This is a genomic window from Pseudomonas anguilliseptica, assembly GCF_021375795.1.
GTDB classification, from domain to species: Bacteria; Pseudomonadota; Gammaproteobacteria; order Pseudomonadales; family Pseudomonadaceae; genus Aquipseudomonas; species Aquipseudomonas anguilliseptica_A.
The window spans coordinates 169,418-252,535 of record NZ_JAEIOI010000004.1; the positions used below are offsets into that span (position 1 = coordinate 169,418).

92 protein-coding genes, 1 pseudogene and 2 riboswitches (1 of these 95 running past the window's edge) are annotated in these 83,118 nt (G+C 61.7%); of the genes and pseudogenes, 34 read left to right on the forward strand and 59 right to left on the reverse strand.

Annotated elements, in window-relative coordinates:
• Positions 1–378 carry the 3' end of a diguanylate cyclase gene (locus tag IOD17_RS15490; protein WP_233685951.1) on the forward strand. 645 nt of this gene lie to the left of the window's left edge, so only the last 378 of its 1,023 coding nucleotides appear in the window; the start codon falls outside the window, past its left edge; it ends in the stop codon at positions 376–378.
• A 107-nt stretch (positions 379–485) separates the two neighbouring features.
• Positions 486–1,256, forward strand: a complete 771-nt coding sequence (locus tag IOD17_RS15495) for a sulfite exporter TauE/SafE family protein (RefSeq protein WP_233685952.1) — start codon at positions 486–488, stop codon at positions 1,254–1,256.
• Positions 1,257–1,259: 3 nt separating this feature from the next.
• Here the strand turns inward: IOD17_RS15495 and IOD17_RS15500 are convergent, their stop codons facing one another.
• A complete protein-coding gene (locus IOD17_RS15500) occupies positions 1,260–2,252 on the reverse strand; it encodes an AraC family transcriptional regulator (protein WP_233685953.1) in 993 nt (330 codons plus the stop codon).
• Positions 2,253–2,432: 180 nt separating this feature from the next.
• On the opposite strand from IOD17_RS15500, the gene IOD17_RS15505 reads away from it, so the two are divergent.
• From IOD17_RS15505 to IOD17_RS15535, 7 genes are all read left to right on the forward strand, one after another.
• Positions 2,433–3,287, forward strand: a complete 855-nt coding sequence (locus IOD17_RS15505) for a MaoC family dehydratase (RefSeq protein WP_233685954.1) — start codon at positions 2,433–2,435, stop codon at positions 3,285–3,287.
• Between the two features lie 112 nt (positions 3,288–3,399).
• Entirely contained in the window at positions 3,400–4,164 is a 765-nt protein-coding gene (locus tag IOD17_RS15510; RefSeq protein WP_233685955.1) for a hypothetical protein, read from the forward strand.
• Between the two features lie 76 nt (positions 4,165–4,240).
• On the forward strand, positions 4,241–4,561 hold the full coding sequence (locus tag IOD17_RS15515; RefSeq protein ID WP_233685956.1) for a nucleotide pyrophosphohydrolase: 321 nt from the start codon (positions 4,241–4,243) through the stop codon (positions 4,559–4,561).
• The gene (locus IOD17_RS15520) at positions 4,554–5,303 is read left to right on the forward strand and encodes a methyltransferase (RefSeq protein ID WP_233685957.1); all 750 of its coding nucleotides are present in this window, start codon (positions 4,554–4,556) and stop codon (positions 5,301–5,303) included. Before IOD17_RS15515 ends, IOD17_RS15520 begins: the two co-directional genes overlap by 8 nt.
• A 29-nt stretch (positions 5,304–5,332) precedes the next feature.
• Complete coding sequence (locus IOD17_RS15525) at positions 5,333–5,926, forward strand: DUF4136 domain-containing protein (protein WP_233685958.1); 594 nt, start codon at positions 5,333–5,335, stop codon at positions 5,924–5,926.
• A 24-nt stretch (positions 5,927–5,950) separates the two neighbouring features.
• Positions 5,951–6,514: a DUF4136 domain-containing protein gene (locus IOD17_RS15530; protein WP_233685959.1), complete on the forward strand. Its 564-nt coding sequence runs from the start codon at positions 5,951–5,953 to the stop codon at positions 6,512–6,514.
• A gap of 38 nt (positions 6,515–6,552) precedes the next feature.
• Positions 6,553–7,041 carry a GNAT family N-acetyltransferase gene (locus IOD17_RS15535; RefSeq protein WP_233685960.1) on the forward strand — a complete coding sequence of 163 codons (489 nt, stop codon included), beginning with the start codon at positions 6,553–6,555 and terminating at the stop codon, positions 7,039–7,041.
• 6 nt (positions 7,042–7,047) lie between these two features.
• Here IOD17_RS15535 and IOD17_RS15540 read toward each other — a convergent pair whose 3' ends face one another.
• Entirely contained in the window at positions 7,048–7,947 is a 900-nt protein-coding gene (locus IOD17_RS15540; RefSeq protein ID WP_233685961.1) for a LysR family transcriptional regulator, read from the reverse strand.
• Positions 7,948–8,046: 99 nt separating this feature from the next.
• On the opposite strand from IOD17_RS15540, the gene IOD17_RS15545 reads away from it, so the two are divergent.
• The 4 genes from IOD17_RS15545 to IOD17_RS15560 all read left to right on the forward strand — a co-directional run bounded on the left by IOD17_RS15545 (position 8,047) and on the right by IOD17_RS15560 (position 11,780).
• Positions 8,047–8,919 (forward strand): MBL fold metallo-hydrolase, encoded by an 873-nt coding sequence (locus IOD17_RS15545; protein WP_233685962.1) that lies wholly within the window; start codon positions 8,047–8,049, stop codon positions 8,917–8,919.
• Positions 8,910–9,608 (forward strand): SDR family oxidoreductase, encoded by a 699-nt coding sequence (locus tag IOD17_RS15550; RefSeq protein WP_233685963.1) that lies wholly within the window; start codon positions 8,910–8,912, stop codon positions 9,606–9,608. Before IOD17_RS15545 ends, IOD17_RS15550 begins: the two co-directional genes overlap by 10 nt.
• Before the next feature lie 63 nt (positions 9,609–9,671).
• A complete protein-coding gene (locus tag IOD17_RS15555) occupies positions 9,672–10,121 on the forward strand; it encodes a DMT family transporter (RefSeq protein WP_233685964.1) in 450 nt (149 codons plus the stop codon).
• 171 nt (positions 10,122–10,292) lie between these two features.
• Positions 10,293–11,780 carry a SulP family inorganic anion transporter gene (locus IOD17_RS15560; protein ID WP_233685965.1) on the forward strand — a complete coding sequence of 496 codons (1,488 nt, stop codon included), beginning with the start codon at positions 10,293–10,295 and terminating at the stop codon, positions 11,778–11,780.
• 6 nt (positions 11,781–11,786) lie between these two features.
• On the opposite strand, the gene IOD17_RS15565 is transcribed toward IOD17_RS15560, so the two are convergent.
• Together IOD17_RS15565 and IOD17_RS15570 are read right to left on the reverse strand one after the other, a co-directional pair.
• Positions 11,787–14,519, reverse strand: coding sequence for an EAL domain-containing protein (locus tag IOD17_RS15565; RefSeq protein WP_233685966.1), 2,733 nt, complete (start codon positions 14,517–14,519; stop codon positions 11,787–11,789).
• Between the two features lie 41 nt (positions 14,520–14,560).
• On the reverse strand, positions 14,561–15,502 hold the full coding sequence (locus IOD17_RS15570) for a Bug family tripartite tricarboxylate transporter substrate binding protein (protein ID WP_233685967.1): 942 nt from the start codon (positions 15,500–15,502) through the stop codon (positions 14,561–14,563).
• A 301-nt stretch (positions 15,503–15,803) separates the two neighbouring features.
• Between IOD17_RS15570 and IOD17_RS15575 the strand changes: the two genes are divergently transcribed.
• Entirely contained in the window at positions 15,804–16,925 is a 1,122-nt protein-coding gene (locus IOD17_RS15575; RefSeq protein WP_233685968.1) for a sensor domain-containing diguanylate cyclase, read from the forward strand.
• 48 nt (positions 16,926–16,973) lie between these two features.
• Here the strand turns inward: IOD17_RS15575 and IOD17_RS19545 are convergent, their stop codons facing one another.
• From IOD17_RS19545 to pbpC, 4 genes and pseudogenes are all read right to left on the reverse strand, one after another.
• Positions 16,974–17,711 (reverse strand): methyl-accepting chemotaxis protein, encoded by a 738-nt coding sequence (locus IOD17_RS19545; RefSeq protein ID WP_418904279.1) that lies wholly within the window; start codon positions 17,709–17,711, stop codon positions 16,974–16,976.
• Positions 17,712–17,843: 132 nt separating this feature from the next.
• A pseudogene (locus IOD17_RS19550) lies at positions 17,844–18,905 on the reverse strand (cache domain-containing protein); the annotation flags it as partial.
• Positions 18,906–19,037: 132 nt separating this feature from the next.
• Positions 19,038–20,066: a substrate-binding domain-containing protein gene (locus IOD17_RS15585; RefSeq protein WP_233685970.1), complete on the reverse strand. Its 1,029-nt coding sequence runs from the start codon at positions 20,064–20,066 to the stop codon at positions 19,038–19,040.
• A gap of 90 nt (positions 20,067–20,156) precedes the next feature.
• Entirely contained in the window at positions 20,157–22,538 is a 2,382-nt protein-coding gene (gene pbpC / locus IOD17_RS15590) for a peptidoglycan glycosyltransferase PbpC (RefSeq protein ID WP_233685971.1), read from the reverse strand.
• 126 nt (positions 22,539–22,664) lie between these two features.
• Here pbpC and IOD17_RS15595 point away from each other — a divergent pair, with 126 nt between their 5' ends.
• On the forward strand, positions 22,665–22,958 hold the full coding sequence (locus IOD17_RS15595; protein WP_233685972.1) for a hypothetical protein: 294 nt from the start codon (positions 22,665–22,667) through the stop codon (positions 22,956–22,958).
• A 42-nt stretch (positions 22,959–23,000) separates the two neighbouring features.
• Here IOD17_RS15595 and IOD17_RS15600 read toward each other — a convergent pair whose 3' ends face one another.
• Positions 23,001–27,923, reverse strand: coding sequence for an alpha-2-macroglobulin family protein (locus tag IOD17_RS15600; RefSeq protein ID WP_233685973.1), 4,923 nt, complete (start codon positions 27,921–27,923; stop codon positions 23,001–23,003).
• A 190-nt stretch (positions 27,924–28,113) separates the two neighbouring features.
• Between IOD17_RS15600 and IOD17_RS15605 the strand changes: the two genes are divergently transcribed.
• The 3 genes from IOD17_RS15605 to IOD17_RS15615 are packed head-to-tail and all read left to right on the forward strand — an operon-like array spanning position 28,114 to position 30,965.
• A complete protein-coding gene (locus tag IOD17_RS15605) occupies positions 28,114–29,484 on the forward strand; it encodes an MATE family efflux transporter (RefSeq protein WP_233686031.1) in 1,371 nt (456 codons plus the stop codon).
• Positions 29,471–30,499 (forward strand): sensor domain-containing diguanylate cyclase, encoded by a 1,029-nt coding sequence (locus tag IOD17_RS15610; RefSeq protein WP_233685974.1) that lies wholly within the window; start codon positions 29,471–29,473, stop codon positions 30,497–30,499. Before IOD17_RS15605 ends, IOD17_RS15610 begins: the two co-directional genes overlap by 14 nt.
• 19 nt (positions 30,500–30,518) lie before the next feature.
• A complete protein-coding gene (locus tag IOD17_RS15615; RefSeq protein ID WP_233685975.1) occupies positions 30,519–30,965 on the forward strand; it encodes a DUF2214 family protein in 447 nt (148 codons plus the stop codon).
• Here IOD17_RS15615 and IOD17_RS15620 read toward each other — a convergent pair.
• Complete coding sequence (locus tag IOD17_RS15620; protein ID WP_233685976.1) at positions 30,956–31,567, reverse strand: TetR/AcrR family transcriptional regulator; 612 nt, start codon at positions 31,565–31,567, stop codon at positions 30,956–30,958. The two genes, IOD17_RS15615 and IOD17_RS15620, sit on opposite strands and share 10 nt — an antisense overlap.
• Positions 31,568–31,658: 91 nt before the next feature.
• On the opposite strand from IOD17_RS15620, the gene IOD17_RS15625 reads away from it, so the two are divergent.
• From IOD17_RS15625 to IOD17_RS15635, 3 genes are all read left to right on the forward strand, one after another.
• Positions 31,659–32,885, forward strand: coding sequence for an oxygenase MpaB family protein (locus tag IOD17_RS15625; protein ID WP_233685977.1), 1,227 nt, complete (start codon positions 31,659–31,661; stop codon positions 32,883–32,885).
• A gap of 163 nt (positions 32,886–33,048) precedes the next feature.
• Complete coding sequence (locus tag IOD17_RS15630; RefSeq protein WP_090255704.1) at positions 33,049–33,294, forward strand: exodeoxyribonuclease VII small subunit; 246 nt, start codon at positions 33,049–33,051, stop codon at positions 33,292–33,294.
• Entirely contained in the window at positions 33,291–34,178 is an 888-nt protein-coding gene (locus IOD17_RS15635; RefSeq protein ID WP_233685978.1) for a polyprenyl synthetase family protein, read from the forward strand. The genes IOD17_RS15630 and IOD17_RS15635 overlap by 4 nt, the downstream gene beginning before the upstream one ends.
• Here the strand turns inward: IOD17_RS15635 and IOD17_RS15640 are convergent, their stop codons facing one another.
• Positions 34,179–35,099, reverse strand: a complete 921-nt coding sequence (locus IOD17_RS15640; RefSeq protein WP_233685979.1) for a LysR family transcriptional regulator — start codon at positions 35,097–35,099, stop codon at positions 34,179–34,181.
• A gap of 162 nt (positions 35,100–35,261) precedes the next feature.
• Between IOD17_RS15640 and IOD17_RS15645 the strand changes: the two genes are divergently transcribed.
• From IOD17_RS15645 to IOD17_RS15660, 4 genes are all read left to right on the forward strand, one after another.
• Positions 35,262–36,956 carry an AMP-binding protein gene (locus tag IOD17_RS15645; protein WP_233685980.1) on the forward strand — a complete coding sequence of 565 codons (1,695 nt, stop codon included), beginning with the start codon at positions 35,262–35,264 and terminating at the stop codon, positions 36,954–36,956.
• On the forward strand, positions 36,953–40,231 hold the full coding sequence (locus tag IOD17_RS15650; protein WP_233685981.1) for a carboxyl transferase domain-containing protein: 3,279 nt from the start codon (positions 36,953–36,955) through the stop codon (positions 40,229–40,231). Before IOD17_RS15645 ends, IOD17_RS15650 begins: the two co-directional genes overlap by 4 nt.
• Before the next feature lie 85 nt (positions 40,232–40,316).
• The gene (gene dxs, locus IOD17_RS15655) at positions 40,317–42,212 is read left to right on the forward strand and encodes a 1-deoxy-D-xylulose-5-phosphate synthase (protein WP_233685982.1); all 1,896 of its coding nucleotides are present in this window, start codon (positions 40,317–40,319) and stop codon (positions 42,210–42,212) included.
• Between the two features lie 66 nt (positions 42,213–42,278).
• A riboswitch (cobalamin riboswitch) is annotated at positions 42,279–42,497 on the forward strand.
• A 101-nt stretch (positions 42,498–42,598) separates the two neighbouring features.
• On the forward strand, positions 42,599–44,500 hold the full coding sequence (locus IOD17_RS15660; RefSeq protein ID WP_233685983.1) for a TonB-dependent receptor domain-containing protein: 1,902 nt from the start codon (positions 42,599–42,601) through the stop codon (positions 44,498–44,500).
• A 68-nt stretch (positions 44,501–44,568) separates the two neighbouring features.
• Here IOD17_RS15660 and IOD17_RS15665 read toward each other — a convergent pair whose 3' ends face one another.
• The 13 genes from IOD17_RS15665 to nrdR all read right to left on the reverse strand — a co-directional run bounded on the left by IOD17_RS15665 (position 44,569) and on the right by nrdR (position 54,318).
• The gene (locus IOD17_RS15665) at positions 44,569–45,366 is read right to left on the reverse strand and encodes a cobalamin-binding protein (RefSeq protein WP_233685984.1); all 798 of its coding nucleotides are present in this window, start codon (positions 45,364–45,366) and stop codon (positions 44,569–44,571) included.
• Positions 45,366–45,782 (reverse strand): MFS transporter, encoded by a 417-nt coding sequence (locus IOD17_RS15670; RefSeq protein WP_233685985.1) that lies wholly within the window; start codon positions 45,780–45,782, stop codon positions 45,366–45,368. The genes IOD17_RS15665 and IOD17_RS15670 overlap by 1 nt, the downstream gene beginning before the upstream one ends.
• Complete coding sequence (ribA, locus tag IOD17_RS15675) at positions 45,779–46,399, reverse strand: GTP cyclohydrolase II (protein WP_233685986.1); 621 nt, start codon at positions 46,397–46,399, stop codon at positions 45,779–45,781. The genes IOD17_RS15670 and ribA overlap by 4 nt, the downstream gene beginning before the upstream one ends.
• 115 nt (positions 46,400–46,514) lie before the next feature.
• Positions 46,515–47,159 (reverse strand): retropepsin-like aspartic protease family protein, encoded by a 645-nt coding sequence (locus IOD17_RS15680; protein ID WP_233685987.1) that lies wholly within the window; start codon positions 47,157–47,159, stop codon positions 46,515–46,517.
• A 17-nt stretch (positions 47,160–47,176) separates the two neighbouring features.
• Positions 47,177–47,869, reverse strand: coding sequence for a substrate-binding periplasmic protein (locus IOD17_RS15685; RefSeq protein WP_233685988.1), 693 nt, complete (start codon positions 47,867–47,869; stop codon positions 47,177–47,179).
• Between the two features lie 53 nt (positions 47,870–47,922).
• Positions 47,923–48,453, reverse strand: a complete 531-nt coding sequence (locus tag IOD17_RS15690; protein WP_233685989.1) for a phosphatidylglycerophosphatase A — start codon at positions 48,451–48,453, stop codon at positions 47,923–47,925.
• The gene (gene thiL, locus IOD17_RS15695; protein WP_233685990.1) at positions 48,446–49,414 is read right to left on the reverse strand and encodes a thiamine-phosphate kinase; all 969 of its coding nucleotides are present in this window, start codon (positions 49,412–49,414) and stop codon (positions 48,446–48,448) included. The genes IOD17_RS15690 and thiL overlap by 8 nt, the downstream gene beginning before the upstream one ends.
• A gap of 150 nt (positions 49,415–49,564) precedes the next feature.
• A complete protein-coding gene (gene nusB / locus IOD17_RS15700; RefSeq protein ID WP_233686032.1) occupies positions 49,565–50,035 on the reverse strand; it encodes a transcription antitermination factor NusB in 471 nt (156 codons plus the stop codon).
• Positions 50,036–50,052: 17 nt separating this feature from the next.
• Complete coding sequence (gene ribE / locus IOD17_RS15705) at positions 50,053–50,529, reverse strand: 6,7-dimethyl-8-ribityllumazine synthase (protein ID WP_233685991.1); 477 nt, start codon at positions 50,527–50,529, stop codon at positions 50,053–50,055.
• A gap of 52 nt (positions 50,530–50,581) precedes the next feature.
• Complete coding sequence (gene ribBA / locus IOD17_RS15710; RefSeq protein ID WP_233685992.1) at positions 50,582–51,661, reverse strand: bifunctional 3,4-dihydroxy-2-butanone-4-phosphate synthase/GTP cyclohydrolase II; 1,080 nt, start codon at positions 51,659–51,661, stop codon at positions 50,582–50,584.
• Between the two features lie 11 nt (positions 51,662–51,672).
• On the reverse strand, positions 51,673–52,335 hold the full coding sequence (locus IOD17_RS15715; protein WP_233685993.1) for a riboflavin synthase: 663 nt from the start codon (positions 52,333–52,335) through the stop codon (positions 51,673–51,675).
• 126 nt (positions 52,336–52,461) lie between these two features.
• Positions 52,462–52,616, reverse strand: a riboswitch (FMN riboswitch).
• A gap of 119 nt (positions 52,617–52,735) precedes the next feature.
• Positions 52,736–53,854 (reverse strand): bifunctional diaminohydroxyphosphoribosylaminopyrimidine deaminase/5-amino-6-(5-phosphoribosylamino)uracil reductase RibD, encoded by a 1,119-nt coding sequence (gene ribD, locus IOD17_RS15720; protein ID WP_233685994.1) that lies wholly within the window; start codon positions 53,852–53,854, stop codon positions 52,736–52,738.
• Entirely contained in the window at positions 53,854–54,318 is a 465-nt protein-coding gene (nrdR, locus tag IOD17_RS15725) for a transcriptional regulator NrdR (protein WP_233685995.1), read from the reverse strand. The genes ribD and nrdR overlap by 1 nt, the downstream gene beginning before the upstream one ends.
• Before the next feature lie 115 nt (positions 54,319–54,433).
• On the opposite strand from nrdR, the gene IOD17_RS15730 reads away from it, so the two are divergent.
• The 3 genes from IOD17_RS15730 (at position 54,434) to trxA (ending at position 56,496) form a co-directional block, all read left to right on the forward strand.
• Positions 54,434–54,889, forward strand: a complete 456-nt coding sequence (locus tag IOD17_RS15730) for a YbaY family lipoprotein (RefSeq protein WP_233685996.1) — start codon at positions 54,434–54,436, stop codon at positions 54,887–54,889.
• Positions 54,886–55,542: a class I SAM-dependent methyltransferase gene (locus IOD17_RS15735; protein WP_233685997.1), complete on the forward strand. Its 657-nt coding sequence runs from the start codon at positions 54,886–54,888 to the stop codon at positions 55,540–55,542. Before IOD17_RS15730 ends, IOD17_RS15735 begins: the two co-directional genes overlap by 4 nt.
• Positions 55,543–55,623: 81 nt before the next feature.
• Positions 55,624–56,496 (forward strand): thioredoxin, encoded by an 873-nt coding sequence (trxA, locus tag IOD17_RS15740; protein WP_233685998.1) that lies wholly within the window; start codon positions 55,624–55,626, stop codon positions 56,494–56,496.
• A gap of 114 nt (positions 56,497–56,610) precedes the next feature.
• Here trxA and IOD17_RS15745 read toward each other — a convergent pair whose 3' ends face one another.
• Complete coding sequence (locus IOD17_RS15745) at positions 56,611–56,949, reverse strand: hypothetical protein (protein ID WP_233686033.1); 339 nt, start codon at positions 56,947–56,949, stop codon at positions 56,611–56,613.
• A 126-nt stretch (positions 56,950–57,075) separates the two neighbouring features.
• Between IOD17_RS15745 and IOD17_RS15750 the strand changes: the two genes are divergently transcribed.
• From IOD17_RS15750 to IOD17_RS15770, 5 genes are all read left to right on the forward strand, one after another.
• Complete coding sequence (locus tag IOD17_RS15750; protein WP_233685999.1) at positions 57,076–57,654, forward strand: DUF2796 domain-containing protein; 579 nt, start codon at positions 57,076–57,078, stop codon at positions 57,652–57,654.
• A gap of 47 nt (positions 57,655–57,701) precedes the next feature.
• On the forward strand, positions 57,702–58,412 hold the full coding sequence (locus tag IOD17_RS15755; protein ID WP_233686000.1) for an ABC transporter ATP-binding protein: 711 nt from the start codon (positions 57,702–57,704) through the stop codon (positions 58,410–58,412).
• Positions 58,413–58,457: 45 nt separating this feature from the next.
• On the forward strand, positions 58,458–59,723 hold the full coding sequence (locus IOD17_RS15760) for an ABC transporter permease (protein ID WP_233686001.1): 1,266 nt from the start codon (positions 58,458–58,460) through the stop codon (positions 59,721–59,723).
• A 9-nt stretch (positions 59,724–59,732) separates the two neighbouring features.
• Positions 59,733–60,254, forward strand: a complete 522-nt coding sequence (locus IOD17_RS15765; protein ID WP_233686002.1) for a DUF3299 domain-containing protein — start codon at positions 59,733–59,735, stop codon at positions 60,252–60,254.
• A gap of 234 nt (positions 60,255–60,488) precedes the next feature.
• Positions 60,489–61,175 (forward strand): OmpW/AlkL family protein, encoded by a 687-nt coding sequence (locus IOD17_RS15770; protein WP_233686003.1) that lies wholly within the window; start codon positions 60,489–60,491, stop codon positions 61,173–61,175.
• A 55-nt stretch (positions 61,176–61,230) separates the two neighbouring features.
• On the opposite strand, the gene IOD17_RS15775 is transcribed toward IOD17_RS15770, so the two are convergent.
• The 4 genes from IOD17_RS15775 to IOD17_RS15790 are packed head-to-tail and all read right to left on the reverse strand — an operon-like array spanning position 61,231 to position 64,963.
• A complete protein-coding gene (locus IOD17_RS15775) occupies positions 61,231–62,166 on the reverse strand; it encodes an SDR family NAD(P)-dependent oxidoreductase (protein ID WP_233686004.1) in 936 nt (311 codons plus the stop codon).
• Positions 62,159–63,043: a sugar nucleotide-binding protein gene (locus IOD17_RS15780; protein ID WP_233686005.1), complete on the reverse strand. Its 885-nt coding sequence runs from the start codon at positions 63,041–63,043 to the stop codon at positions 62,159–62,161. The genes IOD17_RS15775 and IOD17_RS15780 overlap by 8 nt, the downstream gene beginning before the upstream one ends.
• A 22-nt stretch (positions 63,044–63,065) precedes the next feature.
• The gene (locus IOD17_RS15785; protein WP_233686006.1) at positions 63,066–63,557 is read right to left on the reverse strand and encodes a single-stranded DNA-binding protein; all 492 of its coding nucleotides are present in this window, start codon (positions 63,555–63,557) and stop codon (positions 63,066–63,068) included.
• A gap of 17 nt (positions 63,558–63,574) precedes the next feature.
• Positions 63,575–64,963 carry an MFS transporter gene (locus IOD17_RS15790; protein ID WP_233686007.1) on the reverse strand — a complete coding sequence of 463 codons (1,389 nt, stop codon included), beginning with the start codon at positions 64,961–64,963 and terminating at the stop codon, positions 63,575–63,577.
• Between the two features lie 276 nt (positions 64,964–65,239).
• On the opposite strand from IOD17_RS15790, the gene uvrA reads away from it, so the two are divergent.
• Positions 65,240–68,074 carry an excinuclease ABC subunit UvrA gene (gene uvrA / locus IOD17_RS15795; protein ID WP_233686008.1) on the forward strand — a complete coding sequence of 945 codons (2,835 nt, stop codon included), beginning with the start codon at positions 65,240–65,242 and terminating at the stop codon, positions 68,072–68,074.
• Positions 68,075–68,133: 59 nt separating this feature from the next.
• On the opposite strand, the gene bfr is transcribed toward uvrA, so the two are convergent.
• The 30 genes from bfr to IOD17_RS15945 form a co-directional block, all read right to left on the reverse strand.
• Positions 68,134–68,598, reverse strand: coding sequence for a bacterioferritin (gene bfr, locus IOD17_RS15800; protein WP_233686009.1), 465 nt, complete (start codon positions 68,596–68,598; stop codon positions 68,134–68,136).
• A gap of 160 nt (positions 68,599–68,758) precedes the next feature.
• Positions 68,759–69,145 (reverse strand): 50S ribosomal protein L17, encoded by a 387-nt coding sequence (gene rplQ / locus IOD17_RS15805; RefSeq protein WP_160347644.1) that lies wholly within the window; start codon positions 69,143–69,145, stop codon positions 68,759–68,761.
• Between the two features lie 42 nt (positions 69,146–69,187).
• Entirely contained in the window at positions 69,188–70,189 is a 1,002-nt protein-coding gene (locus IOD17_RS15810; protein ID WP_090255780.1) for a DNA-directed RNA polymerase subunit alpha, read from the reverse strand.
• A 22-nt stretch (positions 70,190–70,211) separates the two neighbouring features.
• Entirely contained in the window at positions 70,212–70,832 is a 621-nt protein-coding gene (gene rpsD, locus IOD17_RS15815; RefSeq protein WP_108487737.1) for a 30S ribosomal protein S4, read from the reverse strand.
• A 17-nt stretch (positions 70,833–70,849) separates the two neighbouring features.
• Positions 70,850–71,239 carry a 30S ribosomal protein S11 gene (gene rpsK / locus IOD17_RS15820; RefSeq protein ID WP_013789773.1) on the reverse strand — a complete coding sequence of 130 codons (390 nt, stop codon included), beginning with the start codon at positions 71,237–71,239 and terminating at the stop codon, positions 70,850–70,852.
• 30 nt (positions 71,240–71,269) lie between these two features.
• Positions 71,270–71,626, reverse strand: coding sequence for a 30S ribosomal protein S13 (gene rpsM / locus IOD17_RS15825; RefSeq protein ID WP_058070007.1), 357 nt, complete (start codon positions 71,624–71,626; stop codon positions 71,270–71,272).
• A gap of 132 nt (positions 71,627–71,758) precedes the next feature.
• On the reverse strand, positions 71,759–71,875 hold the full coding sequence (gene rpmJ / locus IOD17_RS15830) for a 50S ribosomal protein L36 (protein ID WP_002555468.1): 117 nt from the start codon (positions 71,873–71,875) through the stop codon (positions 71,759–71,761).
• Positions 71,876–71,901: 26 nt separating this feature from the next.
• A complete protein-coding gene (gene secY, locus IOD17_RS15835; protein WP_233686010.1) occupies positions 71,902–73,230 on the reverse strand; it encodes a preprotein translocase subunit SecY in 1,329 nt (442 codons plus the stop codon).
• The gene (gene rplO / locus IOD17_RS15840) at positions 73,231–73,665 is read right to left on the reverse strand and encodes a 50S ribosomal protein L15 (RefSeq protein ID WP_160016247.1); all 435 of its coding nucleotides are present in this window, start codon (positions 73,663–73,665) and stop codon (positions 73,231–73,233) included.
• Positions 73,666–73,668: 3 nt separating this feature from the next.
• Complete coding sequence (rpmD, locus tag IOD17_RS15845; RefSeq protein WP_013789769.1) at positions 73,669–73,848, reverse strand: 50S ribosomal protein L30; 180 nt, start codon at positions 73,846–73,848, stop codon at positions 73,669–73,671.
• A gap of 2 nt (positions 73,849–73,850) precedes the next feature.
• Complete coding sequence (rpsE, locus tag IOD17_RS15850) at positions 73,851–74,351, reverse strand: 30S ribosomal protein S5 (RefSeq protein WP_233686011.1); 501 nt, start codon at positions 74,349–74,351, stop codon at positions 73,851–73,853.
• Between the two features lie 3 nt (positions 74,352–74,354).
• The gene (rplR, locus tag IOD17_RS15855; protein ID WP_003293038.1) at positions 74,355–74,705 is read right to left on the reverse strand and encodes a 50S ribosomal protein L18; all 351 of its coding nucleotides are present in this window, start codon (positions 74,703–74,705) and stop codon (positions 74,355–74,357) included.
• A 10-nt stretch (positions 74,706–74,715) separates the two neighbouring features.
• The gene (gene rplF, locus IOD17_RS15860; RefSeq protein WP_108487727.1) at positions 74,716–75,249 is read right to left on the reverse strand and encodes a 50S ribosomal protein L6; all 534 of its coding nucleotides are present in this window, start codon (positions 75,247–75,249) and stop codon (positions 74,716–74,718) included.
• Positions 75,250–75,261: 12 nt separating this feature from the next.
• Positions 75,262–75,654 (reverse strand): 30S ribosomal protein S8, encoded by a 393-nt coding sequence (gene rpsH, locus IOD17_RS15865; protein ID WP_069519903.1) that lies wholly within the window; start codon positions 75,652–75,654, stop codon positions 75,262–75,264.
• A gap of 181 nt (positions 75,655–75,835) precedes the next feature.
• Positions 75,836–76,141 carry a 30S ribosomal protein S14 gene (gene rpsN, locus IOD17_RS15870; RefSeq protein WP_090444975.1) on the reverse strand — a complete coding sequence of 102 codons (306 nt, stop codon included), beginning with the start codon at positions 76,139–76,141 and terminating at the stop codon, positions 75,836–75,838.
• Positions 76,142–76,154: 13 nt separating this feature from the next.
• Positions 76,155–76,694, reverse strand: coding sequence for a 50S ribosomal protein L5 (gene rplE, locus IOD17_RS15875; RefSeq protein WP_159973765.1), 540 nt, complete (start codon positions 76,692–76,694; stop codon positions 76,155–76,157).
• Between the two features lie 20 nt (positions 76,695–76,714).
• Positions 76,715–77,029, reverse strand: a complete 315-nt coding sequence (gene rplX / locus IOD17_RS15880; protein ID WP_233686012.1) for a 50S ribosomal protein L24 — start codon at positions 77,027–77,029, stop codon at positions 76,715–76,717.
• Positions 77,030–77,040: 11 nt separating this feature from the next.
• Complete coding sequence (gene rplN / locus IOD17_RS15885) at positions 77,041–77,409, reverse strand: 50S ribosomal protein L14 (protein WP_003289207.1); 369 nt, start codon at positions 77,407–77,409, stop codon at positions 77,041–77,043.
• 23 nt (positions 77,410–77,432) lie between these two features.
• Positions 77,433–77,699, reverse strand: a complete 267-nt coding sequence (rpsQ, locus tag IOD17_RS15890; RefSeq protein WP_090243097.1) for a 30S ribosomal protein S17 — start codon at positions 77,697–77,699, stop codon at positions 77,433–77,435.
• Positions 77,700–77,701: 2 nt separating this feature from the next.
• Entirely contained in the window at positions 77,702–77,893 is a 192-nt protein-coding gene (gene rpmC, locus IOD17_RS15895) for a 50S ribosomal protein L29 (RefSeq protein WP_002555481.1), read from the reverse strand.
• Positions 77,893–78,306 carry a 50S ribosomal protein L16 gene (gene rplP, locus IOD17_RS15900; protein WP_090255798.1) on the reverse strand — a complete coding sequence of 138 codons (414 nt, stop codon included), beginning with the start codon at positions 78,304–78,306 and terminating at the stop codon, positions 77,893–77,895. Before rplP ends, rpmC begins: the two co-directional genes overlap by 1 nt.
• 12 nt (positions 78,307–78,318) lie before the next feature.
• On the reverse strand, positions 78,319–79,005 hold the full coding sequence (gene rpsC / locus IOD17_RS15905) for a 30S ribosomal protein S3 (protein WP_233686013.1): 687 nt from the start codon (positions 79,003–79,005) through the stop codon (positions 78,319–78,321).
• Positions 79,006–79,018: 13 nt separating this feature from the next.
• Complete coding sequence (gene rplV / locus IOD17_RS15910; protein WP_003103908.1) at positions 79,019–79,351, reverse strand: 50S ribosomal protein L22; 333 nt, start codon at positions 79,349–79,351, stop codon at positions 79,019–79,021.
• Positions 79,352–79,362: 11 nt separating this feature from the next.
• A complete protein-coding gene (gene rpsS, locus IOD17_RS15915; RefSeq protein ID WP_010486981.1) occupies positions 79,363–79,638 on the reverse strand; it encodes a 30S ribosomal protein S19 in 276 nt (91 codons plus the stop codon).
• Positions 79,639–79,654: 16 nt separating this feature from the next.
• On the reverse strand, positions 79,655–80,479 hold the full coding sequence (rplB, locus tag IOD17_RS15920; protein ID WP_069901956.1) for a 50S ribosomal protein L2: 825 nt from the start codon (positions 80,477–80,479) through the stop codon (positions 79,655–79,657).
• Positions 80,480–80,493: 14 nt separating this feature from the next.
• Positions 80,494–80,793 carry a 50S ribosomal protein L23 gene (gene rplW / locus IOD17_RS15925; RefSeq protein WP_090377370.1) on the reverse strand — a complete coding sequence of 100 codons (300 nt, stop codon included), beginning with the start codon at positions 80,791–80,793 and terminating at the stop codon, positions 80,494–80,496.
• Entirely contained in the window at positions 80,790–81,392 is a 603-nt protein-coding gene (rplD, locus tag IOD17_RS15930) for a 50S ribosomal protein L4 (RefSeq protein ID WP_233686014.1), read from the reverse strand. Before rplD ends, rplW begins: the two co-directional genes overlap by 4 nt.
• A 12-nt stretch (positions 81,393–81,404) precedes the next feature.
• Complete coding sequence (gene rplC / locus IOD17_RS15935) at positions 81,405–82,040, reverse strand: 50S ribosomal protein L3 (protein ID WP_233686015.1); 636 nt, start codon at positions 82,038–82,040, stop codon at positions 81,405–81,407.
• An 83-nt stretch (positions 82,041–82,123) separates the two neighbouring features.
• The gene (rpsJ, locus tag IOD17_RS15940) at positions 82,124–82,435 is read right to left on the reverse strand and encodes a 30S ribosomal protein S10 (RefSeq protein ID WP_013789756.1); all 312 of its coding nucleotides are present in this window, start codon (positions 82,433–82,435) and stop codon (positions 82,124–82,126) included.
• Between the two features lie 141 nt (positions 82,436–82,576).
• Positions 82,577–83,118: EF-Tu/IF-2/RF-3 family GTPase (locus IOD17_RS15945; protein WP_233686016.1), on the reverse strand; the 542-nt coding region annotated here is incomplete at its 5' end.

Consider the following 83,118-nt stretch of genomic DNA (forward strand, 5'->3'; position numbering starts at 1 on the left):
TTTAACGACCGGTATGGGCATGTCGCCGGCGATGACGTATTGCGCCAGGTGGGCGAGGCGCTGCGCGCCAGCTGCAACCGCGCCGCCGATCTTGCCGCCCGCTATGGTGGCGAGGAATTTGCGGTGGTCATGCCGGGCACCGCCTCTGGTGGCGCGCGCCTGCAGGCCGAAAAAGTCCGGCGCGCCATTGAGGCGCTGGGCATCCCCCATGAACTGCCCAAGCCCGGTTCGCCGATCAGCGTGAGTATCGGCATCGCCACCCTCAGGCCGAGTGAGGGCAACGACCCCATGAGCCTGATCATCAAGGCTGACGAGGGCCTTTACCTGGCCAAGCACAGTGGTCGCAACCAGGTGGCGATGGCCTCGGACAACAGCTGAGCCCCCACGACAGATAGCGCACTGCCGCGAAACGGGACCTTGGTCGTACTTGGCCAGTCCGTGCGCGCGGCCTTACCTTGCCTCTCCAGCCAAACGAATAAAGTCCCATGTCAGTGCCTGATCTTCTGCTTCTGCTTGCCGCCGGTTTTGCTGCCGGCGGGATGAATGCCCTCGCCGGTGGCGGCACCTTCTTCTCCTTCCCGGCGTTACTCGCGGCGGGTCTGCCGCCGGTGACCGCCAATGCCACCAATGCCGTGGCGCTGTGGCCGGCCAGCCTGGCGGGAGCCTGGGCGGCGCGGGATTCGCTGCGACCGCTGGGGCGTTATCTGCTGCCGTTGCTGGCCGCCGGGCTGGCCGGCGGTTTGCTCGGTGGGCTGTTGCTGCTGGTTGGTGGCGATGCGGTGTTTGCCAAACTGATTCCCTGGCTACTGCTGGCGGCCACCGCGCTGTTTGCCGCCAGCCCCTGGCTCAGTCGCTGGCTGGCCGCGCGCCGCGCCGAAGCGGCACAACCGCCGCATAGCCCGTTGTCGCTGGGTGCGCATATTGGTGTGTCGATCTATGGTGGCTACTTCGGTGCCGGCATGGGCATCCTGCAACTGGCGGCATTCTCCATCGAAGGCCACCCGCTGGCCCGCGCCAATGCCCTGAAAAACCTGATTTCGGCGGTGATCTACAGCGTCGCCACCGCGACTTTTATCATCGCCGGGCGGGTCAGCTGGTATGAGCTGGTGATTCTGCTGGTGGGCGCCACCGTAGGCGGCTATGTCGGCGGTGCGCTGGGCCAGCGTCTGCCGGCCAAGTTCCTGCGCCTGCTGGTGATCAGCGTGGGCAGCGGTATGACGCTGTATTACTTCTGGGCGACCTATTTCGCCCAGTAACACTCAATTTTTACCGCGTTTGCGAAACTCCACCGGGGTTTCGCCGACCCAACGCTTGAAGGCGCGGTAGAAGGTGCTCGGCTCGGAGAAGCCAGTGCGTTCGACAATCACCTCAATGCGCTCGTCGGTGTTGAGCAGCAGGTCCTTGGCCAGGCGACAGCGGTAGTCAGTCACCAGGTCATTGAAGCGCACGCCGGCCATGGCCAGTCGCTCGCGCAGCCGTCGCGCTGGCATGTTCAAGCGTGCCGCCACCTGCTCCAGGGTGGCACCGCTGTCCACCAGCAACTCGCCAATCAACTCACGCACCTTGCGCACCAGATCCAGCCGCTCGACCTCGGCCAGCTGCCTACGCGCCAATGACTCGTGCATGCGCAGCAGCTCTGGCGCGGCATGCCGCGAGGTCTTGTCCAGCACTGCGGCATTGAACACCAGGGCGTAACGCTCGCCACTCAGTTGCGCCGGACAGCCGTAGACCTGCTGGTAACGCTCGGCCGGCGCGCCGTCGGCATGCATGAATTGCACTTCATAGGGGGTGAAATCGCCTTCGGTCAGCGCATCGAACAAGCGGATTACCGCGCCGGCGAGCATTTCAGGGAAATGCCGTGGCGTGCCGGGAATCAACCCGAGCACCAGCACCGCGCGCTCACCGTGCACCTCAAGCTTGGCATTCAGGGTGTCGGAAAGCAGGCGTACATAGCGCAGGGCATGGCGCAGGCCTTCGCCGAAGGTTTCGCTGGAAAGAAACAGGTATTCCAGCAGCAGGCCGTGAAACGCCGGCAGGTGCTGAGCCAGGTAGAGGCCGACATGCTCTTCGCCGCATTCGTCGATGGCCGCCTTCCAGAACAGCGCCTGGGCGGCATGCGGAAAGCGCCCGGCAGGCAGACCACCCGGCGGCAGGCCAACCCGCGCCAGCACTCGATCAGGGTCGGTACCGCTGGCACGCAAGGCATCGATCACTGGACGCATCAGCGCCACATCGTCAGTCAGGTCACGCATTTTTCAGGAATTCTTATTGTTCGCGAGGCGCGGCCATCTTAGGCAGCTTTAGGTCATGCGCTCAAGGCGTGAATCATGCTGATAAACGATTGACTGGCCTGCCGCACTGCCAGGCGATGCGGCCAATGCACGGCAGCGCTGGCCGACTAAGCTGCTGCCACCGTTCTTAGGAGTTTGCCCATGGCCATCGACTGGCTCGATCTGCCCGCCCCGCCTGCCTTACCCGCCCTGTTTCTACGCGCGGCCCTGCGCCGCCGCGTGACCGGCCGCAGCCTGCCCGAGCTGGGCGTGCGCTGCCAGGTCACGGTCGACCCCAAGCACCTGGCGCACTACCGGAAGATTTGCGGCGCAGCCGACGATCATCTGCTGCCCGCCGCCTATCCGCACATCCTGGCGTTTGCCCTGCAGATGCAGTTGCTCACCGACAAGCGTTTCCCCTTCCCGCTGCTTGGCCTGGTGCACCTGGAAAACCATATTCGCGTGCTGCGCCCACTCGGCGGCCTCGGGCCGTTTACCGTCAGCGTGCAAGTGCAGGACCTGCAAGCCCATGACAAGGGCGTGACCTTTAGCCTGATCACCCAATTGCACGACCAGCTCGGCCTACTCTGGGAAGGCGACAGCCGCATCCTCTGCCGCGCCCTGCGCCTGGACGGCAAGCCAGCCGAACACGCAGCCGAAACCGTGCTGACGCAAACCACCCTGGCGCACTGGCGTGCCCCTGCCGATATCGGCCGTCGCTATGCGCGCATCGCCGGCGACTACAACCCGATCCATATGTTTGCCGCCACGGCCAAGCTGTTCGGCTTCCCCCGCGCCATCGCCCATGGTCTGTGGAACAAGGGCCGCGCCCTGGCCGAATTGAGCTCGCGCCTGCCTGCTGCCGGCTATGCCGTGAGCGTGCGCTTCCAGAAGCCGGTGCTGTTGCCGGCAGAAGTGCGCCTACTGACCAGTGAGCCCGGCAGCCATGGCCAGTTCAGCCTGCTCGGCCAGGATGAGCTGGTGCATATGAGCGGCAGTTGGCAGCCGCTGGACTAGGCACGCGGCAAGGCTTGGCGTTTTTCCGAGGGCGGATTATCGTGTGCCTTCCTGCGCCTGCGCGGTCCTGGTTGACCCGTCCGGCAACTCCAATGGATCAGAGAGCCTCAGCATGAAAAACACCGCCGTACTTGCCACGTCCTTCGTCCTCGCTTGCACTGCGTTGCAGGCTCATGCCCTGGACGCGTCCGGGCAGCGCTATGTCAATCAGCTGGTACAGGGCGGTCCGGTGTCGATTCGCGAAGCCGCGCAGAGCATCTATCACAGCGGTTACCGGGACCAGGAAACCCTCGACGTGGCCGCCGAAGTGCTGCTGCAGAAGTACCGCAGCGCCACCGACAACACCACCTCCGACGCCCTGGCCTGGGTCTGCAAGGCCCTGGCCAGCTCGGGCAACGGCCGCTACAAGCCAGTGCTGGCCGAAGTGGTGGCCAACTCCAATAACCGCAAACTCGACCGCCACTGCGAAAAGGCCGGCAACAGCCTCAGCGCCGGCGGCGCGCCCTACACTGCCGGCAGCGTCAACCTGGATGCCTACCGCGCCGGCCAGGGCCAGCCTGCGGCCAGCAGCACCCTGGCCCTTGCACCCGCTGCCGCACCGGCAGCCGTGGCCCAGGGCAGCGGCTCGTTCAGCGATGTGCGCACCGGCATGAGCATGGATGAAGTCAATGCACTGCTTGGCGCGCCGACCGCCACCTTCTCGCACCAGACCGGCAAGGCCTGGATCCCGTTCAACTTCAAAGGCAAGGACGTCGCCCGCGTGGTGTCGTTGTACAAAGGCAAGGGCCGCATCACCTTCTCCCAGGAAAGCGTCTATGCCAACGTCTGGCGCGTGCTGGAAGTGACTAACAATCCCAACGAAAGCGGCTACCCATAACCTGCGGTATCGGTTTGCCGGCTTGAAGACCGGCCGGCAAACCCCGAAGCTATGCTCCTCTTTGCTGGAGCGCCTGATGAACCTCGCCGAACTGACCACCCGCATGCACGCCATTCGTGACCATAACGACTGGCGGCCCTTCCACAGCCCGAAGAACCTGGCCATGGCCGCCAGCGTGGAAATGGCCGAGCTCGTGGAGATCTTCCAGTGGCTGACTGAGGCCCAATCACAGCAATTGCCGCCGGAAAAACTGACCCATGCCGGCCAGGAAATCGGCGACGTGATCCTCTACCTGATATTGCTATGCGGCGAGCTGGGCCTGGATATGGAACAGGTGGTGCGCGCCAAGCTGGCCGACAACGAACGGCGCTTCCTCGGGAGCACAGCCCATGAGTGATCGGCACTTCGACGAGCTGGCCACACGCTTTGCCGAGAAAATCTATGGCGGCGCCAAGGGCGCGATTCGCCTGGCCGTGCTCCAGGCCGACCTGGCAGAAGCGCTACCCGAGCGCCCGCTGAGGGTGCTGGATATTGGCGCAGGCCTTGGCCATATGTCGCTGTGGCTGGCCGAGCGTGGCCACCAGGTGACCCTGACCGAACCCGCCGAGCCGATGCTCACCGGTGCCCGTGAGCGCTTTGCCGCCGCCGGCCAGCCGGCCACGTTTATCCAGGCGCCCTGGCAGGACCTGCTCGGCCAGCTGGAGCAGCCCTATGACCTGGTGATCTGCCATGCGGTGCTGGAATGGCTGGCCAAGCCACACAGCATCCTGCCGGTGCTGCACCAGCTGTGCGCGCCCGGCGGCTGGCTGTCGCTGGCGTTCTACAACAAGGATGCGCTGATCTACCGCAACCTGCTCAAGGGCCACTTCCGCAAGCTGCGCAAGGCCGAGTTCGCCGGAGAGAAACAGAGCCTGACCCCGCAGATGCCGCTTGATCCGCGCGAGCTGGCGGCGCAACTTGAGGCTAATTGGCAGGTCGAAAGCCAGAGTGGCGTGCGGGTGTTTCACGACTATATGCCGCAACCCTTCCAGGCCAAGGCCGAGCTGCTCGACCTGCTGGAAATGGAACTGGCCTACCGCCGCCACCCCAGCTTTGCCGGGCTGGGGCGTTATCTTCACTGGATCTGCCGGCCACGCTGACAGCCATCACACTGGAGGCTGAACATTCAATGAAAAGACTGGGCGCACTACTGCTCCTTACCAGCCTCGCCGCCTGCCAGAGCCAGAATCCCTATATCGCCGACAGCAAACCGATGCCGCCGGCACCCGCTCACTCGCCCCAGCAACTGGACCGCAGCGCCTACCCGGCTGCGCCGCGCGACTATGCGCGCTACCGTACCTGGAGCTGGCAGCAGCTACCGGCCGGCAGCGCCTGGGCCAGTTCCGAGCAGGTGCAGGAAGCCTTGAGCAACGCCCTCGACCAGCGCGGCCTGCGCCCGCACCGCGTCGGTAAAACCAGCGACCTCAAGGTCAGCGCCGAGCTGCGTCTGGAGCAGCGCTTGCGTCAGGTCACGGAACAGTACGGCAGCCATTACGGCCATAGTCGCTATGGCAATGACTACGGCATGTGGGGCAGCGCGCCGCTGGTGCGCAGCTACACCGAAGACGTCATGGTGGTGCGCATCGAACTGTTCGATGGCCAGAACGGTCAAGCGGTGTGGAACGGCCACGCCGAAACCCGCAACAGCGGCAGTCAGAGTGAACGCGCCGCCGCACTGCGCAACGCCGTACAACAGGCCCTGGCGGCGTACCCGCCAAGCTGATTGCCGAACCCGAGGAGAGCACCCATGCGTGCATCGCTGCTGTTACTGCCCCTGCTATTGATCCTCAGCGCCTGCCAGAACACGCAGTTGCAGCGCGACTTCGACCTTAACCGGGACTTTGCCGCCTACCGCAGCTGGAGCTGGCAGGAACCGGCCGTGCAATACAAACCTGATGATCCGCGTCTGAAAAGCGACCTGACAGACCAGCGCATCCGCACGGCGGTCAGCCAACAGCTCGACCAGCGTGGCCTGCGCCCGGCAGCAGCAAACACGCCAGGTGACCTCAAGGTTCAGGTGTGGATGATCGTCGACAACCGCCAGCAGCAGGTCAGCACCCAGCTCGGCGGCGCCTGGGGTGATCCCTGGAGTGGCGGTTTCTGGGGCGGCCCGAGTTACGTGGAAACCCGCACCCTGGACTATCAGGTCGGCACCCTGCAGATCGACCTGTTCGATGGTAAGGACGGCAAACTGGTATGGCGCGGCAGCACCGAACAGGTGCTACGCAACCCACAGCCCAGCCCGAACGAGCGCGAAGCCGCGATTCGCCGCAGCGTGGCGGAAGTGTTAAGCCAGTATCCGCCTCGATAGACCACCCTACACGCGCCCACTGACACCAAGGATGCTGCATGAACCCAACCCCACGCCTCAGCCACCGCCCCGCTGCGGCGGCTGACTTGGCCGAGATCGTCGGCTTTCCACAAAACGCCGATGAACTGTTCTTCTGCTATCCCAAGGCCGACTGGCCGCTGAGTGTCGGTCAATTGGCCGCCGCCATTGCCGAACGCCGCGACAGCACCGTGGTGCTGCTTGATGGCCGAGTGGCCGGTTTTGCCAACCTCTACCAGTGGCACTACGACGAGCACTGCGCGCTGGGCAACCTGATGGTCGCCCCTTGGGCCCGCGGTCAAGGCGTAGCGCATTATCTGGTGGCGGTGATGGAGCAGTTGGCGCGGGAGCATTACCACGCCAATCGCATGCTGGTGTCGTGCTTCAACGCCAACAGCGCCGGCCTGCTGCTCTACCCCAAGCTCGGCTATGCCCTCAGTGATGTGGTCGAACGCCGCGACCCCAAGGGCCAGCGCGTCGCGCTGATCCAGTTCAGCAAGCCCCTGTAGAGCGGTTTACAGGTCCCAGTCCGGCCGATCCGCCAACCGCTCGACCAGAAAATCCAGCAGCGCCCGCAGCGCCGGCGGCATTTGCCGGCGCGTACCGTAGAGGGCGTGGATGCCCAGTTGCTGTGGCTCGTAGTCAGGCAGCAACTGTACCAGCGCCCCGGAGCGCAGATGCGCGCCGACCGAATAGCGCGGCTGCAAACTGATGCCAATATCGGCCAGCACCGCCTCCAGCAGCACCATGGATTCATTGGCGCTGAGGTTGCCGCTGACCGCCACGGCATGCGGCTCATCGGCACGGCTGAACTCCCAGATGCTGCGGCCGAAGTAGGCGTAACTCAGGCAGTTGTGCTGCGCCAGTTCCTCGGGCCGCTGCGGCGTGCCATGCCTGGCCAGATACGCCGGGGTGGCGCACACCACCGAGCGGCACACCGCCAACTGACGGGCGATCAGATTGGGGTCGAGCTGATTGGTGATGCGCAGGGCCAGGTCGATACGCGCTTCCACCAGGTTGACCGCCTGACTGCCCACCAGCAGGTCAATGCTGACCTGCGGATACAGGCGGGTGAAGTCATCCAGCGCGTGCACCAGCCAGGCCTGTGCCAGTGACTGGCTACAAGCGATGCGCAAGGTGCCACGCGGCGCAGCCTCATCGGTACGGCTGACGCTCTGCATGGCCTCGGCCATGGCCAGCATCTCGCGGCATTGGCCAAGCAACTGCTCGCCGGCACCGGTCAGGCTCAGCTTGCGTGTGGTGCGGTGCAGCAGGCGCGCGCCGACCCAGGTTTCCAGCTCGCCGAGGTAACGCGAGACCATTGCCCGCGACATCTCCAGCGCATCGGCGGCTGCGGTCTGGCTGCCGCGCTCCACCACTTCGACAAAAACCCGCGTAGCCGTCAGGCGATCCATAATTAGCCCACTTAACGCAACAAATATGCGCAGATTACGGGGCTTTTTGATCGATTTAAAGCAACTAAGATGAGCTCATTCACTCAACAGGAGTTCCCCATGTCGCTCATCACTCACCTGCGCAGCCTGCTCGCCAGCGCCAGCCTGCTGACCCTGGCCAGCACCGCCTTCGCCCAACCGCTGACCCTGGATGTCTACAACCCAGGCGACAAGGCCATCTTCCCGGTAACCTCGACGCTGATCAGCGGCGAACGCGAGGCCATCCTGGTCGATGCGCAGTTCTCCAACCGCGAAGCGCAGGAACTGGTCGAGCGCATTCAGGCCAGCGGCAAGACCCTGACCACCATCTTTATCAGCCACGGCGACCCGGATTTCTACTTCGGTCTGGACACCCTGACCCGCGCCTTCCCCGAGGCCAAAGTCCTGGCCACGCCGCAGACCATTGCCTATATCGAAAAAAGCAGCGAGCCGAAGCTGGCCTACTGGGGCCCGATCCTCAAGGACAGCGCACCGGCCCGCACCGTGGTGCCGCAAGCGCTGCAAGGCGACCACCTGAGCCTGGAAGGCCAGCGCATCGAGCTGATCGGCCATGACCCCAAGCACACCAGCCTGTGGATTCCGAGCATCAAGGCGGTGGTCGGCGGCGTGCTGACCTACGCCAACATCCACCCCTGGATTGCCGATGCACAAACCGCAGAGGCGCGTAAATCCTGGCTGAAATCCCTGGATGAACTGCAAGCGCTGCAACCTAAAACCCTGGTACCGGGTCACTTTATGGGCCAGCCGAACCTGAACCTGGATGACCTGCGCTTTACCCGCAACTACCTGAATGACCTGGAAGCGGCGCTGCCCAAGGCCCAGAACAGCCAGGCGCTGATCACAGCGATGAAGGCCAAGTACCCACAGCTACTCGACGCCAGCAGCCTGGAACTGAGCGCCAAGGTGCTCAAAGGTGAAATGCAGTGGCCGTAAGCCGCCGCATCCTGATCACCGGCGCCTCGCGCGGCATTGGCTTGGGCTTGACACAGGCCTTTGTGCAGGCGGGCTGGCAGGTGCATGCCGTGATCCGCAACCTGGCGGGTAGCCACGAACTGCAGGCGCTGGCCACGCAACATGGCCAGCGCCTGCAGCTGATTGAGTGCGATTTGCTGCAGCGCGAGGCAGGCCAACTGATCGACCGTGCGCTGGGCGACCAAGCGCTGACCTGTGCGCTGTTCAATGCTGGCATCTACGGCCCAGCGCATCAGGATCCGCGCCAGGCCAACAGCGCGGAGATCGGCCAGCTGTTTCTCGCCAATGCCGTTGCGCCGATCAGCCTGGGTCAACAGCTGGCTGGGCGCATTGAGGCCGGCGGGGTGATGGCCTTTATCAGTTCGCAAATGGCCAGTTTGCAGCTCAACCACACCCTAGACATGCCGCTGTACGGTGCCAGCAAGGCCGCGCTGAACAGCCTGCTGCTGAGCTGGAGCAGCCACTATGCCGAGCTGCCCTGGAGCCTGCTGGCCCTGCATCCGGGCTGGGTGCGCACGGCCATGGGCGGCGCCGATGCCCCCTTGAGCGTGGCGGATAGCGCAGCAGGGCTGTATCAGGTGATCAGCGCTGAACTGGGCCGCCGACGCTGCACCTTCCTCGACTACCAGGGCCAGACCTTGCCCTGGTGAGGCTGACGGCGCGCTGTGCATTTGCGGCATAATCGCCCGCCCTGCCCGCCTGGAGATATGCCCATGCCTGCCCCGATCTGGTGGTTGATGGCCCTGCCCTTCGTTGCCGGCGCCTGCCTGCCGCTGCAAGCCGGGATCAACGGTCAACTGGCCAAGCAGGTGTCCAGCGTGCTGGCCGCGGCGCTGGTGTCCTTTGCCGTCGGCACTCTGGCGCTACTGATTCTGGTGCTGGTGCAGCGCGAATTCCCCAGCTTCGCCGCGCTCAAAGGTCTGACCTGGTGGCACTGGAGCGGCGGCCTGCTGGGGGTGATGTTTATCGCCACCGCCGCCTTTGCCGGCCCACGCGTCGGCGCCCTGCTGTTTATGGTGCTGGTGATCGCCGGGCAGCTGAGCATGGCCCTGACCCTGGACCACTTCGGCTGGGCCGGCTTTCGTGAAGCGCCGATCAGCGCAGGCAAAGTCGGCGGCCTGCTGCTGATCGTTGCCGGTATCTGGCTGATCAGGCGCAGCTAGCCACCCGGCACCTGCTCCATGGGTGGTGATCCCGCTGTGCTAAAGTGCGCGGCGTTTTTTGCCCTGCGCCTTGCCTGCCCAGCCTATCGCCAAGCGTCGCGTGCCCGACTCATCGTCCGGCGCGGCAGTGCCTATTGGCTGGCCGCCGCGCCACCGCCTTTGGAATTGACCATGCTGCAACACCTGAAAAACACCTGGTTCTTTAACATCCGCGGCGATGTACTCGCCGGTCTGGTGGTGGCGCTGGCGCTGATCCCGGAAGCCATCGCCTTCTCGATCATCGCCGGGGTCGACCCCAAAGTCGGCCTGTATGCCTCCTTCTGCATTGCCGTGGTGATCGCCTTTGTCGGTGGCCGCCCGGGCATGATCAGCGCCGCCACCGGAGCCATGGCCCTGCTGATGGTGACCCTGGTGAAAAACCATGGTCTGGAATACCTGCTGGCCGCAACACTGTTGTGCGGCGCGCTGCAGATTGGCGCGGGTTACCTCAAACTCGGCTCACTGATGCGCTTTGTCTCGCGCTCGGTGGTCACCGGCTTCGTCAACGCCCTGGCCATTCTGATTTTCATGGCGCAGCTGCCCGAGCTGACCAACGTCACCTGGCAGGTCTACGCCATGTGTGCGGCGGGCCTGGCCATCATCTACCTGTTTCCCTATGTGCCGACGCTGGGCCGCCTGATCCCGTCGCCGCTGGTGTGCATCCTGTCGATGACCGCCGTGGCGGTGTATTTCGGCCTGGATATCCGCACCGTCGGCGACATGGGTGAACTGCCGGACACCCTGCCGATCTTCCTCTGGCCGGACGTGCCCCTGACATTCGAGACCCTGGCGATCATCTTCCCCTATTCCGCCGCACTGGCCGTGGTTGGCCTGCTGGAGTCGATGATGACCGCGACCATCGTCGATGACATGACCGATACCGAAAGCGACAAGAACCGTGAATGCAAAGGCCAGGGCGTGGCCAATATCGCCGCAGGCCTGATGGGCGGTATGGCGGGCTGCGCGATGATCGGCCAGTCGGTGATCAACGTGAAATCCGGCGGTCGGGGCCGTTTGTCCTGCCTGGTGGCCGGCAGCGTGCTGCTGTTGATGGTGGTGTTTCTCAGCGACTGGGTACGGCAGATCCCCATGGCTGCGCTGGTGGCGGTGATGATCATGGTGTCGATCGGCACCTTCAGCTGGGCGTCGCTGCGCAACCTGCGTACTTTCCCGCTGTCGACCAACATCGTCATGCTCGCCACCGTGGCCGTCACCGTTTACAGCCATAACCTGGCCTATGGCGTGTTTGTCGGGGTGCTGTTGGCAGCGATGTTCTTCGCCAACAAGATCGGCCATTACCTGTACATCACCTCGGCGCTGGACAGCGCAACCGGCCAGCGCACCTACCAGGTGGTCGGGCAGGTGTTCTTCAGTTCAGCCGACAAGTTCGTCAGTGCCTTTGATCTGCGTGAAGGCCTGAGCAAGGTGGTGATTGACCTGTCCCGCGCACACTTCTGGGACATCACGGCCGTCGCAGCGCTGGATAAGGTGGTGCTGAAACTGCGTCGCAGCGGCAGTGAGGTCGAAGTGCTCGGTCTTAACGAAGCCAGCGCGACTATCGTTGATCGCTTTGGCGTGCACGAAAAGCCCGAAGCCATCGACCACGTGCTCGGGCACTGAGCCCGCTCAACTCGGCTCGGTCGCTGCAGCAGCAAACAGCTGATCCAGCGGCACCGGCCGACCGAAGTAATAGCCCTGAAAGCAGGTGCAGCCAAAGCTGCTCAGGCGCTCGCACTGGGCCTGGGTTTCCACGCCCTCGGCGATCACGTCCAGCTTCAGCGCATGCGCCAGGGACACGATGGTGCAGGCAATGTCGGCATCCTGGGTGTCGCTGAGCAGATCGCAGACAAAGGAACGGTCGATCTTCAGCTGATCCACCGGCAAGGTCTTGAGGTAGGACAACGACGAGTAGCCGGTGCCGAAGTCGTCCAGCGCAAAGCGCAGGCCATGCGTCTTGAGCCGGGCCATCTTGGCGATCACCGCCTCGCGCCCATCGAGCAGCATGCTCTCGGTGATTTCCAGCTTCAGGCTGCTGGGGTTGCAGCCGCTGCGTTGCACGATCTGCAGCACCTGCTCGACAAAATCGGGCTGCTGCAACTGCTTGGCACTGACGTTGACCGACAGGCTCAGATGGCGCAACTCAGCCGAACGCCCCCACTGTGCCAGGGTCGCGCAGGCCGTCTGCAACACCCATTCGCCCAGCGGCAGAATCAGCCCGCAGCCTTCGGCTATCGGGATGATCTCGCCCGGGGTGAGCAGGCCCCGCTGCGGGTGCTGCCAGCGCAGCAGCACTTCGGCACCTTGCAGGCCCGCGCGCTGATCGATCTGCGCCTGGTAGTAAAGAACGAACTCGCTTTTCAGCAGGCCCTGGCGCAGGTCGCTCTCCAGGCTGGCGCGCTGCATTACCCGTTGCTGCATCTGCGGCTCGAAGAAACAGCTGGTGTTACGCCCCTGCGCCTTGGCCTGGTACATGGCCAGATCGGCCTGTTTGAGCAGGTCGTCCAGCGGCTCGCCTTTACCGTTGAACATGGCGATGCCGATGCTCAACGTGCTGAAGTGCTCCACACCACCCACGCTGAAGGGCTGGCGCAGGGTGAAGAGGATCTTGCCGGCGATGCTCTCGGCCAGTTGCGCGGCCTCCAGCGGCTCAATGCCGAGGTTTTCCAGAAGGATGACAAACTCATCGCCACCGATGCGCGCCACGCTGTCGGTCTGCCGCACACAGCCACTCAGGCGCTCAGCCACCTGTTGCAGCAGTTGATCACCGATGTCATGGCCGCGGGCATCGTTGAGAATCTTGAAATCATCCAGATCGATAAACAGCACTGCGCCACGCTGGCGGCTGTTTTCGCTGGCCTGCAGGGCACGTTCCAGGCGCTCGTGTTGCAGGCGGCGGTTGGGCAGGCTGGTCAACGGATCGTAGTAGGCCAGTTGTTCAATGCGTTGTTCCGCCGCCTTGCGCTGGGTGGTATCGGCCAGGGTGATCACATAATTGACGTGCTGGTTGGCCCCGCCGCTGCGCACGGCGGCAATGCTTAGCCACTGCGGATACTCCTGGGCATTCTTGCGCCGGCCGAGCATTTCCCCCTGCCAGGCGCCCTGCTCAGCCAGAGCCGCCTGCATGGCCGCACGATTGCTGGCAAAACTGTCGGGCATCAGGGTGCAGTCGAGGGGTTTGCCCACCACCTCATTCTCGCTATAACCGCTCATGCGGCTGAAGGCCGGATTGGCGCGCAGAACCACAAATTGCGCGTCGGTCACCAGCATGCCTTCGGCGGACTCGAACACCGTTGCAGCGATATGCAGGTCTTCGACCATGTGCTGCATCGCCACGCCGACCTGGTTGTATTCATAGATACCGGTGGGCTGGAAACACAGGCCGCGCCCGCCGGCCTGGGTGGCCTTGATAAACCCGAGCAGCTGATTGATCGCCCGATCATGGTTGATTCGCAGCAGCCAGGCCGCCACCAGCAACAGTAGGAGAAAACCACCACTGACCAGTAGAAACGACTGCAGGTAGCTGTCGTAGATCGAGGCGAAGCGCTGGTCCGACACCCCCAGCGTCAGCCAGAACGGTTCGACCACACCTGTCAGGGTGATCGGGAAGCGCTGTACATACAGCCCGTGACCATCACGCGCCAGACGGGTCAGCTCCGCCTCGCCGCGCAAGCCCAGTTCACTGTCGCCTTGCCACATCAGCGCTTGCTGGGCGTGCCCCAGCACCAGCAGATCCAGGCTGGTGCTGTCGCTCAACTCAGTCAGGAAGGCGCGGTTCTGCCCCAGCGCCAGGCCGACGAACAGATAGCCGCGCAGTTGCACGGTGGCCGGATCGAAGATCGGCGTGGCCTTGAGCAGGGCACTCTGCGCGCCAACCTCAACCAGCGACCAGCCCTGCACGTAATGCAGTGGCGCGCGCAAGGCGCTGACCAGCGGTTTGATGTCATGCAGAGGCAGACCAGCATCCATCACCAACTGGCCTGTTGGGTCGAGCAGAAAAAACAGCTCCAGGCGTGAGTCGATATTGGCATCCTGAAACATGAAGGCCACATCCGCTGCGATCTCTTCCACCGCCAGCGTCTGTTCCGACAATGCGCTCACCGTGCGCCGCGCCGAAGCGCTGTGCAGGTAGACCTCCAGCAGTTGCAGGCGGGTTTCGACCTGGCTGACCAGGGTGCGCTGGTACTGCGCCAGGCTGTTGCGAATCTCGCTTTGCAGGTTGGCCTCAGCGGTACGCAGCGAATAGACCATCACCACGCTGATCGCCACCATGCCGAGTACGCCGAACAGCAGGGCAATTCGGGTGGAGAACTTCAATTCCCAGCGTGCCGTCTTGGGCATCGATCTGTGGCTACTACTCATCCGCCTTCACGCCTCAGGGGTAACCGGGTGATATCCCGCCCCTACTGCAAGCCAATCTCATCAATCAGTGTTCGGTACTCGTGCATCTGCCGCAGCAGCATCGGCTTGATCTCGTCGCCGCGCATGAATATCACCGGCTGGCGAATGCGCTGCTCGGTCACTTCGATAAACCGGGGATCCTTTACCGCCACTGCCAAAGCGTTGGCCAGCACCTCGACCTGCTCGACCGGGGTGTTGGCCGGCACCATGACAATACGCATGGTATGCAGTCCGAGCTTATAACCCAGCTCGCGCAAGGTCGGCGCTTCGGGGTAACCGAGCAGGCGCTCGTCGGCCAGGCTGACCAGCACGCGCATCTCACCAGATTCGGTATAGCCGGTGTGCGTGCCGCCGCTGTAGGCAAACACCGCATCGCCGGAGATCACCAGCGGCGCCATTCCCGCACCACCGGAAGTGGGCACGGTGCGCAGACTCAAGCCTTCGCGCTTGGCAATCGCCCGCAGAATCAGGCGATCCTCCGCCGCCTGACTGACATACACCTGCCCCGGATTGGCGCGCAGGTAGGTCAGCAGCGCTGACCAGTCACTGATGCCACGCGTAGCGCCGGTGACAAAGGCAGGCTGCTCCAGAGACAAACCGGCAACGTAGGTGAAGTTGTCGACCCCATAGGATGCCGGCGACAGCAGCGGCGCAATGCTCACCACCGACGAGCCGCCAAACTGGAACACATAGCCCTGCTCAAGGCTGCTGGCCAGCATCGCCGCCGAGGCTGCACCGCCAGCACCTGGAAGGTTGTTGACGATAACCGGCTGGCCCAGCTGCTCTTCCAGTATCTGCGCCAGAACCCGACCTTGCAGGTCAGTGCTGCCGCCTGCGGCATAGCCGATGATCATGGTCAGCGGTCGCTCAGGAAAGCTGGCCGCTATCCCCATCTGCGCCACCAACAGCAGCCCCAGCAGCCACGTACTTCGCACTCGCAACATGCTCACCTCGCCTGCCCCAGGCCGCCCGGCCGAAACAAAACAGCGCAGTTCACTGACCACCAGCCCTCTTACGGAGCGGCAGCTAGAACCACAGCCTTATCCTTTGGTTTTAGTCCAGTCTCGCCGAGGCCACCAGAAAACCGCTGCATGGCGGAGCAAACCCCGCAATGGCTGCGGTTTTCGCCTCAGACTCAAGCAAGTTGGATGCCGAATTGCCGAGTTGATGAAAGCTGGCGATGTGACAGCTTTTTCACTTTGGACGGGTTATGCTGCCAGAAAGCCGTATTTGTGATCACAGACCATGACTGAAGCCCAGCTCCCCCGCCAGCCCAAGGCCTTCGTACTGTGGCGTGAAGCCCAAGACACTCGCATCCGCTCGCCGCTGGGAGGTATCTATTACCTGCTGGCCTGGGCGCTCACCTGGATTTTCAGCAATGAACCAGGCGCCCTGATCATTCCGGGGCTCGTCGGCATCAGCATCTTCGCCCTGCTACTGGCGCTGCGCCTACTGCACCGCCTGCCACAGGAGCAGAGCGATGCCAGCCTCAAGCGTTGGCTCAACCTGCATTGGGGATTGATTCTGCTCACCGCGCTAAGCTGGGGCCTGGCCCACGCGCTGGCACACAAGAACGCCCTGTTCAGTGACTCGGCGATCATCGCCACCCTCAGCACTATCGCCTTCAGTACCGCGCTGGCCTTCAACTTCACCATGCGCAAGAAGCTCGCAATCCTCGCCCTGCTACTGATCTACCTGCCGGGCCTGATCAGCCTGGCCGTGGACTGGCGCGATCAGTACGCCATTCTGATCACCTTGAGCTTCTACCTCAGCTACCTGCTGCTGGCGCTCAACCGCAGCAACCGCGAATACCACAACACCCTGGCCCTGGAACTGCAGTTGCTTGAGCAGCAGGAAAAACTGGAGCGGCTCAGCCGCACCGACAGCCTGACTCAGCTGGGCAACCGCTATCAGTTCAACAACCTGTTCCCGGTGATGGTGGCCAACGCCCAGCGGCAGAGCCAGCCGCTATCCCTGGTGCTGCTGGACATCGATTTCTTCAAGCGGATCAACGACGAATACGGCCACAGCTGTGGCGACAGCTGTCTGAGTGCCTTTGCCGATCGGATGCGGCAGAACTTTCGCCGCGAGAGTGACGCCCTGCTGCGCCTGGGCGGCGAAGAGTTCGGCATCCTGATGCCCAACACCCCGCTGGAACAGGCCCGCCAGCTGGCCGAGCAGTTCCGTCAAGAGCTGGAGCGCGAAGGCTTCAATGTTCCCGGAGCCCAGCTGCCACTGACGGCGAGCCTGGGCGTCGGCTGTTACGACATGCTGCGCGACGGCAGTGCCGAAGCCTTCTTCAAGCGGGTTGATGACGCCCTCTACCAGGCCAAGAGCGCCGGACGTAACCGTATCGAACTGGCCTGACATAGGCGGCAGCCAGGCTGCCACCACACCAAGACCTGTTCCCTGAGCCTAGAGGCGGAAGTTACCCATCTGCTTGGCCAGGTCATCCGCCAGCCCACGCAGGGTCTGGCAATCTTCCTTGCACACCTGTACCTCACCGGCTGTGGCATGGGCCAGGTCGGCAATGCCCTGTACGTTGCGGTTGATTTCCTCAGTCACCGATGACTGTTCCTCGGTGGCGGTGGCCACCTGGGTATTCATATCGCTGATGCGTTCAATCTGCTCGGTGATCGCACTCAGCGACTGCCCGGTACGCTGACTGGCTTCTACCCCAGTACCGGTCGCCCGCTGGCCGGCATGCATGGAGCTTACGGCGGTTTCCGCACCCTGTTTCAGGCGCTGGATCATCTGCTGAATTTCATCGGTCGAGCTCTGCGTGCGGCTGGCCAGGGTGCGTACCTCGTCGGCCACCACAGCAAAACCGCGCCCCATCTCCCCAGCCCGCGCCGCTTCGATGGCGGCGTTGAGCGCCAGCAGGTTGGTCTGCTCGGAAATCCCGCGAATCACCGCCAGTACCTGATCAATCGAAGCCACCTGCTCGGCCAGCTCACTGACTGCGGCGGCGGCATTGCCAATATCAGTGGACATGCTCTCGATATGCCCGATGGATTGGCGCACTTCATTACGCGCGCCCTGCGCCTCGTCCCGCGCGCTTTGCGATGACTGCGCCGCACTGCTGGCATTACGCGCAATTTCCTGCACGGTGAGGCCCATCTCGTGCACGGCTGTGGCGACCATGTCGGTCATTTCCTGCTGCTGGCTGGAGCGCCCGGCGGTGTTGTCGACCACCTGCGCCACTTGGCTGACCGAGGCGCGCAAACGCTCGCTGGTCGCCAACACATCACTGATCAGGCTACGCTGACCGCCGATAAAGCGGTTGAAACCACGGGCCAGATCGCCCAATTCGTCCTCGCGCGACTCATCCAGGCGACGGGTCAGGTCGCCGCCACCGCCGCCAATTTCCACCAGTGCAGCTGTCACCTGACGGATCGGTCGCACCAGACTACGTGCCAGAACCACCACCAGCCCGAGGAACAGCAACGCCACACCAATGCCGATGGCGCTGGTCATAAACAGCGCCTGACGCGCTTCAGCGTAGATTTCCGCTTCCGGCACCTCGCTGACCAGCAGCCAGTCCAGACTGCCGAGCTTCTGCGCCACGGCCAGGTATGCCTCGCCGTCACGCTCGAAGCGCACCGCCTTGCCGCCGCTGCTGAGCAACTGGTCAGCCGGGCCTTGGCCAAACAGCTCGGCCAGACGGCCACTGCCGCTCAGCTCGGCCTGCGGGTGCACCTTGATATCGCCCTGGGCATCGATCAGGAACACCTGGCCGCGCTCGCCAAAGCGAAAATCACGAATCATTTCCGACATGGCCTTGAGGCTGTAACCCAGACCGGACACACCCAGCGTCTTGCTGCCCTGCTTGATGCGCTGGTTGATAAACAGGGTGGGCAGGCGCGTGCCCTTGTCGATGTCGATTTCCAGCACCTGATCGCGGCTGCTGTCGACCAGTTTGTAGAACCACTGGTTCTCCGGCTGATCACGGCTGATGACCCGCGCCAGGCCGGTGCCGGTGAAATAGTTGCCGCTTTCCAGTACGGCAATCGAGGTGGTCATGGCGTTCTGCTGCACGCGTACACCATCCAGATAACGTGCCACGGCATCACGCAGGCCCTCATCTTCACCTGCGGCCAGCCAATCCTGAATGAACGCGTTGCTGGCAATCCCGGCGTTGGCCGTAATCGGCGCGGTGAGCACCCGCTCCAGATCATTGCGAATCGCCAGCACCCGAGCCGGCAGTGCTTCTTCGACCAGAAAGCGCTCACTCAGGCGATTGACCACCGCCGAATAGACGCCGACCACAATCAGAATGCTGGCAAGCAGGGCAGCGCCCATGCTGAGAATCAGCTGCCACTGAATGCTGCGTTTCCACACGCTCATGGAGGGTTACCTTATGTTTATTATTGGAAAGGGCAGATTGAATACAATCATGTACACAAACTCAACAATCTACCGACGTATAACAGCTATCGGCCAGCCCCTATGCCGACTTTAACCCGCCCGCAGCGCCTCTCACTGCAGCTGCCGCCACAAGCGCAGATAGGCCTCTTCGTGGCTGAAATCCAGTTCGATACTCAGGTCATCGCTCTCCTGCAACACACTGGGGATGATCAGCAGCGGCGCGGAAACAAACTGGCTCGGGGGCGTACCGGCAAATGCCCGGTTCAGCTCGTCAACCAGCTGCCAGCCCTGCACGCTCAAGGGCTCGGCCACCGTCGCTACTTGTTGCGACAGGCCGGAATGAATACGCCCCAGAGCCTTGGCTGAACCATCACCCGCAGAAATATTGCGCAGGCCCTTACGCCCCAAGGCGTTGAGCGGCACGTTGATATGGTCGAAGTACACATCGTTGATCGCCAACGTGTGGCTCCATTGATTGCCGAAGCGCCGATGCAGCGTACGCACCCGCTCATCCATGCCCTTGCTCACGGCAGAAATCGGCAAATCCTCAATGCTCAGCAGGCGGCATTGCTCACATTGCGCCAGGCGTTCGGCCATCCGTTCGGTCTTGGCCGTGGCGATGGCGAACTGGCTGTCGGTAAAAATCACCACACCAATCGGGCCATCACGCATCGCGTACTCCACCGCCAGATCGGCCACCTGCTGCGGGTCACTGGTGATGTTGCTGTACAGCGCCTCGGTCGGCCCTGGCCGATCTCCGGCATGCCAGCCGACCAGGGGAATGTCCTGGCGTTTGAAGTCATCGATCAACGCGCCGAGGGTCTGCGGGTCAAAGCCGCCGAGCACTACCCCCTGCGGGGAGCGCTCCAGCACCTGCGCCGCTACGCGCCGGATCTCTGCCGGGTCGCCTCGACCATCCACCGCGTGCACCTGCCAGCCAAGCAGCTTGGCCGCCCGCTCGAAGCTGCGATACACGCCGACCACACCACCGTTGCGAAAATCTGCCGCAATAAAGCTGACCTGCATACCGCTGCGCGCCGGCGGCCCGTCACGTGGTCCGGACCACTGCGCCGCCGCCAGCCAGGCGCTGAACAGCAATCCGCACAGCCAGAACGCACTTGCCTTGTAGCTCATCGACATGGCTTTTCCCTGCGCTGCTGCCCGGCACCTTGCCGAGCACCTGTTGCTAGCAGCGTAGCCCGTCCATTGACGGACAGCGGGCAAACGACCTCAATCGGACAGGCTGAAACTCAATTTGGCGGTCTGGCCGCTCTCGTCGAGCACACTGAGCTGGTAGCGCCCGGCGCGCGCAAAGCTCTGGCTCAGCACAGCTTCGGCCGTAGTTTCCGCCACTGGTTGGCCGTCTACGAACCACCAGCGCCGACCACTGCCACCCAGCGCAGACAGCAGTAACCGCAACGGCTCGGCGCTGCCGACGGGGCGGCGCAAACGATCGCCCTCGCGCACCCCGACAATCGACAACGGCGCACTGGCGACAACCTGTTGCGGCGGGCATTGCCGGTCCACCGCCGGCAGGCGTGCACTGCGCCGCTCGCGGCGTGGCAGCCAGGGCTCCAACGGTGCCGGCCACAGCGCCAGATGCTGCGCGCGAGCCCCCGGGCAACTGGCGTCCACACGCAGGCCCAGGGCATTGACCCAGAAGGTTTCCTGCAAGCCCAGGCCCAGCGGCTGATCCCGCGCCTGCAAGGTCGGCGGCGTAGTCCCCTCCAGGGTCCAGGCAAAGCGCTGACGCCGGCAGTTGGGGTCGTGGCTGTCGAGCGGTTGACCCAGCGGCCAACAGATGGCGGCCACACCGACCGAGGCCGGCTGCGGGTCTATCGGCAAGGCAATGCCGCGCTGGCTGTCGCGGTTGACCAGCAGATCATGCACTTGCAGCAGCAGTGGCGCGGCCGACGCCAGGCCAAACTGCCCGGACACCGGGGTGCCGTCAGGGCGGCCGATCCAGATGCCGATCAGGTAACGCGGCGCCACGCCAATCGCCCAGGCATCACGAAAGCCATAGCTGGTGCCGGTCTTCCAGGCCAGGCTCGGACGCTGCACCAGTTGCGCACGCGGATCACGGTCCGGGCGCGCCTGTCCACTGAGAATACGCCGCACGATCCACGCCGAGCCTGCCGACAGCAAACGCCGCTCATGCAGCCCATCCTGCGGCTGAAAACGCAGCCGTGCGGCCATGCCGCTGCGGGCAAAGGCACTGTAACCGCTGACCAGTTCCTCCAGCCGGCTGCCGGCGCCGCCGAGAATCAACGCCAGATTAGGTTCGGCCAGCGGTGGCAGCAGCAAGGGCACGCCGGCGCTGCGCAGCTCACCGGCAAAACGCTTCGGCCCGTAGGCTTCCAGCAGTTGCACGGCGGGTAGATTGAGCGAGGTGGCCAGCGCCTCACTGGCCGACACCGCGCCGCTGAAGCCAGCCGCAAAGTTGCCCGGCCGGTAATCGCCATAACGGCGTGGTACATCCTGCAGCAGCGATTCGGAATGGATCAGCCCTTCATCCAACGCCATACCGTAGAGAAAAGGCTTCAACGTCGAACCCGGCGAGCGCACGGCGTTGATCATGTCGACATGGCCGAAGCGCTTGGCATCGCTGATATCCACTGAGCCCAGGTAGGCGCGCACCGCCATGCTGGGTTGCTCGACCACCAGAATCGCCGCCGAAGTGCGCTCTGGCAGCCGCGCCCGCCAGCCCAGCAGCAGGTCTTCCAGACGGCGCTGCAAGGCGGCATCGATCGTCGTGCGAATCAATGGTGGGCTGCCCGCCGCATTCAGCCGCCGTGCCAGCAATGGGGCCAGCCGCGGTTCCTGACGCGGCGCCAACAGCACCGGTTCTTCCAGCGCATCGTTGATCGCCGATTGCGGCCATATCTGGAAGCTGGCCAGGCGCTTGAGCACTTTGTCGCGCGCCGCCTGCGCCCGCTCGGGATGACGATCCGGGCGCAAACGGCTGGGTGCCTGCGGCAGCACCGCAAGCAATGCCGCTTCGGCGCGGGTCAGTTGACTCGGTGATTTACCCAGGTAGGCCCAGCTGGCGGCCGCCACCCCTTGCAGCGTGCCGCCAAACGGCGCGCGATTGAGGTAGAGGGTGAGGATTTCATCCTTGGACAGGTGCCACTCCAGCTGCAGCGCGCGCCACAACTGCTTGAGCTTGCCGCTGTAACTGCGTGCATGCGGGTCGAGCAGGCGCGCCACCTGCATCGACAGGGTGCTGCCGCCCGAAAGCACGCGCCCGCCACTGAGGTTCTGCCAGGCCGCGCGGCCCAGCGCCAGCGGGTTGACCCCGGGGTGCTGATAGAACCAGCGATCCTCGTAGGTCAGCAGCGCCTCCAGGTAATAGGGCGACACCTCACCGGGGCTGACCGGGTAACGCCATACGCCATCCTGGTCGGCGAAGCGCCACAACGGCGCACCGTCCTCGGCCAGCACCACGCGGGCCAGGTCATCCCCCGGCAGCGGCAACGGAAACAGGCGGTCGGCCGCCAGCAGTGCCAGCAGCAAAGCCAACGGCAGCGCCAGCCAGGGCCGCCGCAACAGCGCCCAGAGGTGCTGACGGCAGATCACAACAAGCCGCTGGTAAAACAGGTTAACGCGGGTCATGCGCGGAGCCATTCCTTGTATCGCGATGCTGTACTGACAAACGGCCAGCAGCGCTGCCATTCTGCCAAATCACTGGCACACTGGCGCGCAGCAGCAATCCATGCAGCGTTGAGTGGAACGAGAACTATGGGTGTAGAAGGCTTTTTTGAATCCCTGGGCGAAGCGGTTGGCTCGGTGATCCGCTTTATCGTCGAAGGTTTGAGCGGCTTTTTCGGCCTACTCGGTGGTGCGGTCAGCAGCTTTATCACGGGCATGTCCAAGGCCTTGGGGGTGACGCCATCATTGCTCAGCATCGTCGTGCTGGTGGCCGGCCTCTGGCTGCTGTACCTGGCGGTGCGCGCCTTTATCCGCCGTTCGATCATTGCCGGGGTGATCTGGCTGGTGCTGGGGTTATGGTTGCTAGGCGGCCTGATCGGTTAAGCCAAACAACAAGGCCCGCCAATCTGGCGGGCCTTGTGCGTTCTAACGCTCCTTAACGATCAAACGCCCCGGCGTGGTGCCCAATGCCTGCCAGTTCGGCCGGTACATCGACTCCACTTGCGGTGGCGGCACGCGGTAGCTGCCGGGGGTGACGGCGCGGGCCAGGTACAGCAAGTGAGTGGTGTCGTAGCCGTTGACGTCCAGCGCTGCAACGTAGCGATCACCACGGAACTCCTGGTGCTTGATCGCCGCGTTCTGCATCGACTCACGCCACTCTTTCACCGCACTGCTGGCGTCATCCAGGCTGGCCGAGCTTTGTGCCAGGTTCTGGTTTTCCAGCTCCAGGCCTGCCGGCAGCAGGTCGACCACCAGGGCGTCCGGTACGCGCTGCTTGGCGGATACGGCCAGGTGCACCAGCACCAGCTCGCCACTTTGCAGGTTGCTCAGGTCCAGCGGCTGGCCATTCATGCCCAGGTATTCGCGGTAGATGCTGAGGTTCTCGCCGCCGGCGGCGGGGGCCTGGCTGGGGTAGCCGGACAGGGTGAGCTGCTGGTACAGCGGCGTGTCGCCCGGTTTGCTGACTGAATTGCGAATGCTCAGCGGCGCCGCCAGGTCGCTGCCATCGAGTTTGAGCCCCGGTTGGGCATTGCTCAGGTCGAAGGCCAGGCTGCCGCTTTGCAGGGCGGCACTCCAGTTTGGCTCCGGCTTGCTCAGCAGGTTGCGCCCGGCCAGGTAAAGCGAGTTGCGCTCCTGGGTCGACAGCCACTGCTGCCCGGCCACTTCGTCAGCCAGGTTGAACAGCCGCTCTTCGCGGCGGTTGCCGGCCAGGTCGTGCTCTTCGAGCAGCGCCAGAATCAGCGCCTGGTCGCGCAGCGGGCTGCCGTAGTCAGCCAGCCAGGTGTTGCTGTCACGGCCACGGGCCAGGCCGGCGGTCAGCAGTTCGTCGGCACGCGGCTGGTCGCCCATTTTCTGCAGGGCCACGGCCAGGTGCACCAGCGGCAAGCCGGAACGGGCATCGCTGCGCCGCTCGTACAGGCTGCGCAGCGCACCCAGTGGCGCCTGTTGGCTGCGCGCCAGCACGTAACCGGCGTAGGCCTGCACGGCAAAGCGGCTGTGCTCGGCATTGTCGCTGTAGTTGACCTCAATCAGCTGGCGCTCCTGCAGGTAGCGCAGCAGGCGCTCGTTGGCTTTTTTCAGCGCCTCTTCCGGCACGCCGAAACCTTGCTCACGGGCGCGCAGGAGGAAGTCGCTGACATAAGCGGTCAGCCAGTATTCCTCGTCGCTGTCCGCGCCCCACAGACCGAAGCTGCCGTTGTAGCGCTGCATGCTCAGCAGGCGTTCGATGCCCAGCTCGATGGAGCGTTTGCGCTGCTCATCCAGCTCGGCTGCCACGCCCAGACGTTTCAGTGTGGCGGCATCGGCATACAGCGACGGGTACAGACCACTGGTGGTCTGCTCCAGGCAGCCGTATGGATAGGCTTTAAGCGCGCGAATCTGCTCGCCCAGGTTGAGCGGCGGACGGCTGGATATCGCCAGCCGCGCTTCCAGCCCTGCCGTTTCGAAGGCACTCAGGGCATTGGCCGGCAGCAGCCAGGGTTCATCTTTGAGCACGGCGCGGAAGTGTTGCAGCTGCGCCGGATAGGCCGGGCGAATGCCCAGCGTCCACTCACGGCTGAACGGCGGCAGGTCTTCACCGGGCAGGGCCAGGCCGTTGACGCTGACCTTGAAGCGTCCCTGGCCGTAACCACCCAAGGCACTAACCGGGATGCGCAGGATGGTGCGCTGACCGTCGGCCAGGGTGATCGGCGCCACCGCTGCGCCGGGGTTCTGCGCCAGGCGCAGTTGACCTTCGGCACTCAGTTGTACATCGAGTTTCTGCTCGCGCCCGGAGAGGTTGCTCAGGTCCAGGGCCAGGGTGGTTTCATCACCACCGGCGAGGAAGCGCGGCGCCGACAGCTCGGCAATCAGTGGTGCAGCGACCACCGTCTTGCCTTCGCCCATGCCGTAGTGCTCGTCGGTCCAGGCTTGCGCCATCAGGCGCAGTTCACCGTTGAAGTCAGGGATCGCCAGGCTGACTTCGCCTTCACCCTGCTCGTTCAGTTTCAGCGGCTCACTCTGTAGGGCGACGATCAGCACACTGGTGTCCGGACGCTTGCCGCCACCGGCCAGCGCCGCGTCACCACCGAAGGCCAGTTTGGCCACTCGGCCCTGGCCGGCTTCGATCAACTGGCCGTAGATATCCAGATGATCCGCGCCATAAGCCTTGCGGCCGAAGAAGTCGGCGAATGGATCCGGCGTGGCGTAGCCGGTGATATTGAGGATGCCGACATCCACCGCCGCCACCAGCACCTGCGCCTGTTTCGGAATGCTGCCGTCAGCATTGCGCGCCTGTACCTTGACCTTGAGCGGCTGGTTGGGGCGCATTTTTTCTGCAGCGGTGAGGGTCAGCGCCAGTTTGCGCGGCGCACGTTCCAGCGGCAGATGCAGCAGGCCGACCGCACGTTTAGGCGTGGCATTGCTCTTGCGCTCGCCGGGACGAATCACCAGGGCGCTGACATACAGGTCATGGCGTGCCCAGTCCTTGGCAATCGGGATGTCGAAGGTCTTGCCCTCGGCCGGCACGTCGACCTCTTGCCACCATAGCGGGCCTTCGCTGGACTCCACCATCAGGTAGCCCTTGCCCGCGGAAGGCGGGGTGACAGTAACCTGGGCGGTGTCGCCATCGACATACGCCGGTTTATCCAGCGCCAGCTTGACCTGATCCGGACGCACTGCGCCGCCGTCGGCGTTGTCCTGCCAGCGGTAGCCGGCCCAGAAGCGCAGGCTGCTGAGCAGGCCGGTCTGGCCGTCGATCACCTCGATGCGATACGGGCCCCACTCCACCGGGAAGCTGATCTTGGCGGTGCCACCGGCAGCGACCTTGAGGGTTTCTTCGTTAAGGGTGAGGAATTTCTCGGTGTAGTTATGGCTCCAGCCATCGCTCTCGGAGAAGTTCCAGAAATAGTCGCGGCGCTCACGAATCAGGCGCACGCTGAGCTGATCGGCCGCCAGCTTGTTGCCCTCGGCATCGGCCACCAGCACTTCAAACTCGGCCAGGCTGTCGGCGTCCACTTCTTCGCCATCGAACAGCCCGCGCACACCGGGTAGACGCTCGGCCGGCCACACCGGCTGGACAATTCGTCGGGTAATCGCGCGGCCGCCGGACTCCTGCAGGCTGGCTTGCAGGATCAGACGCAGCGGCGACTTGGTATCGCTCCAGCGGCTTTCGATATCCAGGCTGGCCTTGCCCTGTTCGTCGAGGCTGGTTTCATCCAGTTCGATGTCCTCACTCAGCTCTTCTTCAGTAACCGAACCGAACTGATAGCCCGGCAAACTCGCCACTGCCTCACGCAGCGGACGCACATAAAGCTGGCCACTGAGACGATTACCGGCAGCAGGGGCGCCATACAGGTAGCGCCCCGTCACGTCGAACTGAGCGTTCTCGCTCGGGCTGTAAGGTACCTCGCTGCCCTTGAGTTCCAGGGCCATACGTTCCGGCAGGAAGTCTTCCACGGAGAACTCGTACAACTGCTGACGGCCATCACCGAGATCGAACAGCAGTTGCCAGCGGCCGGTCGGCGCTTCATCAGCCAGTTGCAGTTGGTACTGATACAGGCCGGAATCGTCGGCCTGCCAGACGAACTTGCGGCTGACCTGCTCATCCGGGCGGCGCACTTCCACATTCACCGGCTGGGCTTTTACCGCGCGGCCATCGGCATCGCGCAGCAGTCCATTGAGCAGTACGGTCTCGCCTGGGCGATAGAGGTCACGCGGGCCGAATACGAAGAACTGCAACGGATGGGCAACAGGACCGGCGATATCGAATTCGGCCAGGTCCAGCGCGGCGGTGTTCAGGCGTAACAGGCTGGTCTGTTCACCCTGATGGGCCAACAGCACTTCGGCCTTGGGCGGCAGCGGCAGTTCGCCATGGCCGGCGCTGTCGGTCTTGCCTTCGGCCAGCACCTGGCCTTCTGCGTTGAGGATTTCCAGACGTACATCGCCCAAGGCATCACCACCGGCCAGGGCCTGGGTGAACACATCCATACGGTTCTGGTAACGGTGCACGGACAGGCCGATATCGCTCAGGGTGAACAGCGTGGCCGGTTGCGAGTAGTTGTAGCTGCCCGCTTCACGCATCACCGCCAGGTACACACCGGGCTGCTTGAACGGCTCCAGGCCGGCAATCGGCAGCAGCAGGGTTTCGCGGGTGTTGCGCGCCGGGTTCAGGTCAAAGCGGCCGCCGTAGACCAGCTCGGCCATCGGCAGCAGGCTGCGGGCTTCCCAGTTATCCAGATTGCTCGAACGGCCCCAGCGATTGAGGAAAGCCGGCAGCGATTCGGGTTTGATGCGGAAGAACTCGACATTCACCTTGTCGACATTCAGCGCAATCACCGGCAAGCCTTCGGCCAGGCGAGTCGGCAGCAAGGAGCCACGGCTGGCGAAGCCGACACTGGCTTGCAGGTCGCGGGTTTCCAGGCGGGTCACCTGCTCGGAGGCGAGGCGCTTGCCATTCAGCCCGAGCAGCCCGGCATCCACCGTCAGCACCAATTTGCGCTGCGGTTCCAGGTGACGCAGGCGCACTTCCATCAGGTTGTCGGTCAGCTCCCAGGCGCCATCGACCTTGCCACTTTTGCTGTCGACCAGGTGCAGGCGCTCGGCGAGCTTCTGCTCGGGGTCAAGCGGTACGGAAAAACTGATCGACAGGGTGCTGGCGCCATCCAGTTGAACCTCCGAAACGTCTACCACGGTCAGTTCGCGACCGGCGTAACGTTCGGCCAGCGCCTTGCGGTCAACCGGCGCCTTGGCCGTCTCGCGGGTGCTGGGGGTGGCTTGGGTGGCCGTCACTTCGGCGGGCACCGGGGTGGATGAATCACAGGCGCTGAGCAAGCTCAGGACAAGTGCCAGAAGCAGTCCATTCTTCGGCATTGCGGGGCTCCAACATAGGGTAGATGCAGAGGCCTGACACTATAGTCGAGGCGCTAACCGACCACTAAGCGTGCATCTGCAAAATTGCTCAGCAGCGCACGCCTGTCGATCAGTGTTTAATAACCCGCCTGTGACATGCCTCCGTGCATTTCGTTGCATGTTTGCCCACCGAAGATTGAGAGCACCGTTGATAAACGCCTTACGCGATGCCTGGCAGCATGCGCCGACCCATAAACGGGTCTGGGCGCTGGCTGCGCCGATGATTCTGAGTAACCTCTCGGTGCCCCTGGTGGCGCTGGTCGACAGTGCGGTGATCGGCCATCTACCGCACGCCCATCAATTGGCGGCAGTGGCGGTGGGTGCAAGCCTGTACGGTTTACTGGTCGGCAGTGTGGGTTTTCTGCGCATGGGCACCACGGGATTTACCGCCCAGGCGGCTGGCCGCAGAGACGGCAGCGCGCTGCGCCAAGTATTGCTGCAAGCCTTGTTGTTAGGCGGCGTACTGGCCTTGGCGCTCAGCCTGCTGATGCGCCTGCTCAGCGCACCGATATTGGAGCTGATGCAGCCTTCGACGCAGCTCGACGCTCTGGCCCGCAGTTATCTGCATATTCGGCTATTCGGCCTGCCGGGCGCACTGGCCAGCTATGCCTTGGTCGGCTGGCTACTCGGCACACAAAATGCCCGCGGGCCGTTACTGATCATACTCGGCACCAACCTGCTCAATGTGGTCTTGACCCTGCTGTTTGTCCTCGGACTGGGTTGGGAAGTGGCGGGCGCGGCCTGGGGCTCGGCACTGGCGGAATGGAGCGGGGCACTGCTCGGCCTTTATCTGGCGCGCCAGACAATCAAGCAGCAGGCTGGCCGCATCAATTGGCCCGCACTGCGGTTATGGCGGAACTGGCGACCTTTACTGGCGGTAAATCGCGATATTTTTATTCGCACCATGGCCCTGCAAGCGGCATTTTTCCTCGTCACCGTGCAAGGCACTCGCCTAGGTGATGCCACCGTGGCGGCCAACGCCCTGCTGATCAATGGGCTGATGCTGAGCGCCTTCGCCCTGGACGGGCTGGCCCATGCCGTCGAGGCGCTGGGTGGACATGCGCTGGGCGCCGGGGATCGCCAGGCACTGCGGCGCAGCATGCTGGTGGCGGGGGCCTGGTCACTGTTGGCGAGCCTGGGTTTTGCCCTCTTCTTCTGGCTCGGCGGGCACTGGTTTGTCGGGCTGCAAACCGATATCGCCACGGTGCGTAGCACGGCACTGACCTACTTGCCCTATCTGGCTTTGCTGCCATTGATCGGGGTCTGGAGCTACCTGCTCGACGGCCTGTTTATCGGTGCCACCCGTGCGCGCGAGATGCGTAATGCCATGCTTTGGGCATTATTCCTCAGCCTGCCAGTGGCCTGGTGGCTACAGGCTCTGGGCAACCACGGCCTGTGGCTGGCGCTACTGACCTTTATGGCGCTGCGCGGCCTGTGCCTGGGTGGCTATGCTTACCACCTGACACGTGCCGACCAATGGTTCGCCCCCAACCGATCAGGAGCACCCCATGCTCAGCCCTGAAATGCCCTGCGATGAAGTCCTGCGCCAGCAGATCCTCGATGACAACGAATTGCTCGACACCCCCGCCGACCCCTACCTGGACACCCTGGTACGGGTGGTGCGCGAGGTCTTCGCGGTCAAGACCGTACTGGTCAGCCTGATCGACCATGACCGCCAGTGGTTCAAGTCACGCATCGGCCTGGATATCACCGAAACTCCAAGGACCATTTCCTTCTGCGCCCACGCGATCCTCGGCACCCAGCCGCTGATTGTCGAAGACACCTACAACGACCTGCGCTTTCACGACAATCCGGTGGTGATCAACAACCCGCAGATCCGTTTCTATGCCGGGCAACCGCTGTTCTCCGAAGAGGGTCAGCCGCTCGGCACCCTGTGCCTGATCGATCCAGCACCCCGGCAACTGAGCGACAAGCAGCTGCGCCTGTTTATCGACATGGCCGTGCTGGTGGAGGGCTACCTGAAACTGCGCCATGTCAGCGCCCAGACTGAACAGCTGCGCGCGGCCCTGAGCCGCGAACAGCGCAAGACCATGCTCGACCCACTGACCCAGCTGTGGAACCGCGCTGGCCTCGATCACTTCCTGCCCAGGCACCAGCAGCAGGCCGACGAACTGGGTTTGAGCCTCGGTGTGCTGTTCTGCGACCTCGACTACTTCAAGAAAGTTAACGACAACCACGGCCACGCAGCAGGCGATCAGGTGCTGTGGGAAACTGCGCGGCGCATCAGCGCTGCCGTGCGCCCGCAGGATGTAGTCACCCGCAGTGGCGGCGAGGAGTTCGTGGTGCTGCTGCAGGTGCATGACGAACATGAGCTGCTGCAAATTGCCGAACGGATTCGCAGCACCCTGAGCAAAGAGCCGGTGGAAACCGACAACCAACCCCTGCACCTGACTATCAGCATCGGCGCGGCCCTGCGCAGCGCCGGGGAACCACCCAGCAGCACCATGAAACGCGCCGATCAGGCTCTCTACCAGGCCAAGGGCAATGGCCGTAACCGGGTTGAACTCGCCCACTGACCCGAGAAAGGATGCCCACATGGCTCAAGCACTGGCTGCCTATCTACATTACCTGTCGATTTTCGTACTGTTCGCCCTGCTCAGCGTCGAGCATGTGCAATTCAAACTGCCGCTGGACTTGCGCCGCGCCCGCAGCCTGATCATCACCGACATCGCTTATGGCATCAGTGCCGGGGTGGTGCTGTTTACCGGCCTGGCGCGCGTGCTCTGGTACGGCAAGGGCCTGGACTACTACCTGGGCAACAGCCTGTTTCACGCCAAAGTCGGCCTGTTTATTCTGATCGGACTGATTTCCGTGGTGCCGACCTTTGTCTTCCTCAACTGGCGTAACAGCCTCAAGGCCGGCGAAGTGCCGCAAGTCAGCGCCCGCCAGGCACGCCTGGTGATCATGGTGATTCGCCTGGAACTGTTGCTGCTACTGGCCCTCCCATTACTGGCAGTGCTGATGGCGCGTGGTTATGGCTGACCGCCAACCTGGCGCGGCAAGCAGAATGCCTCGACCATCAGGGCCATGCTCTCGATCACCTCATCACGCGTGAGCAATTGCTGATCCTGGCTGAAGTAACAAGCCGTGGTGTACTGCACCGAGTTGACCAGTACAAATAGCGTGGCCGGCAGGTTATCGATGCGGTACTCATGCGCATGACGCATCAGATAGTGCTGACACACCTCACTCATATCCCGCTCCAGGCTCTGGAACAGCTTGCCTGATTGCAGCCGGTGCCAATTGCGCACCAGCTCGCGCTGCCCCTTGTCCTGCTCCACCTGTTCAAAGACCCCCTGCAAAACCGCCCGCGTGGCCGTTCTGACATCACAGTCGAGCAGTGGCCGCAGCCGCTGGTACACCACCTCCATCAGCTGGCGAGCCTGCTGCTGCATCAAGGCCTCGATCAACGCCTCCTTGTTGGCGAAATACTGATAAAGCGAGCCAATGCTGGCCCCGGCACGCTGGGCAACATGGTTGGTAGTGAGCCCGTCGAGGCCACGCTCCCCCAACTCCTGCGCCGTAGCCTCAAGCAGCGCCGCGACCATCTCACCCGAACGTTTCTGCGTAGGTTGCTTCCTCATACCGGCATCGACCATGCGAGTTGTTTGCGAGTAATTACTCGCAATAGTGTGGCGGCACGACCAACCAACGGCACCCAACCAAGGTATAAACATGCCTGCGCACCCCACCCGTATACCCGGCCGCCATGGCGCCGACATCACACGCGCACGCAGAGCCGCCGCCCCCATCCGACGCTGGATCAAAGGCCCGAGCGAGCCGAGCGCCGATGAGTGGCAGGCTATCGGCGAGTCCTTGCTGCACGGCGACGCGCCAATGGACAGGCTGATCGAGTGGATGCTGGAGAATGGCCTGGCGCGAACCAAGCCACTGTATGACCGCGCCGTGAACGAGGGCATCGCCGCGCTGAATGACCCACCACAGCCGCTGCTGCAGTTCTTCAATCAGGTCGAAGCCACACCGGCCTGGTTCATGCCCAGCCTGGCCGACCAGGGCGCGCGCGCCTGTGGCGTGTCCGGCATGACGGGGATGCGCGTGCTGCGCGACCTGGGCCTGCTCGCCGGCTACCAGGCTTCGGCCATCAATCGAACCCTGGTACTCACCGGCTCACTGGAGAAAAGCGCACAACGGCGCATCGCCGAAACGACCAAGTGGTGGATCGACTGCACCCGGCCTGGCGGCATGCTGCCAGGCGCACCCGGCTACCGCAGCACCCTGCAGGTACGCCTGATCCATGGCTTAATACGCCACCGCGTAGCCGCGATGCAGGACTGGGACGCGAGCTATTACGGCGTGCCGATCAACCAGGGCGACATGCACGTCACATACCTGGCCTTCTCCAGCATTTTCCTGCTTGGCCAACGCCTGCTCGGAGTTCCGCTATCCCTGTCAGAGGGCGCAGCCATCACCCACCTCTGGCGCTACATTGCCTGGCTGATGGGAGTGGAGGCCTGCTGGCTGCACGCCGACGAAAACCAGGCACGTCGTGCGCTGTACCACAACCTCCTGAGCCAACCCTCAGCCGACGAAAGCAGCCGGCAACTGGGTATGGCGCTGATTAACGAACCCCTGCAACGCCACTACAGCAACCTGCCCTGGCTGCGTGGTCACCTCAACAAGGCAATTCACCTGAGTATTGCCCGCAGCTTTATCAACCGCGACGGGCGGCAGGCACTGGGGTTGCCGCGCGGAATACAGCCCTGGTACCCCCTGCTGAGCGCGCCGCTGCGTTTTGCCTGGCATACCGTGCTACGCGGCCTGCCCTGCGGCCGCGAATTTCTGATCCAACGCGGCCTGCGCCAGCAGGAAGCCTATCTGCAAACCCTGTTTGGCAAAAAACACCCGACCCTGACAGATATGGCAGCGCCAACGCAGCCCTGAAGCGTCGCCGACCGCCACGCCCCGGGCGCGATAAGCAGGTTCAGCGAGCGGTCGCGAAACCGCCTGGGCGAGTGCCGAAACAAGGCGGGCATTTGCCCACGCGGCATGGCTCTGCTAGTGTCGCGCCGGTTCCAACTCCCCGATCCGCCCCGAGATATCCGCCATGGCCGCCCGTAAAAAAGCCGCGCTCGATTTCGAGCAATCCCTGACCGATCTGCAGAACCTGGTCGAGCGTCTGGAAAACGGCGAGCTGTCGCTGGAAGACTCGCTGACCGCCTTCGAGCAGGGTGTGCGCCTGACCCGCGACTGCCAGGCCGCATTGGCCCAGGCCGAGCAGAAAGTGCAAATACTGATGGAGCGCGACGGCGAGCTGGAGGAAGCCCCCTTCGACGCGGACCAGCAGGCATGATTGCGGCCTATCAGACCAGTTGCCAGCGCCGTGTCGACGCCGCCCTGGACACACTGCTGCACAGCCCACGCCCGGAGCTGGAGCGCCTCTATGCAGCCATGCGCTACAGCCTGTTCAATGGCGGCAAACGGGTGCGTCCGCTACTCGCCTACGCCGCCTGTGAAGCCCTAGGCGGCGATCCTGCGCGGGCCAACGCGGCGGCCTGTGCGGTGGAGCTGATCCACGCCTACTCGCTGGTGCATGACGACCTGCCGGCGATGGACGATGACGATCTGCGCCGGGGCCAGCCCACCACCCACAAAGCCTTCGATGAAGCCTGCGCAATTCTCGCTGGCGACGGCCTGCAAAGCCTGGCCTTCGAAGTGCTCAGCGATGCCAAGCACAACCCGCACAACGCCGAACTGCGCCTGGCCATGCTCAACACCCTGAGCCGTGCCGCAGGCCCTGCCGGGATGGTCGGCGGGCAAGCCATCGACCTCGGCTCGGTAGGCCAGCAGCTCGACCAAACCGCCCTGGAAGTCATGCACCGCCACAAGACCGGCGCCCTGATCGAAGCCAGCGTGCAGCTCGGCGCACTGGCCAGCGAGCGCGCCGACGAACATGCCCTGAAAGCCCTGCACACCTATGCCCGCGCCATCGGCCTGGCGTTTCAGGTGCAGGACGACATCCTCGACGTGGAAAGCGACACGGCCACCCTGGGCAAGACCCAGGGCAAGGACCAGGCCCACGACAAACCCACCTACCCCGCCCTGCTTGGCCTCGACGCGGCCAAGGCCTACGCCCTGGAGCTGCGCGACCAGGCCCTGCACGCCCTACGGCCGTTCGACCAGGCGGCCGAGCCGCTGCGGGAACTGGCGCGCTATATCGTCGAACGGCGCAGCTGATCAGCCCCGACTGCTGGCCAGCGCCAGCATCTGCTCACGCAACCAGGCATGCCCGGCCTGGTTTTCCACCTGCCGCGACCAGTACAGGTTGAGGCTGACTGGCGGCAGGCTGATCGGCAGCGCCAGCAGGCGATTGGGCAACCCGGCATTGATCAGCTCGGCGTAACGCAACGGCATGGTCAGCAACCACTCACTCTGTGCCACCAGCAGCGCCGCCGAGAGGTAATGCTGGCAACGCTGGCGCACCTGTCGCGCCAATCCCTGGCGTGCCAACGCCAGATCTTCCACGCAGATGCCACGCCGCCGTGAAGTGGCTGCAATGTGCTCGGCGGCCAGGTAGCGCGGCATATCCAGCGGCCCATCAAAGGCCGGCCCGGCAACCACACACAACGGGTCGGTGAGCAGCTGCTGCTGACGCAACTCGGGGTCGGTCGGCCGGGCGATTTCAATGGCCAGGTCGATGCGCCCGGCGCTCAGCTCACGTTGCAGCTCGGCCCAATGCAGGCTGCTGCTGCGCACCTGCAATTGCGGGGCAACCCGGCGTAGGTGGTCGATGATGCTCGGCAGCACCACCGGCTCCATCTGCTCAGGCATATTCAGGGTAAAAGTGCGGCGGTCCTGCGTGGGGTCGAAGTCCTGACCGCGTGTCACGCTGCGCAACAACCCGGCCAACGCCTCCTGAATGCCCGGGGCCAGCTGTGTGGCCAGTGGCGTGGGCGCCACCCCACGGCCTTCGCGGATAAACAGCGGATCGTCCAATTGCTCACGCAACCGATTCAGCGCGTGGCTGACCGCCGACTGGCTGAGGTGCAGCAAGACCGCTGCACGCGTCAGGTTGCGCTCGCGATAGATCACCTCGAAGACCCGAAACAGGTTCAGGTCGATGCGTCCCAGCGCTGACCATTCATGCTGTTGATTCATGGTTATCCCCGACAATTACCTACCCGCCCAGCCTAGCAGGCAAGGGCAACCAGAAAACCATGAATACGTTGCATGGATAACGATGCATAAGCATCAGTTCTGTGACGGCGAACGGACTGACTAAGATGCCGCCAGGAAAAAAATAAGAAGGGGCCATCTGCCATGCCTGAACGCGCATACCTCGACCACCTGGCAAGCCTGCAAGCCGAGGCCTGGCCTGCCAACGCGCCACGCGAGGCGCACTACCCGCACGGCCAACAGCCACTCAGCGAATACCTGCGAGCCTGGGCCAGTACCCAGCCTGACCGCCCGGCCCTGGACTTCTACGGCCATAGCATCACCTGGGCTGAGCTGGATCGCCTGTCCGACCGCTGCGCTGCACTGCTCTGTGAGCTGGGGGTACAGGTCGGTGATCGGGTTGCGGTGTTTATGCCCAACTGCCCACAGCTACATATCGCCTTCTACGGCATCCTCAAATGCGGGGCGGTGTATGCCCCCGTCAGCCCGCTGAGCAAACCGCTGGAGCTGGCCTATCAGCTACAGGACAGCGCCACTCAGGTGCTGCTCTGCTTCGATCAGCTGCTGCCGGTGGTACGCGCCGTACAGGCGCAATGCTCACTGCGCCACATTCTGGCAACCAGCCTCAGCGAACTGCGCCCCAGCGTGCCGAGCATCCCGGTGGCAGACCTGTTGCTTGCCGGCAAGGTTGCACTCGACGCCGATCTCATCGACTTTCTCCCAGCCGTGGAGCGCTGCCAGCACGCCACGCCCAGCCACCGGCCACAGCTCGATGACATCGCCGCGCTGAATTACACCGGCGGCACCACCGGATTACCCAAGGGCTGTGTGCACACCCACGGCGACATGCTCTACACCTGCGCCAGCTTCGTGCCCGTGACCATGGGCCTGCAACCCGACAGTGTGCTGCTCAACTTCCTCCCGGAGTTCTGGATTGCCGGAGAAAACGCCGGGCTGCTGTTCCCCGTGTTCAGCGGCTGCCGCCTGGTGCTGCTGGCGCGCTGGGATGCGTTGGCCTTTATGGCCGCTATCGAGCATTACCGGGTCAGCCACTGCGGCCTGCTGGTCGACAGCGCCGCAGAAGTGCTGGAGCACAGCGATGTCGACCGCTACAATTTCCGTTCGCTGCGCCGCACCGGGAGCATTTCCTTTACCAAGAAGCTGACCCGCGACTACCGCGAGCACTGGCGCGAGCTGACTGGCTGCACGCTGTTTGAATTCAGCTTCGGCATGACCGAAACCCACACCTGCGACACCTTCACCTATGGCCTGCAGGACGACGATTTCGACCTCACCAGCGCCCCGACTTTTGTCGGCCTGCCGGTGCCCGGCACTGAATTCAAGGTCTGCGATTTCACCAGCGGCGAGCTGCTGCCACTGGGCAGCGAAGGCGAGCTGTGCGTGCGCAGCCCTTCTTTGCTGCACGGTTACTGGCAGCGCCCGGAGGAGTCTGCGGCGGCTCTGCGCGATGGCTGGCTGCACACCGGCGATCTCGGCCAGATCACCGATCAGGGGTTTATCCGCTACCTGGGCCGGCGCAAGGAAATGCTCAAGGTCAACGGCATGAGTGTGTTCCCCAGCGAACTGGAGGCCATGCTCGGTCAGCACCCGGCGCTGCTGGCCAGTGCGGTGATCGGCCGTAGTGACGCCAGCAGTGGCCAACGCCCGGTGGCGTTTGTCGTGTTCAAGGCCGGCAGTCAGGAGAGTGCCTACAGCCTGCACGACTGGTGCAAGGAGGCGATGGCCAGCTACAAGGTGCCGGAGATCCGCGTAGTCGACGCACTGCCCATGACTGCCACCGGCAAGGTCAAGAAGAACGAGCTGGAGAGCCTGCTGTGAACGCCCCTTTTACTGCCCTGCTGATCGCCAACCGTGGCGAAATCGCCATCCGCATCGCCCGCGCCGCCAGTGAGCTGGGCATTCGCTCGGTCGCCCTCTACGCCGAAGACGATGCCGCTTCCCTGCATGTGCGCCAGGCCGACAGCGCAGTAGCCCTCAAGGGCCGTGGCGTAGCGGCTTACCTGGATATGCAGCAGCTGATCGAGATTGCTCAGGCGCAGGGCTGCGATGCCGTACATCCGGGCTACGGCTTTCTCGCGGAGAACGCCGAATTCGCCCGCCGCTGCCAGGCCGCCGGGCTGAGCTTTATCGGCCCCAGCAACGAGGTGCTGCAACTGTTTGGCGACAAGGCCGCAGCACGCGAGCTGGCCGAGCGCTGCGCCGTGCCACTGGTCGCGGGCATTAATCAGCCGATCAGCCTGGAGCAAGCCCACGCCTTTCTCGCTGAACATGGTGCGGTAATGCTCAAAGCCCTGGCCGGCGGCGGTGGCCGTGGCATGCGCCCGGTATTCAGTGCCAGTGAGCTGGATCAAGCCTTTGCCCGCTGCCAGTCCGAGGCGCAAAGCGCCTTCGGTAATAACGCGCTGTATATCGAGCAACTGGTCAGCCAGGCCCGGCATATCGAGATTCAGGTACTGGGTGACAGCACGGGCGCAGTGAGCCATCTGTGGGAGCGCGACTGCAGCCTGCAACGCCGCCAGCAGAAGCTGGTGGAAATCGCCCCCAGCCCGGACCTCCCCGCTGCCACCCGCGAACGGATGATCGCAGCCGCACTAAAACTGGCCGGAGCAGCAAAATACCAAGGCCTGGCCACCTTCGAATTTCTATTGGATGCCGAGCAGCCCGAGCGCTTTTACTTTATGGAGGCCAACCCGCGCATTCAGGTCGAACACACCGTCACCGAGCAGGTCACCGGCATCGACCTGCTGCACACCCAGCTCAAGCTGGCCGCAGGTCAGTCGCTGGAACAACTGGGCCTGCTGCAGCCTCCGGCCTTGAGCGGCAGCGCGGTGCAACTGCGCATCAACCTGGAAAGCATGAGTGCCGATGGCAGCACCCGCCCGGCCGCCGGCACCCTGACGGCCTACCAGCCGCCCAGCGGCCCCGGCCTGCGCGTGGATGGCTACGGTTACGCCGGCTATCCGGTCAGCCCCAGCTACGACTCACTGCTGGCCAAGCTGATCGCCCACGCGCCGGACTACCCCAGCGCCCTGCGCCGCGCCTACCGGGCACTGTGCGAATTTCGCCTGGAAGGCGTGGCGAGCAACCTGCACCTGCTGCAGAACCTGCTGCGCCTGCCGCAGGTGGCGAGCTATCAGCTGACCACGCGCTTTGTCGAAAACCAGCTAAGCGAGCTGCTGGCCGCCCAGCCCCAGGCCCATCCACATCACTTCTTTGCCGGTGCGCAGGCTGCCAGCCAAGACGCACAGCAGATACAGGATGCGCCAGCAGGTTGCCTGCCGCTGCTGACTCATAGCACCGGCGTGGTGGTCAGCCTGGAGGTGGCCGAAGGCGATGCCGTGGCGGTCGGCCAGAGCATTGCCGTACTGGAGGCGATGAAGATGGAATTTGTCGTCACCGCCAGCCACAGTGGCATCGTCCGTCAACTGGCCGTGCAAGTCGGCAGCGCACTCAATGAAGGCCAGCCGCTGCTGTTTATCGAACCCGCTGAGGTCGACGCCGCCGCCAGCCAGAGCGAACAGAGCCTGGACCTCGAGCATATCCGCGCGGACCTGGCTGAAGTGCTCGAACGCCATGCTGTGACCCGCGACGAGCGCCGCCCACTGGCAGTGGCCAAACGGCGCAAGACCGGCCAGCGCACAGTGCGCGAGAACCTGGCGGATCTGCTGGACGACGGTAGTTTCAGTGAATACGGCGCCCTGGCGATTGCCGCGCAACGGCGCAGGCGTTCGCTGGCCGAATTGATCGAACAGAGCCCGGCCGATGGCCTGGTGGCCGGCACCGGCACGGTCAACGCCAAGGCATTCGGCAGCCAGGCCGCGCGCTGCATGGCCATCGCCTACGACTACACGGTCTTCGCCGGCACCCAGGGCGTGATGAACCACAAGAAAACCGACCGCATGCTCGGCCTCGCCGCGCAGTGGCGCTTGCCGCTGGTGCTGTTTGCCGAAGGTGGCGGCGGCCGGCCGGGTGATACCGATTTCGTCGGCGTGGCCGGGCTGGATTGCCACACCTTTGTCGGCATGGCCAAGCTCTCCGGGCTGGTTCCGCTGGTGGGCGTGGTGTCCGGGCGCTGCTTTGCCGGCAACGCCGCACTGCTCGGCTGCTGCGATGTGATTATCGCCACCGATGACGCCACCATCGGCATGGCTGGCCCGGCGATGATCGAAGGCGGCGGCCTGGGCAGCTTCAAACCAGAACAGGTCGGCCCGGTCAGCGTGCAGGGCCCCAATGGCGTTATCGATGTGCGGGTAGCCGATGAAGCCGCTGCGGTGCAGGTGGCCAAGCAGTACCTGAGCTACTTCCAGGGTGCGCTCAGCGAGTGGGACTGCGCCGATCAGCGCGAGCTGCGCCACGTGATCCCGGAAAACCGTTTGCGCGTGTATGACATTCGCCAGGTCATTCGCACACTCGCGGATACGGACTCCGTGCTGGAACTGCGCCGCGAGTTTGCGCCAGGGCTGATCACCGCATTTATCCGCATCGAAGGTAAGCCATTCGGCCTGCTGGCGAACAACCCGGCGCATCTCGGTGGAGCTATCGATGCGGTCGCCGGCGACAAGGCCGCGCGCTTTATGCAGCTGTGCGACGCCTTCGATATTCCGCTGCTGTCGCTGTGTGACACCCCAGGCTTTATGGTCGGCCCGGAGGCGGAGAAGCAGGCCACGGTGCGCCATGTTTCGCGCATGTTTGTCGCCACCGCCAGCCTGACGGTGCCGTTTTTCACCGTGGTGCTGCGCAAGGGCTACGGTCTCGGCGCCCAGGCCATGGCCGCCGGCAGTTTCCATTCGCCACTGTTTACCATCGCCTGGCCCAGCGCCGAATTTGGCGCCATGGGCCTGGAAGGCGCGGTGCGCCTGGGATTTGCCAAGGAACTGGCCGCCGTCGAGGACCAGGCGGCACGCCAGCAGCTGTTCGACAAGCTGGTGGCCAAGGCTTACGAGAATGGCAAGGGCATCAATATGGCCAGCTTCCTGGAGATCGATGCAGTGATCGACCCCGTGGAAACCCGCGCCTGGCTGCTGCGTGGCCTCAATGCAGCGCCCAGCCCCGCTCCACGCGAAGGCAGGAAACGCGCAATCGACACCTGGTAACAACCGTCTGCCCGAACCTTGTTTGGGCAGTTTCCAGTGCTTCGGGTAAACTGCCGCATCTTTTGCACCGATAACGATCTGCCTGATGCCGACGACCTTCCACGAGATTCCCCGTGAGCGCCCGCTGACGCCCCTTCTAGACCGCGCCAATACGCCGGACGAGCTACGCCGCCTGGGCGAAGCCGAGCTGGAAACCCTGGCCGACGAACTGCGCCAGTACCTGCTGTATACGGTCGGGCAGACGGGCGGACATTTCGGCGCGGGCCTCGGCGTGATCGAGCTGACCGTGGCCCTGCATTACGTCTTCGACACCCCGGATGACCGCCTGGTGTGGGATGTGGGCCATCAGGCCTACCCGCACAAGATCCTCACCGGTCGCCGTGAGCAGATGGGCAGTTTGCGCCAGAAGGACGGCATCGCTGCCTTCCCGCGCCGCTCGGAGAGCGAGTACGACACCTTTGGCGTCGGCCACTCCAGCACCAGCATCAGTGCCGCCTTGGGCATGGCCATCGCCGCCCGCCTGAAGGGTGAGAAGCGCAAGGCCGTGGCGGTGATCGGCGACGGCGCGATGACCGCCGGCATGGCCTTCGAGGCGCTGAACCACGCCAGCGACGTGGGCGCCAACATGCTGGTGATCCTCAACGACAACGACATGTCGATCTCGAAGAACGTCGGCGGCCTGTCCAACTACCTGGCCAAGATCATCTCCAGCCGCACTTACTCGAACATGCGCGAAGGCAGCAAGAAGATCCTTTCGCACCTGCCCGGTGCCTGGGAAATCGCGCGCAAGGTCGAAGAACACGCCAAAGGCATGCTGGTGCCCGGGACCCTGTTCGAAGAGCTGGGCTGGAACTATGTCGGCCCAATCGATGGCCACGATCTGCCCACCCTGCTCGCCACGCTGCGCAATATGCGCGACCTCGACGGCCCGCAGTTTCTGCATGTGGTGACCAAGAAGGGCAAGGGTTTCGCCCCGGCCGAAGCCGACCCGATCGGCTATCACGCTATTACCAAGCTGGAGCCCATCAACGCGCCGGCCGCGCCCAAGCAAGCCAGCGGGCCGAAATACTCCAGCGTATTCGGCAAATGGCTGTGCGATATGGCCGCCGAAGACCCGCGCCTGGTCGGCATCACCCCGGCGATGAAGGAAGGCTCTGACCTGGTGGCGTTCAGCGAACGTTATCCCGAGCGCTATTTCGATGTGGCCATCGCCGAGCAGCACGCCGTGACGCTGGCGGCCGGTATGGCTTGCGACGGCGCCAAGCCGGTGGTGGCGATCTACTCGACCTTTTTGCAGCGCGCCTATGACCAGCTGATCCACGATGTGGCCGTGCAGCACCTCGACGTGCTGTTCGCCATCGACCGCGCCGGCCTGGTCGGCGAGGACGGCCCGACCCACGCCGGCAGCTTCGACATCTCCTACCTGCGCTGTATCCCCGGCATGCTGGTGATGACGCCCAGTGATGAGAACGAACTGCGCCGCATGCTCAGCACTGGCCATCTGTTCAACGGCCCGGCGGCGGTACGCTACCCGCGCGGCAGTGGGCCGAATGCCGCCATCGAACCAGGCCTGGAGCCGCTGGAAATCGGCAAGGGCATCGTTCGCCGCCAGGGCAAGCAAAGCGCCCTGCTGGTGTTCGGCGTGCAACTGAGCGACGCGCTCAAGGTGGGCGACGCACTCGACGCCACGGTGGTCGATATGCGATTCGTCAAACCGCTGGACGAAGCCCTGGTAAGACAGCTGGCGGCCAGCCACGAGTTGCTGGTGACCATCGAAGAGAACAGCGTGATGGGCGGTGCTGGCAGCGCGGTCAGCGAGTTCCTCGCCCATGCCGCCCTGCTCAAACCCGTGCTGCACCTGGGCCTGCCGGACTACTACGTCGAACACGCCAAACCGGCGCAGATGCTCGCCGAATGCGGCCTGGATGCCGCAGGCATCGAAGCGGCCGTACGCCAGCGCCTGGCAACCCTGGCCAGCTGAGCGCCATTGATCCCGAGCTGAACGACGCTCACTTGTAATTGCAGTAACCGCGCATTAAGGTGCGCGGCGTTTTACTTCCGCCAAGGTGCGCCCTTCATCCGTGAAGCGGCGTTAAACGGGAAGCCGGTGCGCTCATGACGAGCCATCCCGGCACTGCCCCCGCAACGGTAATCGACCGCAGAGCCATTCTGCACGTCACCTCACGCTGTCCACTGGAGCAATCTGGGAAGGACGAGGCCACGTATGTCGAGAGTCCGGAGACCGGCCTTGCTGGATGCGACTGGTGTTGCGGAGGGCATCACCGTCAAGCTCAGGCTGCCTCTGCGCACGCCCGTTCTTGTCCCTGCCCTCCTCAAAAGTCTTCCGACCTTTTGAGGATTCTCTAAATGAAGTTGTCCCGTCTTGCCCTGGCTGTGGCCTTGTTGCCCAGCACTCAGACGTTTGCCGAAACGCCTTCGCGCGACGAAGCACTGAAACTCGCCGACACGGTGATTACCGCCAACCGCGAGGTGCAGCAGCGCAGCGAAAGCAGTGCTGCGGTCAGCATCTTCACCCGCGCCGACATCGAACGCCTGCGCCCGAGCAGCGTCAATGAGCTGCTGGCCCGAGTGCCCGGCGTCCAGGTTATCCCGAACGGTGGACGCGGCAGTACCTCCAGCCTGCTGGTCCGCGGCACCAGCACTGCCCAGACCTTGGTGCTGATCGATGGACAGCGCGCCGGCTCCGTGTCCGCCGGTGGGGCCAGCCTGCAATACCTCAATGTGGAGCAAATCGAGCGTATCGAAGTGCTGCGCGGCTCACGCTCGGCTATCTACGGGGCCGACGCCATCGGCGGTGTAGTGCAGATCTTCACCCGTCGCGGCGAAACCAGTGGCGTCAATCCCTACCTGCGCATCGCTGGCGGCAGTCAAGGCACGTGGGAACGCAGCCTGGGGGTTTCCGGCGGCGATCAGCAAACCCGCTACAGCCTCAACGGCAGCCTGGAAGAAACCACAGGCATCGACCATACCGGGAAATCCTGGGATTCGGACGCCGATCACGACGCTTACCGCAACAAGGCCTTCAGCCTCAACCTCAGCCATCAGTTCAATGACAACCTGCAGGTCGGCTTCAGCGCCCTGGAGCAACGCGGCAAAAGCGAGTACGACAATCCCTACGGTCGCCTGGACGCGTTCTGGAACGCCAACCCCAGCAAGCCCTATACCGACTACAGCCTGAGCAGCGCATCGGCCTTTGCCGAGGCACGAATCAATGAATACTGGAGCAGCCGTCTGGAGCTTGGCCACGCGGAGGACAAACAGGACTCGCGCGACAAGCTGTTCCCAAGTATTGACGTGTTCAATACCTACCGCGACTCAGCCGCCTGGGTGAACACCCTGACACTGGGCTCGGGCCACGACCTGCTGGTAGGCGTGGATTACCTGAAGGACAAACTGCACAGCACCGTCGCCTACGACGAGGGTAGCCGCTGGAACCAGGCCGGTTTTATCCAGCACAGCTATCGCGGTGAGCGTTTCTCCACCGAGCTGGGTCTACGTCATGACAAGAATCAGCAGTACGGCAGTGAAAATACCTGGAACGCCGCCCTGACTCTGGCACTCAACGCCGACAACGACCTGATTCTGTCTTATGCCGAAGGCTTCCGTGTACCGACGTTCAACGACCTGTACTGGCCGGCAGACCCAATTTTCGGCGCAAGCTCCAACCCCGACCTGGCCCCGGAGAAGTCGAAAAGCTACGAATTGCAATGGCGCAGCCAACTGGGCGAGAAAACCCGCCTGGAAACCTCGCTCTACCGTACCGATGTGCGCGACCTGATTGCCTTCACAAGAGGCCGCAACCACAACGTCAACGAGGCGCGCATCAATGGTTTTGAAGCATCCCTGCAGCATGAACTGTTCGGCTGGCAGGGCGCTCTCGGGGTCAGCCTGCTTGATCCCCGTGATCGCGACAGCGGCCATACCCTGCAACGCCGCGCCAAGCGGACGCTGAGCCTGGATCTCGATCGGCGCTTCGGCGAGTTCGGTGTCGGTGCAACCTGGCAGGTGGTCAGCCGTAGCTTCGACGACGCGACCAACACCCGCGAAATTGCCGGCCATGGCGTACTCGACCTGCGTGCAAGCTGGTATGCAAGCCAGGAACTGGCCTTCGATCTGAAGCTCAACAACCTGCTGGACAAGGGCTACAGCAGAGCGCTTTATCAATACGACGTGGACAAGCAGTATTACGGCTATCAGTCACAACCATTCGGCGTGATGCTCGGTCTGACCTGGACGCCAGCCCTCTAAGTCAGGCGTAGCCTGGATGTACTCCTGGGAGCAATGATGAACCGCCCAGGACTTTATCCAGGCTACAGCTAACGCGCCTGCGCCAAACGCTCACACAACTTCTCCATCGCCCCCAGCATCTGAAAACTCGGCCGTTCCAGGCCGTTGTCCGGTACCAGCCAGAGTTGCTCGCGCTCGACAGCCGTTAGGCCCGGCCAGATGCGCCAGGCATCCAACTGCTGCTGTACGCCGGCCAGAATCACCTCGGGATTGCGCTCAAGTACCGCTTCTACGCTGACCTGCGGGGCCGGCAAGCTCAGCTCGGCAAAGATATTGCGCGCCCCGCATACCTCCAGGGCATCGCTGATGATTTGCTGGCCGCCGATGGTGTACAGCGGCACATCCCAGACCTGATAGAACAGGCGCAGCGGCTGCTCACGTCGATAACGCTGACTCAGCTGTTGCAGGCCTTGGTTGAAGCGTTGTTGCAGGCGTTGGCCCTGCTCAGGACGGCCAATCCGTGCGCCGATCTCGGCAAACTGCCCGGCCAGGTCGGCCAACTTGCGCGGTTCGATCACCAGCACTGGAATACCCAGACGTTGCAGCTGCTGACGTTGCGCACTGCTGATGCTGTCCGGCCATAGCAACACCAGGTCAGGCTGCAACTGCAACAGGCTCTCCAGTTCCAGCTGGCCAAAATTGCCCACCGAGGGCAGATGTTTCACCGCAGCAGGTCGCTCACCGCCATCCAGCAGCCCGACCAGCAGATCGCCAGCCTCAAGCTCGAGGACGATTTCGGTCAGCGATGGCGCCAGGGTGACTACCCGCGAAGCAGCTGCCACCGGCCAGGCCAGCGACAGCAGCATGCAGAGCATCAGCGTGCGCATCAGCCGAGTTGGCGAGGGATGCGATAGAGGTACAGCAGAACGATGCTGGACAGCGCCAGCAGAATCAGCGGGATCGCCTCAAGCCCGGCGAAGACCGCAAGGGCAGCGATCCAGGCTGGTAAGGCCGCACCCAGCAGAGCCAGGCGCCGTACCCGGGTCAGTTCCAGCCAGGCATCGTGTTCAGCCGGGCTGTCGAGGGTTTTTTCCGTGGCCACCAGCGCGCGCTTGTAACCGCTGAACAGCGGCAGGCTGACGAACATCGAAGCCAGGCCGGCGATAAACAGCGGCATGGTCAGCAAACCGGTCTGCTGACCGGCACCAAACAGCAGGTTGAGCACAAACAACGGGGCCAGGGTCACGGCCAATTGCCGCCACCACTCCAGCGCCAGCCGACGGCGCACTTCGCCGCGCGTCACAGGCTTTCCTCGACCTCGCCCTGGTGCAGGCTGCCGAGCATATGCCCGAGTTTGCCGGCCTTGGTCGCCAGGTATTTCTTGTTGTGCGGATTGTGATCGATCTGCAGCGGCACGCGGCTCGCCACATTGATGCCCATATCACCCAGCGCCTTGACCTTGCGCGGGTTGTTGGTCATCAGCTTGAGCTGGCTGATGCGCAGATGGTCGAGCATCGGCAAGCAGATCGCATAGTCGCGCTGATCGGCCCCGAAGCCCAGACGCTCGTTGGCTTCCACGGTATCGGCGCCACCGTCCTGCAACTCATAGGCGCGAATCTTGTTCAGCAGGCCAATACCCCGGCCTTCCTGACGCAGATAAAGCAGCACGCCACGGCCTTCGCTGGCAATCGCGCGCAAGGCCGCTTCCAGCTGAAAACCACAATCACAACGCAGGCTGAACAGCGCATCACCGGTCAGGCATTCAGAGTGCAAACGGCCCAGTACGGGCGCGCCATCGGCCACATCACCAAAGGTCAGGGCAACATGCTCCTTGCCCGTGGCCTCTTCAAGGAAGCCATGCATGGTGAACACGCCAAAGGGCGTGGGCAGTTGGGAGGCGGCGACAAACACGACGGACACCGGATGCTCCTAAAGATAAATGGCAGAAAGAATAAGGCCGGCATTGTAACAGCAGGCCCTGGCAGCCGCTTAGCCTGAATTACTGATGATAAGAATCGAGCAAACACATGGGGGGCTAGTACTTGGACTCCAGCACCAGCATATCCTGCTCCACTTTCCAGCCAACCCGACCGAGAAAGCTCATACCCAGCAAGGCCTCGGCAGGCGAGCCGCCTTCCAGCACCACGGCTTCAACGCCCAGTACCTCCAGCTCACCGACCTTGACCCGATCCAGACTTACCCGCCAGCCGCGTGCAGTACCACTGGCCGTACTGACCTGCAAAGGTACGCCGATAGCGCGATAGTCGATGCCCAGACGGCGCGCATGCTCATCATTCAGTGCCACCGAGGTGGCGCCGGTGTCCACCAGAAACTGGATCGGATGACCATTCACCGAGCCGGCAATCCAGTAGTGCCCGCCGATGCCCTTGGCAATGCTCAGCTGTTTTTTCTGCGCTTCGGCAAAACCATCGCTGTATTCACGGCTAAGGCTGTAACTGCGTTCAACGCCATCCACTCGCAACACCGCGCCACGGCTGTCCGCGCTGACCACCACCACGCCTGCCGGGCCAGTCTGACCCACTTTGACCAGTTTGCGCTGGCCGTCGACATTCAGCACCGCGGCCCCGGGAAACAGGCCGACAACCCGCACCTGCGGGGCAGCCGATGCAACGGCGCTGCACAGCAACAGGCTTGTAGCGATCAGTTTAAACACGCGCATCTATGGTCTCGCAGGGATCAGTCAAAGGGATAAGGCTGCTGCCAGTGCTTGAAAATCGGCCGCAGGCTGCCATCGGCCACCAGCAACTCCATGCGCTGGTCAAACAACTCCGCCAGGGCTCGCCCACGAGGGGTATCGGCAAACCCCAGGTACAGCGGCAAGTTGGTCAAGTGGGTCAGGCGATAGCGCGACGGCTCGGCAGAGGTCGCGAGAATATCGCTGACCTCACCCAAGGCATCGATGTAGAAATCAGCATGCCCCTGGTCGAGCATGCCGAGGATACCGCTACGACGAATCACTTCGCGGTACTGGTGCAAATTTGGCAAATAGCGCTGGTACTCATAACCCCGCACCCAGACCAGGCGGGACGCCCCCAGGTTGTCCAGCGTAGGCACAGGGGCACTGCTCAAGCCCAGAGCCACGATCTCATCGAAGTCATAGTTCCAGCGCGGATAGAACACCTGATGCTGCACTTCATTGAGGTAAGAACCCACCCAGGCGTCAGCCTCGCCGCGCTGAACCAGGCCAATTGAACGGGTATAGGGCACATGCTGGGCCTGCAACTGCACACCCGCTGGTTCAAAGACCAGGCGAAAAATGTCCCAGGCCATGCCAGTGCCATCGGCTTCGGTATGGTCTGGCCAGATTTCCGCGGCAATCCGTACCTGCGTGGGGTCAGCCGCGCTGGCCAGCGAACTGATCACGCTCATGACTGCCCCTAGCACCCAGCCCCAGCAGCGTCCCATCAACCGCGCCTCCCTTGCTACCAGCCCAGCGCAGCCGCCAATCCATTCGCCCAGCCCCAGACGATCAACTGCAGGGTCATCCAGGCAAATACCCCCGCCAGCACGTCGTCGAGCATGATGCCCACGCCGCCGTGTACATGCCGGTCGACCCAGCGAATCGGCCAGGGTTTGAGGATGTCGAACACGCGAAACAGTAAAAAGCCTAGCAGCAGCCAGCCCCAGCCGTGAGGAACCAGCCAGAGGGTGATCCACATGCCGACCATTTCGTCCCAGACGATGCCTTCATGATCGTGCACGCGCAGGTCGTCGGCCACCTTGCCGCACAGCCAGAAGCCAAACAGCATGGTGACGCCCAGCATCAGCCAGTAGCCCCAGTCTGGGAGCATCTGCCACAACGGGATAAACGGCAGGGCAACCAGCGAGCCCCAGGTGCCTGGCGCTTTCGGCAACGTACCGGAACCGAAGCCGAAGGCCAGAAAATGCCAGGGGTTACGCCATACCGAAGGCGGCACGAACTCGGCGGGAACTTGCTTGGGATGATCAGTCACTGGCACTTCCAAAATGTTGATAACCACGCCGAGGCGGCTCTACAGGCTGACCCTGCGCGTCCAGCAGGGTCACCCCCTGGCCGGCGGCGACGCGGCCAATCACCTGCACCGGGAGACCGGCTAGCTGCATATCCGCCAGATGCTCAGGTGGCAGGGTAAAGGCCAGGCGGTAGTCATCACCACCGCTTAGCGCACATTGCAATGCTTCAATATCGCCAACCTGCGCCCGCAAGGCGTCGGATAGCGGCACCCGCGCCTGCTCAATCAACAACGCCACACCCGAAGCGGCGGCGATATGCCCACAATCGGCCAGCAGGCCGTCGGAGATGTCCAGCGCCGCACTGGCCTTGCCACGCAACGCCTGCCCCAACGCCAGCTGTGGCAATGGCGACCAGTAGCGCGCCAGCAATGCTGCGGCCTGCGCCGAATCAGCGCACTGCTGCCCCAGCACCAGCGGCAAGGCACCTGCAGCATCACCGAGCTCACCGCCGACACACAGCAGATCTCCGACTTGCGCGCCCTTGCGGGTCAGCGCCATACCGCTGGGCACACGCCCGAAAACCGTCAGGGTAAGACTCAATGGGCCACGGGTGGTGTCACCGCCGATCAGGCGAATGGCGCAACGCTGGGCCATCTGGTCCAGGCCACGGGCAAAGGCTTCCAGCCAGCTCGCTTCCGCGCCAGGCAAGGTCAGAGCCAGGGTAAAGCCGACAGGCGTAGCGCCCATGGCAGCCAGATCGCTGACTGAAACGCCCAGCGCACGCTGGCCCAGCAGGAAAGGATCGGCAGAATCGGGAAAATGCACCCCGCTTACCAGGGTGTCGGTGGAGATTGCCAACTGCTCGCCAGCCGGCAACTCCAACAGGGCACAGTCATCACCGATGCCCAACGCCACAGCTTCGCCAGCCTGCGCACAGGACGCAGCGGCGAAGTAATGACGGATCAGCTCGAACTCACCCATGAGATGGCAACGATCTGCTGCGCGTCGGCCCTGCTGCGTTAAAAGCAGACTCGGAATGCTCATGTGCTACAGCACACTCCGCGTCCTCGCCTGCTTTTGCCTTGCAGGACTCTAGCTCGCAAGATCGTAAATCAAGCATCCCAAAAGACCTTAACGCTTGTTGGCGCGAACTTCATCCGCGCGCAAGCGCGGAGCCAGCTTGTCCAGCACGCCGTTGACGAATTTGTGCCCGTCAGTGGCGCCGAATACCTTGGCCAGTTCGATGCCTTCGTTGATCACCACGCGATAGGGGATATCGATACGGTTCTTCAGCTCGTAGGTCGACAGACGCAGGATCGACAGCTCAACCGGATCAATCTCGTCCAGCGGACGATCCAGCAGCGACTCGAACGCGCCATCGATCTCCGACTTCTGGCGTGGCACGCCATGCAGGATCTCGTGGAAGTAGGCACCGTCGACCGCGCTGAAATCGTTATCGACGCGGAACTGCGCTTCGATTTCGTTCAGCGACTGGCCTGCCATGTGCCAGGAATACAGCGCCTGCATAGCCAGGGAGCGCGCCTGACGGCGCGCAAGAGTCTTGGTGCTAGGGCCTTTTTTCGGCGCCTGTGGCGGTTGCACGGTACTGTCGTTCTGGCTCACTTGGCCTCCAACTGCGCCAGCAGGCTGACCATTTCCAGGGCCGACAGTGCAGCTTCGGCACCTTTGTTACCGGCCTTGGTGCCGGAACGTTCGATGGCTTGCTCGATGGAATCCACAGTCAGCACGCCGAACGCAACCGGCACGCCGAACTCCATGGACACCTGAGCCAGGCCCTTGGTGCACTCACCGGCCACGTACTCGAAGTGCGGGGTACCGCCACGGATCACTGCGCCGAGGGCGATGATCGCGTCGTACTCACTGCGCTGGGCGACTTTCTGCGCTACCAGCGGGATCTCGAACGCGCCTGGCGCACGGATGATGGTGATGTCGCTTTCGCTCACGCCATGACGCACCAGGGCATCAACCGCGCCGCTTACCAGGCTTTCAACGACGAAGCTGTTGAAGCGGCCAACGACCAGGGCAAAGCGGCCCTTGGGGGCAATAAAAGTACCTTCGATGGTCTTCAGGGTCATAGCGAATCTCGTCTGTATTAAAGAGCCGGGCCGCCAGCGGCGACCCTTGGGATTATTTAGAGGGCAGGTATTCTACAACTTCCAGGTCGAAACCGGATATTGCATTGAACTTCATCGGCGAACTCATCAGGCGCATCTTGCGCACACCGAGGTCACGCAGAATCTGCGAGCCCGCGCCCACGGTGCTGTAGGTTGCCGGATTAGCCGGCTGCTGACGGCTGATCAGTGCCAACAGCTCCGGCCCGGTCAGCGGATTGCCCAGCAGCAGCACCACGCCGCTGCCAGCCTTGGCCACTTCAGCCATGGCGGCACGCATGCTCCAGCGGCCTGGCTGGTTGACCATGAACAGGTCGCGCAGTGGATCCATGTTGTGCACCCGCACCAGCGTCGGTTCTTCGGCACACACCGTGCCCAGGGTCAGCGCCATGTGCGCGGTGTTTTCCACGCCATCGCGGTATGTCACCAGGTTGAACTGGCCCAGCTCGGTGTCCAGCGGCTGCTCGCTGACACGTTCGACAGTGCGCTCGTGGATCAGGCGGTAGTGGATCAGGTCGGCGATGGTGCCGATTTTCAAGCCATGCTCTTCGGCGAATTTCTCCAGTTCCGGACGACGGGCCATGGTGCCGTCGTCGTTCATGATCTCGCAGATCACCCCGCTCGGCTCAAAACCGCCCATGCGTGCCAGGTCGCAGGCCGCCTCGGTGTGGCCGGCACGGGCCAGCACGCCACCGGGCTGAGCCATCAACGGAAAGATATGACCGGGGCTGACGATATCCGCTGCCACGGCATTACGCGCCACGGCAGCTTGCACGGTCCGCGCGCGGTCAGCAGCGGAGATACCGGTGGTCACGCCTTCAGCAGCTTCGATGGAGACGGTGAATTTGGTGCCGAAGCCGGAGCCGTTGCGCGGCGCCATCAGTGGCAGGTTGAGCAGCTCGCAGCGCTCACGGGTCATGGGCATGCAGATCAGACCACGGGCGAAGCGCGCCATGAAGTTGATGTGCTCGGCCGTCACGCATTCGGAGGCAATGATGATGTCGCCTTCGTTTTCGCGGTCTTCGTCATCCATGAGGATGACCATCTTGCCGGCGCGAATGTCTTCGATCAGTTCTTCAGCGGTGTTGAGCGCCATCGGGCGTCTCCTCAATTATTCAGGTAGCCGTGTTCGGCGAGAAAGCTTGCGGTCAGGCCCGAGGCCTTGGGTTCGGCGGCCTTGTCACCGAGCAGCAGACGCTCCAGGTAACGCGCCAGCAGATCCACCTCGAGGTTGACCTTACGTCCGGGCTGGTAGTCGACCATGATGGTCTCGGCCAGCGTGTGCGGCACGATGGTCAGCTCGAACTCGGCGCCATCGACCGCGTTGACGGTCAGGCTGGTGCCATCGACAGTGATCGAACCCTTGTGCGCGATGTACTTGGCCAGTTCACGCGGGGCGCGCACCTTGAATTGCACGGCACGGGCGTTATCGGCACGCGAGACGATCTCGCCGACGCCGTCGACATGGCCGCTGACCAAGTGCCCGCCGAGGCGACTGGTCGGCGTCAGGGCCTTTTCCAGATTAACGGCGCTGCCGGGCTTGAGGTCGACAAAGGCGGTGCGTGCCAGCGTCTCGCGGCTGACGTCGGCCCAGAAGCCGTCGCCGGGCAGTTCCACTGCGGTCAGGCACACGCCGTTGACGGCGATGCTGTCGCCGAGCTTGACGTCGCCCAGATCGAGTTTGCCGGTGGCCACGTAGACGCGCACGTCGCCGCCTTTCGGCGTCATGGCGCGGATACTGCCGATGGCTTCGATTATGCCGGTGAACATACGCCCTCCGGTTTCACGTTGAAGATGGTGCGGAACAGCATGGACGAACTCCTGTTTTGATTAAAAACAGGGCAATGCCGATCGATAGGGATTTCGCGGACACGCACGAGGCGCCCGTGGAGGGAATCCCGCTCTCTCTTTATCCGGACTATACCGTCGGCCCCGGAATCACACCGGGTCTGCTAGACCTCGCGCGGCAGGAGCCGTGGCGAGCGCTCGCGGGCTAGGTTCTGCGAACCATTACCGCCGGTGGGGAATCACACCCCGCCCTGAGAACGTTGACTACTTGCGCAGCCGAGACGCGTTTTACCACATATTGCCGCCAACCTGCACCGGCTAACGGCCGTCTGAATGACATGCTATCTGCCACGTGCACACTGGCCCATGCCCTGGCCGGTAATCAGCCCGCAGGCTGCGGCACCGCAATAATGCGCCAGTCATCACCCACCGCGCGCATCTCAACAATTTTCAGCGCCGGTGCATCGGCCATGCGCGCCAGCGGCAGATCAAGCAACGGCCGCGCGCTGGATCCAAGCAGCTTGGGCGCAACAAACAGCTGGTACTCATCCACCAGCCCCAAGCGGGCGAAGGCACCGGCCAGACGTGGCCCGGCCTCCACCAGCACTTCGTTGGCACCACGCGCCGCCAACTCGACCAGTAGCTTGCGCAGGTCAACATGCCCGTTACTGCCCGGCACCGCCAATAGTTCGTGCCCATCGTCCAGATAGCGATCACGCGCAGACGCCGCGGCGCAGGTCGCCACCAATGCGGCGCCAGCCTGAAAAAACGGCACACTGAGCGGCACGCGCAAACGTCCATCTACCAGCACGCGTAATGGTGGCCGCGCCTGGGCCAAGGCACTGAGCTCAGCTCCCAGGCCCAACTCATCAGGGCGCACGGTCAACCGTGCATCATCGGCCAGTACCGTGTCGGCCCCCGTCAGCACCACGCTGGAACGCGCACGCAGGCGCTGCACCGCAGCGCGCGCCGCCGGCCCGGTAATCCACTGGCTTTCGCCACTGGCCATGGCGGTGCGCCCATCCAGGCTCATCGCCAGCTTGACCCGAACAAACGGCAGCCCCTGCTCCATGCGTTTGATAAAGCCGGCATTCAGTGCACGCGCCTCGCTTTCCAGCACCCCGCTCTGTACCGCAATGCCGGCATGCATGAGGCGCAGCAGGCCATCACCGCTAACCTGCGGATTGGGGTCCTGCATGGCCGCCACCACACGGGCAACGCCAGCATTGATCAACGCATCGGCACACGGCGGTGTACGCCCATGGTGACTGCAGGGTTCCAGGGTGACATAAGCGGTGGCGCCGCGCGCCTTGTCGCCGGCCTGGCGCAGTGCATGCACTTCGGCATGCGGCTCGCCGGCACGGGCATGCCAGCCTTCGCCAACAATGCGGCCATCACGAACGATCACGCAGCCAACGCGCGGATTGGGGTGAGTGGAGTACAGGCCTTTTCGGGCCAGTTCCAGCGCGCGCGCCATACAGGCGTGATCTGAAGTCATCATCAACCTTTGATGGGTTCGCGGGACAGTCGGTCGATTTCCTCACGGAATTCGTTGAGGTCCTGAAAGCGCTTGTACACCGAGGCAAAGCGGATATAGGCCACTTCATCGAGCTTCTGCAACTCGGCCATCACCAGCTCACCCAGCACCAGCGACTTGATCTCACGTTCGCCGGTGGCGCGCAGCTTGTGCTTGATATGCGCAATCGCCGCTTCCAGGCGCTCGATGCTCACCGGGCGCTTCTCCAGCGCACGCTGCATACCGGCACGCAGCTTCTCCTCGTCGAACGGCTGGCGACTGCCGTCCTGCTTGATCAACCGAGGCATGACCAGCTCGGCCGTCTCGAAGGTGGTGAAGCGCTCTTCACAGGCCAGGCATTCACGGCGACGGCGCACCTGCTCGCCCTCGGCAACCAGGCGCGAATCGATCACTTTGGTGTCATTGGCACCGCAGAAGGGACAGTGCATAAGTAAGGCCAGCCTTAGAACGAAGGTAGCCATGGTAGCGCATCCCACAGGCAAGACAAGCCGCGGCCTTTGCGGTATACAGGCGACCGTCCCCCACAGCGGAGTTGCTCCCCCGATGAAAGCCCATGCCCCGTTTCGGCCGCTGATTCTAGTGAGCCTGCTGGCCCTGCTGAGCGCCTGCGCCAGCGACAGCCCGGCACCTGCTGCGCCCACCCCCGTTGCGCCGCCCGCAACGCCGAGCGCGCCCGCACCATTACCTGCCCACCAGCGCGAACTGAACGGCAGCCTGCTCAATGTGCCGAACGCCGCCGATGTGGAACTGGCACTGCTGGCAGTCGACGCGCGCGGCCGGCCACAGGCGCTGATCGGCAGCATCCAGTTGCGTGGCAATGGTAATCCGCTGGCGTTTAACCTGCCCTTCAACCCGGAAACCTTCAACAAGCACAGTCGGGTTGAACTGCACGGCCGCGCCAACCAGGCCGGCCGGCTGATCCTGCGCCTGCCGCCGCAACCCATTGCCCGTGGCGAAACCCAAGCCCTCGGCGAACTGCGTCTGGTGCCCGCACCGTGAGTGCTCCGGCTGCTCTGCAACAGGCCCTGAGCGCCCTGCTCGGTGATGCGCAACTGAGCGCGGAAACCCTGCCGGGCACGGCTATTCGCCTGTGGCTGATCGATGCCGACAACATGGACCGCGCCTTCAGCCCGGAGGAAACCCGGCGCATTCTCGAAGAACCGCCCTACTGGTGTTTCTGCTGGGCCAGCGGCCTGGTCCTGGCACGCTGGTTAGCCGAAAACCCGCAATGGGTGCGCGGCAAACGTGTGCTGGATTTCGGCGCGGGCTCCGGTGTGGCGGCGATTGCGGCGGCCAAGGCCGGCGCGCTGGAAGTGGTGGCATGCGACCTCGACCCTCTGGCTATCGAGGCCTGCCAGGCGAATGCCGCGCTGAATGATGTGCAGCTGAGTTACTCAACCGACTTTTTCGCCGAGGCGGATCGCTTCGACCTGATCATCGTCGCCGACGTGCTCTACGACCGCGCCAACCTGCCGCTGCTCGATCAATTTCTCAGCCGTGGCCGTGAAGCATTGGTGGCGGACTCGCGGGTACGTGACTTTCAGCACCCGCTGTACCAGCGTCTGGGTATCCTCGAAGCCTGTACCTGGCCGGATCTGGCCGAACCGGCCGAGTTCCGCCACGTCAGCCTGTATCATGCACAGCGCACCTAGCGAGCGCAGCCCAGCAGCCCTTGTATCGCGCACCAAGCGCCCACATTAATCCGCTTAATCACCCGTCTTTCGAGAACCACCATGAGCGATTCGCCCTATATCTTCGACATCTCCGGCAGCGCCAGCTTCGAACAGCTGGTGATCGAAAACTCCTTCCAGAAGCCCGTCCTGGTGGACTTCTGGGCCGACTGGTGCGCGCCGTGCAAGGCACTGATGCCGCTGCTGGCGAAGATCACCGAGGAATACAACGGCGAATTGCTGCTGGCCAAGGTCAACTGCGATATCGAACAGGACATCGTCGCCCGTTTCGGTATCCGTAGCCTGCCGACCGTGGTGCTGTTCAAGAATGGCCAGCCGGTCGATGGCTTTGCCGGTGCGCAGCCAGAGTCGGCGATTCGCGAAATGCTTAAACCGCACGTGGCCGAACCAGCGCCAGCCGCCGCTGACCCAATGGAAGCTGCCCAGGCGCTGTTCAGCGAAGGCCGCTTTGCCGATGCCGAAGCCCTGCTCAAGGTGCTGCTGACGGAAAACAACGAACATGCCGCGGCGCTGATTCTCTACGCGCGCTGCCTGGCCGAGCGTGGTGAGCTGGGCGAAGCGGAAGCAGTGCTCGGCGCCGTCAAAGGCGATGAGCACAAACAGGCCTTGGCCGGTGCCCGCGCGCAGCTGACCTTCCTGCGCCTGGCCACTGAGCTGCCGGATGTGGCCAGCCTGAAAACCCGCCTGGCGCAAAATGCCGACGATGATGAAGCAAGCTACCAGCTCGCCATTCAGCAACTGGCACGCCAACACTACGAACCGGCGCTGGACGCCCTGCTCAAGCTGTTTATCCGCAACCGCAGCTATGCCGAGGGCGCAGCACACAAGACCCTGCTGCAAGTCTTCGACCTGCTGGGCAATGACCACCCGCTGGTCACCACCTACCGGCGCAAGCTGTATCAGGCGATTTACTAGACAGCCCCGCGCGGCTAAAGCCCCGCCCACGAGAACAGCGATCCCTGTGGGAAGGGCTTTAGCCGCGACAGATCAGGTGCTCGATCACCTACCCCTGAGCTGCTTGAGCATCAATTAACCTATCCAGTGATAGATCGGCGCATCGGCACCGGTTTCCATACGCACCTGCGCGCAATGGCGCAGCCGCACCAGCAAGCGCTTGCCTGCCGCCTCGCCACCCGCCAGCCCGGCCAGTTGCCCGAGCAGCTGCGGCCCGTCGATCTGCCCGGCCTGACGCAACAACTGCAGAGTGGTTTGCCACAGCGCATCATTGACCACTGGCGCGGCAACCGCGGCCGACACAGCGGGCGTTTCAAGGCTCACGTGCTGAGCCAGCTGCGCCCAGTCCTGCGCATCCAGCTCTACCGTCAGATCCACCGGCCAAGCGCCGATCTGCCCACGAATTCGCACCATCATTCTGCCCTCAACTGATCAGCCGCCATGCTCCCACGTCCACCGCAGGTCGCCAAGCAAGGCTGGCCATGGCCGCCACAAAGTTGTTATAACGTAACAATCAATTATCCTTGATCGGAGATCGCCATGCGCCGCCTGCTACTTGCCCTGCCGTTTGCCCTACTGCCCCTTGCCACTGGCGCTGCCGCACACAGTCATGAACACGACGACCATGACCATGCCAAGCACGGTAGCCTGGATGCCCATGAACACGGCGCCGCGCAACTCAACGTGGTGCTCGACGGCAAGGTGTTGGAATTGCAACTGGAAAGCCCGGCGATGAACCTGGTGGGTTTCGAGCATGCCGCCCAAACTGACGCTGACAAAGCCAAGGTTGCCGCTACGCGCAGCCAGCTGGAACAACCGCAGGCGCTGTTCGGTCTGGCTGCCGGCGATTGCAACGTCAGCAAGCAAGAGCTGCAAAGTCCACTGTTTACTGAACATAGCCACAACGACCATCACGAACACGGCAAAGACAGCGAGCACAGCGATATCCACGCGCACTACAGCCTCGACTGCCAGAAGCCTGAAGAATTGAAACAACTTAACCTCGGCGAGCTGTTCAAGCGCTTCCCCGCCACCGAGAAAATTCAGGTACAACTGATCGGCCCGAGCGGCCAACAGGGCCTGGAGCTGACGCCCGCACAGCCGACCCTGAGTTTCTAACCACCTTTTTGCAGCAGAACGGCCGGGGTAACCCGGCCGCTTACTTTATGAGTGCAGCCCTGATCCACCTCTGCAACCTCGGCTTTGCCTGGCCCGGCCAACCCGAGTTGCTGGACATCGACACCTTCACCCTGCAACGCGGCGAAAGCCTGTTTCTCAAAGGCCCCAGCGGCAGCGGCAAGACCACCCTGCTCGGCCTGCTCGGCGGTGTACAGAAGCCCAATCGCGGCAGCATTCGCCTGCTCGATCAGAACCTGAGCGCACTGTCCGCCAGCGCCCGCGACCGTTTCCGCGTCGATCACACCGGCTATATCTTCCAGCAGTTCAACCTGCTGCCGTTTCTCTCGGTGCGCGAGAACGTCGAGCTGCCTTGTCACTTTTCCAAACTGCGCGCCAGCCGCGCCGTGCAGCGCCATGGCAGCGTGACCAAGGCCACCAACGCCCTGCTCGCCCACCTGGGTTTGCACCAGCCAGAGTTGCTGCAACGCCGCGCCGGTGATCTGTCGATCGGCCAGCAACAGCGCGTCGCCGCCGCCCGCGCGCTGATCGGCCAACCGGAGTTGGTGATTGCCGATGAGCCCACCTCGGCGCTGGATGCCGATGCCCGCGAAGCCTTTCTCGAACTGCTGTTCGCCGAGTGCCGCGAGGCCGGCTCCAGCCTGCTGTTTGTCAGCCACGACCAGAGCCTGGCGCGGTTGTTCGACCGCAGTCTGTCGCTGGCGGAGCTGAACAAAGCCACTCGCCCCGCAGACCATTGAGAAACTACCTACGTTTCTCAACGGCCTGCTCACGGAGATTTAAGGATGTATCTACTGCGTCTCGCCCTGGCCAGCCTGGGTAACCGCCGCTTTACCGCCTGGCTGACGGTGTTCGCCATCGCGCTCTCTGTATGCCTGTTGCTTGCCGTCGAGCGGGTGCGTACCGAAGCCCGCGCTAGCTTTGCCAACACCATCAGCGGCACCGACCTGATTGTCGGCGCGCGCTCAGGCAGCGTGAACCTGCTGCTGTACTCGGTATTCCGCATCGGTAATGCCACCAACAATATCCGCTGGGAAAGCTTCGAACAGTTTGCCAATCACCGTCAGGTCAAATGGGCCATTCCGATCTCGTTGGGTGATTCGCACCGTGGTTACCGGGTAATGGGCACCAGCCCGGCCTACTTCGAGCATTACCGCTACGCCCGCAGCCAACCGCTGCAACTGAGCAGTGGCCGCGCCTTTGCCGACGATCCATTCGAAGTGGTGCTCGGCGCGGAAGTGGCGCAAGCGCTCAACTACCAGCTCGATCAGCAACTGGTGCTGGCCCATGGCGTGGCCACCATCAGCCTGGTCAAGCATGACGACAAACCGTTCAAGGTGGTCGGCATCCTCAAACGCACCGGCACACCGGTGGACCGTACCCTGCATATTTCCCTGGCCGGTATGGAGGCCCTGCATGTCGACTGGCAAAACGGCATGCCCGCGCGTGGTGCGGCCAAGGTCAGTGCCGAGCAGGCGCGAGCCATGGACCTGCAACCCAAGCAGATCACCGCCTTTATGCTGGGTTTGAACAGCAAGATCGCCACCTTCAGCCTGCAACGGGAGATCAACGAATTTCGCGGTGAACCGCTGCTGGCAATCCTCCCCGGGGTGGCGCTGCAGGAGTTGTGGAGCCTGATGGGCACCGCCGAGAAGGCGCTGTTTGTGGTTTCGTTGTTCGTCGTACTGACGGGACTGATCGGCATGCTCACGGCGATCCTCACCAGCCTTAACGAGCGCCGTCGCGAGATGGCAATTCTACGTTCGGTCGGCGCGCGGCCCTGGCACATCGCCAGTCTGCTGATCGTCGAAGCCTTTGCCCTGGCCCTGGCCGGCGTGTTGCTCGGTCTGCTGTTGCTGTACCTGGGCATTGCCGGAGCGCAGGGCTATGTGCAGGCGAATTACGGCCTGTACCTGCCGCTGAATCTGCCAACCCGCTATGAGTGGACGCTACTCGGCGCTATCCTGAGCGCCGCCCTGCTGATGGGCTGTGTACCGGCCTGGCGCGCGTACCGCCAATCCCTGGCCGATGGCTTATCGATCCGCTTATGAGGCTTTTGCATGCACCGCTCCCTGCTCGCCACCCTGCTGCTTACCCTGGCCCTGCCGCTGGCCGCGGCCGAGGTGCGCGAGCTGACCTGGTCGGAAATGGTCCCGGCCGACGCCCCGCCGCAAAGCACGGAACCGGCACCGATCCATGACCTCTCGCAGCTCGCCGATGCCCTCGCCGAGTCAGGCCCGGCGGCCATGCAACAGTCGCCCGCAGCACCGGTGGTGCAGGCACTGGATGGCCAGCAGGTCAAACTGCCGGGCTATATCGTACCGCTGGATGTCACCGATGAAGGCCGTGTCACCGAGTTCCTGCTGGTGCCGTACTTCGGCGCCTGCATCCACGTACCGCCACCACCGTCGAACCAGATCGTCCACGTCACCAGCGAACTGGGCGTGCTGATGGATGCGCTGTACCAGCCGTTCTGGATCGAAGGCCCGCTCAAAGTTGAGCAGACCAGCAGCGAGCTGGCCGAAGCCGGCTACCAGATGGAAGCCGAGAAGATTTACGCCTACGAACTGCCAGATAGCTAGAACCCAGCGCAGCCGTCAGCCAACAAAACGCTGCTCGGCTGTTGTGGCGAGGAATGAGTGGTGCAAAGCCCCACTCAGGCATACCAAGCCACCGGGGTACGGGTGCGCGACAAGCTACATCCACCTGATTATTTTGATAGCAAGCTACTTTATTGAGCTGGATCAACAGCCGAATTCTCACGCGCCCTAACATCGTATTCAGCCAATACGAACCGATGCTTTTGGGAGCACATCATGCGTACATCTCTGTTTACTGCCTCATTGCTGGCACTGGCCATTGCCGCCCCACTGGCGCACGCGCACCAGGCTGGCGACATCATCGTGCGCGCCGGTGCGATCACCGTTGACCCGCAGGAAAGCAGCAGCGACATCTGGGTCGGCGCACTGGGTACCGATGTAGCCGGCACCAAGGCCACCCTGGACAGTGACACCCAGTTGGGCCTGAACTTCGCCTACATGCTGACCAACAACATCGGCATTGAGCTGCTGGCAGCCACCCCGTTCAGCCATGACGTCGGCGTGAAAGGCATGCCGGGCGGCTTTGCTGGCCTCAACGGCAAACTGGGCAGCCTCAAACACCTGCCGCCGACCCTGAGCGTGGTGTACTACCCGCTGGATGCCAGCTCGGCCTTCCAGCCCTATGTCGGTGCAGGCATCAACTACACTTGGTTCTTCGACACCAAGCTGAGCAGCGAAGCGGAAGGTAAAGGTTTCAGCGGCCTGGACATGAAGGAATCCTGGGGCCTGGCCGCACAGGTAGGCATGGACTACATGCTGACTGACAACATCATGCTCAACGCCCAGGTGCGCTACATCGACATCGACACCACCGGCACCACCAACATCCTCGGCGACAAGGTCAAGGTCGATGTGGACGTAGACCCGTTCGTTTACATGGTTGGCCTGGGCTACAAGTTCTAAGCCCTCAGGCATAAAAAACCGGTCCTCGCGGCCGGTTTTTTATGCCGTCACACACTCAGCCTTGCGTCAGCAGACGGCGCAAACCTTCGCGCATCGGTGTCGCAGCAGGCAATTGGTAGTGCGCTTGCAAACGCTGGTTGTCAGCCCGCGAATGACGAATATCGCCGGCGCGCGGCGCCTGGTAACTCACGGCCGGCAAGCCACCACACAGTTCACCGAGTTGCGCGAGCAACTGATTGAGGCTGACCGCATGATTCCAGCCAACGTTCACCGCACCCTCCACGACTTGCGGCGCTGCCAGCGCCTGAGTCAGCAGCGCGACTAAGTCTTCGATATAGAAGAAGTCACGGGTCTGCTCGCCATCACCGAATACGCTGATCGGCAACCCCTGCTGCACGCGCTGAGTGAAGATGCTGATCACCCCGGAGTACGGCGAGGAGGGGTCCTGGCGTGGGCCGAAGATATTGAAGAAACGAAAGATCGCCGGCTCCAGGCCATGCTGGCGGCGATAGAAATCCAGGTAATGCTCACTGGCCAGCTTGTCCGCCGCATAGGGCGTCAGCGGTGCTTTGGGCGTGGCTTCATCAATCGCCAAACCTTCACCGTTGTTGCCATACACCGCCGCGCTGGAGGCAAATAGCACGCGCTTGACGCCATGCAGGCGCATCGCCTCACAGATGTTCAAGGTGCCGACAAAGTTGCTCTGATGAGTCGCCACCGGATCATCCACAGAGGCCTGCACCGAGGCTACGGCCGCCAGATGCGCCACGGCCGAGCAGCCGGAAACCGCTTGCGCGACCTGGGCTGCATCGGCCACATCGCCCTGGATAAACTGCAACTGCGGGTTATCCAGCGGCAAATTGGCCAGCTTGCCCATCGACAGGTTATCCAGCACCCGCACGCGGTGACCTTGCGCCAGCAGCGCATCGACCAGGTGCGAGCCGATAAAGCCGGCACCACCGGTCACCAGAACAGGGCGCGAATCAGACATGGCGGTAATAACGATCCAGTAGGCTCGGCAGCCCCGAGCGCCAGGCACGCGGTTTGATACCGAAGGTATGCAGAATTTTCTTGCACGACAGCACCGCATGCTGCGGCTCTTCAGCGGCATCGGGCCGCGCGCTGTGCGCCTGCGGGCTCACTTCATCGACCAGGTTGCTGCGGAAGTTGCGTGCCTCGCTGAGCACCGCCTGGCCCAGCGCCAGCGAGGTGGTCGCCTCATGGCCGCCGTAGTGATAAGTGCCCCACAGCGGCGTCTGGCAATCCAGCTGCTTGAGTACGGCGAGAATCACCCGCGCCGCATCATCGACCGGGGTCGGATTACCGCGTCGGTCATCAGCCAGCAACAGCGGCTCATCATGCGCGGCACGGGTGAGAAAACGCCCGAGCAAGCCATTGGCGCTGTCATCCAGCAACCAGCCGAAGCGCAGCAGCACATGCCGCGGACAAATCGCCCGCACACGCTGCTCAAAGCGCCACAACGCCTGCCCACGCACACCCAGTGGCACCGGCTCTTCCTTCTCGCTGTAGGCAGTCGCACGCGAACCATCGAAGATGCGGTAGCTGGACGGTTGCAGCAGGCGGATCTGGTGATGCTGACAGAGTTCGGCCAAGCGTTCGACGGCACGCTCCTGGGCAGCAAACTGCGCCTCGCTGACCACTTCGGCCTGGAACCAGTCGAAATAGTAGGCAAGGTTGATCAGGGCATCGGGACGGGTGTCATCGAGCAGCTGGGTCAGGCTGGCGGGATCCCAGCCTGACTCCGGCGGTTTCGGCGCGAGAAAACCAATGTCTTCTTCGGCGCCGAGGCGGATCAGGGCCTGCCCCAACGCATTACCGCCACCCAGCAGCATCAGCCGCATACGCATGATAGAGCGCTAACTCAGCGAATCAGAACGGGATATCGTCATCGAAGCTGTCGAAATCTGCAGCTGGCTGAGGCGCCTGCTGCGGCGCAGGACGCGGGGCCGACTGCTGCTCACGCTGCGGCGCAGGGCGTTGTTGGCGAGGCGCGGAGTCGCCACCACCGGCGTTATCCGGACGACCACCGAGCAGCTGCATGGTGCCCTGCATGTCGACAATGATTTCGGTGGTGTAGCGCTTGATGCCGTCCTTTTCCCACTCGCGGGTTTGCAGTTTGCCTTCGATGTACACCTGCGAACCTTTACGCAGGTATTCGCCGGCGATCTCGGCAACCTTGCCGAACAGCGACACACGGTGCCACTCGGTTTTCTCGACCTTCTGACCGGTCTGCTTGTCAGTCCACTGCTCGCTGGTCGCCAGGCTCAGGTTGGTAACCGCGTTGCCGCTCGGCAGGTAGCGGGTTTCCGGGTCCTGTCCGCAGGTACCGACCAGAATGACTTTGTTAACCCCACGGGCCATAACGTTCTCCTAGGCTTTCAGCACGCCACCGGCGCCGGCTCTATGAGGCGCTCAAGGGACGTGCGGTCCAATTGTTGGGTATCCACTTTGATATAGATGGCCGCTTCATCGCGCACCACTACGGCATCCGCCACTCCGGGCACAGCCTGTAAACGCTCGGCCAACCCCGTCTCTTGCAAGGCCGCAGCTGAAAGCGGCAGACGCAGGCTGGTGACATACGGCGGTTCGCGCATAGTAACAGCAAAGGCCAGCCAAAAAAGCGCCAGCAGGGCACAGCCCGCAAACACGCCCGACAGGCTGTAGTGCTGATACAGCCAGCCGCCGAGAATGCCGCCAATGGCGGCCCCAAGGAACTGGCTGGTGGAGTACACCCCCATCGCCGTACCCTTGCCGCCGGCCGGTGCAACCTTGCTGACCAGTGACGGCAGCGAAGCCTCCAGCAGGTTGAACGCGGTAAAAAACACCACAGTGCCAAGCACCAGGGCACGCAGACTGCTACCGAACCACCAGAAGAACAGCTCACACAGCAACAGCACACTGACCGCGCCGAGCAGCACCTGTTTCATCCGACGCTTTTTCTCGCCGTAGATGATAAACGGCACCATGCCGAAGAAGCCCACCAGCAGCGCCGTCAGATACACCCACCAATGCTCTTCCTTGGCCAGCCCACCCTGCTCCACCAGCGCCAATGGCAAGGCAATAAAGCTGGCCATCAGAATCGCATGCAGCACCAGAATGCCGAAATCCAGGCGCAGCAGGTCCGCATGCTTGAGCGTTGGCCACAACGCCTGCCGGGCCACACCCGACTCGCGATGCTGTAATGGCCCGGCAGAACCCGGCACCATACCGGCAACGATAACGATACCGAGCAGCGCCATCGCAGCCGTGGCAAGAAACAACCCGGACAGGCCAAAAGCGCGGGTCAGCAATGGGCCAACCACCATCGCCACGGCGAACGACAGGCCGATGCTCATACCGATCATCGCCATGGCCTTGGTGCGGTGTTGTTCACGAGTCAGATCGGACAACAGCGCCATCACCGCAGCGGAAATTGCCCCGGCGCCCTGCAGAATGCGCCCCGCGATCACTCCATAAATCGAATCGGCATTGGCCGCCAGCAGGCTGCCGGCTGCGAAGATCAGCAGCCCGACATAGATCACCGGCCGTCGGCCGATACGATCACTGAGCATGCCAAACGGAATCTGCAGAAAAGCCTGGGTCAGGCCATAGGCACCAATGGCCAGGCCGATCAACGCCGGCGTACTGCCTTGCAGGTCCATGCCATAGGTCGCCAGTACCGGCAACACCATAAACATACCGAGCATGCGGAATGCGAACACCAGCGCCAGACCACCGGCCGCACGGGTTTCACTGCCGCTCATGCGCTCGCTGTGCGGATCATGCATGGGAAAGGCCCTGTCGAAATAGGCGGCGATTCTAGCAGCACTGGATGAGCACGGCACAGCAGTGACGCTTTGCCGCGCCCGCCTTCTGGCCCGTATACTCGGTGGTTTTCCGCCCGCCATGCGAGGCCGTTGTTAGGGAGCCTCTAAAAGCGTTGGCGAGGCCGCCAGCGCGAGGCAAAAACAGGCGAAAAGCGTAGTTTACGTGCTGTAAATGAGCATTTGAGCCTGTTTTTAACGAAGCGATGGCAACGCAGACAGCTATTAGAGGTTCCCTAAGTGGATAAGATTCTGATTCGGGGGGCTCGTACCCACAACCTGAAAAACATCGACCTGACCCTGCCACGCGACAAGCTGATCGTGATCACTGGCCTGTCCGGTTCCGGCAAGTCATCCCTGGCTTTCGACACGCTGTACGCCGAGGGCCAGCGCCGCTACGTCGAGTCGCTTTCGGCCTACGCCCGACAGTTCCTCTCGATGATGGAAAAGCCCGATGTCGACACCATCGAGGGCCTGTCGCCAGCGATCTCCATCGAGCAGAAATCCACTTCGCACAACCCGCGCTCCACCGTCGGCACCATCACCGAGATCTACGACTATCTGCGCCTGCTCTACGCCCGCGCCGGTATTCCACGCTGCCCGGATCATGACCTGCCGCTGGAAGCGCAAACCGTCAGCCAGATGGTCGATCAGGTACTGGCCCTGCCCGAAGGCAGCAAGCTGATGCTGCTGGCCCCGGTGATTCGTGAACGCAAAGGCGAACACCTGGCTGTCTTCGACGAACTGCGCGCCCAGGGCTTCGTCCGCGTGCGGGTCAACGGCAAACTCTACGAGCTGGACGAACTGCCCAAGCTCGACAAGCAGAAGAAGCACAGCATCGATGCCGTGGTCGACCGCTTCAAGGCCCGTGGCGACCTGCAGCAGCGCCTGGCCGAATCGTTCGAGACCGCCCTGAAGCTGGCCGACGGCCTGGCGCTGATCGCGCCCATGGAAGGAGAGGAAGGCGAAGAGATCATCTTCTCCGCACGCTTTGCCTGCCCGGTGTGCGGCCATTCGATCAGCGAACTGGAACCCAAGCTGTTCTCCTTCAACAACCCGGCCGGCGCCTGCCCGACCTGCGACGGCCTGGGCGTTAAGCAATTCTTCGATACAAAGCGCCTGGTCAATGGCGAGCTGACCCTGGCCGAGGGCGCGATTCGCGGCTGGGATCGACGAAACGTCTATTACTTCCAGATGCTTGGTTCGCTAGCAGCGCACTATGGCTTCAGCCTTGAAGTACCGTTCGATGAATTGAGCGCCGAGAACCAGAAGTGCATCCTGTTTGGCAGCGGCACGCAGAACGTTGACTTCAAGTACCTCAACGACCGTGGCGATATCGTCAAACGCTCACACCCCTTCGAGGGTATCGTGCCCAACCTGGAGCGGCGTTACCGCGAAACCGAATCCACCAGCGTGCGTGAAGAACTGGCCAAGTTCCTCAGCACCCAGCCCTGCCCGGATTGCCGCGGCACCCGCCTGCGCCGAGAAGCGCGGCACGTGTGGGTCGGCGAGAAGACCCTACCGGCAGTCAGCGGCCTGCCGATTGGCGACGCCACCGAGTATTTCGGCAGCCTCAGTCTGCCCGGGCGACGCGGTGAAATCGCCGAGAAGATTCTCAAGGAAATCCGCGAGCGTCTGCAGTTTCTGGTCAACGTCGGCCTCGACTACCTGACCCTCGACCGCAGCGCCGACACCCTGTCCGGCGGCGAAGCACAGCGTATCCGTTTGGCCAGCCAGATCGGCGCCGGCCTGGTCGGGGTGATGTATATCCTCGACGAGCCTTCGATCGGCCTGCATCAACGCGACAACGAACGCCTGCTCGGCACCCTCAAACACCTGCGCGATATCGGCAACACGGTGATCGTGGTCGAGCACGACGAAGATGCCATCCGCCTGGCCGACTACGTGGTGGACATCGGCCCTGGCGCCGGCGTGCACGGCGGGCAGATTGTCGCCCAGGGCACCGCCGCTGAAGTGATGGCGCATCCGGACTCGCTGACCGGCAAATACCTCTCCGGACGGGTGAAGATCGAAGTTCCGGCCAAACGCACACCACGCGACAAGAAGCTCTCGCTGAAGATCAAGGGCGCGCGTGGCAACAACCTGCGTAACGTCGACCTGGAAATTCCGATTGGCCTGCTCACCTGCGTCACCGGCGTGTCCGGCTCAGGCAAGTCGACGCTGATCAACAACACCCTGTTCCCGCTCAGCGCCACCGCACTGAATGGCGCCACCACCCTGGAAGCCGCTGCCCACGACAGCATCGACGGGCTACAGCACCTGGATAAGGTGGTCGACATCGACCAGAGCCCGATCGGCCGCACTCCGCGTTCGAACCCGGCAACTTATACCGGCCTGTTCACCCCGATCCGCGAGCTGTTTGCCGGCGTGCCTGAGTCGCGTTCACGTGGTTACGGCCCAGGCCGCTTTAGCTTCAACGTCAAGGGCGGCCGCTGCGAAGCCTGCCAGGGCGACGGCCTGATCAAGGTGGAGATGCACTTTCTGCCGGACATCTACGTGCCCTGCGACGTGTGCAAGAGCAAACGCTACAACCGCGAAACCCTGGAAGTGAAATACAAGGGTAAGAACATCACCGAAGTGCTCGACATGACCATCGAAGAGGCACGCGCCTTCTTCGATGCTGTACCGGCCTTGGCGCGCAAGCTGCAAACGCTGATGGATGTCGGTCTGTCCTATATCAAGCTGGGCCAGTCGGCGACCACCCTGTCCGGCGGCGAAGCACAGCGGGTCAAGCTATCCCGCGAGCTGTCCAAACGTGATACCGGCAAGACCCTGTACATCCTCGACGAACCGACCACCGGCCTGCACTTCGCTGATATCCAGCAACTGCTCGAGGTGCTGCACCGCCTGCGCGACCACGGCAACACCGTGGTGGTGATCGAACACAACCTGGACGTTATCAAGACTGCCGACTGGCTGGTGGATCTTGGCCCGGAAGGCGGCTCCAAAGGTGGTCAGATCATCGCCGTCGGCACGCCGGAAGAAGTCGCCGAGATGCCGCAGTCGCATACCGGCTACTTCCTCAAGCCGCTGCTGGAACGTGACCGGGCGTAACCGCGCGCACAACAAAAAGCCCCGTACATGCGGGGCTTTTTTTATGACAACAGGCTGACTTACATCTGCGTCTGCAGGTAATTCTCCAACCCCAACTTGTCGATCAGGCCTAGCTGAGCTTCCAGCCAGTAGGCGTGATCCTCTTCGGTATCCTTCAGCTGCACCAGCAGAATGTCGCGGGTCTGGTAATCCTGATGCTGCTCGCACAGGGCAATGCCTTTGCTCAGCGCTGCCCGCACGTGGTACTCCAGCGCCAGATCGAGCTTGAGCATTTCCGGCACGCTTTGGCCAAAGCGGAAACTGTCGGGCACCATATCCGGCGTTCCTTCCAGAAACAGAATGCGCTTGAGGATCGCATCGGCGTGCTGGGTCTCCTCTTCCATTTCATGGTTGATCCGCTCATAGAGCTTGCTGAAGCCCCAGTCTTCATACAAACGCGAATGCACGAAGTACTGATCACGCGCAGCCAGCTCACCCTTGAGCAACACTTTCAGGTAATCGATGACTTCTACATGGCCTTTCATGGGCAATTTCCTTGGCAAGCGACAAACAAGCGCTAATGCTGGCTGGCTGTAGCCAATGGGTCAAGCGCAGCGAATACAGCCATCGAGCAGGCATAGATGAACGGTGTTGCAGGCATAAAAAAACCGGGCCAAGGCCCGGTTTTTTCATACAACCTACGACTTACTCAGCGTCTACAGCTGCACCAGCGACCGGACGGTCAACCAGTTCAACATAGGCCATTGGAGCATTGTCGCCAGCGCGGAAACCGCACTTAAGGATACGCAGGTAACCGCCCTGACGGGTGGCGTAGCGCTTGCCCAGGTCGTTGAACAGCTTGCCGACGATGGCTTTCGAACGAGTACGGTCGAAGGCCAGACGACGGTTAGCAACGCTATCTTCTTTAGCCAGAGTGATCAGCGGCTCGGCAACGCGACGCAGCTCTTTGGCTTTCGGCAGAGTAGTTTTGATCAGCTCATGCTCGAACAGCGATACCGCCATGTTCTGGAACATGGCCTTGCGGTGTGCGCTGGTGCGGCTGAGGTGACGGCCACTTTTACGATGACGCATGGTTCAATTCCTTACCAAACTCACGTTCGGTGATGATGACGATCAGGCAGTCGCCTTATCGTCTTTCTTCAGACTTGCCGGCGGCCAGTTGTCGAGGCGCATACCGAGGGACAGACCGCGAGAGGCCAGAACATCCTTGATTTCGGTCAGGGATTTCTTGCCCAGGTTCGGGGTTTTCAACAGTTCTACTTCGGTGCGCTGAATCAGATCACCGATGTAGTAAATGTTTTCTGCCTTGAGGCAGTTAGCCGAACGCACAGTCAGTTCCAGGTCATCAACCGGACGGAGGAGGATCGGATCGATCTCATCTTCCTGCTCGATAACAACAGGCTCACTGTCACCTTTGAGGTCGACGAACGCAGCCAACTGCTGTTGCAGGATGGTTGCGGCGCGGCGAATAGCCTCTTCAGGATCCAGAGTACCGTTGGTCTCCAGGTCGATAACCAGTTTGTCCAGGTTGGTACGCTGCTCAACACGAGCATTTTCCACCACGTACGACACACGGCGTACCGGGCTGAACGAAGCATCCAGCTGCAAGCGACCAATGCTGCGGCTTTCATCTTCATCGCTCTGACGAGCATCAGCCGGCTCATAGCCGCGACCACGAGCTATGGTGAGCTTCATGTTCAGCGCGCCAGTGGAAGCCAGGTTGGCGATTACGTGGTCGCCATTGACGATTTCGACATCGTGATCCAGCTGAATATCGGCAGCGGTAACTACGCCCGAGCCCTTCTTCGCCAGAGTCAGAGTCACTTCGTCACGACCGTGCAGTTTGACAGCCAGACCTTTCAGGTTGAGCAGGATTTCAATGACGTCTTCCTGAACACCTTCAATGGCGGAGTACTCATGGAGTACACCGTCAATCTCGGCCTCGACTACTGCACAGCCAGGCATGGAGGACAACAAGATGCGACGCAGCGCGTTGCCCAGGGTATGGCCAAAACCACGCTCGAGAGGCTCGAGAGTGATCTTCGCACGGGTCGAACTGACCACCTGCACATCAATGTGACGGGGGGTCAGGAACTCATTTACCGAAATCTGCATGGATGCACCTATTTTCTAGCCCTTACTTGGAGTAGAGCTCGACAATCAGGCTTTCGTTGATGTCAGCGGAGAGATCACTGCGCGCCGGGACGTTTTTGAACACGCCAGACTTTTTCTCAGTGTCTACATCTACCCATTCAACGCGGCCACGCTGGGCACACAGCTCAAGAGCTTGAACAATGCGCAGCTGATTCTTCGATTTCTCGCGGACTGCAACCACGTCACCAGCTTTAACCTGGTAGGACGGTACGTTGACAGTTTTACCGTTTACGCTGATCGACTTGTGCGATACCAGCTGACGGGATTCAGCGCGGGTAGCACCGAAGCCCATGCGATAAACCACGTTATCCAGACGGCATTCGAGCAGTTGCAGCAGGTTCTCACCAGTAGCGCCTTTCTTGCCGGCAGCTTCTTTGTAATAACCACTGAATTGACGCTCAAGCACACCGTAGATACGACGAACTTTTTGCTTCTCACGCAGCTGGGTGCCGTAGTCAGACTGACGGCCACGGCGCTGACCGTGAATACCTGGGGCTGCTTCGATGTTGCACTTCGATTCCAGAGCGCGAACGCCGCTTTTCAGGAAAAGATCAGTGCCTTCACGACGAGACAGTTTGCATTTGGGACCAATGTAACGAGCCATTTCTCACTGTCTCCTGATTACACGCGACGCTTCTTCGAAGGACGGCACCCGTTGTGCGGGATTGGCGTCACATCGGTGATGCTGGCGATCTTGTAACCGCAGCCGTTCAAAGCACGGACAGCGGACTCACGACCCGGACCGGGACCCTTGACGTTAACGTCGAGGTTCTTCAGGCCGTATTCCAGCGCAGCTTGACCAGCACGTTCAGCAGCCACCTGGGCAGCGAACGGGGTGCTTTTACGCGAACCGCGGAAACCCGAACCACCCGAGGTAGCCCAAGACAGAGCGTTGCCCTGACGGTCAGTAATGGTCACGATTGTGTTGTTGAAAGAAGCGTGGATGTGGGCGATGCCATCAACCACCGTCTTTTTGACTTTTTTACGAGTACGAGCAGCAGGTTTTGCCATGACTAGATTCCTGTCGATGCGCGAATGCGATTACTTGCGGATCGGCTTACGCGGGCCCTTACGGGTACGCGCGTTGGTCTTGGTACGCTGACCGCGAACCGGCAGACCACGACGATGACGCAGGCCGCGGTAGCAACCCAGGTCCATCAAGCGCTTGATTTTCATGTTCACTTCACGACGCAGGTCGCCTTCGGTATTCACCTTGGCCACTTCGCCACGCAGCTGCTCGATCTGCTCGTCAGAGAGATCTTTGATTTTTGCTGCCGGGTTTACACCGGTAGCAGCACAGATTTTCTGTGCAGTAGTGCGACCAACACCATAGATGTAGGTCAGCGAGATAACAGTGTGCTTGTTATCCGGAATGTTAACGCCTGCAATACGGGCCATTCAGTGGAACTCCAATTGACAGCTACCTACGCCCCGGAAGCCAAGAAATAGGGCGCGAGATATTAACGCTGTAATAACAAATAATCAACCCGGCAGCGCACTAGCTGCCGGGCTTGTAACGCTCAATCACACTCAGCCTTGGCGCTGTTTGTGACGCGGTTCCGCGCTGCAAATCACTCGCACTACACCTTCACGGCGAATAATTTTGCAGTTACGGCACAGCTTTTTCACCGATGCACGAACTTTCATCACCAACTCCTCGAACCTTATGGACTTCAGCGCAGCATGCCGCTGCCGTAGCCCTTCAGGTTGGCTTTCTTCATCAGGGATTCGTACTGGTGCGAAACGAGGTGCGATTGTACTTGTGACATAAAGTCCATAACAACCACGACCACGATCAGCAACGAGGTCCCGCCAAGATAGAACGGTACGTTGGCAGCCACCACCAGGAACTGGGGCAACAAGCATACGGCCGTCATGTACAGAGCACCGAACATGGTCAAGCGGGTCAACACGCCATCGATATAGCGCGCCGATTGCTCGCCGGGACGGATACCCGGAATAAAGGCACCGGACTTCTTCAGGTTTTCCGCTACGTCTTTCGGGTTGAACATCAGCGCTGTGTAGAAGAAGCAGAAGAAAACAATCCCCGCACTAAACAGCAAAATGTTCAACGGCTGACCAGGAGCGATAGCCTGTGAAATATCCTGCAGCCAGCCCATACCTTCGGACTGACCAAACCAGGCACCCAGCGAAGCCGGGAATAACAGAAGGCTGCTGGCGAAAATAGCCGGGATAACCCCCGCCATGTTCACCTTCAACGGCAAGTGGCTGGTCTGCGCCGCAAAGACCTTGCGACCCTGCTGACGCTTGGCGTAGTGCACCGCAATGCGACGCTGACCACGCTCAATGAACACCACGAAACCGATAATCGCTACTGCCAGCAAACCGATGGCGATCAGGGCAAAGATATTGATATCACCCTGGCGAGCAGACTCGAAAGACTGCCCGATCGCCGACGGCAGACCGGCTACGATGCCTGCAAAAATCAGCATCGAAATACCGTTGCCAACACCACGCTCAGTGATTTGCTCGCCCAGCCACATCATGAACATCGCACCCGCCACGAAAGTGGTGACTGCAACGAAGTGGAAGCCGAAATCGACCGAAAACGCTACGCCCTGACTGGCCAGACCGACGGACATGCCGACAGCTTGGACAATAGCCAGGACGAGGGTGCCGTAGCGGGTGTACTGGCTAATCTTGCGACGGCCAGCTTCACCTTCCTTCTTCAACTGCTCCAGCTGCGGGCTGACAGCGGTCATGAGCTGCATGATGATCGACGCCGAGATGTACGGCATGATCCCCAGTGCAAAAATACTCATACGCTCCAGCGCGCCGCCGGAAAACATGTTGAACAAGCTAAGAATGGTCCCCTCATTCTGTCGAAACAGGTCCGCCAGCCGATCAGGGTTGATGCCAGGAACCGGGATGTGTGCACCTATCCGATAGACGATGATCGCCATGAACAGAAAGCGCAAACGAGCCCAGAGCTCGGATAACCCGCCATTGCTGAGCGCTGAGAGAGCACCTTGCTTAGCCATTTATTCCTCGAACTTACCGCCAGCTGCTTCGATAGCCGCGCGCGCACCTTTGGTGGCGGCGATACCTTTAAGGGTGACCGCTTGAGTAACCTCACCGGACAGCATGACTTTCACACGCTGGACGTTTTGGTTAATCAGGTTGGCATCCTTCAGCGACTGCAGAGTAACAATGCCGCCTTCGATTTTATTCAGCTCGGAAGTACGCACTTCTGCGCGATCCATAGCCTTCAAAGAAACGAAACCGAACTTAGGCAGACGACGGTGCAGAGGCTGCTGGCCGCCCTCGAAACCCGGAGCAATGGTGCCACCGGAACGGGAGGTCTGACCTTTGTGACCACGGCCACCAGTCTTACCCAAACCGCTACCGATACCACGGCCCGGACGGTGCTTCTCGCGACGGGAACCCGGCGCAGGACTCAAATCGTTCAGGTACATGTATTAACCCTCCACACGGAGAAGGTAGTAAGCCTTATTAATCATGCCGCGGTTTTCCGGAGTATCCAGAACTTCCACGGTGTGATTGATGCGACGCAGGCCGAGGCCTTTGACGCAGGCTTTATGGTTGGCCAGACGGCCATTGGTGCTCTTGATCAGAGTCACTTTGACGGTATTAGCCATGATTAGAGAATCTCCTCGACGCTCTTGCCACGCTTGGCCGCAACAGACACTGGGGACTGCATGGCTTTCAAACCTTTGAAAGTGGCGTAAACCACGTTCACTGGGTTAGTCGAGCCGTAGCATTTAGCCAGAACGTTCTGCACGCCAGCCACTTCCAGAACGGCACGCATGGCGCCGCCGGCGATGATACCGGTACCTTCGGAAGCAGGCTGCATGTACACCTTGGAAGCGCCGTGAGCGGACTTCATTGCGTACTGCAGAGTGGTGCCATTCAGATCAACCTGGATCATGTTGCGACGCGCAGCTTCCATCGCTTTCTGGATGGCAGCAGGCACTTCACGGGACTTACCACGGCCGAAACCGACGCGACCCTTACCATCACCTACCACGGTCAACGCGGTGAAAGTGAAGATACGGCCACCCTTAACGGTCTTGGCAACGCGGTTAACCTGTACCAGCTTCTCGATATAGCCTTCGTCGCGCTTTTGGTCGTTATTTGCCATAACTTAGAACTCCAGCCCGCCTTCACGAGCAGCATCAGCCAGCGCCTTGACGCGGCCGTGGTACTTGAAGCCAGAACGGTCGAATGCAACCTGAGTTACACCAGCGGCTTTCGCACGCTCGGCAACCAGCTCACCAACTTTCTTGGCCGCGTCAACGTTGCCAGTGGCGCCGTCACGCAGTGCTTTGTCCAAGGTAGAGGCGCTGGCCAGAACCTTGCTGCCGTCGGCCGAAATGACCTGGGCATAGATGTGCTGCGAAGAGCGATACACGCACAGACGCACGGCTTCGAGCTCGTGCATTTTCAGGCGTGCTTTGCGAGCGCGACGCAGTCGAGTAACTTTTTTGTCGGTCATTTGCTATGCCCTACTTCTTCTTGGCTTCTTTACGGCGGACGACTTCGTCTGCGTAACGAACACCTTTGCCCTTGTAAGGTTCAGGACGACGGAAATCACGAATTTCCGCAGCGACCTGACCAACCAGTTGCTTGTCGACACCCTTGATCAGGATCTCGGTCTGGTTCGGGGTTTCAGCCACTACACCTTCCGGCAACTCATAGTCGATCGGATGGGAGAAGCCGAGAGCGAGGTTCAGCACCTGACCTTTGGCTTGCGCTTTGTAACCAACACCAACCAGCTGCAGCTTACGCTCGAAGCCAGCGCTAACACCGATCACCATGTTGTTGACCAGAGCGCGAGTGGTACCGGCCATTGCACGAGTCTGCTGATCGCCATTGCGAGCAGCGAAACGCAGCTCACCAGCTTCCTGCAGGACTTCAACGGACGAGTGAACATTCAGTTCGAGAGTGCCCTTGGCACCCTTTACCGAAAGCTGTTGACCGGTGAGTTTGACCTCAACACCAGCTGGCAGCTTAACGGGGTTCTTAGCAACGCGAGACATGCTTATCCCCCCTTAGAACACTGTGCAGAGCACTTCGCCGCCGACACCGGCAGCGCGCGCAGCGCGGTCCGTCATCACACCCTTGTTGGTGGAGACGATGGATACACCGAGACCGCCACGAACTTTCGGCAGATCATCGACGGATTTGTACTGGCGAAGGCCTGGACGGCTCACGCGCTTAACTTCTTCGATAACCGGACGGCCTTCGAAGTATTTCAGCTCGATGGACAGCTGCGGCTTAACTTCACCGCTGATCTGATAACCCGCAATATAACCTTCGTCTTTCAGAACTTTGGCTACAGCCACCTTCAACGTGGAAGACGGCATGCTTACGACGGACTTTTCAGCCATCTGGGCATTACGGATACGAGTTAGCATGTCCGCTAACGGGTCCTGCATACTCATGGGCTAGACGCTCCTGATACAAAAAGAATTAGCCTTGCGGCTACAGTCGCTGAGAATTCCGGGAAATTTGACCCAGGCTCAGGCGAGCCGAGCATTCTAGAGACTGATCAAAAATGAATCAAGCCCCAAAGGGGCCTGATTCACACATAAGACAAAGCCGGCACTAGGCCGGCTTTGTTTTTTACCAGCTGGCTTTAACCAGACCTGGTACATCACCACGCATTGCAGCTTCACGCAGCTTGATACGCGACAGACCGAACTTGCGGAATACGCCGTGCGGACGACCGGTAATGCGGCAACGGTTACGCAGGCGCGAAGCGCTTGCGTCACGCGGCTGCTTCTGCAGAGCAACTTGAGCTTCCCAACGGGCTTCCGGACTGGTGTTCGGATTGGCGATGGTAGCTTTCAGCTCGGCACGCTTTTTAGCGTACTTGGCTACCGTTTGCTGACGCTTCAGCTCGCGGTTTTTCATGCTGGTTTTAGCCATGATCCAACTCCAATCAGTTGCGGAACGGGAAGTTGAAAGCACGCAGCAGAGCGCGGCCTTCATCATCGTTACGGGCAGTGGTGGTCAGGGTAATGTCCAGACCACGCAGGGCATCGATCTTGTCGTAGTCGATTTCCGGGAAGATGATCTGCTCTTTAACGCCCATGCTGTAGTTGCCACGACCATCGAAGGACTTGGCATTCAGGCCGCGGAAGTCACGCACGCGCGGCAGGGAGATGGACAGCAGACGATCCAGGAACTCGTACATACGCTCACGGCGCAGAGTCACTTTAACGCCAATCGGCCAGCCCTCACGAACCTTGAAGCCTGCAATCGACTTACGGGCATGAGTCACAACGACTTTCTGACCGGTGATCTTTTCCAGGTCGGCAACTGCGTGCTCGATGACTTTCTTGTCACCGATCGCTTCGCCCAGGCCCATGTTCAGGGTGATCTTGGTGATGCGCGGAACTTCCATCACGTTGGCGAGCTTAAGTTCTTCCTTAAGCTTCGGCGCGATTTCTTTCCGGTAAATCTCTTTTAGTCGTGCCATGGTCTTCTACCTAGCAGTGTTCAAGCATCAACCGCTTTTTGGGTCGACTTGAAGACACGAATTTTTTTACCGTCTTCGATTTTGAAGCCAACGCGATCAGCCTTGTTGGTTTCGCCATTGAAGATGGCCACGTTAGAAGCGTGCAGAGGCGCTTCTTTCTCGACGATACCGCCCTGAACGCCCGACATCGGGTTCGGCTTGGTATGGCGCTTCACCAGGTTGACCCCACCAACGACCAGACGGTCGTCAGCGAGAACCTTGAGCACCTTGCCGCGCTTACCTTTGTCTTTGCCGGCGATCACGATGATCTCGTCGTCACGACGAATCTTTTGCATGTCGGATCTCCTTAGAGCACTTCAGGTGCGAGCGAGACGATCTTCATGAACTTCTCAGAGCGAAGTTCACGAGTCACTGGCCCAAAAATACGGGTGCCGATCGGCTCTTGCTTGTTGTTCAGCAGAACAGCAGCGTTGCCATCGAAGCGGATGATCGAGCCATCAGGGCGACGAACGCCGTGACGAGTGCGGACTACAACAGCAGTCATCACTTGGCCTTTCTTCACCTTGCCGCGCGGAATTGCTTCCTTGACGGTCACTTTGATGATGTCGCCGATGCCAGCGTAGCGGCGATGCGAGCCACCCAGCACCTTGATGCACATAACGCGACGAGCACCGCTGTTGTCAGCGACGTCGAGCATGGATTGAGTCTGAATCATATAATTTCTCCGACCCTTAGCCCTTAGACTTCCACTGCGCGTTCGAGGATCTCAACCAGCGCCCAAGACTTGGTCTTGGCAACAGGACGAGTTTCGCGAATGGAAACTTTGTCACCGATCTTGCTCTGGTTGGTTTCGTCGTGCGCGTGCAGCTTGGTCGAACGCTTGACATATTTGCCGTAGATCGGGTGCTTAACGCGACGCTCGATCAGTACGGTGATGGTCTTGTCCATCTTGTCGCTGACGACACGGCCGGTCAGCGTACGGACTGTTTTTTCGGCTTCAGCCATGATCACTTACCTGCCTGCTGGTTGAGCACAGTTTTCACACGAGCGATATCGCGCTTAACTTGCGAGAGCAGGTGAGACTGCCCCAACTGGCCAGTTGCTTTCTGCATACGCAGATTGAACTGGTCGCGCAGCAGGCCGAGCAGTTGCTCGTTCAGCTGCTGTGCTGATTTTTCACGAAGTTCATTCGCTTTCATCACATCACCGTCCGCTTAACAAAAGTGGTGGCGAGCGGCAGCTTTGCAGCAGCCAGGGCAAATGCCTCACGCGCCAACTCTTCGGAAACGCCTTCGATCTCGTACAGGACTTTGCCTGGCTGGATCTGGGCTACCCAATATTCAACGCTACCCTTCCCTTTACCCATCCGCACTTCAAGAGGCTTCTTGGAGATCGGCTTGTCCGGGAAAACGCGAATCCAGATTTTCCCGCCACGCTTAACGTGACGAGTCAGAGCACGACGAGCGGACTCAATCTGACGGGCGGTGAGACGACCGCGGGCAACAGACTTCAGCGCAAACTCGCCGAAGCTGACTTTGCTACCGCGCTGAGCCAGACCACGGTTGTGGCCGGTCATCTGCTTGCGGAACTTCGTACGCTTTGGTTGCAACATTTTGCGTACTCCTTACTTAGCAGCTTTTTTACGAGGCGCAGGCGCTTGAGGTTTCAGTTCTTCTTTAAGGCCACCAATCACTTCGCCTTTGAAGATCCAAACCTTGACACCAATCACACCGTAAGTGGTGTGCGCTTCGTACGTGGCATAGTCGATATCGGCACGCAGGGTGTGCAACGGCACACGACCTTCGCGATACCATTCGGTACGTGCAATTTCAGCACCGCCGAGACGACCGCTCACTTGGATTTTGATGCCCTTGGCACCAATACGCATGGCGTTCTGTACAGCGCGCTTCATGGCGCGACGGAACATCACGCGACGCTCCAGCTGCTGAGCTACGCTCTGCGCAACCAGCATACCGTCGAGCTCCGGCTTGCGGATCTCTTCGATATTGATGTGCACAGGCACACCCATTTGCTTGGTCAGGTCCTGACGCAGTTTCTCAACGTCCTCACCTTTCTTCCCGATAACGATACCTGGACGAGCGGTGTGGATGGTGATGCGTGCGGTTTGAGCCGGGCGAGCAATGTCGATACGGCTTACGGACGCGCTTTTTAGTTTGTCTTGGAGATACTCACGCACCTTCAGATCAGCGAACAAATAGTCCGCATAAGTCCGACCGTCTGCGTACCAGACGGAGGTGTGCTCCTTGACGATTCCCAGGCGGATGCCAACGGGATGTACTTTCTGACCCATCTGATCGACTCCGTTACTTGTCCGCAACCTTGACAGTGATATGGCAAGACCGCTTGACGATGCGATCAGCGCGGCCTTTGGCACGCGGCATGATGCGCTTAAGCGAACGCCCTTCGTTGACGAAAACGGTGCTGACTTTCAGGTCATCAACGTCTGCGCCTTCGTTGTGCTCGGCGTTGGCTACAGCCGACTCCAGCACTTTCTTCATGATTTCCGCGGCTTTCTTGCTGCTGAAAGCCAGCAGGTTGAGCGCTTCGCCCACCTTCTTCCCGCGGATCTGGTCGGCGACCAAGCGGGCTTTCTGGGCGGAGATGCGAGCGCCCGACAACTTAGCGGCTACTTCCATTTCCTTACCCCTTAACGCTTGGCTTTCTTGTCAGCCACGTGCCCACGATAGGTACGAGTGCCGGCAAATTCGCCCAGTTTGTGGCCGACCATGTCTTCGTTCACGAGAACTGGGACATGTTGACGACCGTTATGCACAGCAATGGTCAGACCGACCATTTGTGGCAGGATCATCGAGCGACGCGACCAAGTTTTCACTGGCTTGCGATCGTTCTTTTCCACCGCCACTTCGATCTTCTTCAGTAGGTGAAGATCAATAAAAGGACCTTTTTTCAGAGAACGTGGCACTGTCGTATCCCTCTATTTACTTGCGACGACGGACGATCATGTTGTCGGTGCGTTTGTTACCACGAGTCTTCGCGCCCTTCGTCGGGAAGCCCCATGGAGACACCGGATGACGACCACCAGAGGTACGACCTTCACCACCACCGTGTGGGTGGTCAACCGGGTTCATGGCAACACCACGAACGGTTGGGCGAACGCCACGCCAGCGCTTGGCACCCGCTTTACCCAGCGAACGCAGGCTGTGCTCGGAGTTCGAGACTTCGCCCAGGGTCGCACGGCACTCAGCCAGTACTTTACGCATTTCACCGGAACGCAGACGCAGGGTCACGTAGACGCCTTCACGCGCAATCAGCTGAGCCGAAGCACCAGCGGAACGAGCGATCTGAGCACCTTTACCCGGCTTCAGTTCGATACCGTGAACAGTGCTACCAACTGGAATGTTGCGCAGCTGCAGACTGTTGCCCGGCTTGATCGGAGCCATGATGCCAGCTACCAGCTGATCGCCAGCACTCACGCCTTTAGGGGCGATGATGTAGCGACGCTCGCCGTCTGCATACATCAGCAGAGCGATGTGCGCGGTACGGTTCGGATCGTATTCGATACGCTCAACAGTGGCTGGAATGCCATCTTTGTCGTTGCGACGGAAATCGACCAGACGGTAATGCTGCTTATGGCCACCACCGATATGACGGGTGGTGATACGACCATTGTTGTTACGACCGCCAGACTTCGACTTCTTCTCGAGCAGCGGAGCGTAAGGAGCGCCTTTATGCAGCTCCTGATTGACCACCTTGACCACGAAACGGCGGCCTGCGGAAGTCGGTTTGCACTTAACGATTGCCATGATGCACCCCTTCCTTACTCAGCACTGCTGGCGAAATCGAGATCCTGGCCTGGCTGAAGCGAAATGATCGCTTTCTTCCAGTCGTTACGCTTGCCCAGACCGCGAGCATTGCGCTTGGTCTTACCGAGAACATTCACGGTATTGACAGCAGCAACATTCACGCCGAACAGGCTTTCGACGGCCTTCTTGATTTCCAGCTTGGTTGCATCGGTTGCAACCTTGAAAACGAACTGACTTTTCTTGTCAGCGAGAACCGTGGCCTTCTCGGAGATGTGCGGGCCAAGCAGCACTTTAAATACGCGTTCCTGGTTCATCCCAGCAGCTCCTCGAATTTCTTCACGGCAGAAACGGTGACCAGCACCTTCTCGTACGCGATCAGACTGACCGGATCGGAACCCTGAACGTCGCGAACATCAACGTGCGGCAGGTTACGAGCAGCCAGGTACAGATTCTCATCAACGGCATCGGACACGATCAGCACATCGGTCAGACCCATGCCATTCAACTTGCCCAACAGTTCTTTGGTTTTCGGAGCTTCAACGCTGAAGTCTTCGACAACAACCAGACGATCAGTACGAACCAGCTCAGCAAGAATCGAACGGATAGCCGCGCGATACATCTTCTTGTTCAGCTTTTGATCGTGGTTCTGCGGACGAGCTGCGAAGGTCACACCACCGCCACGCCAGATCGGACCACGGCTGGTACCAGCACGAGCACGACCAGTGCCCTTCTGACGCCACGGACGCTTACCGCCACCGGATACGTCGGAACGGGTCTTTTGTTGTTTGCTGCCCTGACGGCCGCCGGCCATGTAGGCCACAACAGCTTGGTGAACCAGGGTCTCGTTGTACGCGCCGCCAAAAGTGGCTTCGGATACTTCGATCGCTTGAGCGCCATTTACATTTAATTGCATGTCAGCTTCCCCTTAACCGCGAGCCTTGGCTGCCGGACGGACAACGAGGTTGCCGCCAGTAGCGCCAGGAACGGCACCCTTGACCAGCAGCAGGTTGCGTTCAGCATCGACGCGCACTACTTCCAGGGACTGCACAGTCACGCGCTCAGCACCCATGTGACCGGACATTTTCTTGCCCTTGAATACGCGACCCGGAGTCTGGCACTGGCCAATGGAACCCGGAACACGGTGGGACACGGAGTTACCGTGAGTGTTGTCTTGGCCGCGGAAGTTCCAACGCTTGATGGTACCGGCAAAGCCTTTACCCTTGGACTGACCGGTCACATCGACCAGTTGACCAGCTTGGAAAATTTCAGCGTTGATCAGATCACCAGCCTGGTATTCGCCGTCTTCGAGACGGAACTCCAGAACGGTACGACCTGCCGCGACGTTCGCCTTAGCGAAGTGACCGGCTTGCGCCTTGCTGACACGAGAAGCACGACGCTCACCGACAGTGACTTGCACTGCACGATAGCCATCGGACTCTTCAGTTTTGAACTGAGTGACGCGATTCGGCTCGATCTCAATGACCGTAACCGGAATGGAGACACCTTCTTCGGTGAAAATACGGGTCATGCCCGCTTTCCGACCGACTACACCAATAGTCATGTTGTAACCTCATGAGTGTACGGGGCTTTCACCCGCTATGGCCGCCCATTTCAGAGCGTTACACGACTAAAACCTAAACGGTTTTAGCCGAGGCTGATCTGCACTTCCACGCCAGCCGCAAGGTCGAGCTTCATCAGCGCGTCAACGGTTTTATCCGTTGGCTGGACGATGTCCAGAACACGCTTATGAGTACGGATCTCGTACTGATCACGCGCGTCTTTGTTGACGTGCGGAGAAGTCAGTACAGTGAACCGCTCTTTGCGGGTAGGCAGAGGAATCGGACCACGCACCTGAGCACCAGTACGTTTCGCGGTTTCCACGATTTCCTGGGTTGATTGATCGATCAGGCGATGGTCAAAAGCCTTCAACCGAATACGGATTTGTTGGTTTTGCATTTTGACCTCAGATTCCAAGCTGCTATTCCCAACGGACGCAATACGCCCGTTAAAAGGAGGCGTGATTCTATAGACGCCCCTAGCAGGTGTCAACCCAATAAAAAAGCCCCCGCAAGCGGGGGCTTCTTTTCAAATCATCACTTACGCGATGATTTTGGCTACGACGCCGGCGCCGACGGTACGACCGCCTTCACGAATAGCGAAACGCAGGCCTTCTTCCATTGCGATGGTCTTGATCAGGGTAACGGTCATTTGCACGTTATCACCTGGCATTACCATCTCAACGCCTTCCGGCAGTTCGCAGTTACCGGTTACGTCAGTAGTACGGAAGTAGAACTGAGGACGGTAGCCTTTGAAGAACGGAGTGTGACGACCGCCTTCTTCTTTGCTCAACACATACACTTCTGCAGTGAAGGTGGTGTGCGGCTTGACCGAACCCGGCTTGACCAGAACCTGACCACGCTCAACGTCGTCACGCTTGGTGCCGCGCAGCAGAACGCCGCAGTTCTCGCCAGCACGACCTTCGTCGAGCAGTTTGCGGAACATTTCAACACCGGTGCAGGTGGTCTTGGTGGTGTCACGCAGACCAACGATCTCGATTTCTTCCTGGATCTTGACGATACCGCGCTCGATACGGCCAGTTACCACAGTACCGCGACCGGAGATCGAGAACACGTCTTCGA

Excerpts from the sequence above, each read along its gene's own strand:
- IOD17_RS15495 (WP_233685952.1), top strand. The coding sequence starts at position 486 with ATGTCAGTGCCTGATCTTCTGCTTCTGCTTGCCGCCGGTTTTGCTGCC.
- IOD17_RS15500 (WP_233685953.1), bottom strand. The coding sequence starts at position 2,252 with ATGCGTGACCTGACTGACGATGTGGCGCTGATGCGTCCAGTGATCGAT.
- IOD17_RS15505 (WP_233685954.1), top strand. The coding sequence starts at position 2,433 with ATGGCCATCGACTGGCTCGATCTGCCCGCCCCGCCTGCCTTACCCGCC.
- IOD17_RS15510 (WP_233685955.1), top strand. The coding sequence starts at position 3,400 with ATGAAAAACACCGCCGTACTTGCCACGTCCTTCGTCCTCGCTTGCACT.
- IOD17_RS15515 (WP_233685956.1), top strand. The coding sequence starts at position 4,241 with ATGAACCTCGCCGAACTGACCACCCGCATGCACGCCATTCGTGACCAT.
- IOD17_RS15520 (WP_233685957.1), top strand. The coding sequence starts at position 4,554 with ATGAGTGATCGGCACTTCGACGAGCTGGCCACACGCTTTGCCGAGAAA.
- IOD17_RS15525 (WP_233685958.1), top strand. The coding sequence starts at position 5,333 with ATGAAAAGACTGGGCGCACTACTGCTCCTTACCAGCCTCGCCGCCTGC.
- IOD17_RS15530 (WP_233685959.1), top strand. The coding sequence starts at position 5,951 with ATGCGTGCATCGCTGCTGTTACTGCCCCTGCTATTGATCCTCAGCGCC.
- IOD17_RS15535 (WP_233685960.1), top strand. The coding sequence starts at position 6,553 with ATGAACCCAACCCCACGCCTCAGCCACCGCCCCGCTGCGGCGGCTGAC.
- IOD17_RS15540 (WP_233685961.1), bottom strand. The coding sequence starts at position 7,947 with ATGGATCGCCTGACGGCTACGCGGGTTTTTGTCGAAGTGGTGGAGCGC.
- IOD17_RS15545 (WP_233685962.1), top strand. The coding sequence starts at position 8,047 with ATGTCGCTCATCACTCACCTGCGCAGCCTGCTCGCCAGCGCCAGCCTG.
- IOD17_RS15555 (WP_233685964.1), top strand. The coding sequence starts at position 9,672 with ATGCCTGCCCCGATCTGGTGGTTGATGGCCCTGCCCTTCGTTGCCGGC.
- IOD17_RS15560 (WP_233685965.1), top strand. The coding sequence starts at position 10,293 with ATGCTGCAACACCTGAAAAACACCTGGTTCTTTAACATCCGCGGCGAT.
- IOD17_RS15565 (WP_233685966.1), bottom strand. The coding sequence starts at position 14,519 with ATGAGTAGTAGCCACAGATCGATGCCCAAGACGGCACGCTGGGAATTG.
- IOD17_RS15570 (WP_233685967.1), bottom strand. The coding sequence starts at position 15,502 with ATGTTGCGAGTGCGAAGTACGTGGCTGCTGGGGCTGCTGTTGGTGGCG.
- IOD17_RS15575 (WP_233685968.1), top strand. The coding sequence starts at position 15,804 with ATGACTGAAGCCCAGCTCCCCCGCCAGCCCAAGGCCTTCGTACTGTGG.
- IOD17_RS19545 (WP_418904279.1), bottom strand. The coding sequence starts at position 17,711 with ATGACCGACATGGTCGCCACAGCCGTGCACGAGATGGGCCTCACCGTG.
- IOD17_RS15585 (WP_233685970.1), bottom strand. The coding sequence starts at position 20,066 with ATGTCGATGAGCTACAAGGCAAGTGCGTTCTGGCTGTGCGGATTGCTG.
- pbpC (WP_233685971.1), bottom strand. The coding sequence starts at position 22,538 with ATGACCCGCGTTAACCTGTTTTACCAGCGGCTTGTTGTGATCTGCCGT.
- IOD17_RS15595 (WP_233685972.1), top strand. The coding sequence starts at position 22,665 with ATGGGTGTAGAAGGCTTTTTTGAATCCCTGGGCGAAGCGGTTGGCTCG.
- IOD17_RS15600 (WP_233685973.1), bottom strand. The coding sequence starts at position 27,923 with ATGCCGAAGAATGGACTGCTTCTGGCACTTGTCCTGAGCTTGCTCAGC.
- IOD17_RS15610 (WP_233685974.1), top strand. The coding sequence starts at position 29,471 with ATGCTCAGCCCTGAAATGCCCTGCGATGAAGTCCTGCGCCAGCAGATC.
- IOD17_RS15615 (WP_233685975.1), top strand. The coding sequence starts at position 30,519 with ATGGCTCAAGCACTGGCTGCCTATCTACATTACCTGTCGATTTTCGTA.
- IOD17_RS15620 (WP_233685976.1), bottom strand. The coding sequence starts at position 31,567 with ATGAGGAAGCAACCTACGCAGAAACGTTCGGGTGAGATGGTCGCGGCG.
- IOD17_RS15625 (WP_233685977.1), top strand. The coding sequence starts at position 31,659 with ATGCCTGCGCACCCCACCCGTATACCCGGCCGCCATGGCGCCGACATC.
- IOD17_RS15630 (WP_090255704.1), top strand. The coding sequence starts at position 33,049 with ATGGCCGCCCGTAAAAAAGCCGCGCTCGATTTCGAGCAATCCCTGACC.
- IOD17_RS15635 (WP_233685978.1), top strand. The coding sequence starts at position 33,291 with ATGATTGCGGCCTATCAGACCAGTTGCCAGCGCCGTGTCGACGCCGCC.
- IOD17_RS15640 (WP_233685979.1), bottom strand. The coding sequence starts at position 35,099 with ATGAATCAACAGCATGAATGGTCAGCGCTGGGACGCATCGACCTGAAC.
- IOD17_RS15645 (WP_233685980.1), top strand. The coding sequence starts at position 35,262 with ATGCCTGAACGCGCATACCTCGACCACCTGGCAAGCCTGCAAGCCGAG.
- dxs (WP_233685982.1), top strand. The coding sequence starts at position 40,317 with ATGCCGACGACCTTCCACGAGATTCCCCGTGAGCGCCCGCTGACGCCC.
- IOD17_RS15660 (WP_233685983.1), top strand. The coding sequence starts at position 42,599 with ATGAAGTTGTCCCGTCTTGCCCTGGCTGTGGCCTTGTTGCCCAGCACT.
- IOD17_RS15665 (WP_233685984.1), bottom strand. The coding sequence starts at position 45,366 with ATGCGCACGCTGATGCTCTGCATGCTGCTGTCGCTGGCCTGGCCGGTG.
- IOD17_RS15680 (WP_233685987.1), bottom strand. The coding sequence starts at position 47,159 with ATGCGCGTGTTTAAACTGATCGCTACAAGCCTGTTGCTGTGCAGCGCC.
- IOD17_RS15685 (WP_233685988.1), bottom strand. The coding sequence starts at position 47,869 with ATGAGCGTGATCAGTTCGCTGGCCAGCGCGGCTGACCCCACGCAGGTA.
- thiL (WP_233685990.1), bottom strand. The coding sequence starts at position 49,414 with ATGGGTGAGTTCGAGCTGATCCGTCATTACTTCGCCGCTGCGTCCTGT.
- ribE (WP_233685991.1), bottom strand. The coding sequence starts at position 50,529 with ATGACCCTGAAGACCATCGAAGGTACTTTTATTGCCCCCAAGGGCCGC.
- ribBA (WP_233685992.1), bottom strand. The coding sequence starts at position 51,661 with ATGGCGCTCAACACCGCTGAAGAACTGATCGAAGACATTCGCGCCGGC.
- IOD17_RS15715 (WP_233685993.1), bottom strand. The coding sequence starts at position 52,335 with ATGTTCACCGGCATAATCGAAGCCATCGGCAGTATCCGCGCCATGACG.
- ribD (WP_233685994.1), bottom strand. The coding sequence starts at position 53,854 with ATGATGACTTCAGATCACGCCTGTATGGCGCGCGCGCTGGAACTGGCC.
- nrdR (WP_233685995.1), bottom strand. The coding sequence starts at position 54,318 with ATGCACTGTCCCTTCTGCGGTGCCAATGACACCAAAGTGATCGATTCG.
- IOD17_RS15730 (WP_233685996.1), top strand. The coding sequence starts at position 54,434 with ATGAAAGCCCATGCCCCGTTTCGGCCGCTGATTCTAGTGAGCCTGCTG.
- trxA (WP_233685998.1), top strand. The coding sequence starts at position 55,624 with ATGAGCGATTCGCCCTATATCTTCGACATCTCCGGCAGCGCCAGCTTC.
- IOD17_RS15745 (WP_233686033.1), bottom strand. The coding sequence starts at position 56,949 with ATGGTGCGAATTCGTGGGCAGATCGGCGCTTGGCCGGTGGATCTGACG.
- IOD17_RS15750 (WP_233685999.1), top strand. The coding sequence starts at position 57,076 with ATGCGCCGCCTGCTACTTGCCCTGCCGTTTGCCCTACTGCCCCTTGCC.
- IOD17_RS15755 (WP_233686000.1), top strand. The coding sequence starts at position 57,702 with ATGAGTGCAGCCCTGATCCACCTCTGCAACCTCGGCTTTGCCTGGCCC.
- IOD17_RS15760 (WP_233686001.1), top strand. The coding sequence starts at position 58,458 with ATGTATCTACTGCGTCTCGCCCTGGCCAGCCTGGGTAACCGCCGCTTT.
- IOD17_RS15765 (WP_233686002.1), top strand. The coding sequence starts at position 59,733 with ATGCACCGCTCCCTGCTCGCCACCCTGCTGCTTACCCTGGCCCTGCCG.
- IOD17_RS15770 (WP_233686003.1), top strand. The coding sequence starts at position 60,489 with ATGCGTACATCTCTGTTTACTGCCTCATTGCTGGCACTGGCCATTGCC.
- IOD17_RS15775 (WP_233686004.1), bottom strand. The coding sequence starts at position 62,166 with ATGTCTGATTCGCGCCCTGTTCTGGTGACCGGTGGTGCCGGCTTTATC.
- IOD17_RS15780 (WP_233686005.1), bottom strand. The coding sequence starts at position 63,043 with ATGCGTATGCGGCTGATGCTGCTGGGTGGCGGTAATGCGTTGGGGCAG.
- IOD17_RS15785 (WP_233686006.1), bottom strand. The coding sequence starts at position 63,557 with ATGGCCCGTGGGGTTAACAAAGTCATTCTGGTCGGTACCTGCGGACAG.
- IOD17_RS15790 (WP_233686007.1), bottom strand. The coding sequence starts at position 64,963 with ATGCATGATCCGCACAGCGAGCGCATGAGCGGCAGTGAAACCCGTGCG.
- bfr (WP_233686009.1), bottom strand. The coding sequence starts at position 68,598 with ATGAAAGGCCATGTAGAAGTCATCGATTACCTGAAAGTGTTGCTCAAG.
- rplQ (WP_160347644.1), bottom strand. The coding sequence starts at position 69,145 with ATGCGTCATCGTAAAAGTGGCCGTCACCTCAGCCGCACCAGCGCACAC.
- IOD17_RS15810 (WP_090255780.1), bottom strand. The coding sequence starts at position 70,189 with ATGCAGATTTCGGTAAATGAGTTCCTGACCCCCCGTCACATTGATGTG.
- rpsD (WP_108487737.1), bottom strand. The coding sequence starts at position 70,832 with ATGGCTCGTTACATTGGTCCCAAATGCAAACTGTCTCGTCGTGAAGGC.
- rpsK (WP_013789773.1), bottom strand. The coding sequence starts at position 71,239 with ATGGCAAAACCTGCTGCTCGTACTCGTAAAAAAGTCAAAAAGACGGTG.
- rpsM (WP_058070007.1), bottom strand. The coding sequence starts at position 71,626 with ATGGCCCGTATTGCAGGCGTTAACATTCCGGATAACAAGCACACTGTT.
- rpmJ (WP_002555468.1), bottom strand. The coding sequence starts at position 71,875 with ATGAAAGTTCGTGCATCGGTGAAAAAGCTGTGCCGTAACTGCAAAATT.
- secY (WP_233686010.1), bottom strand. The coding sequence starts at position 73,230 with ATGGCTAAGCAAGGTGCTCTCTCAGCGCTCAGCAATGGCGGGTTATCC.
- rplO (WP_160016247.1), bottom strand. The coding sequence starts at position 73,665 with ATGTACCTGAACGATTTGAGTCCTGCGCCGGGTTCCCGTCGCGAGAAG.
- rpmD (WP_013789769.1), bottom strand. The coding sequence starts at position 73,848 with ATGGCTAATACCGTCAAAGTGACTCTGATCAAGAGCACCAATGGCCGT.
- rpsE (WP_233686011.1), bottom strand. The coding sequence starts at position 74,351 with ATGGCAAATAACGACCAAAAGCGCGACGAAGGCTATATCGAGAAGCTG.
- rplR (WP_003293038.1), bottom strand. The coding sequence starts at position 74,705 with ATGACCGACAAAAAAGTTACTCGACTGCGTCGCGCTCGCAAAGCACGC.
- rplF (WP_108487727.1), bottom strand. The coding sequence starts at position 75,249 with ATGTCTCGCGTTGCTAAGAACCCCGTTAAGCTGCCAGCTGGTGTTGAG.
- rpsH (WP_069519903.1), bottom strand. The coding sequence starts at position 75,654 with ATGAGTATGCAGGACCCGTTAGCGGACATGCTAACTCGTATCCGTAAT.
- rpsN (WP_090444975.1), bottom strand. The coding sequence starts at position 76,141 with ATGGCTAAAACCAGCATGAAAAACCGCGAGCTGAAGCGTCAGCAAACG.
- rplE (WP_159973765.1), bottom strand. The coding sequence starts at position 76,694 with ATGGCACGACTAAAAGAGATTTACCGGAAAGAAATCGCGCCGAAGCTT.
- rplX (WP_233686012.1), bottom strand. The coding sequence starts at position 77,029 with ATGCAAAAGATTCGTCGTGACGACGAGATCATCGTGATCGCCGGCAAA.
- rplN (WP_003289207.1), bottom strand. The coding sequence starts at position 77,409 with ATGATTCAGACTCAATCCATGCTCGACGTCGCTGACAACAGCGGTGCT.
- rpsQ (WP_090243097.1), bottom strand. The coding sequence starts at position 77,699 with ATGGCTGAAGCCGAAAAAACAGTCCGTACGCTGACCGGCCGTGTCGTC.
- rpmC (WP_002555481.1), bottom strand. The coding sequence starts at position 77,893 with ATGAAAGCGAATGAACTTCGTGAAAAATCAGCACAGCAGCTGAACGAG.
- rplP (WP_090255798.1), bottom strand. The coding sequence starts at position 78,306 with ATGTTGCAACCAAAGCGTACGAAGTTCCGCAAGCAGATGACCGGCCAC.
- rpsC (WP_233686013.1), bottom strand. The coding sequence starts at position 79,005 with ATGGGTCAGAAAGTACATCCCGTTGGCATCCGCCTGGGAATCGTCAAG.
- rplV (WP_003103908.1), bottom strand. The coding sequence starts at position 79,351 with ATGGAAGTAGCCGCTAAGTTGTCGGGCGCTCGCATCTCCGCCCAGAAA.
- rplB (WP_069901956.1), bottom strand. The coding sequence starts at position 80,479 with ATGGCAATCGTTAAGTGCAAACCGACTTCCGCAGGCCGCCGTTTCGTG.
- rplW (WP_090377370.1), bottom strand. The coding sequence starts at position 80,793 with ATGAACCAGGAACGCGTATTTAAAGTGCTGCTTGGCCCGCACATCTCC.
- rplD (WP_233686014.1), bottom strand. The coding sequence starts at position 81,392 with ATGCAATTAAATGTAAATGGCGCTCAAGCGATCGAAGTATCCGAAGCC.
- rplC (WP_233686015.1), bottom strand. The coding sequence starts at position 82,040 with ATGACTATTGGTGTAGTCGGTCGGAAAGCGGGCATGACCCGTATTTTC.
- rpsJ (WP_013789756.1), bottom strand. The coding sequence starts at position 82,435 with ATGCAAAACCAACAAATCCGTATTCGGTTGAAGGCTTTTGACCATCGC.